Origin of the sequence: Duganella sp. OV510, from assembly GCF_900100205.1 — a bacterium.
Lineage (GTDB): Bacteria > Pseudomonadota > Gammaproteobacteria > Burkholderiales > Burkholderiaceae_D > Rugamonas.
Map to the genome: position 1 here is coordinate 227,591 of NZ_FNEQ01000007.1, position 113,951 is coordinate 341,541.

Consider the following 113,951-nt stretch of genomic DNA (forward strand, 5'->3'; position numbering starts at 1 on the left):
GGTGCTGAAGTTCCGTGGCGGCGAGCCGCCGCCATACGGCGCCATCTGGCTGACGCTGTATCCGAACATCATGGTCGAGTGGTATCCGCACGTGCTGATCGTGTCGACGCTGTGGCCGGAAGGTCCGCAGCGCACCAAGAACGTGGTGGAGTTCTACTATCCGGAAGAAATCGTGCTGTTCGAGCGCGAGTTCATCGAGGCCGAACGCGCCGCTTACATGGAAACCTGTATCGAGGATGACGAAATCGGCCAGCGCATGGACGCCGGCCGCAAGGCGCTGCTCGACCGTGGCGAGAACGACGGCGGGCCGTATCAATCACCGATGGAAGATGGCATGCAGCACTTCCACGAGTGGTACCGAAGCAAAAATTTATAAGGTGTAAGGTCGATGCAGTCACTCTGGATGTTGTTTGCGAGTTTCATGTTTGCGGTGATGGGCGTGTGCGTCAAGCTGGCTTCCGCAGAGTTCTCAACATCCGAATTGGTCATGTACCGGGGCGTGGTCGGCATCATCGTCCTGGCCAGCATGATCAAGCTGCAAGGCGGCTCCTTCCGCACCACGATGCCGGGCGCCCACCTGTGGCGCGGCGTCATCGGCGTGATCTCGCTGTGGCTGTGGTATTACTCGATCGGCGAGTTGCCGCTGGCCACGGCGATGACCCTCAACTACCTTTCCCCGATCTGGATCGCCGTCTGGCTGTTTGCCATGGGCTGGTGGCATGCCAAGGGCGATGTCAAATGGCCGCTGATGGTGGCGGTGGCAGCCAGCTTTGTCGGCGTCACGCTGCTGCTGCGCCCTGCTTTCCATGCCAACCAGCTGACGCCGGCGCTGATCGCACTGGGTTCGTCGATGCTGACCGCCATGGCCTATATGCAGGTGCGCAAGCTCGGCCTGGCCGGTGAACCGGAAAACCGCGTGGTGTTCTATTTCACCGTCATGAACCTGGTGGCCGGCGTGGCCGGCGTGTTCCTGACGGGTGGCGCCAACGGGCCGGAATGGCATCCGGTCACCTCGTGGCGCAGCGGTTTGCTGTTGCTGGCCATCGGCGTATGCGCCACCAGCGCGCAGGTCGCCATGACGCGCGCCTATCGCCTCGGCAATACGCTGGTGGTGGCCAACCTGCAGTACACCGGTATCGTGTTTTCCAGTATCTGGGGCGTGCTGGTGTTCGGCGACGTGTTCGACTGGCATAGCTGGGCCGGTATCGGCATCATTCTGCTGTCCGGCATCGCCGCGACGTTCTACAATACCCGCAGCACCGATAAAGGCAAGGCCATTTCGAAAACCGATCCCATCGCCAGCGAAGTCTAAGGAAACCGTCCATGCACACTACCCTGATCGACGCAGCAACCCTGTCCCGCCATCTGGAAGACCCGCAGTGGGTCATCCTGGATTGCCGCCATGATTTGATGAATCCGAATGCGGGCTTCGACAGCTTTGCCATCGGCCATATCGCCGGCGCGCAGTTTGCCAATGTGGATACGGATTTGTCCGGCGCGAAGATCGGGGCGGACGGCAAGTTTCTTGGCCGTCACCCGCTGCCGGGACGCACGGCCTTGATCGAAACGCTGCGCGGTTTCGGCATCAATGACGACACGCAGGTAGTGGCTTACGATGCGCAGGGCGGCATGTTCGCGGCGCGCGTGTGGTGGCTGTTGCGCTGGGTCGGGCATCCGGCGGTGGCGGTGCTGGATGGCGGGCTGGTGGCCTGGCAGGCGGGCGGTTTGCCGATGGTGACGCATGCCGAACGCCGCACGCCGGGGGCGATCAGCGAGCGTTCATCGCTGGTGTCGACGGTAAGTGCCGATGAGGTGCTGGCCAACGTGGCGACGCAAGCACGCACCGTGGTCGATGCCCGCGCGGCAGATCGCTATCGCGGCGAGAACGAAACCATTGATCCGGTTGGCGGCCATATTCCCGGTGCAAAGAACCGCTTCTTCAAGGACAACTTGGCCGCCGACGGCCGCTTCAAGGACGCCGAGCAATTGAAGGCCGCATTCGCGCCGCTGTTCAGTGATCCAGCGAGCGCCATCATGCAATGCGGTTCCGGCGTCACCGCCTGCCACAACCTGCTGGCCCTGGAAATCGCCGGCCTGCCCGGCGCCGCGCTCTACCCTGGCTCCTGGAGCGAATGGGTAAGCGACCCAAGCCGCCCAGTGGCAACCGGCGCCTAAAATTTCTGCCGCTGGCGAACCCAGCGGATCACCAGGATTTCATTGGATTGCACGAGATAGTCTATCGTGTGTCCAGTCTTTGGAATCGCGAATCGACGAGCATGACGTTTGTTGATACGCGTGCCAATGTCAGGTTGAATCGAAATCAAGTCCAGCGCTGTGTGCAGGCGTTTCAAGATCAGTCGACCAGTAATAACATCTTGCGCGTCAATATGTGCCATCGTCTCATCAAGCGAACTTTGTGCTCGCGGGGACCAATGCACATCCAGCTTAGCCAGCCTTGCGCCTATTTTCGACATGGGCTTCCAGGATTTGCAGCGCCTGCTCCATGACTTGTTCGTGCGGAATAGTTCGGCCGGCTTTGATATCCTCGATTCCATCCAGCTCCGCCTGGATGCTATCCTCCACATCGTCAAAGCCGTATTGCCAGACCTCCGGCCAGAGGTCTTCTGGCGCCATATCGACAAGCGCTGCCAAACGTTCCAGGCGGGAACGATCTTCGATAGAAAGCGCTGCCAGAGCAGTGGCTTGTTTTTGCAGGCGGGAGTTCATTGCACCATCATACTCCTGATGATACAGGTGGTTGATGCGTCGCAAACGCCGCTCAGCGCTAGGGGCGGAGGTGGGCCTTCGCGGCCTGCGCCTCACCTGCCAGCCAGAGCCGGTCCTGCTGAGCTAGTGGCGGGCGCCGACCAGGAATACGACGATGGCCACGCCGGCGGCAATCAGCAGCACTTGGGGAATCGATTCGCGCAGGGTGGCGCGACGCTGCATCTGCGGCATCAGGTCGCTGACGGCGATGTAGATGAAGCCGGACGAGGCAAACACCAGCACGTACGGAATCAGGCTGCTGGCGCGGTCCAGCGTGTAATAGCCCAGCAAGCCGCCAGCAATCGCCAGCAGGCTGCACAGCAGATTGTAGACATATGCCCGCGTGCGCGAGAAACCGGCATTCAGCAGCACGATGAAGTCGCCGATCTCCTGCGGAATCTCGTGCGCGATGATGGCCAGGCCGGTAATCAGGCCCAGCTGCGGATCGGCCAGGAAGGCGGCGGCGATCAGGATGCCGTCGGTAAAATTGTGCATGCCATCGCCAACCAGGATCATCCAGCCGGCCTTGCCCGCTTCGCTCTTGTCATGCCCGTGATGGTGATGGTGGCCGTCATGCTCGTGATGATGCGAATGGCGCAGGATCGCCAGCTTTTCCAGCAGGAAGAACGCCAGCAGGCCAACCAGCAAGGTGGCGAACAGGCTGCGCGGACTGGCCTGCGACTCGAACGCTTCCGGCAGCGCGTGCAGCAGCGAGGTCGACAGCATCAGGCCGACCGACAGGCTGACCATGCGCTCCACCACCTTGGATAGCAAGGTAAACGAGAACACGGCCGCCGCAGTGATGCTCACTACGCCAGCCAGTGTGGTCGCCAGGATGATGGATACGAGTACGGGATCGATGTTATAGCCTCTGATACATGGGCCGGCACGCAGGCCGGGGCGCTATTTTACTCCCCGGCATGCATTTTTGCTGAAAACTGCTTAAATCACCCCATTTTGCTTGAACCAGGCCAGTGCGCGGCCCCAGCCATCCTTGGCGTCGGCCTCGTTGTAGCTCGGTCGGTAGTCGGCATGGAAAGCGTGGCCGGAGTTCGGATAAATGACGAAAGTGGACTTGTTCGGCCCCTTGGCCAGCTCAGCTTTCATGACGTCGACGGTTTCCAGCGGAATGCCGGTGTCCTTGGCACCGTACAGGCCCAGCACCGGCACGCTCAGAGTGCGAGCAACATCGATCGGGTGCCTGGGAAAGTTGGCATTCAAGTCCCCCTTGAGGCGGCCATACCAGGCCACGCCGGCCTTGATCGATGGATTATGCGCGGCATACAGCCAGGTGATGCGGCCGCCCCAGCAGAAGCCGGTGATGGCGATCTTGTCGCCATTGCCGCCGTTGGCCTTGGCCCAGGCGACCACCGCGTCCAGGTCGGTGAAGACTTGTGCGTCCGGCGTGTTGGCGATGATGCCTTTTTGCAGTTCGGCGATCGACGTGACCTTGGTCGGGTCGCCCTGGCGGACGAACAGGTCCGGCGCCAGCGCCAGGTAGCCTTGCTTGGCGAAGCGGCGGGCGACGTCGGCGATGTGCTCGTGGACGCCGAAGATTTCGGAGATCACCAGGATGACTGGCAGATTGGTCTTGCCCTCCGGCTGAGCGCGGTAGACGGGGACGTTCTGGCCGTTGACGGTGATGCTGATGGTGCCGGCAGTGAGGCCGTCGGTATCGGTCCTGATGACGTTTTGCGCCATCACCGGCAGCGTGGCGGCGGCGAAGCCGGTGCCCAGCGCGGTCTTGAGGAAGCCGCGGCGATCGACGCCGTCCGACAAAGGTGTTTTAGCCAGCAAACTTTCCGCATCACGCGTCAAATCGTCCATCGACATTCTCCTTGGTTAACCCCGGAAGGGCCAGGGTTTAGTGTGCTTGATCCCAGTTCGCGCCAACGCCCACTTCGGCAATCAGCGGCACTTTCAGTTTCGCCACGCCGGCCATCAGCTCCGGCAGTTTCTGCTTGATCAGTTCCAGCTCGGCATCCGGCACCTCCAGCACCAGTTCATCGTGCACCTGCATGATCATGCGCGTGCCCAGCTTCTCGGCTTCCAGCCAGTTCTGCACCGCGATCATGGCCAGCTTGATCAGGTCGGCCGCCGTGCCCTGCATCGGCGCGTTGATTGCCGCGCGCTCGGCGCCCTGGCGGCGCGGGCCGTTCGGCGAATTGATCTCCGGCAGCCACAGGCGACGGCCAAACACCGTCTCGACATAGCCGCGCGCCTTGGCTTGCAGGCGCGTGTCCTCCATATACTGCCTGACGCCCGAGAAGCGTGCGAAATAGCGCTCGATATAGCTTTGCGCCGCGCCGCGCTCGATACCCAGGTTGCTTGCCAGGCCGAACGCGCTCATGCCGTAGATCAGGCCGAAGTTGATCACCTTGGCATAGCGGCGCTGCTCGCTCTCCACCGCTTCCGGATCGACGCCGAAGATTTCGGCGGCGGTGGCGCGGTGAATATCCACGCCCTCGGCAAACGCGCGCAGCATGTTGGCGTCTTCCGAAATATGCGCCATGATGCGCAGCTCGATCTGCGAATAGTCGGCCGACACGATGTGCGAGCCGGCCGGCGCCACGAAGGCTTCGCGGATGCGGCGGCCTTCCTTGGTGCGGATCGGAATATTCTGCAGGTTGGGATCATTCGACGCCAGGCGGCCAGTCACCGCCACCGCCTGCGCATAATTGGTATGCACGCGGCCGGTTTGCGGATTGATGCCCTTCGGCAGCTTGTCAGTGTAGGTCGACTTCAGCTTGGACAGGCTGCGGTATTCCAGCAGCACCTTCGGCAGCGGATAATCCTCGGCCAGCTTCTGCAGCACTTCCTCGTCGGTCGACGGCGCGCCGCTAGGGGTTTTCTTCACCACCGGCAGTTTCAGCTTCTCGAAGAAGATTTCGCCGATCTGCTTGGGCGAGCCGAGGTTGAACGGCTGTTCGGCCAGCTCATGCGCCCTGGCTTCCAGTTCGATGATGCGCGCGCCCAGCTCGGACGATTGCTGCGCCAGCAGCGCGGCATCGATCTGCACGCCGTTGCGTTCGATCTTCTGCAGCACCACGGCGGTCGGCAGCTCGATATTGCGGTAGATGAAGTTCAACTGTTCATCCTTCTCCACCTCACCGATCATGTTTTCATGCAGGCGCAGCGTGATATCGGCGTCTTCCGCCGCGTACTCGGTGGCGCGGCTGATGTCCACCTTGTCGAAGGTAATCATGCTGGCGCCCTTGCCGCACACATCGACGAACGGAATCGTCGTGTGGTTCAGGTGGCGCAGCGCCAGGCTGTCCATGTCGTGCGAGCGGTGCGATTCAAATACATACGATTCCAGCAGCGTATCGTGATGGATGCCTTGCAGCGACACGCCATGATTGGCGAAGATGTGGCTGTCGTATTTCAGGTTCTGGCCGACCTTCAGCTTGCTGGCGTCTTCCAGCCATGGTTTCAGCCTGGCCAGCACGTGATCGCGCTCCAGCTGCTGCGGCACGCCCTGGTAGCTGTGCGCCACCGGGATGTAGCACGCCTCGCCCACCTTGACCGACAACGAAATGCCGACCAGCTGCGCCAGCATCGGCTCCAGTGAGGTGGTTTCGGTATCGACAGCGGTCAACCCGGCGGCGTTGATGCGCGCGATCCACTTGTCCAGCTGCTCTTCGGTGGTGACCGTTTCATAGGTGGCGATGACCGGCTCGGCGAACAGGTCGCCATTGGCGGAGGCGGCGCCGCCCACCGGCGCATCGAGCGCGACCTTGACGATGGACGCCGGCCCGTTGCCGGCCGCCGCCGCACCCAGCTCGCGCAGCAAGGTCTTGAAGCCGTATTTGCCAAAGAAATCCAGCAGGGCCGGCTTGTCTTCCTCGCGCGCGATCAGCGATTCGCTGATCGACACCATGTGGCCGCTCAGGTCGCAGTCCAGCTTGACGGTAATCAGCTCGCGCCCCTTCGGCAGCCACGCCAGCGCGTCGCGCAGGTTCTGGCCGACGGCGCCGCTGATCTTGTCGGCGTTGGCGATGACGCCGTCCAGCGAGTCATACGCGCTGAGCCATTTCAGCGCGGTTTTCGGGCCGCACTTGCTGACGCCTGGCACGTTGTCGACGGTGTCGCCGATCAGGGTCAGGTAATCGATGATGCGGTTCGGCGGCACGCCGAACTTGGCCAGCACGCCGGCCTCGTCCATTTTCTCGTTGGTCATGGTGTTGATCAACATGACTTTGTCGTTGACCAGCTGCGCCAGATCCTTGTCGCCGGTGGACACCACCACGTTCATGCCCGCCTTGGCGGCCGCAGCCGACAGCGTGCCGATCACATCGTCCGCCTCCACGCCTTCCACCATCAGGATAGGCCAGCCCATGGCTTTCACCGCTTGGTGGATGGGCTCGATCTGCAGGCGCAGGTCGTCCGGCATCGATGCGCGGGTAGCCTTGTACTCCGGATACATTTCATCACGGAAAGTTTTTCCCTTGGCGTCGAATACGCAGGCGATGTAGGCGGCCGGGAAATCCGCGCGCAGGCGGCGCAGCATGTTGACCATGCCGTGCATGGCGCCGGTCGGATGGCCGTCGGCGCTGCGCAGGTCGGGCAACGCGTGGAAAGCGCGGTAAAGATAGCTGGAACCGTCGACTAACAGCAGGGTATTTTGCATAGGTACGTATGAGGATGCTTAGGCGTGAATGCAACATTATCGCAGGTGTTACAATGGATCATACACAAAAAATTCTGCGGCTTTTTCTCTGCTAAAGGCAATTAATCATGAAGCGCATCTCTCCTCTCTGGCCTGCCCTGCTCCTGACCCTGAGCGCCCACACGGCGTTTGCCCAGTCGACGCCGGGCCAGGCCCCGCCCAAACTGGAAAAAATCGAGGAAGTTGCAGACGATGGGGTCACGATCACGTCCAAACAGCAGCAAAAGAGCGAAACCCAGATCTCCGAACGCCGTGACAACAGCGGCAATCCGGTCGAAACCACCGTCAAAAGCGGCCCTAGCACCTACACCTTGAGCCACAAACAGCCGACCGGCACCGCCCTGCCCGGCGACCGCACCGCCGGCCCGCTGCGGGGCGCCCAGTGGACGGTGATGGAATTCGACCTCGGCCAGAAGAAAAAGAAAGCTGCGGAAGAGGAAGCGTCGGACAACGTTCCGCCACCACCGCCGCCACCTGCCCGTTAAATACCACCTACAAACCCACTACATTCGCACATGGCAGTCTTTACCCCGGTATCGCTGGAAGATGTCTCCCAGTGGATTACCCAATTTCCGCTCGGCAAAGCGCTTGAGCTCAAAGGCATCAGTTCCGGCATCGAGAACAGCAACTTCTTCCTGACGACCGAGCGCGGCGAGTACGTGCTCACCATCTTCGAGAACCTGTCGTTTGAGCAACTGCCGTTCTACCTCAACCTGATGCGCCATCTGGCCGACCGTGGCGTGCTGGTGCCGGCGCCGATCGCCAACGACAAGGGCGAACTGGTCACCGCACTGCATGGCAAACCGGCCGCCATCGTGACCAAGCTGGAAGGCAGTTCGCAGATGGCGCCGCAGCCGGTGCATTGCGCTGCTGTCGGCACGATGCTGGCAACAATGCACCAGGCCGGCCTCGACTACACGCTGCAGCAACCGAATCTGCGCGGCCTGGAGTGGTGGCATGAAACCACGCCGCTGGTGCTGCCTTACATACCAGAAGACAAGGCGCACCTGCTGAAGGCCGAAGTGCACTACCAGGAAACCTTCGCCGCCTGCCAGACCTACAAGCAGCTGCAAGTTGGCCCGATACACGCCGACCTGTTCCGCAACAACGTGATGTTTGACGGCGAGCGCCTGACCGGCTTCTTCGACTTCTACTTTGCCGGCTGTGATACCTGGCTGTTCGACGTCGCCGTCACCGTCAACGACTGGTGCATCGACCTCGACACCGGCGTGCTGGACGAAGCCCGCGTGCGCGCCCTGCTGGACGCCTACCACGCCGTGCGCCCGTTCACCGAAGCCGAACAGCACGCCTGGCAGGCGATGTTGCGCGCTGGCGCGCTGCGCTTCTGGCTGTCACGCCTGTACGACTACTACCGTCCGCGCGAGGCGGAAATGCTGACGCCGCACGATCCGGGACACTTCGAGCGCATCCTGCGTGAACGCATCGCCAAACCGGCGCCAGGACTGTTCTGATGGAAAAACTTCCCGCACGCGCAGGCTGGCACTGGGTCAAGCAGGGCCTGGACGTATTCCGCAAGCAACCGGGCGCGCTGATGGCACTGTTCTTCAGCTGCATGTTCCTGGCCATGTTGTCGCTATTCATTCCGCTGATCGGCGGCATGGCGCCCATCGTCCTGGCGCCGCTGTTCAGCGTGGCACTGCTGCAAGGCTGCGTCGATGTCGATCAGGGCAAGCGGGCATTTCCGCACCTGGTGTTCATCGGCTTCCGCAAGCCGGCGCGCAAGCCGCTGCTGTTGCTGGGCGGCTTGTACCTGCTGGTGATGATGCTGTCGATCGCCATCCTGTCGATGCTGGATGACGGCATGCTGATCAAGATGGCCACGCGGCAGATCCCGATGGACCAGGAGCTGATCGAGAATTCGCGCAGCGCGCTGTTCATCTCGTCGGCGGTGTACATGATAGGCTGGATGCTGAGCTGCCTGGCGGCGCCGCTGATCTACTGGCAGAAAATGGCCATCGGCAAGGCGCTGTTCTACAGCGTGGTGACGGTGACGCGCGACATCAAGGCCTTCCTGCTGACGGCCGTGGTGCTGTTCCTGATGTTCCAGGTACTGACGGCGATCCCGGTCATCCTGTTCAGCTCGGCACAAATCGAGGTGACGGCAATCTTCACCATCTTCCTGATGATGATCGTGCTGATGCACTGCACGCTGTACGCCAGCTACCGCCAGATCTTCGGTGCGCCGCCGGCCACGCCGGCGGCGGTGGATCTGAACAAGCCTTAAATTTTCTCCAGCTTGGCGATACTCAGGTCCAGCACCTTCATGCCGGCAGCGCCGAAGTTGATCTGGGCGCGGGCGTTGTTACCGCTGCCCTCGATATTCACAATCACGCCCTCGCCAAACTTGGCGTGGGCCACCGATTGACCGAGGCGCCAGCCGGAACCGGCGGCAGCGGCCTTGCTGGCGTTCATCTTCAGCGCCAGCGCGTTATCCGAGCCCACCATCGGCGCCTCGTCCCAGGCCGACTTCTTGGCGCCGAACCAGCTCGGCTGCACTTTCGGCGTCAGCCACTTCAGCGCATCTTCCGGCAGTTCTTCAAAGAAGCGCGACTTCATGTTGTAGCGGGTCTGGCCGTGCAGCATGCGCGTCTGCGCGAAGCTCAGGTACAGGCGCTGGCGCGCGCGGGTGATCGCCACATACATCAGGCGGCGTTCTTCTTCCACACCATCGTGCTCGCGCGAGCTGCTTTCGTGCGGGAACAAGCCCTCTTCCAGGCCGGTGATGAAGACATTGTTGAACTCCAGGCCCTTGGCCGAGTGCACCGTCATCATCTGCACCGCTTGCTGGCCGACCGTCGCCTGGTTGTCTCCAGCTTCCAGCGAGGCGTGCGACAGGAAGGCCGACAGCGGTGACATCACGGTCGCCAGCGGCGCATCGGCGTCGAGGATCTCGAAGCCGTCTTCGTTGACCACGGCGGCGCCGGCCGAGGCTTGCGCCTGCGGGCCGAGGTGCGCCGGCGCGCCATGGCCGTAGCCCTCTTCCGACACGAACTGGGTGGCGGCGCTGACCATCTGCTCCAAGTTTTCGATGCGGTCGGCGCCTTCTTTTTCGGTGGCATAGTGCGTCAGCAACGTCGACTGCTCCAGCACCACGCGCACCAGTTCCGGCAGGGCCATCTGTTGCGTCTCGAAACGCACGCCTTCGATCAGCTTGACGAAGCCGGACAGCGAGGTGCCGCCCTTGCCGGTCATATACGGCACCGCTGCATACAGCGACACGCGATACTGTTCGGCGGCGGCTTGCAAGGTCTCCAGCGTACGGGCGCCAATCCCGCGCGTCGGGAAATTCACCACGCGCAGGAAGGCCGAATCGTTGTGCGGATTGTCCATCAGTTGCAGATAGGCGATCGCGTGCTTGACCTCGGCGCGCTGGAAGTAGCGCAAGCCGCCGTACACGTGGTACGGAATGCCGGCCGAGAACAGCGCATGCTCGATCACGCGCGATTGCGCGTTCGAACGGTACAGCACGGCGATTTCGCTGCGCGAGGCGCCGTCGTGGATCAGGTTCTTGGTTTCCTCGATAATCCACGCGGCTTCGGACAGGTCCGAGTTGGCCTCGTAGACGCGCACCTGCTCGCCATGGCCGGCATCGGTGCGCAGGTTCTTGCCCAGGCGCTTGCTGTTGTTGGCGATCAGCACGTTGGCGGCGTCCAGGATGTGGCCGTGCGAGCGGTAGTTCTGCTCCAGCTTGATCAGGTTCTTGACGTGAAATTCGCGCTCGAACGCGCTCATATTGCCGACGTTGGCGCCACGGAAGGCGTAGATCGACTGGTCATCGTCGCCCACCGCGAACAGCGCGCTGTGATTCTGCGTGCCGTGGCCGGAGAGCAGCTTCAGCCATTTGTATTGCAGGTCATTGGTATCCTGGAACTCGTCGACCAGGATGTGCTGGAAGCGTTGCTGGTAATGCTCGCGCAGCGGCTGGTTGCGGCTCAGCAGCTCGTAGGTGCGCAGCAGCAGCTCAGCGAAATCCACCACGCCTTCGCGCTGGCACTGGTCGTCGTACAGCTGGTACAGCTCGACCTTCTTGCGTTCATCCGCATTGTACGGATCGATCTTGTCGGCGCGCAGGCCGGAATCTTTCGCGTTGTTGATGAAGTACATGATGTCTTTGGGCGGAAACTTCTCGTCATCGACGTTTTGCGCCTTCAGCAGGCGCTTGATGGCCGACAGCTGGTCCTGCGTATCGAGAATCTGGAAGGTCTGCGGCAGTGCGGCGTCGCGGTGATGGGTGCGCAGCAGGCGGTTGCACAGGCCGTGGAAAGTGCCGATCCACATGCCACGCGTATTAATCGGCAACATGGCGGACAGCCGTGTCAGCATTTCCTTGGCGGCCTTGTTGGTGAAGGTCACCGCCAGGATGCCCGAAGGCGACACCTGGCCGGTCTGGATCAGCCAGGCGATGCGGGTGGTCAGGACACGGGTTTTGCCGGAGCCCGCGCCCGCCAGGATCAGGGCGCTCTGCGCGGGCAGCGTCACGGCAGCGAGCTGCTCGTCGTTGAGATTGTGGAGAAGATTTTGCATCCCGTGATTATACCGGGATGCCCGGCTTGCCTCAGGTTGACGGCGTAACAGGAATGGCCTTGCCGTTCTGCTGTGCTTCGCGGATCACCTCGCGCAGCGTGCGCTCGGCCACGCGGGTGGCCTCCGCCTGCTGGCGGCCCAGTTCGCCCATGCGCTGGCCCAGTTCCGCCATCGGCTTGTGCAGCGCGTCCATCTTGCGGCCCAGTTCGCGCGTGGGTTGCTCTGTGGCAGCCATCTTGCTGGCCAGCGCCGACAGGTCGCGCTGGTAGAGCGCCATCTGCTTGTTCAGCGGCGCCATTTCGGCACGCAGCTGCTCCTGGCGCTCGCGGAAGCTGCGCAGGTTTTCCTTGCTGGGATTGGCTTCGACCTCGCGTCCGGCCTGCTCCATGCGGCGGCCGACCGCCTCCTGCTGACGGGCGACGCGCTCGATCAGGCGCTGCTGCGCTTCCAGTTCCCGCTGCGGGCCGCGTTCGGTGGCGCCGACCAGGCTGTCCATTTCGCGTGCGGCGGCGTCGATTTCCTTGCTGTGCACGTCCATCTTGCGGCCCTGCTCGTCCATTAGCGCGCCGATGCGGTTGGGTTCCGCCCATGCCTGGTTGGCCTTGGCCACCAGCGTGGGTTCGTGGATGATGTAGGCCTTGCTGCCGTCGCGGAACCAGATGAAGTCGGTGCTGTAGTTGCGGCGCATCTTGTCGACAGCCACCAAGTCGCCACGGCTGGCCGAGACGATCATGCGGTCCTGCTTGTGCGGCACCAGCGCATACGACAGGCCGGTGGCGCGGTCGTTGTAATTGAGGCGCTCAAACTTCATGGAGATCGGGGCAGCCGCGACTGGTGCGACTTGTGGCGCTGGCAGGACGGGAACCACCGGCGCGACGACCGCGACGTTAGCTGGCTGCAGCATGGTGACCGGGCGCGGTGCGGGCAACTGCTGTGGCAGCGCAGCCATTGCCGGTGCGGCCAAGGGAGCCGCAGGGGCAGCAGGTGCTGCAAGTGCTACAGGTGCTGCGGGTGCTACCGGTGCTGCGGGTGCTGCGGGTGCTGCGTGTTCTGCGTGTTCTGCGTGTTCTGCGGGGGCGGCCGGGGCTGGCTTGGCGACGAGTTCTGCGACAGAGGCGGCGTCCGCTGGATTGGCCGGGGCGGCTGGATCAGCTGGCGTGACGGGAGCGGCGGCCTCAACCATCATTGGCGAGGCTGGTGGTGCGGGCGGGGCTGGTGGTTGCGGCGTGGCGTGCGCGTAGAACACTGCGCCGGCGGCGAACAGGCCGGCCAGTGGCACAGCCAATCTCCAGCTGACTGGTTCTACATCCGGGCGCAGCAGGCGTTTAATACGAGACATGAGATTTCCTCCGTGAGCCGCATGGGCTAGTTGTGTTGTATCGAACTGGAACTGATCCAGTTGCGACAGGGCTTGCGCCAGCTTTTGCGGCTGGCCGAGCATACCCACGGCCAGGTCGTCGGCGATTTGTTCCCGCTCGATCCGTATCCTGCGCGATATAGCCCAAACACTAGGGTGATAGAACAGCACGATCTCGATCGCGCTTTGTAGGAGGTTGACCAGATAGTCATGTCGTTTGATATGTGCCAGCTCGTGCGCCAGCAGCGCTTCCAGCAGGTCGGCCGGCATGCCGGTGACCAGCGCCGCCGGCACCAGCACGATCGGCTTCCAGCAGCCGGCGGTAATCGGGCTGTCGAGCTTGTCGACCACGCCCAGCCGCACATGCTGTTCCAGGCCGAAGCGGCGCGCCAGCTCGGACAAGCGGCGCTGCCAGTAAGGATTGGTGGTGTATTCGTCCGGCCGCGTGCGGTCCGCAACCCATTTCAGGCCGATCGCCAGGCGCAAGGACATCAGCGCCGCGCCCGCCAGCCACAGGCCGACGATCCACGGCAGTTGGCGGCGCATGGTCGCTTGCACGGCATCCAGTGTGCTGTCGCTGACCAGCGTTGGCAGCGATAGCACGGCAGCGGGGACGCCGCCATCACTGCCAGCAACCACCACAGCCATCGCTGCCTCCTCGCCCGCATCAGCATCGGCCAGTTGAACGACAATGCTCGACAACGGCAGTGCGATGCACAGCAGCATGCCGGCGCATGCGACAGCGTAGCGTGTCTGCGGACGCGCCTTGCGCAGCAGTTGCATGGCCAGCGCCACGCCCCAGCCGATCAGCAGGCCTTGCCAGACGAAATGCAACAGCGCCCAGCCAGTCGCGGGCACAAGTGCTTGCAGCAAGGGAGTCAGATGTGGGCTCATGGATGTAGAATAAGTTATCTAGATTGCGAAGTCTAGAACTTTTTTTCTACATCCGTGAGGTGTGCGTTTAGTACAGCACGACAGAGCGGATCGACTCGCCGCTCTTCATCAGGTCGAAGCCCTGGTTGATATCTTCCAGCTTCAGGCGGTGGGTAATCAGGTCGTCGATATTGAGTTTGCCTTCCATGTACCAGTCAACAATCTTCGGCACATCGGTACGGCCACGGGCGCCGCCAAAGGCCGAGCCTTTCCACTCGCGGCCAGTCACCAGCTGGAACGGGCGGGTGGAGATTTCCTGGCCAGCCGCCGCCACGCCGATGATGATCGACTTGCCCCAGCCTTTGTGGCAGCACTCCAGCGCCTGGCGCATCAGCGTGGTGTTGCCGACGCACTCGAAGCTGTAATCGGCGCCGCCGTCGGTCAGCTGGATAATGTGGTCCACCACGTTTTCCACTTCATTCGGATTGATGAAATGCGTCATGCCGAACTTGCGCGCCATTTCCTGACGGGCCGGATTGATATCCACACCGATGATCTTGTCGGCGCCCACCATCTTGGCCGCCTGAATCACGTTCAGACCGATGCCGCCCAGGCCGAACACCACCACATTCGCGCCCGCTTCGACCTTGGCGGTGAACAGCACCGCGCCCACGCCGGTGGTGACGCCACAACCGATGTAGCAAACTTTATCGAACGGCGCATCTTCGCGGATCTTGGCCAGTGCGATTTCCGGCACCACGATGTAATTGGAGAAGGTCGACGTGCCCATGTAGTGATAGATAGGCTTGCCGTCAATGGAGAAGCGGCTGGTCGCATCCGGCATCAGGCCCTTGCCCTGCGTGGAACGGATCGACTGGCACAGATTGGTTTTCTGCGACAGGCAGAATTTGCACTGGCGGCACTCCGGCGTGTACAGCGGAATGACGTGGTCGTCCTTCTTCAGCGATTTGACGCCGGGGCCGACATCCACCACGATGCCTGCGCCTTCATGGCCCAGGATCGCCGGGAAGATCCCTTCCGGATCGGCGCCGGACAAGGTGTAGTAATCGGTATGGCAGATGCCGGTGGCCTTGATTTCCACCAGCACTTCGCCTTCGCGCGGGCCGCCCAGCTCGACTTCTTCAATGGTCAGGGGCTTGCCCGCTTGCCAGGCAACGGCTGCTTTGGTTTTCATGATATTCCTTTCGCGTTGGAACATCATGATAACAAATCAGTCGTGGAAAGCGTCCACCACTTTACGCTGGCCCAGCATGAAGGCGTCGGCCACGTGACGCAGCGGCGCCACATCGACATCCGACTTGCCGGCGCGGATGATCTCGGCGAAGCGCTGGTACAGCGATGGGTACTCGGCTTCCTTCTCCAGCTGCTGTTCGGCGCCGTTGATCCACAGGCGCGCGCCGCCGTCGGCCAGCTTGACTTCGCCCTTGGCGGTGGTGACGACGATATCCCAGCTTTGCTTGCCGGTCTGGCGCCAGTCGAATTCGGCATGCACCTTGATACCATCAGCATCCTGGAAGTGCAGGTCGGCGCCGATCGGTGCGTCGCGGTTTTCCGGGAATTCCAGCGCGGCCCTGGTCAGGAATACCGCCGCTGGCAGGATTTCGGTGACGATCGACAGCGCGTTGATGCCCGGATCGAACACGCCCAGGCCGCCCGCCTGCCAGATCCAGTCCTGGTTCGGGTGCCACTGGCGCACGTCTTCTTTCCAGATCACGTGCATTGCGGTGGGCTTTTCGACCGCCAGATACGCCTTGGCCGGCTGCACGCCAGGTGCATAGCGCGAATGCCAGCTGGCGAACAGGCTGACGCCCTGCTCTGCTGCAAAGGCTTCCAGGTCAGCCACTTCCGACAGCGTGGCGCCCGGCGGTTTTTCCAGGAATACGTGCTTGCCGGCGGCTAGCGCCTTGCGCGCGGCGGCATAGCGGTATTGCGGCGGCATGCACAGCGAGACGGCTTCAATGTCCGGACGCGCTTCCAGCATCGCTTCGATGGTCGGGAAGCTCGGCACCTTGTCGATGGTGTTGTTGCGGCTGGCGGTCGCGACCAGCGCGTAATCGCCATTGGCGGTAATGGCTGGCAAGTGCTGGTCGTAAACGATCTTGCCCACGCCGACGATGGCGAGTTTGATAGGTGACGTCATCTGTGTGTGTCCTGTTTGAGTTGATCCGGCAGACTATCACTTCCGCCAGTCACGCAACAAGATCAGAGCAGCGTCACCTTGTATTTATTATCAATAACGCGATTATTGGGGTTCAACCGGCATCGCAGGGCCGACGCCCAGCAGGTCGGACACCGTGCGCCACAGCTGGCGCGGCGAGGTCCATGGTTTCGGCAGGAAGGCGCTGCCGGCGTTGTGCTGTTCCGGATGGCGTGCCGAATACATCAGCACACGGGCTTCCGCCTGCAACACGCGCACTTCCGGCAGCAGGTCGGTACCGTCGCCATCCGGCAGGTCCGGATCCAGCACCACCAGCGCGAATTTTTCAGTGCGCAGCAATTCCTGCGCGGCAGCCAGCGTCGGCACGTGGGTCACTTGCGTTTCCGGCACCAGCAAGGCGGCCAGCACCAGTGCCGAGTCGTGGTCGCTGTCGATGTGCAGCACACGCGGCGCGGTGGCAAAGATGGAAAAACCGATGGCGCCACCGGTTGCTACGGTGAACGGGCGATAGGTGCTGCTGGGCAGATCGTTGGTCATGGCTGTCTCCGCTTGGAAAGCTCACTGCAAGCTCGGCGGAGTTGGGCCGAAGGAATCGGGGGGTGGCGCAGGGTACAGGCGCTCATTGAGACGACAGGCGCAGATTGGGGCCCTGTCGCTGCTGAGGCAGGCAGATAAGATTTATCCGCCGCTCAGACAGTAGTGTATAACAAAAATGCCTTAAGACAAGAAAAATTGCCTTGGACGTTTACTTTTTCAGACGATGGTTGAATGCAGCATGCAAGCTGTTGAGCGTCTCTTCAGCCGCCAGCAACTGGTCCGCCACCTCGTTGACCTTGCGGCGGTTGGAGCGGGCGTGATCGCGCAGCACCTCGAACGCGGTGTTGCGGTCGGTCTGGAATTTGCACATCAACAGGCCCACGGCCAGGCTGGTTTCGCGGCCGGCGGCCAGTGCGGCATTCAGGTTCAGCTCGGTGCGGCGCAGTTGACGGATTTCGTCGGCGCGCGCCAGGCCGGCGGCAAACGCCGGCATCAGCTGTTTCTCATCGACCGGCTTGACCAGGAAGCCCACCGCGCCGTACGAGGCGGCCTGCTTGCCGGCGTCGGCATCGCCACGGCCGGACAGGAACATGAACGGCACCGAGCTGGTGGCGTGCAGTTGCTTGGCCAGTTCCAGGCCATTCATGCCGGGCATGTGGATGTCGAGCAGGGCCAGGTCGGGTTCGCGCTGGGCAATCAGTTGCAGGGCTTGCTCTGCCGAGGATGCCTTGGCGACGTCGTAGCCGGCATGGCCGAGCACTTCGCCGAGGAAGTCGAGCAGCAGGGGATCGTCATCGACGATGAGAATCAGGCGCTTCGGGCTGATAGAGGATAAAGGCATAGGGTCGGCAACCTTGGGCTAATACTAACGGCCCCATTATAAAGCCGAAAACCGTCCACACTTCAAGCGTTTTATTGCTGCTTGAAAAGCGTATTGAACTCGACGACCGCCCGCGCCACACTTTCAGCTTGATAGATGCTGCTGATCGCGGCCACCATATTGGCGCCGCGCGCGACCAGCGGCGCGGCGTTTTGCGGCGTCATGCCGCCGATGACGACCGTGGGCACACGGATGACTGCGCTAGCCTGGCCGAGGATGGCGGGAGGCGTGGTGACAGCGTATTTTTTTACGCGCGAAGGATAGAAGCCGCCGAAGGCGACGTAGCTGGCGCCGGCCTGCTGCGCTTGTATCGCGCGCGGCAGGTCGCCGTAGCAGGAAGCGCCGATGAGTTTGCCGGCACCGAGTTGCGCGCGGACGGCGGCGACTTCAGCGTCGGTGCCGCCGAGATGCACGCCATCGGCGTCCAGCTGTGCGCACAGGTCGACATGGTCGTTGATGATGAACGGCACCTTGTAGCGGCGGCACAAGGCCTGCAAAGCGGCGGCCTGCTCCGCGCGCATTGCCGGGCTGGCGTCCTTGTGGCGGTATTGCAGCAATGCGATGTGGCCGGCTTGCATGGCTTGCTCGCTGAGGTGCAGCAGGCGGTCGGTGTCGTCCCAGTTGGGCGTGACGAGGTAGAGTCCTTGCATGGTGTGTTCCTTGGTTTAACGTAAGGGGATGCGCTGGCCTGATGCGATGGCGTAGGCGTCGCGCAGCGCGTGGTAGACGTAGTGTTGGGCGTGCTCCAGCGCCACTGCGGTCGGCATGCCAAGTGCGAGCTGGCCGGCGATGGCTGCTGCCAGCGTGCAGCCGCTGCCGTGAAAGGCGCCATCCAGACGGGGCCAGCGCCATGCACGTGGCGCGTCCGGGCCATGCCAGCGGTTGACTACCTCGTCGCCCTCGCCATGGCCACCGGTGATGAGAACGTGGCGGCAGCCGCGTGCGCGCAGGATGGCTGCTTGCTCGTCGGCTCGGGTGGCGCCGGTGAGTGCCTGTGCTTCGGGGCCGTTAGGCGTGAGCACGGTGGTCAGCGGCAGCAACGGCGCCAACGCCAGCATGGCATCGTCGCGCGACAGCAAGTCGCCATGGCCGCTGGCCAGCACAGGATCAAGCACCACCGGCAGGTCGTGCAGCACCGTCTGCCGGCGTTCGCGGAGCCAGGTGATGAACCCGGCGATTGCTTGTGCGTTGGCGGCGCTGCCGGTGATGCCGATCTTGATCGCGGCGATCGCGATCTTATCGGCCAGGGCGCGGGCCTGGCGCAGCACCAGTTCCGCGTCCACCGGCTGCACGCCATACACGCGGTCATTGTCCTGCACTGTCAGCGCCGTGCAGACAGTCAGCGCATGCGCGCCCTGCCCGGCAATCGCCTGCAGATCCGCCGTCAAGCCGGCGCCGCCGGACGGATCGAGCCCGGCAAACACCAGCACGCACGGCCGCTCCTCGGCGGCGACGGCAACGCCGGCCGCCGCCATCCCGCGCGATGACGATGCGCCGGGCGACATCACGCCAGCCGGCCGGCCATCGGCGACGATGGCGAGGCAGCGAACTTGCGCGGAATACGCCCCGCCAGATAAGCCTCGCGGCCTGCCTGCACGCCCAGCTTCATGGCTCGCGCCATGCGCACCGGGTCCTGCGCGCCAGCGATGGCAGTGTTCATCAACACGCCATCGCAGCCCAGCTCCATCGCAATCGCCGCATCCGACGCCGTGCCCACACCCGCATCCACCAGCACCGGCACCTGCGATTGCTCGATAATCAGCGACAGGTTCCACGGATTCAGGATGCCCATGCCGGAGCCGATCAGCGACGCCAGCGGCATCACCGCCACGCAGCCGATATCTTCCAGCATGCGCGCCTGGATCGGATCATCGCTGCAATACACCATCACATCGAAACCATCCTTCACCAGCTCGCGTGCGGCGACCAGGGTCTCAGGCATGTTGGGGAACAAGGTCTTCTCATCGCCCAGCACCTCCAGCTTCACCAGCTTATGCCCGTTCAGCAGTTCGCGCGCCATCTGCAAGGTGTAGACCGCATCCTTCGCCGTGTAGCAGCCAGCGGTATTCGGCAGGATGGTGTACTGGGACGGCGGCAGCACATCCAGCAACGATGGCGCCTTCGGATCCTGGCCGATATTCACGCGGCGGATCGCCACCGTAATAATCTCCGCCTCGGCGGCATCGGTCGCCTCGCGGGTCTGCTGCAAATCCTTGTACTTGCCGCTACCAACCAGCAAACGCGATTGATACGTTTTGCCTGCAATTTTCAATACATCATTCATCTCACATCTCCAATCAGCCGCCACCGATGGCGCGCACAATATCCACTTTATCCTGCGCCTGCAGGACGCGTTCCGGCCACTGCTGGCGCGGTACCACGGCGCGGTTGACCGCCAGCGCCAGCGCCTGGCCGCCCAGTTCCAGCGCATCCACCAGCTGGTGCAAGGTCTGCTGCGCCGGCACGCGGTGCGGCGCGCCATTCAATTCGATCTCAATCATGATTCACGCCTTGCTATACAGTTCTGCGCCGTTCTTCATGAACTCCACCGCCTTGACCTGCATGCCATTTTCCGCATACGCGCGTACTTCCTGCGTGATCTTCATCGAGCAGAAGTGCGGCCCGCACATCGAGCAGAAATGCGCCACCTTGGCCGAATCCTTGGGCAAGGTCTCGTCGTGGAACTCACGCGCCTTGTCCGGATCGAGGCCGAGATTGAACTGGTCTTCCCAGCGGAATTCAAAGCGCGCCTTCGACAAGGCGTTATCGCGGATCTGCGCGCCCGGATGGCCCTTGGCCAGATCGGCCGCATGCGCGGCGATCTTGTAGGTGATGATGCCGTCCTTGACGTCGTTTTTATCCGGCAGGCCAAGGTGCTCCTTCGGCGTCACATAGCACAGCATCGCCGTGCCATACCAGCCGATTTGCGCCGCGCCGATGCCCGAGGTGATGTGGTCATAGCCTGGTGCGATATCGGTGGTCAAAGGCCCCAGCGTGTAGAACGGCGCCTCGTGGCACTGCTCCAGTTGCAGGTCCATGTTTTCCTTGATGAGCTGCATCGGCACATGGCCAGGCCCCTCGATCATCACCTGCACGTCGTGCTTCCAGGCGATCTGCGTCAGCTCGCCCAGCGTTTTCAGCTCGCCCAGTTGCGCCTCATCGTTGGCATCGTAGATCGAGCCCGGACGCAGGCCATCGCCCAGCGAGAACGCCACATCGTAGGCCTTCATGATTTCGCAGATTTCTTCAAAGTGCGTGTACAGGAAGGACTCCTGGTGATGCGCCAGGCACCACTTGGCCATGATCGAACCGCCACGCGAGACGATGCCCGTCATGCGCTTGGCGGTCAGCGGCACGTAGCGCAGCAGCACGCCGGCGTGGATGGTGAAGTAGTCGACGCCCTGCTCTGCCTGCTCGACCAGCGTATCGCGGAAGATTTCCCAGGTCAGGTCCTCGGCCTTGCCGTTGACCTTCTCCAGCGCCTGGTAAATCGGCACGGTGCCGATAGGTACAGGCGAATTACGAATGATCCACTCGCGCGTTTCGTGAATATGCTTGCCGGTCGACAGATCCATCACCGTATCGCCTCCCCAGCGGATCGACCATGTCATCTTCTCCACCTCTTCGCCGATCGACGATGTCACCGCCGAGTTGCCGATATTGGCGTTGATCTTGACCAGGAAATTACGGCCGATAATCATCGGCTCCACCTCCGGGTGGTTGATGTTGGACGGGATGATGGCGCGGCCGCGCGCGATCTCTTCGCGCACGAATTCTGCCGTGATCTCGGCCGGAATGCTTGCGCCATAAGCCTGCCCCGGATGCTGGCGCCCCATCAGTTCCGCCAGCCGCTGTCCATTCGGGCCGGAGACTTTCAGGCTCTCGATATACTCCTTGCGACGCAGATTCTCGCGGATGGCGACAAACTCCATCTCCGGCGTGATGATGCCCTGGCGCGCGTAATGCATCTGCGTGACGTTGCAGCCTGCGCGTGCGCGGCGCGGCTTGCGGTGCAGGTTGAAGCGCAACTCCTCCAGCGCCGGATCGGCCAGCCGCGCCTGGCCATATGCGGAAGTCGGGCCATCCAGTTCCTCGGTATCGTCGCGCTCCAGTATCCACGGCAGGCGCGGCGTGGCGTCCAGGCCGGAACGGATATCGATCTGCGCATCCGGATCGGTGTACGGGCCGGACGTATCGTAGACGTAGACCGGCGGATTGGCCTCGAAGCCGAACGAGGCCGGCGTATCGGCCTGCGAGATGGCGCGCATCGGCACACGCAGGTCGGCGCGGCTGCCTTGCACATAGATCTTGCGGGAATTGGGAAGTGGCTGTATCGCTGCCTCGTCCACCGTGGCGGTGGCGGACACGAATTTCGGGTTGGCGTTCATTTGGCTCCTTTGTTGGGCTACAGGAGCCAGCAAAGGAGGTTGGACGACCACCTGCACCATCGGTGCGCGGCAGACATCCTAAGCTTCCCTTCGCTGGCATTATCCAGATCAGGTTCGGAGGGTATTTCTCACCCGCGTCGCTCACACGACGCAGGACCCCTAGCGTTTGCCACCTTGCGGCAGCGCGACGATTATAACCGTGTCGTCATCAAAGTGGCAAAAATCCCACATTCAGCGAGCAAGTGCTCAGGTATAGTGTCCTCATGCTACACAGCAACGCTCAACACCCGTCCACTCCGCCGCCACGCCGTCTGCGCCTTCTTGCCGCCTTGTGCATGGCACTGTGCCTGGCGCCGGGGCTGGGTGCGCGCGCCGACAGCGGCGAGCGCTGGGACAGCATGTCCTTCACCGCGTTCAAGCGCTACGTGCACAACGACATCAGCAGCGGCCTGTGTTTTGCGCAGGACCGCCAGGGCTTTGTATGGATCGGCACCCAGGCCGGCCTGGTGCGCTGGGATGGCAACCGCCACGTCAAGTATCTGGCCGACGCGCGCGACGATGCCCTGCCCGACAGCTATGTCATGAGTGTGCACGTCGATACCCAGGGACGCCTGTGGGCCGGCATGAATTCCGGTGGCCTGGTGCGCTACGATCCGGAGCACGACAATTTCATCCGCTACCGCGCCAGTCCCACCGGCCTACGCGACCCGCGCGTGGCGGCGATGGCCGATGACGGCGCCGGCGGTCTGTGGATCGCCACCGGCAGCGGCCTGGAACACCTGGCGGCGGACGGAAAATTCAACCGCCTGGGCGACGACTACGGCGCCGCCGCGCTGCCCGAGGGCGGCATCGACGCGCTGCTGCACGACGCCGACGGCGGCCTGTGGGTCGGCACGCGGCGCGGACTATTCCATCTGAAACAGGGACAGGCAGCGCGGCAGATTCTGCTGGGCGGCAAACCCAATATGCCGATCAGCGCGCTGCTCAAGGACAGCGATGGCCGGCTGTGGATCGGCAGCCGCAACGGCGGCGCTTTCGTCATCGCGCCAGGGGACACCGCTGCGACGCCGGTGCATGAAAGCGCTCCGCAGGCGACGCTGCACGGTGAGCGAATATCGGCAATCGTCGAAGCGGCGCCAGGCGAAATCTGGTTCGGCACCAATGGCGCCAACGGCGGCATCGTCGTGTACGACGTGCAGCACCACAGCTCGCGTCGCATCCGCCACCGCGCCGACGCGGCCGACAGCCTGGCCGACAACGATGTGATGGCCATGTTCCGCGAACGCAGCGGCATCATCTACGCCTCCAACATGGCCGGCATCAGCCAGCATGCGCCGCAGCCGGACGCAGTGGCTACCATCCGCTACCTGGACGCCGGCCGCAGCGGGATTATCAGCGTGCCCAGCACCCTGGTCACGCCCGACGGCCGGCTGTGGCTGGGCATGATTAACGGCGGTGTCGCCATCGTCGATCCGAAGCACGGCCTCAGCCGGTGGCTGCTGGCCAGTAACGGCATGCCGCAAGGCCGCGTGCTGACGATGGCCGCCGGGCCCGGTGGCGAGGTGTATATCGGCACGCAGAACGGCCTGTACCGCGCCGCCGCCGATGGCAGCCACGTGCAGCGGGTCAAGCTGCCGCAGCGGCGTGACGAAGAGGAAGTGTGGGCGCTGGCGGTCAGCGGCAACACGCTGTGGATGGGTGGACTGGATGGCGTGTGGGCGCTGGAACTGGGGCAGCATGGCGTGCAGCACCTGCTGCGGCATGAAGACAAAAGCCTGGGCGATCCGCGTGTGACGTCCATTCTGCCGGTCGGCAACGACGTCTGGGTAGGCACCCGCACCGGCCTGGCAAGGGTCGGCGTCAACGAGGTCGAGGCAATCCCCGCCGACCTGTCGACGCCGGACCGGCTACCGCCCGGCTATGTGTCGTCGCTGCTGCTGGATGGCCAGGGACGGCTGTGGCTGTCCAACTTTGGCACCGGCGTTGTCATCCTCGAACGCACCGATCCCGACGGCCGGCGCCGTTTCCGCCGGCTGGGCATGCAGCAGGGCTTGCCCGACAGCGGCGGCAACAAGCTGCTGCAAGACCGCCAGGGCATGATCTGGGCCAGCACCGACGCCGGCCTGGCGCGCATCGATCCGCGCACGCTGGAGATCAAGCCGCTCGGCCCCGGCGAAGGCGTGCACGTGCCGACCTACTGGACCAATTCCGGCACCGTCACCGCCTCCGGCGACCTGGTGTTTGGCGGCCTGACCGGCATCACTGTGGTCAAGCCGCAGGCGCTGGAAAGCTGGCGCTATGTGCCGCCCGTGGTGGTCACGCGCATCGTGCTGAACGACAAGGACATTCCGTTCGCTGCCTACAACCAGGGCCGGGGCGCCAAGGCGGCGCCGATCGTCGTGCCGACCACCGCGCGCGAACGTGGCTTTTCGCTGGAGTTCGCTGCGCTCGACTACACGGCGCCGGAACGCAACCGCTACGCCTACCAGCTCAAGGGTTTCGACTCCAACTGGGTCAGCAGCGAAGCCAGTTCGCGCCGCGCCAGCTATAACAACCTGCCGCCGGGCGACTATGTGCTGCAACTGCGCGGCTCCAACCGCAATGGCGACTGGGCCACGCCGGTCGAGGTGCCGGTACATGTGATGCCGGCCTGGCATCAGCGTCCGCTGGCGCGGGTGGCGATGGGTGCGCTGGGACTACTGCTGGGCGCCGGCCTGATGCAGGCGCGCACCACCTACCTGCGTCGCCGCCAGCGCGAACTGGAAGCGATGGTCGAAGCGCGCACCGCCGAATTGCGCGCCACCCAGGCGCAACTGGAAACGCTGGCCTACGGCGATCCGCTGACTGGCCTGGCCAATCGCCGCCTGTTCAATGACGAATTGCGTCACCTGGTGGCGCACGCCGAGCGTGGCGGCCCCGCCTTCACGCTGCTGCTGATCGACCTGGACCGCTTCAAGCCGGTCAACGACACGCTGGGCCACGACGCCGGCGACGCTCTGCTGGCCGCGACGGCCGACCGCCTGCGCGCGGCGGTGCGCGAAGCCGACCGGCCATTCCGCCTCGGCGGCGACGAATTCGCCGTGCTGCTGAGCCAGACCACCGACTGTGCCACGCTGGAACCGGTGTGCGCACGCATCCTGGCCAACCTGGCAGCGCCGCTGCCGCATGGCGACGCGGTCATCGAAATCAGCGCCAGCATCGGCGCCGCCGTCTACGCCAGCGGCAACAGCCACGAACAGCTATACAAGCGCGCCGACGTTGCGCTGTACGAAGCCAAGGCCGCCGGCCGCAATACCTGGCGCCTGGCCGCCGCCGGCCAGGCAGCGCACGCGCTCAATCCTTGAAAATAGGCGTGGACTTGCTCATGCCTGCTGTCATCGCGGCTTGCAGGTCGGCGGACATCAGCATGGCGGCGTTCCAGGTGGCGACGTAGTTGAGGCCATCGGCAACGCTGTGGTCGCGCGCGTAGCTGATCATCTCCTTGACGCCGCGCACCGACAGCGGCGACTTGGCGGCCATCTGCGCGGCGATCTCGCGCACGCCGGCGCGCAACGCCTCCGGCGTGTCGAACACCCGGTTGACCAGACGCATCTCCTTCGCCTCGTCAGCATCGAATTTGCGTGCGGTGTAAGCCAGCTCACGCGCCATGCCTTCGCCGACCAGGCGCGGCAGGCGTTGCAACGTTCCTACATCGGCCACCATGCCGATATCGATTTCCTTGATGGTGAACCAGGCGTCCGACGAGCAATAGCGCATGTCGGCGCAGCAGATCAGATCGATGCCGCCGCCGACGCAAGCGCCATGCACGGCCGCCAGCACCGGCTTGCGGCAGCGCTCCAGGCTGGTCAGCGACTCCTGCAGGTCGAGGATCACGCGGCGCAGGTTCTCGCGCGTGCGGCCATCGCAGTCATCGCGCACCTGGGCGCCGACGCCCAGCATCATCTGCAGGTCGATGCCCGACGTGAAAGCCTTGCCCTCGCCTTCCAGGATGGCGACGCGGATCGCCGGCGTCTCATCGACATAACGAAAAGCGGCGCGAAGATCGCTCCACATCGCCGCATTCATCGCATTCAGCTTCTCCGGCCGGTTCAGCCGCAGCGTGGCGATGTGGTCCTCGACAGCAATAGTTAAAGTTTCAAAATCGGGCATTGCATCTCCTCATTGTATTTTTAATATTTTGCCATTGCCGCAATAATACGCAGCTGGGGCTGCGTCATCTATAATGGCTGTTTTCGCCAACGAATTCACTACTTACTTCAGCCATATCATGGAATTAGCCAAGTCTTTCGAGCCTGCCGACATTGAACAGTTCTGGCGCAGCGAGTGGGAGTCGCGCGGTTACTACACCGCCACCCTCGACGCCGGCAAACCTTCTTTCAGCATCCAGCTGCCGCCGCCGAACGTCACCGGCACCCTGCACATGGGCCATGCCTTCAACCAGACCATCATGGATGGCCTGACCCGCTATCACCGCATGCTGGGCCATAACACCGCCTGGATACCTGGCACCGACCACGCCGGCATCGCCACCCAGATCGTGGTGGAACGCCAGCTGGATGCGCAGAAAATCTCGCGCCACGACCTTGGCCGCGAAGAATTCATCAAGAAGGTCTGGGAGTGGAAGGAGAAATCCGGCTCCACCATCACTGGCCAGATGCGCCGCCTGGGCGCCTCGCCGGACTGGAAACGCGAATACTTCACCATGGACGCCGAGCGCTCCAAGGTGGTCACCGACGTCTTCGTGCGCCTGCACGAGCAAGGCCTGATCTATCGCGGCAAGCGCTTGGTCAACTGGGACCCGGTGCTGGGCACGGCTGTGTCCGACCTGGAAGTGGTATCGGAAGAAGAAAACGGCTCGATGTGGTACATCAAGTACCCGCTGGCCGATGGCAGCGGCTCGCTGACCGTGGCCACCACCCGTCCTGAAACCATGCTGGGCGACGTCGCCGTGGCAGTCGATCCGACCGACGAACGCTACCTGCCGCTGGTTGGCAAGATGCTGACGCTGCCGCTGGTCGGCCGCGAAATCCCGATCATCGCCGACGAATACGTCGACAAGGCGTTCGGCACCGGCTGCGTGAAAATCACGCCAGCGCACGACTTCAACGACTACGCCGTCGGTCAGCGCCACAACCTGGCGATGCCATCGATCCTGACGCTGGAAGCCAAGATCGTCGACGACGCGCCGGAAGCCTACCGCGGCCTGGACCGCTTCGTCGCGCGTAAGAAAATCGTCGCCGACCTGGAAGAACAGGGCCTGCTGGAAGAAGTCAAACCTCACAAGCTGATGGTGCCGCGCGGCGACCGTACGGGCGTGGTCATCGAACCGATGCTGACCGACCAATGGTTCGTCGCCATGAGCAAGCCGGCGCCGGAAGGCAGCTTCAATCCGGGCAAATCGATTGCCGAAGTGGCGCTGGAAAAAGTCGCCACCGGCGAAATCAAATTCGTGCCGGAAAACTGGAGCACCACCTACAACCAGTGGCTGAACAACATCCAGGACTGGTGCATCTCGCGCCAGCTGTGGTGGGGCCACCAGATCCCGGCGTGGTACGACGACGCCGGCAACATCTTCGTCGCCAAGACCGAGGAAGAAGCCAAGGCGCAAGCCGCAGCCAAGGGCATCACCGCGCCGCTGCGCCGTGACAACGACGTGCTGGACACCTGGTTCTCGTCCGCGCTGGTGCCGTTCTCGACCCTGGGCTGGCCGGAAGAAACGCCGGACATCAAAGCCTTCCTGCCATCATCGGTGCTGGTGACCGGCTTCGACATCATCTTCTTCTGGGTGGCGCGCATGGTCATGATGACTGCGCACTTTACCGGCAAAGTGCCGTTCGAAACCGTCTACGTACACGGCCTGGTGCGTGACTCGCAGGGCCAGAAGATGTCCAAGTCCAAGGGCAACACGCTGGACCCGATCGACCTGATCGACGGCATCGATGTCGAAGCGCTGGTAGCCAAGCGCACCACCGGCCTGATGAATCCCAAGGACGCCGAGAAAATCGCCAAGGCCACGCGCAAGGAATTCCCGAACGGCATCGCTGCCTACGGTACGGATGCGGTGCGCTTCACGATGGCCTCGTACGCCTCGCTGGGCCGCAACATCAACTTCGACCTGGGCCGTGCCGAAGGCTACCGCAACTTCTGCAACAAGCTGTGGAACGCCACCCGCTTCGTGATGATGAACACGGAGGAAAAGGATTGCAGCGCCAGCGAAGCCGACCTGTCGAACGCCGACAAGTGGATCATCTCGCTGCTGCAAAAGGCCGAACTGGAAGTGGCCAAGGGCTTCGAAGACTACCGTTTCGACAACATCGCCTCGGCCATCTACAAATTCGTCTGGGACGAGTATTGCGACTGGTATCTGGAAGTGGCCAAGGTGCAGGTACAGAGCGGCACCGAAGGCCAGCAACGCGCCACCCGCCACACGCTGCTGCGCGTGCTGGAAGTGGTGCTGCGCCTGGCGCATCCGGTAATCCCGTTCGTCACCGAAGCACTGTGGCAGGCGGTCGCCCCGCTGGCCGGCAAGACTGGCGACTCGATCATGATGCAGCCGTATCCGATCGCCAACACCGCCAACATCGACGAGTCGGCCGAAGCCTGGATGCAGCAGCTGAAAGCGCTGACCGACGCCACCCGCAACCTGCGCGGCGAAATGCAGCTGGCGCCATCCTTGCGCGTGCCGCTGATCGTCGAACCGGGCAACGCAGCCGAGAAGGCCGCGATGGAAGGCTTTGCGCCGTACGTGCAATCGCTGGCCAAGCTGTCGGAAGTGCAGATTGTGGACGTGCTGCCGGAATCGCCGGCAGCGGTGTGCATCGTCGGCACCACCAAGATGATGCTGAAGGTAGAAATCGACGTCAAAGCCGAGCGTGAGCGCCTGAGCAAAGAGATCGCCCGCCTGGAAGGCGAGATCAACAAGGCCAACGGCAAGCTGTCGAACGAAAGCTTCGTGGCCCGCGCGCCGGCCGAAGTGGTCGCGCAAGAAAAAGAACGCGTCGCCAACTTCTCCGCTACGCTGGACAAGATGCGCGAACAAATCGCCAAGCTCCCAGCAGCCTAAGCCATCCGGGGTCAGTTCTGCCAAACGCACACGGGCTCAACAGCATAGCTGTTGAGCCCGTGTGCGTTTGGCAGAACTGACCCCGGATTTTTATGCTAGCAGTTCGGCGTAACGAGCGATGTCGACGTTGCCGCCGCTGATGATGATGCCGACGCGCTTGCCTTGCAGTTGCGCTTTCATCGCGCGCGCGGCGGCAAAGCCAAGGCCGCCAGTCGGTTCGACTACCATCTTCATGCGCTCGGCAAAGAAACGCATGGCGGCGCGCAATTCTTCATCGCTGGAAGTCAGGATGTCATCCACGTCACGCTTGATAATCGGGAACGTCAGGTTGCCCAGGTGCTGCGTCTGCGCGCCGTCGGCGATCGTCTTCGGCGTGTCGATGTGGACAATGCTGCCGCTGCGGAACGATTGCTGGCCGTCGTTGCCCGCCTCCGGCTCGACGCCAAACAGCTTGGCCGATGGCGACAGCGCACGCGTCGCCAAGGCGGTGCCGCTCAACAGGCCACCGCCACCCAGCGGCACGAACACGTAATCCAGGCGACCGACTTCCTCAAACAACTCCTTGGCCGCCGTGCCCTGCCCGGCTATCACGTCCGCGTGGTCGTAGGGCGGGATCAGGGTCAGGCCATGCCTGGCGGCCAGGTCGCGGCCGATCTGCTCGCGGTCTTCCTTGTAGCGATCGTAGATGACCACCTGCGCGCCATAGCCACGCGTGGCGGCCACCTTGGCGGCCGGCGCATCATGCGGCATGACGATCGTGGCCGGGATGCCCATCAGCCTGGCCGACAAGGCCACCGCCTGTGCGTGGTTGCCCGATGAGAAAGCCACGACGCCCGCCTTGCGCTGTTCCGGCGTGAACTTGGCCAGCGCGTTGTAGCCGCCACGGAATTTGAACGCGCCCATGCGCTGGAAATTCTCGCACTTGAAGAATACTTCCGCGCCCAGCTCGGCGTTGGCGGTTGACGAGGTCAGCACTGGCGTCGCGTGCGCCACACCGACAATGCGCTCGGACGCGGCAACCACGTCTTCAAATGTAGGCAGTTTCAGTTCGCTCATGGATTTTCCTGGGATGATTAGCGCGCGTCGTTGTAGACGGTGGCGCGGGAGACATTCAGATAGGCGGCGACGGTGTCCATCGCGCGGCGGACGTCACTGAGGCCGCACTCTTTCAGTTCGCGCATCAGCGCCTTGCGCTCGTCGGCTTTCAGCGCGCGTGGCGTGCTGCCGATGCGGGCGGCAAACTGGTCGATGCGCTGGCGGATGGCGTCGGCGCCCGGCGGGGCCATGGTTTCTTTGACAGCGGCGGCGGCGTCGACGCTACCGAATTGCGTCAGCATGGTGTTCAGGCTGCGGAACACGGTCAGGTCGACATTCAGGCACAGCGCGGCGACGTATTTGCCTTCGCTGTCCTTGATGCCGATCGAGGTGCTCTTGGCCAGCCGGCCATCGGGAAAAGTATTGGGATAATTGGCGATGACTTGCTCGAACGCCGGATCGGACGCACGCGCCAGGCCAAGCTCGGTCGCCGGCGCGCCAACTTCGCGGCCGGACAGATTGTTGTGGATCGCCAGGATGGCGTGCTCCGGCTGCGTCAGGTCGTGCAGCACCACTTCGCAGAATGGCGCCAGCGTCTTGCCCAGCCCGTCCGCCAGGTGCTGCATCTGCGCCAGCAGGTTCTGATGTTCAGAGGTTTTTTTCATCTGAACATACTATCTCATTTTAGATTATTTGTACAATTCCAGACGTTCTTTCTTTTCTGCCATGATGTCGTCGCTATCGTGAAAGCGCGCGGCGATGCTGCGGAATTCCTCTTGCAGCTCGATGAAAGCGTCCACCATGTCCGGGTCGAAGTGCGCACCCTTGCCTTCGATGATGATGCTGACTGCCTTGTCGTGCGGCATGCCCTCCTTGTAGACGCGGCGGCTGATCAACGCGTCATACACATCTGCCACCGCCATCAGCCGCGCCGACAACGGGATGGCTTCGCCCGCCACACCTTCCGGATAACCGGAACCGTCCCATTTTTCCTGGTGACCGTAGGCGATTTCCTTGGCTAGCGCCAGGAACGGCACGCTGGTGCCCAGCGATTGCTCGGCATGGGTAATCGCGTCGCGCCCCAGCGTGGTATGGGTCTTCATGATTTCAAACTCATGCGGTTCAAATTTTCCCGGCTTGAGCAGAATGCGGTCCGGAATGCCAACCTTGCCGATATCGTGCAGCGGCGCCGACTTGAATAGCTGATTGATGTAGCCGTCAGTCAGCGTAGCGGCAAAGCGCGGATGGTGGCGCAGCTTTTCCGCCAGCGCCTTGACGTAGTATTGCGTGCGGCGGATGTGGTTGCCGGTTTCGTTGTCGCGCGTTTCCGCCAGCGACGCCATCGACAGAATCGTGACGTCCTGGATGGCCATCACTTCCTGCGTGCGCGACGACACTTCCTTTTCCAGGTACAGGTTTTTATCACGCAGGAAGTCGGCGCTGTCCTTCAACAGCAAATGGTTGCGCACCCGCGCCAGCGCGATCGGTGGGCTGATCGGCTTGGTCAGATAGTCGACGGCGCCCAGATCCAGGCCCATTTTTTCCGCCTCCACATCGGTCTTCGCGGTCAGGAAGATGACCGGGATGTCGCGCGTCAGCGGATCGGCCTTCAGGCGGCGGCAGACTTCGTAGCCATCCATCTCCGGCATCATCACGTCGAGCAGGATCAGGTCCGGCAAGCTGCCCGACTGCGCGATGCGCAGCGCTTTCTCGCCGCTGCTGGCGATCTTGACTTTGTACTGGTCCTTCAGCAGGTCGTTCATCAGCACCAGGTTGTCCGGTGCATCGTCCACCAGCAGGATGGTTTTCTTCTGGATCAGTTCCGTCGTCATGTTGTTTCCCCTTCGGTCATGGCTTCGTCCAGCGCGGCCAACGCCGCATCCAGATCAAGATCGGACAGGCCGGCAGCGATGCGCCGCCAGTGACGCGGCAATCCGGCCTTGAATAGTTGCAGGTGTTCCTCCCACAGCTCGGCAGCAGCTGAATCGCTTTCGGCCAACAGCGTGCGCAGGCGTTCCGCGTGGCCACGCACTGTGGAAGCATCGGGCGCCACCACCGCCGGCGTATCGGCTACAGTCAGCGGGCTGTCGAGCGCGCGCAGCGACGCAATCACAGTCGCCAGTTGCTCCAGCACCGCCACCAGCAAGGCCTGCTGCTGAGCCGCCGATGCGCCCTCTCCGCACGCCGTTTCCAATGCCTGCGCCGCCTGCTGCACGCCCAGTGCGCCGATGTTGCCAGCCATGCCTTTGAGCGTGTGCGCGGCGCGCGTGGCGGCGGCCGGATCGGCATCCTGCTGCGCGGCGCTGAAGGCATCCGCGAAGCTGGCCTGACTGTCACCGAACTTCAGCAGCAGGCGACGATACAGCGCGGGATTGTCCATCGTGGTGGCGAGGCCGGCGCGCGTGTCGATGCCAGCCAGCGGCGGCAGCGGCACACCTTCGGCGGCGGCCTGCGAAGGCGGCGAAGGCGGCGAAGGCAACGTGCCATGCATCGGCCGCACCCAGCGTGCCAGTGTGGCAAACATCTCGCCGACGTTGATCGGCTTGGCGATGTGATCCTGCATGCCGGCCGCCATCACCTTGTCGCGGTCGCCGGCCATGGCGTTGGCGGTCATCGCCACAATCGGCAGGGCATTCCAGCCAGGCATGGCGCGCAGCGCGCGCGAAGCTTCGTAGCCATCCATCACCGGCATCTGGCAATCCATCAGCACGCCGTCGAAACGGGCGTCGCGCGCCAGGATGTCGAGCGCTTCCTGGCCATGGTTGGCCAGCACCACTTCGATGCCGGCCTTGGCCAGCAAGTCGCTGGCCAATTCCTGGTTCATATCGTTGTCTTCCACCAGCAGGATGCGGGCGCCGCGCAGCTTGTCCATCGCCTCGCTGTACTGCTGCTGCTTGCCGACCGCGCGCGTTTCGACAATCACGCCCCTGCCCAGCGCCAGCCCGACCGCTTCCAGCAGCGTCGATGGCGTGACCGGCTTGGTCAGCACCGAGTTCATGTCGACGCCCGAACCGGCCGCCGAGGCCATCGCTTCCTCCCGGCCATAGGCGGTGACCATGATGACCGCCGGCAGCCGCTCAAGCCGCGACTGGCGCAAGCGGCGCACCGTTTCGATGCCATCCAGGCCGGGCATTTTCCAGTCCATCAGGATCACGTCATAAGGCAGCGCCTGCTTCTCGTATTTGGCCACCATGTCCAGCGCCTGCTGGCCATCCCACGCCACATCGACCTCCAGCCCGAAGGAGCGCGCCATGGTGGACAGGATCTCGCGCGCGGCGGCATTGTCGTCGACCACCAGCACGCGCACGCCGGTCAGCTCGTCGGCACGGAACATGCGACGCGGCCGCGACTCCTGTTGCAGGCCGAAGCGGATGCGGAAGTGGAAGGTCGTGCCGGCGCCGGGCGTGCTTTCGACCCAGATGTCGCCGCCCATCAGCGCCAGCAGGTTCTTGCAGATCACCAGTCCCAGGCCAGTGCCTCCGTATTTGCGCGTGGTGGAGGCGTCCGCCTGACTGAACGACTGGAACAGCTTGTCGCGCTGCGCATCGGTCATGCCGATGCCGGTGTCGCGTATCCAGAAGTGCAGCGTGCTGCTGTTGTCATCGGCCGCCACCTGTTCGACGCCGACCACAATTTCCCCGCGCTCGGTGAACTTGACGGCGTTGTTGCCGAGATTGACCAGCACTTGCCCCAGTCGTAGCGGATCGCCGATCAGCCCCGCCGGCACGCTCGGATCGAACTGGAACAGCAACTCCAGTCCCTTGTCTTCGGCCTTGAAGGCGATCAGGTTGGCCAGGTTGTCAAGCACGTCGCCGAGGTCGAAGTCCACCGTTTCCACCGTCATCTTGCCTGCTTCAATCTTGGAGAAGTCGAGGATGTCGTTGATGATGCCCAGCAGGTTCTCGCCGGCGCGGTGGACTTTCTCCACGTAGTTGCGCTGGCGCTTGTCCAGATCGGTTTGCAGGGCCAGGTGCGACATGCCGATGATGGCGTTCATCGGCGTGCGGATTTCGTGGCTCATATTGGCCAGGAAGTCGCTCTTGGCGCGTGTGGCGGCCAACGCCTGCTCGCGCGTCACGCGCAGCTCGTCCTCGGCCGCCTTCTGCGCACTGATGTCCTGGTAGACGCCGTACATGTAGCGCACCTCGCCGCTGTCCGGATCGCGCTCGACCTTGCCCAGCGCGTGCAGCCAGATCAGCCGACCATCCACCGGACGGCGGTAGGCATAGACCGCGTCATACATGGCGTAGCGGCCATCCAGCGCGCCCTGGTAGCGTTCGCCCGTGTGCTGCGCACCGTCCGGGTCGGCCTCCACCAGCCGCGCGAACCATTCGTCCTGCAGATGATAGCGGCCGTCCGCGCGCGGCGCCTCGCCCAGCAGGCGTGCCGCGCGCTCCGACTGGAAGTAGTAATCCGGATCGTTGTAATCGACCACCCAGTAGCCGCTGTCGGTCAGATCCAGCGCCACGTCGGTCAGATAGTTGGCGCGCCGGACCTCTTCCAGCAACGCACGGGTGTGCAGGTTGCGTTCAACGATTTCCAGATTCATCGCAATGATCGGCAGCGCGCCGTCCATCAGCGCCTGCGCCCGCTCGTCGTAGGCGTCCAGCGTGGCCAATTCAATCACCGCCAACATGCGTTCGTTGCGTTGCACTGGCAGGATGACAATACAGGCTGGCGCACGTTCGCCCAGCGCCGAGCCGATGCGCAGGTAATCGGCCGGTGGCTGGCGGAAGATGATCGGCTGGCCATCGCGGGCGCACTGCCCGACCAGTCCCTCGCCCGGTGCAAAATGCGTCTGCGCGCCAGGCTGGCCGCGCCAGGCGTAGCCGGCGAGGAAATCCAGTCCCTGCTCGTCGCTCAGATAGAACGCACCGTGACCTACACTCAGCAACGGCGCCAGCACCGCCAGCGTGCGTTCCGCCAGCTCGGTAGTGGTGGCAGCCGATTGCAGCTCGTTCGACAGCGTTGCCAGGTTGGCCTTGATCCAGCGCTGCGTTTCGACCTTGGCTGCCGCCGTTTGCAGCACTTCGATGGCGCGCGCCAGTTGCCCCAATTCGTTCGGATAATCGGTCAACGGCAGCTTCTGTCCCAGGTCGCCACCGGCCAGGTTCTCCACCGCCTTGCGCAGCCGCTTGGCTGGATGACGCACCGAGCGCGCCAGCAAGGTGCTGAACACCAGGCCGAGGCTCAGCGTCAGGCCCAATACCAGATAGGTCAGCCGGGTTTCGTCGCGAGCCAGTTCCTGCATTTCCTCGACCTGGCGGCGCGCGCTGTCCTCCTTCACCTGGGCAATACGGTTGAGCGCGTCATTGGCCTGGATGCCATAGTCCTGAAACGCCGGGTCGGAGACGATGGCGCGCGCCTCGTCGATCTTGCCTTGTTTCAGGTACGCAAGCGTCGCATCCAGGCGTTCCCGGTACAGTGCGTACGCGGTTTCGAAGTCAGACAGGTTGCGATGGTTGACTTCGCGCACGATGCGCGGCCGCAGCTCCTCCAGCGAGCGGTTCAACTTGCCCTGCGCATCCGCTACCAGGCCCAGCGCCTGCTGGCGGCCTGCCGCGTCCTTGGCCAGGATCGCCTGGCGCAAGGCACGGCCGCGTTGCGAAAACTGGATCAGCGTGTCCTTGGCGTCGGAGATGCCAAGCAGGTCATTGCGATAGATGGCCAACATGTCGGTGCTGAGCCGTGCATGCATCTGGGTAAAGTGCAGGCCAAAGCACAGCGTCATCAACAGGCTGCCGCCGAACCCCAGCGCCAGCTTGTGCCCGAGACTGAGCCGTTCCAGGCTGTTCAGCAAACGTCGCACACTTCCTCCTTGTTCGGGACATCCGAAGCCGCTGCACGGCGACTGACTCCCAGGTTAATCGCCAGCAGTTCCGCCATCGCGGTCGCCTGCTCCAGCATCGATGGGTCGGGCCGCTGCGGCAGCGCCAGTTCCATCACGCCCAGCAGGCGTGATTGCAGCAGCACCGGCACCAGCAGCAAGGCTGCGGGCGCCGCCTGGCCGAGGCCAGAATGGATATGCCATGGGTTGCCTTGCTCCGCCTCCAGCAGGCGTGGCTGGCGTTCACGCGCGCACTGTCCCAGCAGGCCGTGGCCGATGGCGATGCACGACGGAGGCTGCGTACCGGCATAGGCACCGGCCAGGCAAAGTTGCGTGCCATCGGTATCGACGCAATACACCACACCCTGCAAGGCGCCAAACAGGCGGTGGCATTCATCAAGGAAAACGCTGACGGCGACCGCCGCGCTGTCGGTCTGCTGCATGCGCAACGCCAATTCGGCCAGCTGCATCCGGCGCTCAGCCCGCAGCGCCTGATCCTTCGCCATCTGTTCCAGTTGGCAGCTGGCCTGACGCTGCGTCAGGCGCACACGCAGCATGCGCAATAACAGCAAGCCGATGCACAAGATGACGGCAGCGGCTGCTGCCGCGTCGCGGATAGTCCGTGCGGGGGAGATGGCGTGGGTCAGGTCTTCCAGCAACACCAGTTGCCATTCGCCGGCGGGATCATTCCAGTCGACCGGGGCGCTGGCCATCGCGTAGCGGCGCCCGTGAACACTGGTGATGCCGGTGCCTGTCACAAACGGCAGCACGTCCGGCATATGGCGCTCGAACAGGTTGCCGAACTGGCGCGTGGCGCGAATCTTCTCCATCTGTTGCTGCGTCGGCGCCACCGCCAGTTGTCCTTGCCATTCACTGCGGTTGCTGGCAAACACCACGCCTTGCGGTGACAGTAGCAAGGCCGTGCCCGGCATCGCGGCCAGCAGACGGTCGATGCGGTCGATGCCGGTGCGTGCGACCACCGCCCCGATCGGGGCGCCGCCACGCGTGGCGCCGGGATACACCGGCGCCGCAAAGTACAGCGTGCGTTCGTCACGCGACAGGCTGATGGCGGCGTACACATTGTCACTGCCGCGCACGGCAGTCTGAAAATACGGACGGAAGGATATTTGCAATCCGGTCGAAGGCTTGCCGCTATCGTCCCACGAAGACGACACCACGCCCTGGCGGTTGACTACGAACACCGCTTGAGCGTCGAAAGCCTGGGCCGCGCTGGCCAAGAGCGCCAGCACGTCCGCAGAGTTGGCGCTAGTGCGACCATCGCTCTCCTGCTTGATCGGCGGCGAAACCAGGCCCAGCATGGAGATTGCCCCCATCAGCTTACCGTCAAGCGTCAATGACATGGCTTTGAGCGCATGACGCTGCAAGGAAATCTCCAGCCGCGCCTGATATTCGCGTTCCCGCGTGCCGATACTCCAGTAGGCGGCCATAGCGGCGGCTAGTGCAGCACACAGCAGCACCAAAGCGCCTCCCCACCGGGGATGGCGGGCGATTACTTCCACGGCTCGCATCATCACCACTCCTGCCAAGCACTGACTTAATCAGTCTCAACAATAGCAGCAAACGTAGCCAAAAGGCAACAAATTACTAACTTGCAAATAAATAGCGGGACTTACGGCAGTGGCCGGCGTTCCTCGTGGTTTTCGCGGGGTTCGGTCTGCATGACGCCGGGTTCGGTGGACTGGCGGCTGTCAGCGCTATTACCACCCAAGGCGGGGGCTGGCTTGCGGTCCGGGCTGCTGCCTTGCTGGTCGCGCACGGCGCCTTTATCCACGCCGGCGCCGCTGGTAGCGCCTTCAGTGCCGGAGCGGCTGCCACGGATGCCATCGACATCGCCAGGGCCAGCTATCGATTGATCGTGCTGTGTCATCATGTATTCCTCCTTAACATCATCTTAGCTGGTGCCAGCGCGCCCCGGCATCGGCCCAGGCCGCGTATCCGTGTAGGAATTTTGGACGATACCCTCTAATTAGCACGACCGGTCAGTTCGTATAATGAACGACACAAAAACAACCTTGGAGACGTAAATGAAATTTCTCGCATTCATCGCCGCAGCCACCCTGGCCATCTCGCCGGCCTTCGCCGACACCACTTCGCCAACCGGCTTGTGGAAAAACATCGATGACGAAACCGGCAAGCCGAAAGCGCTGATACGCATCACCGACAACAACGGCGTGCTGACCGGCCAGATCGAAAAACTGTTCCGCGACGCCAATGAAGACCAGAATCCCAAGTGCGACAAGTGCGAAGGCGCGCGCAAGGATCAGCCCATCATCGGCATGACCATCCTGTCCAATCTGAAGAAGGATGGCGACGAGTACAACGGCGGCGAGATCCTTGATCCGAACAACGGCAAGGTCTACAAGAGCAAGCTGCACCTGACCGACGGCGGCAAGAAGCTCAGCGTGCGCGGCTACATCGGCGTGCCGATGCTGGGCCGCTCGCAGACATGGGTGCGCCAGGACTAATTACGCTGGATCTTGTGGCCGACGCCGCTGATGCGTTGCTGTGGCTCGCCTGTCGAGCGCCAGTTGACCGTCTGCTGGATGCCGGCCACCACCATGACAGCTTTCGGCGCCAGCGCCAGCGTCACCTTGTTTTCGGCGCCGTTCATTTCCAGGCTGGCGCAGGTGCCGGTCAGCGTAATATTGTGCTGGGTGCCGTTGATGGACACGCGCCGACCGTCGCAAGGGAAAGTGCGCACATAACCATTGCCGGCGATGGCGATCTGATCCTTGTCGACAATCACTTCACCCACGGCGTCATCTGCCATGGCGCCATGGGCAGCCAAGCCCAGGATACCGGCCAGCGCGATCGTACGTAATGCAAGCATGCTGTCTCCTCTTCTGTTTAAGTTCCGGCATTGTAAAAATTTAAAGAAGAGTTCGGCGCACGCATGCGCAGGCGTCAGCGCTTGATGCCCTTGCCGGTGGCGGTCCAGTAGATGCCGCCCATCAGGTGCGACAGGTATTGCGGGTCGCGGTACATATTGCCGTCATGCCCAAGCGCGGTGACGAACACGCGGCCTTGCTCAACCTGGTGATACCAGCTCAACGGGTGGTCCTTGCCCATGCCGTGCGATACCTGCCCCGGCCAGATCTTGGTCGGGTCATAGCTGCTCTCGTCCGCATTCAGCACCGGGTTGATCTTGATCTGGTAAGGATTATCAAAGACGTAGAACTCGTCGCTCCAGATCCAGTGATCCGGCAGGCCGAAGGTGGCGGGGAATTTTTTGTCGACCACATCGGCCACGCCGGTCTGCAGCATCGGATGGTTGCCGGTGCGGCGGCCGATCAGCTTCTCGTACCACGGCCAGGTGTTGGGCGGAATAATCAGGGAGCGGTGCACCAGCATGGCGTTGCCGCCGGCCTTCATGTAATCCTCGAATTTCTTGCGGCGCGCCTCGTTCAGCTCTTCGGGCGGCGTGTTCAGGAACATCACGGCGGCGTACTGCTTCAGGTCGCCGTCGAAGGCTTCCGGCTTGTTGGTGTAAGTCATCTCGAACGCGTGCAGCTTGCCCAGCCGCTCCAGGCTTTCGCGCGCGATGGGGATGTATTCGTAGTGGTACTTACTCGGCATGGCCAGCACCAGGATCTTGTACTGGCTGTCGGCATGCGCGCCGGACGCCATCACCAAACCGGCCGCAATGGCCAGCAAGCTCTTCTTCATCGTCTCCTCCAACAGAAAGTTAGCGCTATCATTTTTGTCATAGTCTAACCCAAGGTGATACGATTTGGCCAAATGAAAATAATTCTCAACGCGATAGGTATTCTGGCGGTGATTCTGGGCGTGCTCGGCATCTTCCTGCCGCTGTTACCGACCACACCTTTCCTGCTGCTGGCGTCCGCATGTTTCGCGCGCGCCTCGCCGCGCATGCACAACTGGCTGCAAACCAACAAGGTGTTCGGCAAATACCTGCGCGACTACGAAAACGGCAAAGGCATCCCGCTGCGCGGCAAGATCTGGATACTGATCTTCATGTGGGGCTCGATGAGCTATTCGATCTGGCGCACCGATCATCTGTGGGTGCGCCTGCTGATTGTGACGGTGGGATGCTGCGTCACCCTCTACCTCACCCGCTTCGTGCCGACGATGCGTATTCAGAAATCCCCTGCTGCTGACGAATGATGTTCATCAGCGTGCGCAGCGCCGGATGCTTGTGGCGCCGGCTGCTGTAGTACATGTGGAAAGGCTCGCCCTCGGCCGCGTGTTCAGACAGCACGATGCGCAGGCTGCCCTCCGCCAGTTCGGCGGCGATGCGTTGCTCCAGCACGTAGGCCAGCCCCATGCCGGCCTTGGCCGCAGTGATAGTGGTAGCGGTATCTGCGATGGTAATCACACCCGGCACGCGCAGGCGGCGTCCACGGTTGAATTCCCATTTATAGGCGGAGTTATCGCCCAGTAGCAGTTGCAGACAGGTGTGACCGGCCAGGTCATCCAGATGCCGGATGGTATCGTGCGCATCAAGGTAGGATGGCGCGGCGGCGATCACCCAGCGCTGCGCCTTGCTCAATGGGACGGCGATCATGTCTTCAGGCACGTAGTGGCCATAGCGGATGCCGGCATCGTAACCCTCGGCGACGATATCGATTGGGCGGTCCTCGACTACCACGGTGAGCCGTACATCAGGACACAGGCGTGCAAATTCCGGCAGCGCTGGCGCAATCAGCAGGTGCGCCGCATCGGAAAACACGTTCAGGCGCAGCTCGCCATAGCGGCCGCTGCCCGGCGCATCCAGCCCCGCCAGCGCGTCGCCGATCTTGTCGAAGCCTTCTTCGATGCGCTTGGCCAGTTCGCGGCCGACATCGGTGGCGGAGACGGCGCGGCTGGAACGGTTCAACAGCTTGGTGGCCAGCCGCTCCTCCAGCCTACGCATGGCATGGCTCACCGCCGACGGCGTCAGGCCCAGCTGAATGGCGGCGCCCTTGAAGCTGCCAGTGCGCATGATGGTGAGGAAGACCCTCAGGTCGGTGAGGTCGACACGGTCGAATAAAGACATGAATGGCGCTCAATCTAACGATGAATATGGTTCATCCTCAAATCGTAGCATGCAATGCTATAACTACCGTCTTTGAATAAACGGGCAAAACCATGAAACAGAGAACTTTCGGCCGCACCGGCAGCACCGTATCGGAAATCGGCTTCGGCGCCTGGGCCATCGGCGGCGCCTGGGGCGACGTCAGCAAGGAAGACGCCAAGGCTGCGCTGCACGCATCGCTGGATGCCGGCACTACGTTCATCGATACCGCCGATGTGTATGGCGACGGCCGTTCGGAACAACTGATCGCCGAAGTGCTGAAAGAACGCGGTGGCGATAAGCCTTACGTCGCCACCAAGCTGGGCCGTCGCCTGTCGCCCCACGTGGCGGAAGGCTACACCAGGCAGAATATGACGGCTTTCGTCGAACGCTCGCTGGCCAATCTGCAAACCGATTGCCTCGACCTGGTGCAACTGCACTGCCCACCGCCAGCGGTCTATTACCAGCAAGAAGTGTTCGGCTATCTGGATGATCTGGTCGCGGCCGGCAAGATCCGCCATTACGGCGTATCCGTCGAAAAGGTGGAGGAGGCGCTGAAAGCCATCGAGTATCCAAACGTGCAGTCGGTCCAGATCATCTACAACGTCTTCCGCCAGCGCCCTGCCTCGCTGTTTTTCGCGGAGGCGAAAAAGCGCCAGGTTGGCGTGATTGCCCGCGTACCGCTGGCATCCGGCCTGTTGACCGGCAAGATGAACGCCACGACCGCTTTCGCCGCCGACGACCACCGCGCCTTCAACCGCAACGGCGAAGCCTTCGACAAGGGCGAAACCTTTGCCGGCGTGCCGTATGAGGTGGCGCTGGAGGTGGTGGAAGAAATCCGCAAGCTGGTGCCCGCCAACGCCACCATGGCGGAATTCGCGCTGCGCTGGATCCTGATGGAAGACGCGGTCAGCACCGTGATTCCCGGCGCGCGCAATGCGGCGCAGGCGCAAGCCAACAGCCGCGCCAGCGCGCTGCCGGCCCTGCCTGCCGAAACCATGGACGCGCTGCGCGAGATCTACCGCAACCGCATCGCGCAGTACGTCCACCATAGTTGGTAATGAGCTGGTAATCAGCTGGCCTGCCTGGTCGGCATCACCACCACCTGTTGCAGGTTCACGTGCTTGGGCTGGTCGGCAAGGAAGCCGACCACTTCCGCCACGTCCTGCGGCTGCAGGAAGTCCATGCTTTGCGCCGCACCGGCAAACCAGTCCTTGGCGCCCTGGAAGGTCCAGTGGCCTTGCAGTTCGGTTTCGGTGATGCCCGGCTCGATCAGCGACACGCGGATATCCTTCGGTCCCAGTTCCGCGCGCAGGTGACGGCTCAGGTGGCTGACGTAGGCCTTGGTGCCGCTGTAGACGGCAAAGTACGGGTAGATGTTCTGTGCAGCGATGGACGAGGTGTTCACCAGGTCCACCACGGCGCCCTGCTCCGCGCTCTTGACCAGCTGCGGCACGAAGGCCGAGATCACACGCATCACGCCGGTGACGTTGAGGTCGATCTGGTGTTCCCAGGCCTGCATCTCGCGCGCTTCCACCGCGCCCGGCAGCATGACGCCGGCGTTGTTGAAGACCAGGTTGGCCGGACCGTAAGCCTGTTCCACAGCGGCCGCTGCCGCATCGACGGACGCCTGGTCGGTCACATCGACCGCCAACGCCAGCGCCTCTCCACCGGCAGCGCGAATCTCTTCGACTGCCTGTTCCAGCACATCCTTGCGGCGCGCCAGCAGCGCGACTTTGGCGCCACGGGCGGCCAGCAGTTTGGCGGTGGACAGGCCGATGCCGCTCGAAGCACCAGTAATAACAGCTACGCGATTTTTCATGATGAGTTCTCCTGTTGGGTTGAAAGACAGGTGAACTATAGGCTTGTCACCACAACCGAAGTAGTGGCCATAAACCGTTACAGCAGCAACTAAAAGTTGATATAGAACTGTTCGTTGTTCAGCAGACGCTCCACAGCGAAGTCGATGAAGCGGCGGACGCGGGCCGGCATATCGGTGCGCTGCGGGAAGTACAGATAGAAGCCCATGCGCTCGCTGATGTACCCGGTCAGTACCGGCTTCAGCTTGCCGGCGCGGATGGCGGCGGTGGCGTTGATGCTGTCGATCTGACCGATGCCCATACCAGCCAGCACGGCATGCATTTCCGTGTCCGGATCGTTGCTGAGCAGGATGGGCTGCACATGATGGAACACGGTATCACCGTCGATCTCGAATTCCCACGCCATCGCCTTGCCGTTGCCCGGCTGACGGTAGGCGGTGCAGCGATGTGCCGCCAGATCCAGCAAGGTGCGCGGCGTGCCATGGCGCTTCAGGTAGGCCGGCGTGGCGCAGACGATTTGCTGCACCGGGAACAGGCGGCGGCTAATAATTTGCGCGTCAGGCGGATTGCCTCCACGGAAGCCGACATCGATACGGTCGTGCACCAGGTCGGCAAAGCCATCCTCTTGGATCAGATCGATCTGGATGCCCGGATACTGCTGCTGGAACTGGGCCAGCAAGGGCATCAGCACGCGGCGGCCGATCGAGCCGGAGGCCGCTACGCGTATCAGGCCCTCATCCTCGCGCGCGGCATTGCGGGCGCGGGCCAGTGCACCGACCACGCCGTCCAGGCTGGGCTTGATGGATTCCAGCAGGCGCTGGCCCTCCTCGGTCAGCGAACTGTTGCGCGTGGTGCGATGGAACAGGCGCACACCAAGGTGCTGTTCAAACTGGCGGATGGTCTTGCTGACGGCTTGCGGCGTGGTGCCCTGCGCTTCCGCGACCTTGTTGAAGCTGCCCAGTTCGGCAGCCCGGATGAAGGTCGAGATGGCGCGCAGTTCATCCATGTTTGCGCTTGGCTAGGTGGCGGTCGAGGCTGTTGGCGAAGTTTTGCCGGTCGGACTGGCTGAAGGCGGCCGGACCGCCGGTGTCGACGCCGCTGCCGCGCAGTTCGTCCATGAAGGCGCGCATGGTCAGCATTTGCGCGATGTTGTCGTTGGTGTAGAACTCGCCGCGTGGATTGAGCGCGTGGCCGCCCTTCTTCAGCACATCGGCGGCCAGCGGGATGTCGCCGGTCACCACCAGGTCGCCCGGCTCCAGCAGGCGGACGATTTCCTGATCGGCCACATCGGCGCCGGACGGCACTTGTATCGAACGGATGAAACGCGATGGCGGCACGCGCAGCAACTGGTTGGCCACCAGCGTGACCTGCATCTGCACGCGATCCGCCACGCGGTAGAGAATTTCCTTGATGACGGCAGGACAAGCGTCCGCATCGACCCAGATCTGCATTACAGATCGCTCCACAGTTCGCCGTTGGGGCTGATGCGCGGCGCCGCGACGCCGAAGTGTTTATAGGCAGCCGGCGTTGCCACCCGGCCGCGCGGCGTGCGTTGCAAAAAGCCTTGCTGGATCAGGTACGGTTCCAGCACGTCTTCGATGGTGTCGGCCGCTTCGCCGATGGCGGCCGCCAGGTTGCCGATGCCGACCGGGCCGCCGCCAAATTTAAATAGTACGGCTTCCAGCAGCTTGCGGTCCATGACGTCGAAGCCGACGGTATCGACGTCCAGCATGACCAGCGCGGCGTCGGCAACGGCCTTGGTGATTTCGCCGTTGCTCTTCACTTCGGCGTAGTCGCGCACGCGGCGCAGCAGGCGGTTGGCGATACGCGGCGTGCCGCGCGCGCGGCGGGCGATTTCGCGGGCGCCGTCTTCGTCGATGTGCGCTTTCAGCAACGCGGCGCTGCGGCTGACGATCTTGGTCAGTTCGTCGGTGGTGTAGAACTCCAGCCGGGCGACGATGCCGAAGCGGTCGCGCAGCGGGTTGGTCAGCATGCCGGCGCGGGTGGTGGCGCCGACCAGCGTGAACGGTTGCAGGTCCAGCTTGACCGAGCGGGCGGCCGGGCCTTCGCCGATCATGATGTCGATCTGGTAGTCTTCCAGCGCCGGGTACAGAATTTCTTCCACCACCGGCGACAGGCGATGGATTTCGTCGATGAACAGGACGTCGTTGGCTTCCAGGTTGGTCAGGATGGCGGCCAGATCGCCGGGACGCTCCAGCACCGGGCCGGAAGTCTGGCGCAGGTTGACACCCATTTCACGGGCGATGATGTTGGCCAGCGTGGTTTTACCGAGGCCCGGCGGGCCGAACAGCAGCGTATGATCGAGCGCCTCCTGGCGCTTGCGCGCGGCGGAGATGAAGATCTCCAGCTGGTCGCGGATCTTGGTCTGCCCGACATATTCATCGAGATGCTTGGGACGCAATGCCCGTTCGATCGCCTCCTCGTTCGGGGACGACGGCGCTGCGTCAATAATGCGTTGCTCGGTAAAATTGTCGGTCTGTATGCTCATACAGCTATTTTACCCTGCCTCGCCGCTTAATTCCGCAACATGGCCGGATGCTACGCCATGCCACCACTCCAACCACGAAAATCGCCACGCTGGGCGCGGAATTGGTGCAATTTATCGGGGCCCAAATCAACGTACGCGCTTAATATTTTGCGTCCGCTAGCCCGATTTTGCAGTTCCTCATCCGTAAGCGGCTGGTACGGTATATAAAGAAGGTCTAAAGGCGTCGCAAATCCCATCGCTGACATCGCAGCCATCTCCTCATCGGGCAATTGCCTCCAGACTTGCAATAATATTTTCAGACGAGCGAGCTCGGCTAAGATATCGGGCTTCTGACGCGGTGAGGGATTCGAACCCGAAGCCGAATCGTTGTCGCCACCAATATTCGATGTGTCCATGTCTGCTCCTCAACTCACCTAAGGCCTTGTTACTCACCGCCAGATCCGCATAGCCGTTATCTCCCGCCAGAACGGTGGCTCCAATCACATACCCCTTCTGATTGAGAATATGACCTCGAAAATTGGCGAGAGTTCCACCGTGATCGATAAATTCATCAATCAATAGATAGTTCAAGCCAATCACCACTGGCCCATCAAAAATTGTTTGTTGTTGAAGCAGCTCATATCCTGTGGTGCCTGAACTACGTCTACAAGTTACCCTTACCTCACAAGGCCAAGCTAGAAAATTAGAAATTAAAGAGGCCGTCATTTGAGGAATCACACTCAGGCCCACCATTTCTAATGATTGTGGACTCACCAGCACAGGCGCGAGCGGATCAAAACGTTGCCAAAGCTGCGCCAGCAAGCGTGGAGAAATAGCCTCGGCGACTAACTCGACTGCAGCTAAGATATCGCCGTTGCTGGCGGCGAGAAAAGCGGGATTATTTCGGACGAAACGCTCCGGGGCGTGGATGTAGACTGGAGGGAAGCGGTTCCAGGGAAAGCGTGGGGGATGGTTCATGATGGCGGCTCCGCTTGGCTCGTGGGTCGAGCTTAGGCGGAGCCGCCGGTGATACGTTTGAGGTGGATCAGCCTTTGGAGAGGGCTTTGAGGGCTTGCTTGATGCCGTCGGAGACTGAGGCGCCGGCGGGGACGGTTTTCAGGGCCAGCAGCGCTTCCTTGTCGGAGTAGCCCAACGCGGCCAGCGCGTTGAGGATGTCGGATTGCGCGTCCGGCACAGCATGCGCGCCACCGGCGCCGATGTCCGCACCCAGCTTGCCTTTCAGCTCCAGCAGCAGGCGCTCGGCGGTTTTCTTGCCGATGCCCGGCACCTTCACCAGACGGCCAGCTTCCTGCAACGTCACCGCCTGCGCCAGGTCGGCGATCGACATGCCGGACAAAATCGACAGCGCGGTGCGCGCGCCGACGCCGGTAATCTTGATCAGCTGGCGGAACACAGCACGCTCTTCGGCGTTACCGAAGCCGAACAGCAGATGCGCATCCTCGCGGATCGCCTGGTGCGTGAACAGCACCACTTTCTCGCCCACGCCAGGCAGGTTGTAGAACGTGCTCATCGACACATCGACTTCATAGCCGACGCCACCTACATCCACCAGCAGTTGCGGCGGATTTTTTTCAAGCAGAATCCCGGAAAGACGTCCGATCATGTTGTACCTTTAAGAAGTTAGCCGACCAGGCGGCCGCGACGCATGCGCAGGCCAGCCAGCGGGCCGTTGGCCGTGGCATTGGTGCCGCCGGCAATCAGCGTCAGCGTTTCGCGGCTGTGGGCGTGGCAGATGGCGATGCCCAGCGCATCGGCGGCATCGGTGCCCGGCAGGCCAGGCAATTGCAGCAGGCGCGCGACCATGTCCTGCATCTGCGCCTTGACCGCGCGGCCGGTGCCAACCACCGCCTGTTTGATTTGTGTTGGGGAATACTCGGCCACGCTCAACTCCGCCGACACCAGCGCGCAGATCGCCGCGCCACGGGCCTGGCCCAACAGCAAAGTCGATTGCGGATTGACGTTGACGAACACCTGTTCGATGGCGGCGCAATCCGGGCCATAGGTGCGCGCGACTTCGCCCACACCATCCAGTATCACCTTGAGCCGCGTCGGCAGGTCGCCCTCGCCGCTCTTGATGGTGCCGGAGGCGATGTAACGCAGCTTGCTGCCCTGCTTTTGAATGACGCCAAAGCCAGTGGTGCGCAAGCCGGGGTCGATGCCGAGAATAATCATTTACAGATTGTATGCAGTAAAGAAAAAGCCCGCAAGCAATGCGGGCTTTTCGTGCTGAATGAGGTTGCTGAAACGCGGTCGCAGCGAGGCGTCGCCGTCGAAGACAGTGCGATTGCACGGCGAGACGGCGCAACGAAGATGCGGCCGCGTTTCAGCGACCGATTAGTGGCGGAAGTGGCGGGTGCCGGTGTAGACCATGACTACGCCGCGCTCGTCGGCGGCGTCGATCACTTCCTGGTCGCGCATCGAGCCACCTGGGTGGATCACGCAGGTCGCGCCCGCGTCAACCACCACGTCCAGGCCGTCGCGGAACGGGAAGAAGGCGTCCGACGCCACCACCGAATTGGCCAGCGACAGGCCGGCGTTCTGCGCCTTGATCGAAGCGATACGGGCCGAGTCGATCCGGCTCATCTGGCCAGCACCGACGCCCAGCGTCATATTATTGCCGCAGAAGACGATGGCGTTCGACTTGACGTACTTGGCCACGCGCCAGGCAAACATCATGTCCTGCAGTTCCTGCTGCGTAGGCTGTTTCTTGCTGACGACTTTCACATCGGCCAGCAGCACGTTTTTCGAATCCGCCGACTGCACCAGCAGGCCGCCGCCCACGCGTTTGAAGTCCATCGCGTTGACGCCATTGCCCAGCGGGATCTCCAGCAGACGCACATTCTGCTTGGCCGACAGGATCTGTTTGGCTTCCGCAGTGAACGACGGCGCGATCAGCACTTCCACGAACAGCTTGGCCAGCTCGGTCGCCGCCACGCCATCCACTTCCACGTTGAAGGCGATGATGCCGCCGAAGGCCGAGGTCGGATCGGTTTGCAGCGCGCGCTTGTAAGCATCGGCCGCATTCGCGCCGAGAGCCACGCCGCACGGATTGGCGTGCTTGACGATGACGCAGGCAGCCGACTGGTCGAAGCCGCCCATGCTCTTCACGCATTCCCACGCCGCGTCAGCATCAGCGATGTTGTTGAACGACAGTTCCTTGCCTTGCAGTTGCTTGTAATTGGCCAGCGCGCCTTCGGTGGCGGTGACGTCGCGGTAGAACGCCGCCGACTGGTGCGGATTCTCGCCGTAGCGCATGTCCTGCACTTTTTCGAAGGCCACGTTCAGCTTGGCCGGGTAGGCGCTGCGGCTGCCGTGGGCGCGGGTCGCGTCCAGGCTGGTCAGGTAGTTGGCGATGGCGCCGTCGTACTGCGCAGTGTGCGAGTAAACCTTGGTGGCCAGCGTGAAACGGGTGTCGTAGCTGACGTAGCCTGGAGCGTTGTCCGTGGTTTTCATTTCCGCCAGCACCACGCCGTAGTCGGCCGGATCGCAGATCACCACCACATCCTTGTGGTTCTTGGCAGCGGAGCGCAGCATGGCCGGGCCACCGATGTCGATGTTCTCGATGGCGTCGTCCAGCGTGCAGGTGTCCTTGGCGACAGTCGCCTGGAACGGGTACAGATTGACCACCACCATATCGATGGCCGGGATGTTGTGCTCTTCCAGCTTGGCCACGTGCTCAGGGAAATCGCGGCGGGCCAGGATGCCGCCGTGCACTTTCGGGTGCAGCGTCTTGACGCGGCCGTCCAGCATCTCCGGGAAACCGGTGTAGTCGGCAACTTCGGTGACCGGCACGCCGTTGTCAGCCAGCAATTTGGCGGTGCCGCCGGTCGACAGGATGTTGACGCCCATGGCGGACAGCGCGCGCGCGAAGTCCAGCACACCGGTTTTGTCGGATACGGAGATGAGAGCTTGTTTAATCATGGCGATGAATGAGCAGGTGGAGTTAGTAATCTGTGACGGTCCGGGATTGCGGCCGTCCCCAGCCACTCAATGCCGGATGGAACGGCTGCTGTTACAGCAGGCCGTGCTCTTGCAGCTTTTTGCGCAAGGTATTGCGGTTGATGCCCAGCATCTGCGCCGCATGCGACTGGTTGCCATCGGCACGGGTCATGACCACTTCCAGTACCGGTTTTTCAACGGTCATCACAACCATGTCGTAAATGTTCGATGCCTGTTGCTCGCCCAGGTCGGCGAAGTATTCTTCGAGACTCTTCTGGACTACTTCCTGGATACTTTCTTTGCTCATTTTTTGTCGTTCGGCTAATTAATCTATAACGCTGGTAAATCGCTCCGGCTTGTGACTGGAAACGTTTACCCTTCTGATGATGTGACTTTTTTGGTTCTCTCGGCCCGCTTAAGCGGCCTGCAAATCTTCAGCGAGGCGGTATTGTAACCGGTCGCCGTACCGCCACTGCGATTCGAAGAATTGGTCTACGGCAAGCAACTGTTCTTCGACGGACTCCAGCAAGTTCATTTTCTGTCGGAATTCTTCACCGCCCTGGAGGTCGCGCACATACCAGCCGATATGTTTGCGCGCGGTGCGCACGCCAAGATAGTCGCCGTAGAAGCCATAGTGCGCGCGCAGGTGCTCATCCATCAGCGCGCGGACTTCGTCCACATACGGCGCCGGCAAATGCTTGCCGGTGCGCAAGTAATGGTCGATCTCGCGGAAGATCCACGGACGGCCTTGCGCGGCGCGGCCCACCATGACGGCGTCGGCGCCGGTGACATCCAGCACGTATTGCGCTTTTTCCGGCGACGTGATGTCGCCATTCGCCACGACTGGAATTGAAACCGATTTCTTTACAGCGGCAATAGTGTCGTACTCGGCGTCGCCCTTGTAGCCGTCGGCGCGGGTGCGGCCATGCAAGGTCAGCATGGCAATACCGGCATCCTCGGCGATGCGCGCGATCTTCAGCGCGTTCTTGTTCTCGCGGTCCCAGCCGGTGCGGAACTTCAGCGTGACCGGCACCTCCACCGCCCCCACCACCGCATCAACGATGCGCTTGACGAGTTCTTCGTCCTGCAACAGCGCCGAGCCGCACCAGGCATTGCACACCTTTTTAACCGGGCAACCCATGTTGATATCGATGATCTGCGCGCCGCGCTCGACATTGAAACGCGCGCAATCGGCCAGATCCTTGGGATCGGCGCCGGCAATCTGCACCGCCTTGGGCTCCATCTCGCCGGTGTGATCGGTGCGACGCGAACTCTTCTCCGTGGCCCACAGGCGCGGGTTGGACGCCGCCATTTCAGACACCGCGTAACCCGCGCCCAGCTCCTTGCACAACTGCCGGAATGGGCGATCCGTCACACCCGCCATCGGGGCGACGAAAACGTTGTTACGCAGTAAATGAGGGCCGATTTGCACTGGCAATACCTGAAAGGGGTGAGAAGGAACCTTCTATTTTAACCGAAGCCCTGCTCAATTAATAAGCACTATTTTTTATGAATTCGGCAAATGTGCAGCTTTGTCGTTATGAGCCTGGCACTAAATGACGTCGTCCATGGAGGACAGGGCAAGGTGGTCCACCTCGCCCCAGCTAGTGAGCACCAACTTGCCATCGGCCACATCGAAGCGGTTGATGCTTGCGTTCTTGACCTGGAAGTCGCGCGGGCTATCGAGCTGAATCCCGCGCGCCTCGCGGTAGGCGCATTCCAGCACGCCGCCGTGGGCCACCACCGCCACCGTCTGGCCCGGATGGCGCTTGGCCACATCGCCCAAGGCAGCGATCACGCGGTCGTAGAACTGGCGGAAGCTCTCCGCCATGCGCTCGCCGTGCGGCATGATGGCGTCGATATCGCGCGTCTGCCAGAGCTGGAAGTCAGCCGGGTATTCGTCCTGGATGTCCTGGTAAAGCATGCCTTCAAACACGCCGTAGGCGCGCTCGCGCAGCTGCGCATCGGTTTGCAGGCTGACGCCGGCGTGGTGCGAGGCAACTGCCTGCGCCGTCTGCATGGCGCGTTGCAGGTCGCTGGAGACAAGCGCGTCGATCTGCTCGGCGGCCAGCGCGCGGCCCAGCGCCACGGCCTGGCGTTCGCCCTCTTCGTTCAGCGGAATATCGATATGGCCTTGCAGGCGGCGCACAGCGTTCCAGGCCGTCTCGCCGTGACGGATCAACAAAATGGTGGTGTGGGTCATGTTGGTTTAATAAGCGCCGATCAGCTGCGCTTCATCGATGATATGGCCGTAAATGGCGTTCAACACGTCGGCGCCGGTAAATTGCGGCGGCAGCTCCAGCCGCGCCACATCCAACGCGTAGATGCGAAAAATATAATGGCGCGTTGCATTCTGCGCCGGCAAGGGTGCATGATACCCGTAACCGCGATGATCGTTCATGCCCTGGCGCAGCGGCACGCCGTCCAGCAGGGTTTCGGCCTCGGCCGGCAGGGCGCCGCCGGCCAGCGCGGCCAGTGTGGGCGGGATGTCCACCACGCTCCAGTGAAAGCAGTCGCCATCCGGCACATCGCCCTCCAGGCACAGCACGGCCAGCGAGGCGGTGCCGGCCGGTACTTCGCTCCAGCTTAGCTGCGGATGCGCCTGCGCCGCCGGCATGGCGGCGCGGTTGCGGAAACTGTCGCTGCGCAGCTTCATCGCCTACTTCGGATTGACTTGCAGCCAGAATGTCACCGGACCATCGTTGGTCAGCGACACTTTCATGTCGGCGCCGAACTGGCCGGTTTCGACCTGGGCATGCTTCAGGCGCGCCTGTTCGACAAAGTAATTGAACAGGCGCAGGCCGTCGGCGGGCGCGGCGGCCGGCGTGAACGATGGCCGCGTGCCGGACTTGGTATCGGCCGCCAGCGTGAATTGCGGCACCAGCAGCAGGCCGCCGTTGGTGTCGATGACGCTGCGATTCATCTTGCCGGCATCGTCGGCGAACACGCGGTAACCAAGCAGCTTTGTCAGCAGCGCGTCCGCTTCCTTTTCAGTATCGTTGCGCTCGGCGCAGACCAGCACCATCAGGCCGGCATCAATGGCGCCTATCGTCACGCCATCCACCGCCACGCTGGCGCTGCTGGCGCGTTGCAGCAGCGCGATCATGCCGACAGCGTCACGCGGGCAAACTTGCGCTTGCCCACTTGCAGCACGAAGGTGCCGGCTTGCAGTTGCAGGGCCTTGTCGCTGATGACGGTGCCGTCAACGCGCACACCGCCCTGCTCCACCATACGCATCGCTTCCGAAGTGGAAGCGCACAGGTTGGCCTGCTTCAGCAGTTGCGCCACGCCCAGCGGCGCGCCACCCAGCGACACTTTCGGAATGTCATCCGGGATGCCGCCTTTCGAGCGGTTGACGAAGTCGGCCAGCGCCTCTTCCGCCGCCTGCTGCGAGTGGAAGCGCGCGACGATTTCCTGGGCAATCGCCACCTTGGCGTCGCGCGGATTGCGGCCGCCGGCCACTTCAGCCTTCAGCGCGGCCACATCGGCGATCGAACGGAACGACAGCAGATTGAAGTATTTCCACATCATGTCATCGGAAATGCTCATGATCTTGGCGAACATGGTGTTGCCCGGTTCGGTAATGCCGATGTAGTTGTTCTTCGACTTGGACATTTTTTCCACGCCGTCCAGACCTTCCAGCAGCGGCATGGTCAAAATGCACTGCGGCTCCTGGCCATAGTCCTTTTGCAGCTCGCGGCCAACCAGCAGGTTGAATTTCTGGTCGGTGCCACCCAGTTCCAGGTCGGACTTCAAGGCCACCGAATCGTAGCCCTGCATCAGCGGGTAGAGGAATTCATGCACGGCGATCGGCGTGCCGTTCTTGAAACGCTTGGTGAAGTCATCGCGCTCCATCATGCGCGCCACGGTGTAGCGCGAGGCCAGCTGGATCATGCCGCGCGCGCCCAGCGGGTCGCACCATTCGGAGTTGTAGCGGATTTCGGTCTTGGCCGGGTCCAGCACCAGCGACGCCTGCTTGAAGTAGGTCATGGCGTTTTGCTCAACCTGCTCCTTGGTCAGCGGCGGACGGGTGGCGTTGCGGCCGGACGGGTCGCCGATCATCGAGGTGAAATCGCCGATCAGGAAGATGACTTGATGGCCAAGGTCCTGCAATTGACGCATCTTGTTCAGCACCACGGTGTGGCCCAGGTGCAGGTCGGGTGCGGTTGGGTCCAGGCCCAGCTTGATGCGCAGCGGGACGCCGCTTTGTTCCGAACGCGCCAGCTTTTGCGCGAACTCGCTTTCAATCAGCAACTCATCGACACCGCGTTTGGTGATGGCAAGTGCCTCTTGTACGTTGTCGGATAAGGGCAACGCTGCTTTAGAGGGGGCCGAGGGTATCGAAGAAGAGGTAGTCATGATTTTTAAAGGTATTTTTCAGAAAAAGGTAGTCAGGCGCAGGAGTTTGTTATAATCCTCGATCCATCAATCTTGCCGCATGAAAACGAACAAAATAGATAATTAGAAGAAATAAAACGTTCCTGAATAGTTCAAGCGGCAAATTTTAACTGATTGCATGAACCAAATACATAAATTCACAAGCTCACGCTTGTTCAGTCTGCTAGGTTCTACGCGCAAGGCGCGCATCGTCAGCGCGTCTGCATTGTTTCTCGCAGTATGTGCTTTTGGTGCGGCCGGCGTAGCGCCACTCGCGCCTGACGCATCGGACCTGCCAGTGAAAACGGTACAGGAAGCAGTTGTCACGCCGGATCTGGGCGCGCAAATCACTGCGCTCGACCAGCAGTCTTCCAAGGCTCAGTTCGTTCACGAAGAGAAAATCCGCAACGGCGATACGCTGGCCACCCTGCTGCAACGCCTGGGTGTGGACGACGACGCGGCAGAGACTTTCATCAAGAAAGACAAGATCGCCAAGGGCGTCATGCAATTGAAATCGGGCAAGCGCGTCCAGGCGCAGACCGACGACGAAGGCAACCTGCAGTGGCTGCGCGCCACCGTGGTCGACGGCAAGGACGATCCGGTCACCAACATCAAGATCACCCGCCAGGGCGACAGCTTTGTTGCCACTGCCGAGCCAGCCAAGCTGGAACGCCGCGTTGAAATGCACGCGCGTACGATTAAATCGACGCTGTATGCGGCCACCGATTCCAGCGAAGACGGCGCCAAGCTGCCGGACACCATCGTCAAGCAGATCATTGAAATGTTCTCGACCAACGTTGACTTCCGCGGCGACCTGAAGCGCGGCGACAGCTTTAACGTGGTGTATGAAACCTTCTGGCAGGATGGCGAGTTTGTGCGCGCCGGCCGCGTGCTGGCAGGCGAACTGACCAACCGGGGCACGACCTATCAATCAGTGTGGTTTGAAGATCCGCAAAGCCGTCAAGGCGGCGGCTACTACAGCTTCGACGGCAAATCGCTGAAGAAAGCCTTCCTCAAATCGCCAGTCGAGTTTTCGCGTATTTCGTCCGGTTTCTCGATGCGTGTGCATCCGATTTCCGGCCAATGGAAAGCCCACAAGGGTATCGACTTCCCGGCGCCGACCGGCACGCCGATCCGCGCCGCCGGCGATGGCACGATTGACTTTGCCGGCACCATGAATGGCTACGGCAATTTCATCATCATCAAGCACTGGAACAACTACACCACTGCTTATGCGCACATGAGCCGCTTTGGCACCGGCATGAAAAAAGGCGCCAAAGTGTCGCAGGGCGACGTCATTGGTTATGTCGGCACCACCGGCTGGTCGACCGGCGCGCACTTGCACTACGAGTTCCGCGTTGGTGGCGAAGCACGCGATCCGGCCAAGATGAACGTCCAGGCACAAGCACCACTGACCGCTGCCGAAATGGGCCGCTTCAAAATTTACGCGAACGACATGACTCACCGCTTCGCACTGCTGCGTCCGGCCGGTGGCGGCAACAGCAATACGCGCGTCGCGCAAAAATAAGCGACAACCAATCAGCATCACCAAACAGGCCGCCTTGTCGGCCTGTTTTTTATTATGATGCGCTCTTGCGGTCGCCTCTTCCGTGCGACATCACACACATCCAGGGGGCAGGTATGCGTTTGTACATCGGTTTAATGTCAGGCACCAGCCTGGACGGCGTGGACGGCGCGCTGGCGCAGTTTGATGGCGACGCCATCACCACCATCGCGGCAGCCTACGTCGCCTTCCCGCCATCGCTGCGCGCCGAACTGATGGCCTTGCAGGCCAGGGGCGACAACGAGATCGAGCGCGAGGCGCTGGCGGCCAATCAGCTGGCGCAGCACTACGCGCAATGCGTGGCCGAACTGCTGCGCGAATCGGGCCACACGGCAGCCGAGGTGCATGCTGTCGCCGTGCATGGCCAGACCATCCGCCATCGTCCCGAGCTGGGCTTTACGCGCCAGACCAATAATTCTGCCCTGCTGGCCGAACTCTGCGGCATCGACGTGATTGCGGATTTCCGCAGCCGCGACATTGCCGCAGGCGGCCAGGGCGCGCCGCTGGTACCGGCCTTCCATCAGGCGCTGTTCGGCAAGGCCGGGCAGGCGCGCGTGGTGGCGAATATCGGCGGCATCTCCAACATCAGCGTATTGGGTGGCGATGGCCGCGTGACCGGCTTTGATACCGGCCCAGGCAATGTGCTGATGGATGGCTGGATACATCGCCATCGCCAGCAGGAATACGATGCGGACGGCGCCTGGGCGGCCAGCGGCAAGGTCATTCCCGACCTGCTTGCGGAGCTGCTGAAGGAACCGTATCTGGCGCTGCCGGCGCCCAAAAGCACCGGGCGCGACCTGTTCCACCTGGCATGGCTGGACAAGCGTCTTGCCGTCTACGCACCGGCCGCGCCGGAAGACGTGCAGCGCACGCTGACCGAATACACCGCCGTCACGCTGGCGGAGGCGATCAAGGCCTATGGCGGCGGCGCTGACGCGGTCTACATCTGTGGTGGCGGCGCCTACAACGGCGTGCTGATGGATGCGCTGGGCGCGGCCCTGGGCAATCAGGTGATGGTCGCTTCGACGCAAGCGCTGGGCGTGGCGCCCAACCGCGTCGAAGCGCTGGCGTTCGCGTGGCTGGGCTATCGCTTCAGCGAGCGGCTGGCCGGCAACCTGCCAGCCGTCACCGGCGCGCAGGGCGAGCGCGTGCTGGGCGCGCTGTACCCACACTAAGCTGCTACGAACGGCGCGCGGCGATGCGGAACTGGCTTGGCGTCTGTCCCACTTCCTTGCGGAAGAAACGCGTGAAATAGGCCGCATCGGTAAAGCCCAGCCAGTAGGCAATCTGCTCCATCGTCATGTCACCGAAGATCAGGTTGCGCTTGGCTTCGGTGATGATGCGTGCATGGATCATCTTGGTCGGGCTCTGCCCCGTCGCTGCCGCACAGGCCGCGCGCAGCTGCACCAGCGACACGCCCATCATCGACGCATAATTCTGCAACTGCAGATTCTCGCGATAGTGCTGGTCGATCAGCTCGCGGAAACGGTCGGCCAGCCGCACCTCGCTGCCGCTGGCCACCTTGCTCTCCAGTTCATCCATATGCGCGCCGCGCACCAGCATTAGCAGCAGCGATGTCAGCAAGGCCTCGGTGCCGACCACGTGGCCGATGGTCTTGGCCGCCACCTCGTGCGACAGCTTGCTGATCAGGCCAAAGAACTCGCCCGCCGATTCCGCCGCATACGACAGCGGTATCACGCGCGGCGACGCCCACAGCTTGATGAAGTCCTGCAGCTTGCTGTTGATCTGCTGGAGATAGGACACCTCGATGGTCACCACCCAGCGGTCCACATCCACTTCATAGTCCAGTCCATGCACCGCCTCGTTCGGCAGCAGCAGCGCGCATGGCGCCTCAAACGGCACGCTATGCCCTTCCAGATTCATCACGCCGCGTCCATTGCGCACGAAGATCACCTGCCCGTAGTGCGGGTGTGCGTGCGGCTCGGTACGCCACCGTCCACGTTCGGTGACGTGGCCGATGTTGACGAACCAGTTGTCCTTTTCCTCCGGATTGTCCACGTATAGCCGCACCTTGGGCACGGTCGTCAACTTGGGCTTGCCGTTGGCATCGCGTTGATACTTTGTCATCGCAGTATGAGTCATTGTCGCCTCCTGCCAAGCACTATATCCCTGACTTTTGGGCGAGACAATACGTCCGAACAAAAGTGCCAGCGAATGTAATTTTTGTGTAGAGACGCGCGCCGGCCCAACTTTTATCCTTGCTCCATCAAATCAAAGGAGAATGAAGTTGGCCACCAACGTTAAGCTGAAGATCGCGATCGCCGATCACCCGCACACCATCGCGATCAAGAATGGCACCATCCCGATCGAAGGCGTGGATGCGGAATTCGTCACCGTCAAGCCACAGATCGGCGCCTTCCGCCGCATGGTGCGCGAGGTTGAATTCGATGCGTGCGAACTGGCGCCAACCACCTACATCATCGCCCGTGCTTACGGTGCGCCGTTTGTCGCATTGCCGATCTTCGTGGTGCGCCGCTTCCATCACGGCGGCCTGCTGGTGCGCCCGGACGCCAACATCAAACATCCCAAAGACCTGGAGGGCAAAAAGGTCGGCGTCCGTGCCTACTCGGTCACCACCGGCGTGTGGAACCGCCAGGTGCTGATCGACGAATTCGGACTCGATGCCTCCAAGGTCACCTGGGTGGTCGACGATGAAGAACACGTCACGCAACTGAAACTGCCATCGAACGTGATCCACGCCGCAGCCGACACCTCGCTGGCCGACATGATGGCCAAGGGCGAACTGGTCGCCGGCCTGGAAGGCGCGGCAGGCATCGGCCGCACCGGGGCGCCAACCGGCGGCTGGCAGGAGGTGGAAGCCGACTATCCGGACCTGCTGCCGAATGCCGCCGACATCGAAACCGAATACTACGCCCGCACCGGCGTGTATCCGATGCACGGCACCATCGTCGTCAAGGATGCGGTGCTGGCCGAGCATCCATGGATCGCCAGGTCGCTCTACAACGCCTTCGACCAGGCCAAGCGCGAATGGCTGGCACGCCTGGACGCCGGCGAAGGCACGCCGGCTGACAAGAAATACATCGAACTGCGCAAGATCGTCGGCCACGACCCTCTGCCTTACGGCATCCAGGAAAACCTGAAGACCATCGAGACGCTGGAAGCCACCGCCTTCAAGCAAGGCCTGACGCCACGCCGCATGGCGCTGCACGAACTGTTCGTCGACCCGAACGCACAATAACACGGAGACACCATGATTATCGATTGCCACGGTCACTTCACGACCGTCCCCAAATCCTTCCGCGACTTCCGCGCCAGGCAGGTGGAATTCGCCAACAATCCAGCCAATGGCCCATCGCGCGCCGAGGCCTTCGTTTCCGACGATCAGATCCGCGAAGCGGTCGGCGGCGGCCAGCTAAAGCTGCAACAGGAACGCGGCGGCGACCTGACGCTGTTCTCGCCGATCGCCGGTCTGATGAGCCACCACCTCGGCAACGAGCGCACCAGCATCGAGTGGGCGGAAATCTCGAACGACCTGGTACACCGCGTCACCGAAATGTACCCGGATAATTTCGCGCCGGTGTGCCAGCTGCCGCAGTCGCCACTGGCACCGCCGAAGAACAGCGTCCCCGAGCTGCGCCGCTGCATCGAGGAACTGGGCTTCGTCGGCTGCAACCTGAATCCTGATCCGACCGGCGGCTACTGGACCGGCACACCGGTCACCGACAAGGAATGGTATCCGCTGTTCGAAGCGCTGTGCGACCTTGATGTGCCGGCCATGATCCACGTCGCCGCTTCGTGCAACCCATGCTTCCACGGCACCGGCGCCCATTATCTGAACGCCGATACCTCGGTGTTCATGCAGATCCTGCAATCGAACCTGTTCAAGGACTTCCCTACCCTGCGCCTGATCATTCCACATGGCGGCGGCGCCGTGCCGTATCACTGGGGCCGTTACCGCGGCATGTCGCTGGAGATGATGGAGCGCCCGCTGGAAGGCCTGCTGAATAACGTCTTCTTCGATACTTGCGTCTACCACCAGCCAGGCGTCGAACTGCTGACCAAGGTGATCCCGGCCGACAATGTGCTGTTTGGTTCCGAGATGATCGGTGCGGTGCGCGGCAAAGACCCGTGCACCGGCCACTACTTCGACGACACCAAGCGCTATGTCGACGGCATCGCTTCGCTGACCGACGAAGACCGCTACAAAATCTTTGAAGGCAACGCACGCCGCGTGTTCCCGCGCCTGGATCAACGCCTGAAAGCACAAGGTAAATAATCATGACCTCCATCGTAGACATCCACCCGCACATCATCTCGGATGATGAGAATGCCTATCCACCGGCGCCGCTGTTCGGCAAGCGCTCCGACTGGTCGCAGGAACGCCCCAGCAGCGTGGAAGCGCTGATCGCCGCCATGGACGCCGCTGGCGTGGCCAAGGCCGCCGTGGTCCACTCGTCCACCACCTACGGCTTCGACAACAGCTATGTGGTCGACGGCTGCAACAAGTACAAGGACCGCCTGGTCGCGGTCGGCTCGGTCGACGTGCTGGCGGAAGACGCCACACAGCGCATCATCGAATGGAAGGACCGTGGCCTGGCCGGCCTGCGCCTGTTCACCGGCGGCAGCACCAAGGAGTTCGATCCGAGCGAACTGGATGATCCGCGCTCTTTCCCTGCGTGGGAACTGTGCGCGGAACTGAATATTCCGATGTGCATCCAGACCGGGCCGATCGGCCTGCCGCAAGTGACTGCGCTGGCCAAGCGCTTCCCGAAAGTCAAAATCATCCTCGACCACCTGGGCCGTCCGGACGTGCTGGATGGTCCTCCGTACGCCAATGCCAAATCGATGTTCGACCTGGCGCCGCTGGAAAATATCTACTTCAAGCTGACACCGCGCATCTTTGGCGATGTGAGGAAGGAAAAGGCCGGCGCCGAGACTTTCTTCCCGGCCGTGGTGAAAGCGTTCGGCGCACAGCGCCTGGCGTGGGGTTCGAACTTTCCGACCTCGCCCGGCACGCTGGCGGAAATCCTCGCCACGGCGCAAAATGGCCTGGCCTCGCTAAGCGATGAAGACCGTGCCTGGATCTTCGAGAAAACCGCCAAGCAGCTGTACCCATCGCTGGCCTGAGCAGAAAGAAGAACATGGAGACACCTCATAACAAACGGCACGGCGCCAGCAGTCCATGGCCCATCCTCGCGCTGCTGGCGATCGGCCTGCTGATCTCGTTCGTCGACCGTACCAGCCTGTCGTCCGCGCTGGCCGACAAGGGCTTCGTGCAGGAGTTCGCGCTGACCAGCGTGGAGCGCGGCTGGCTCAACTCGGCCTTCTTCTGGACCTATGGCCTGATGCAAATGCCAATGGGCTGGGTGGTCGACCGCTACGGCGTCAAGTGGCCGTACACCATCTGCTTTGTGGCCTGGTGCGCCGCCGCTACGCTGACCGGCATGGTCACTGCGTTGTCGGCGCTAATCCTGATGCGCCTGATCATCGGCGCGGCCGAAGCGGTCGTCATCCCGGCCAGCTACCGCTGGATCGGCAGTAATTTCGACGAGAGCCAGAAGGGACTGGCGGTCGGCCTGTTCACCATGGGCGGCAAGTTCGGTCCGGCGATCGGCGCGCCGATCGCCGCCTGGATCATCGTCAACTACTCGTGGCAGTTCATGTTTGTGGCCACCGGCCTGGTTGGCCTGCTGTGGCTAGCACCATGGCTGCTGCTGGTGCGGAATGACTTTCCGACCAAAGCGGAACTGGCGGTCAACAAGCGCAAGGCGTCGTCGGTCACGGTTGGCAACCTGCTGGCCAGCCCGGTCGTCTGGGGCGGCATGATCAACAACTTCTGTTACGGTTACTTCACTTTCTATTGCATGACGTGGATGCCGGCTTACCTGGTCGAGCAACGTGGCTTGTCGCTGTCGTCTTCGGGCCTGTACACCTTCGTCAGCTTCGCCGGCATCGCCATTGTCGCCACGCTGGCCGGCTGGGGCGCGGACCGGGTCATCGCTCGCGGCCACGACGCGGTCAAGGTGCGCAAGGCTTTCATCATCGCCGGCTTTATCGGCGGCAGCAGCGTGCTGTTTGGCGTGTATGCGACATCGCTGGAAGCGGCGCTGTTCTGGAACGTGCTGTCGTTGTCGCTGCTGGGGCTCGTCACCGCCAACAACCTGGCGCTGTGCAAGCTGACGCTGATCCCCAAGCAAGCCATCGGCTTGAACACCGGCGTGCAGCAGGTGGCTACCAGTCTTGCTGGCGGCATCTCTGCAACAGTCTCCGGCTGGCTGCTGCACACCAGCGGCAATTACAACCTGCCGATGATGGTGATCTTCGTGATCCTGCTGATCGGCGCGGCAAGCACGCTGATCCTGCTGCAGCGCAAATGGGCGCCCAAAGTCGCCGATGAAGAAGCTGCCGCTAAAACGACCGGGGCAATCGCCTGAAGCGTCGTACGAAAAATCTACTAAGGAATACTCATGGCAAAAATCGTATTCGGCATGGCAGTGCCGCATAGTGGCATGCTCGGCCAGGCTCCGGAAGACTGGCTGAAAAACGGCGAACGTGATCGCAATAATCCGGAACTATGGTTCCGCAACCGCACCTGGACTTATCCGGAACTGGAAGCGCACCGCGCAGCAGCGTTCGAACAATACCTGACCATCGAAGAACGCACCGAGCGCGCCGCCCGCTGCCGCACTGCGCTGGACAAGATGGCGCAAGCCTACCGGGACGCAAAGATCGATGTGGCGATCATCCTCGGCAAAGACCAGAAGGAGATATTCCTCGACTTCTCGCCGTCGATCGCGATCTACAGCGGTGAGGAAGTGCATAACGGCCCGCCGCAACGCTCGGTGTATGCGCCGGACCATCATGTAACGCACCAGTGCCATCCTGGCCTGGCCAAGCACCTGATCGACAGCTTCCAGAAAGAGGGCTTCGACCTGACCGACCTGTTCCAGTGGCCGGACAACGTCTGGATGAAACCCCTGCCGGATTATCCGGTGGCGCCGCACGCCTACAGCTTTGTCTACCACCAGATCATGGATGACAATCCGCCGCCGCATGTGCCGATCATCATGAACTGCTTCTATCCGCCGACGCAGCCATCCATGGCGCGCTGCATCGAGTTCGGCCGCGTGCTGCGGGATGCGGTCAAGGCCTGGCCGGAGGATGTCCGGGTTGGCATCTTCGCCTCCGGCGGCCTATCGCACTTCGTCAACGACGAGGAATTCGACCACAAGGTCATGAAGATGCTGGGCGAGTACGACTACCAAGGCCTGGCCGCCATTCCCGACGGTTACTACCAGTCCGGCACCTCGGAAATCAAGCTGTATGTCAGCGTGATGAAAGCCGTGGAAGAAACCGGCGCCGAAATGACCGTGGTGGATTACGTCCCTTGCTGGCGCACTGCCGCCGGTACTGGCGAAGGCATGGGCTTCATGTACTGGAACGCCGAACAATAACTGACAGATTACGAGGAACATCATGAGCAATATCCGCCTGAATGGCATCATCCGCGCCTGGGAACAAGGCAAGGTCGCTTTCACCGCCTTCTCCAAGATCGACAAGCAGTCCGCCATCGACATGAGCGACGCGCCGTATGACGGCATCGTGTTCGAGATGGAGCACAATCCCTACGACGTTTCGGCGCTGGGCGATTCGCTGCAGTACCTGTTGAACCGCAAGCAGATCGCCACCGCTGGCTCGCTAGCGCCGCAAGTGACGCCGCTGGCGCGTATTCCGGCCAATGGCGTCGAGATGAATCAGTCGTTCGCCAAGCAGGTGCTGGATCGTGGTGTGTATGGTGTCATCACGCCGCACGTGGCGACCGTGGAGCAGGCGTATAACGCGGTGGCGTCGTGCCGTTACGCGCGGCCGAAGAACGCGCCGCTGTACGAGCCGAAAGGCGTGCGTGGCGATGGCCCGATGAACGCCTCGCGCTACTGGGGCCTGACGCAGCAGGAGTATTACGCCAGGGCCGACGTGTGGCCGCTGGCGCCGCAAGGCGAAATCCTGTGCGGCCTGATGATCGAATCGACGCAGGCGATCCAGAACCTGGACGACATGCTGGCCAATGTACCGGGTATCGGTTTCGTGCTGATCGGCGAAGGGGATCTGTCGCAGGAACTGGGCCTGGCGCGCCAGTATGATCACCCGGAGGTGCTGGCCGCCATGGGGCAAATTGTCGCGACTTGCCACAAGCACGGTGTCAAGGTCGGCAACCCGCACGTCACCGCCAACAATTACGAGCGTCTGCTGAAGGAAGGATATAGCTTCCTGATGTCGGCGCCGCAGCGCAGCTACGGCGTGATCGGCAAGGCGCGCGAAATGGCGGGGTACTAAGATGAACGGCGCCGAAAGCCTGGTCAAGACGCTGACTGATCAGGGTGTCGATATCTGCTTCGCCAATCCTGGCACCTCGGAAATGCACTTCCTGAAGGCGCTGGAGAATCCGCGCATGCGCAGCGTGTTGTGCCTGTTCGAAGGCGTCTGTACCGGTGCGGCGGATGGCTACTACCGCATGAAGGGCACGCCGGCTTCCACGCTGCTGCACCTGGGCCCCGGCCTGGCGAATGGGCTGGCGAATATCCACAACGCCAAACGCGCGTCGTCCGGCATGGTGAACATCGTCGGCGAGCATTCGGCATCGCACCTGAAATATGATCCGCCGCTGACGTCGGACATTGAAGGCCTCGCCCGGCCACTCAGCCATTGGGTGCGCCGTGTCGAGTCGCCGCATTCCGTGGCTTGGGACGTCAGTACGGCTATCGGGAAAGCCAGCGAGCATCCCGGCAAGATTGCCACGCTACTGCTGCCCGGCGATGCATCGTGGCAGGAAGCCAGCCCACTTCCCGCCGATGCTAGCGCCTGGCGTGGCACGCCGGCCGGCGTGCCTGACGCGCCACAGATAAAACGTCCCGAGCCAGCACGGGTGGAGGCTATCGCCAAGGTGCTGCGCTCCGGCGAGCCGACGCTGGTCATACTGGCCAACCGCGCCACGCGCGGCGAAGCAGTGGAACTGGCCGGCAAGCTGAAAGCCGCCACCGGTTGCCGCCTGGCGACGCAGTTCTTCACCTCCCGCATCGAGCGCGGCGCCGGCCGCGTCACGCTGGAACGCATTCCCTACGCTGTGCCACAGGCGCTGGAATTCCTCAAAGGCTTCAAGCACATCATCACGCTGGAAACCACCGAACCGATCGCCTTCTTCAGCTACCCGGACAAACCGTCGCTGCTGAAAGCTCCCGGCACCACGGTTCACGCGCTGAGCGAAGCCGACGAAGACAGCGCCGCCGCCCTGCAAATGCTGCTGTACGCACTGGACGCCAGCACGACAAAAGCGGTGCTGCAACCACGCGCCGAAGCCATCGCGCCACAAGGCGCGCTGAACCCGGCCAGCATCGCCGCCGCCCTGGCCGCCGCGCTGCCCGAGCACTGCATCCTGGTCGATGAATCGCTGACCACCGGCCGCGAAACCATGGGCCTGACTGTCGGCGCCGCGCCGCATGACCTGATCAACAACATGGGCGGTTCTATCGGCTATGGCACGCCGGTCGCCACCGGCGCCGCACTTGCCTGCCCGGACCGGCGCGTGTTCTGCATGGTCGGCGACGGCAGCGCCATGTACACCATCCAGTCGCTGTGGACGCAAGCGCGTGAAGGACTGAACGTCACCACCATCATCTTTGCCAACAACAGCTACGCCATCCTGAAAGCAGAATACGCCAACATGGGCGCCGGTGCCCCCGGCCCGCAAGCGCTGGCGATGATCGACATCGACAAGCCTCGCATCGACTGGCTGGCCATGGCTACGAGCATGGGCGTACCCGCCGTCTCCGTCGACACCGCCGAAGGCTTCCACAAGGCGATGGTGAACTCCGCGCGCGAACAAGGCCCGACCCTGATCGAAGTCCGCCTGTACTAACCAAGGAACCCCTATGACCACCGTATTACGCACCAATCTCTCCGAATACAAAGTAAGCAAGGCTCTGCTGGACGGCCGCGTTTCGTCAGACATCGTCAAGCTGGATTTCTGCGGCCCGACGCCGGCGCACAACGGCTTCAAGGCCATGGTGCGCGAAAACAAATTCGATGCCGGCGAACTGGCCATTGTCACCTTCCTGCAAGCGAAAGCCTACGGCAAGCCTTACGTGCTGCTGCCGGCGCCGATCTCCGGTCGCTTCCAGCACCACTGCGCAGGCTTCAATATCGATTTCGGCCACCTCGATCCGAAAGACATTGAAGGCCGCGAGGTCGGCGTGCGTACCTATACGCAAACCACCGCGCTGTGGATACGCGGCATCCTGCGCCACGAGTACGGCGTCGACCTGGACAAGGTGATCTGGCGCACGCTGGGGGATGGCCACCTGGCCGAATACAGCGATCCCTCCAACTGCGTACGTCTGCCCGCCGGCGCGTCGATCCCCGACATGATGATGAAAGGCGAACTGGCGGCCGCCCTGCTCGGCGAAGACATGCCGAAGGACGAGCGCGTGCGCACGCTGGTGCCGGACGCGCACAACGCCGCCATCAAATGGTTCGAACGCGAAGGCGTCGTGCCGGTCAATCACTTCTTCGTCGTCCATGCAGACGTGTCGAAGAAGAATCCGGACGTGGTGCGCGAAATCTACCGAATGCTTATCCAGGGCCGCCAACAGGCAGAGGGCGGCGTGCCGGCCATCTTCCCGCCGATCGGGCTGGAAGCCAACCGCAAGGGCATCCAGATGGCGATTGACTGGGCCCTCGATCAAAAAATTATCCCGCGACGCCTGTCGGTCGACGAACTGTTCGACGACATCACCGGCAGCCTCGGATAAAAAGCAGTGCCCGTTCAAAAACTAAAACAACGGAGACAAAATGAAAAAAGCAGCAATCGCATCCGCCATCGCCACGATGATGACGGGCGCCACAGTCCATGCAGCAGACCTGAATCCCGGCGGCGAATGGCAAATTCGCTGGGATAATACCCTCAAGTACAGTGCCGGCGCGCGCGTCGAAGCGCGTGACCCAGCACTGATTACCGGCGCCACGAAAGTCAATAACGACGATGGTGACCGCAACTTCAGTACCGGCCTGATTTCGAGTCGCTACGACCTGCTGACCGAGTTCGACATCCAGAAGGACGGCTTTGGCCTGCGCCTGAGCGGCGCGGCATGGTATGACTCGGTGTACAACCGCGCCACGGCCAACTACGCCAGCAGCAGCAACAACGTCAGCCGCCCGGCCAACCAGTTCTCGCCGGAGACACAGCGCATCGCCGGCCGCAACGCCGAGATGCTGGACTGGTTTGTCTTTGGCCGCAACCAGATCGGCGACGCGACGCTGTCCTACCGCCTCGGTCAGCACTCGCTGATCTGGGGCACCACGCTGTTCTTCGGCATGAACGGCATGGCCAAGGGCATGGCGCCGATCGACCTGTACAAGCTGTCGATTCCAGGCACGCAGGCCAAGGAAACCACGATTCCTGTGCCGCAGCTGTCCAGCACCCTGCAGCTAACCAATGACACCAGCGTCGAAGCTTATGTACAGTTCAAGTACCGCCCTACCCGCCTGCATCCGGCCGGCAGCTACCTGAGCGCGACCGACATGCTGGGCGACGGCGCCGAATCGATGTACGCCGGTCCGCTGAAACTGAAGAAAATGGGACTGGTCAAAGGCGACCTGCCGAACAACTTCGGCTTCGCGCTGAACACCCGCAGCGAGACGCTGGACGCCGACCTGGGCTTCTACGCCACGCGCTACAACGACGCTTCCACGCAGGTGGTAACGCAAGCGGCGACGCAGCGTTATTACCTGGCCGTGCCGAATGGCGTGCGCGCTTTCGGCGCCAGCATCTCGCGCCTGGTAGGCATCGCCAACGTTGGCCTGGAGGTGTCGGTGCGTGACGGCCAGCCGCTGGTGGCCAAGCAAGGCACGGTAGTGCTGCCGGTCGGCCAGACTGCCGCCTGGCTGAACGACAATACGCCTTATCCTACCGGCCGTACTTCGCACCTCAACCTGTCCACCACCATCGTCAGCGGCGCAACGGGCGCGTGGGATGGTTTGGCGGTGGTTGGCGAGCTGTCGGCCAATCATCTGAACAGCGTGAAGGAAAACGCCGCCAAGGTCGACACCGCACTCAATACCACCAGCTACGGCGGCCGCATTGTTGTGACGCCGACCTGGTATCAGGTGGCATCCGGACTGGATTTGAGCGTGCCGGTCAATGTGGGCTGGTCGTTCAAGGGGCGCTCGGTGATTGACACCGCGTTTCCGTTCTCCGGCAGCCCGGACAAGGGCGGCGAGATCGCGGTCGGTGTGACCGGCACTTACCTGACCAGGTACATCGCCAACCTGACCTTCATCAATTATCGCGGCAAGGCCACCAGCCAACCGCTGCTGGATCGCGACTATGTGCGTTTCAGCCTGCAAACCAGCTTCTGATCAAGAGGAGACATCAAGATGAAAAAGAATATCAGCACCTGGCTGGCACTCGGCCTGGCCTCCATCGTCGCCACCGCTGCGGCACAGGCCCCCAACCTGAAATCCGGTGCGCTGACGCCGATGGGCGCGGAACGCGCCGGCAACAAGGATGGCAGCATTCCGGCATGGGACGGCAAGGCCGTCGACACCAAACCGGGCGCGGACAACAAGCGTCCTGACCCTTACGCCAGCGAGAAGCCGGTGCTGGCGATTAATGCGGCCAATGTCGCGCAGTATGCGGACAAGCTGAGTGACGGCACCAGGGCGCTGCTGGCGAAATGGCCGGGCATGCGTATCGATGTCTATCCATCGCACCGCAGCGCGGTGTTCTCGCAGGCGATCTACGATGCGGTGGCCGCCAACGCCACGCGCGCCAAGCTGACCAACGGCGGCCTCACTGTGGAAGGTGCTTATGGCGGCATTCCGTTCCCGGTACCGAAGAATGGTCATGAGGCCTTGTGGAATCACATGCTGAGCTATCGCGGCCAGCTGACCACCTTCACCGCCGACAAATACGTGATGACCTCCGGCGGCGATCGCGTGCTGACCAATCGCCAGCGCACCAACCTGGCGTATCCGTACTATGACCCGAAAGGCAAGCCGGATGGTTTCAGCGGTGAGTGGGCACGCGCTCGCCTGGATGTCACCGAACCGCCAGCCAACGCCGGCCAGGCGTTGATGACCATCGACTATGTCGACAACTACACCAGGCCGAAGGACGGCTGGCAATACGTGCCGGGCCAGCGACGCGTGCGCAAGTCGCCGTCGCTGGTGTACGACACGCCGGATGCCTCCGCCGCCGGCCTGGCCAACTTCGACGATGTGAACCTGTTCATTGGCGCGCAGGATCGTTATGAGGTCAAACTGATGGGCAAGAAGGAGATCTACATCCCATATAACAACAATGGTTTGTTCCGCAAGCCGGTAAATGCGGTGATCGGCAAGGGCACGCTGAATCCGGATGCGGTGCGCTGGGAACTGCATCGCGTGTGGGTGCTGGAGGCGTCACTGGCCAACGGCAAACGCAACGTTGCAGCCAAGCGCCGCCTGTATCTGGACGAAGATACCTGGCAAGCCGTGCTGGCCGATACCTGGGATGCACAGGGCAAGCTGTGGAAGACCGGCCAGGCCTATACGCTGCTTGCCGGCGATGAGCCATCGGCCAGCACCTTGAGCTACACCTGGTACGACTTGCTGTCCGGCGGCTGGGTGTATGCGGCGGCGATCAACGAGACCGGCGGCGTGTCGTATCAGGACTACGACGCCAGGCAGCTGAGCAAGTTCACCTCCAGCGCGCTGGCCAGCGGCGGCGTGCGCTGATATGAAGCCGTTCAGCATCAAACATCGACTGCCAGCGGCCGCAATGCTGGCGGCTTGCGCTGCTGGCTGGTGCGGCGCCAGCAGCGCGACGGCTGCGGCCAAGGCGCTGCCGGCTGCGTTGCAGCGGCCGGCACTGAAGGTGGCACGGCCGGAGCAGGCCAACCTGATGGCGGTGGTCCGCGCCGGCAACCGCCTGGTGGCGGCCGGTGAACGTGGGCTCATCATCTATTCGGACGACTCCGGCCATCACTGGACACAAGCGCAAGTACCGGTCAGCGTCACGCTGACCGCGCTGCGCTTCGTCAATGAGCGTGACGGCTGGGCAGTCGGCAATATGGGAGCGATCCTGCGCAGCACCGATGGTGGCACAAGCTGGAAGCGCGTCTTCGATGGCCAGCAGGCCGCTGCCCTGGCAGAGCAGGCCGCGCAAGCCGCATGGGACGCCGCCAAGCCAGATCCCAACGACGCCGAGCATCCTCTGAACCTGCTGCTGGAAGACGCTCACCGCCTGGTGGACGAAGGCGCCGACAAGCCCTTCCTCGACCTGCGCCTGCAAGTCGATGGCTCGGTGCTGGCTGTTGGCGCCTACGGACTGGCCTACTCCAGCGCGGACGACGGCAAGACCTGGCAGGCCCTGATGAAGAACCTGCCGAATCCAAACGGCGCCACCTACTACGGCATCGCCGAACGCCAGCAGGAACAATATCTGTTTGGCGAACAAGGCGTGTTACTGCGCACCGCCACGCCTGGTGCAGCGTTCGCCGCACAAACATCACCAGCCAGCGGCAGCCTGTTTGGCGGCCTTACTACCCGCCAGGGCACGCTGATGCTGTATGGATTGCGCGGCAAAGTCTATCGCAGTGGCGAAGCGGGCGCCGATTGGACCGAGGTGCAGACACCAGTCGACGCCTCGCTGATCACCGGCCTGCAACTGCCGGATAACACCGTGCTGCTGCTCGGCTCCGCCGGCCAGATTGTCGCCAGCAAGGACCAGGGACAAAGCTTTACCGCGCTGCCGCTGAAGACCCGTTTCCCGTTCACCGGTGCCACCGTCGCGCCGAACGGCACGCTCATCATCACCGGCACACGCGGCCTGCTGCGCCTCCCCGCCACCAGTGCGACCGCAACGACGGACGGCGCCCCTTCCAGCCGCGCCACGCCAGCCCTTACTTCTAAAGCCGCAAAGCCATGAACACCTCGCATCAGAATCACGCTCCCTTCGATCCCAACTCCGGCAATCGCCTGGAGCGCTTCGTGTTCGGCTATCGCCGCGTGCTGCTGGCGTTCTGCCTGCTGGTGACGGTGCTGCTTGGCTGGCAAGCCAGCCGCATCGTTCCCAACGCCAGCTTCGACGGCATGCTGCCGATGAATCACCCTTATCTGCAAAACTATCTGTCCGAACGCAAGAAGCTGGTCTCGCAAGCCAACAGCCTGCGCATCGTGGTCGAGCACAAAGGCAACGGCAGCATTCTCGACCAGCACTACCTCGACACCCTGCGCCATATCAACGACGACTTGTTCCTGCTGCCCGGCGTCGTGCGCGGCCAGCTCAAATCCCTATGGACGCCGTCCACGCGCTGGACTGCCGTCACCGAACGCGGTTTCGAAGGCGGCACCGTTATCCCCGACGACTACGATGGCTCGGCAGGCGCGCTGGCCCGCGTGCGCCTCAATATCGAACGCTCCGGCGAAGTCGGTCAACTGGTTGCGCGCGACTTCCAGTCCAGCGCCCTGATCGTTCCTCTCGCGGAGCGTGACGAAAACGGCAAGGAACTCGATTACGCCGCCCTGTCGCAAGTGCTGGAACAACTGCGCGCAAAATACCATGCCGACAGCATCGAGATCCACATCACCGGCTTCGCCAAAGTCGCAGGAGACCTGCTTGAAGGACTGCTACAAGTGCTGGCCTTCTTCGCCCTGGCCGCAGCCATCGTCACCGCCATCGTCTACTGGTACACGCGCTGCATCCGCAGCACGCTGCTGGTGGTGACCTGCTCACTGGTCGCAGTGATCTGGCAACTCGGCCTGTTGCCGATGCTCGGCTACGCACTCGATCCTTACGCCGTGTTGGTCCCCTTCCTGGTATTCGCTATCGGCATGAGCCACGGCGCGCAAAAAATGAACGGCATCATGCAGGACATCGGCCGTGGCATGCACCGCCTGGTCGCCGCGCGCTACACCTTCCGCCGCCTGTTCATGGCCGGCTTCACCGCGCTGGCCTGCGACGCCGTCGGCTTTGCCGTACTGATGATGCTGGACATCCAGTCGATCCGCCGCCTCGCCATCACCGCCAGCCTTGGCGTCGCCATCCTGGTCATCACCAACCTGATCCTGCTGCCGGTGCTGCTCAGCTACACCGGCGTCAGCGCCAGGGCCGCAAAGCGCGCCGCGCTGGCGGACAGCCATGCCGATGAGCGCCGCACGCTGTGGACCTGGCTGTGCAAATTCACCCAGCCGCGCTGGGCGCTGGCCACGATCACCATCGCTGCCCTGCTGGGCGCCTACGGCCTGCATGCCAGCCGCCAGTTGCAAGTCGGCGACCTTGATGCCGGCGCGCCGGAGCTGCGTGCCGATTCCCGCTACAATCAGGACAACCACTACCTCACGCAGCACTACAGCACCAGTAGCGATGTTCTGGTAATCATGGTGCGCACGCCGGTGCAAGGTGCGATGAAACTATCGGTGCTGGAACGGGTGGATGACCTGGAATGGCAACTGCGACAGGTGGAAGGCGTGGAAACCACGCAGTCGGTCGCCTCGCTGGCGCGGCAAAGCGCGGTGGGCATGAACGAAGGGAATCCGCGCTGGTACGAACTGCAACCGAATCAGGCCGCGTTGAACACCGCCAGCTCGCGCGCGCCGCGCAGCCTGGTCAACCCGGACTTCTCGCTGCTGCAATTGCAGGTCTACCTGAGCGACCACAAGGCTGCCACACTACGCCGTGTCAGCGCCGCCGTCGAAGCCTTCGCCAAAGAGAATGACAGCCCGGAAGCGCAATTCCTGCTTGCCGCCGGCAACGCTGGTTTCGAAGCCGCCACCAACGCCGTGGTCGAAAAAGCCAACCACGAGATGCTGTTGCTGGTCTACGCCGCCGTGCTGGTGCTAGCCTACGTCACTTTCCGCGACTGGCGCGCGGTGGCCTGCGCCATCCTCCCGCTGATGCTGACCTCGGTACTGGCGGAAGCGCTGATGGTGTGGCTGAACATCGGCCTCAAGGTGGCAACGCTGCCGGTGGTGGCACTGGGCGTAGGCATTGGCATCGACTACGCGCTGTACGTGTTGAGCATCATGCTGCAACAGATGCGGCTTGGTCTGCCGCTGGCGCAAGCCTATCATCGCGCATTGCTGTTCACCGGCCGCGTGGTGATGCTGACCGGCGTGACACTGGCGCTCGGTGTCGCTACCTGGGCACTGTCGCCGATCAAGTTCCAGGCCGACATGGGCGTGCTGCTGGCGTTTATGTTCATCGTCAACATGATCGGCGCACTGGTGCTGCTGCCGGCGCTGGCGCGCTTCCTGTTGAAGCCACCAGCGCAGATTGCAGCCGAACAGCAGCTGCATGAGCCCAAACTCAAACGCAGCGCCTCTTCGGTATAGAATGGTCATCATTGCTCACGAGACGGCGATGATGACCAAGATAGAAGGCGCGCTGACGCCGATTCCAAGGCTACGGCTGTACGTGGAACGCCACCAGGCCGAAAGCTGGTTTGTCCATGTCGGCCACGTCGCCAACCGCGGCCGCTGGAAAATCGAACCGCACACCCATCCCGAATACGGTCAGCTGATCTTCGTGCGCGAAGGCCGTGGTGTGGTCGAACTGGAAGGCACCACCGCGCCTTTCTCCGGGCCCTGCGCCCTGTTGCTGCCAACCGAATGCGTGCACGGCCTTGACTACGAGGTAGACCAGGACCGCTGGGTGGTGACCATCGAAGTCAGCTACCTGGCGCAGATCAACGCCAAGCTGCCGGAGTTCACGCAGCTGTGGTCCGGGCCACGCATCATTCCGCTGTCCTACACACCGGAAGTCGAGCGCGAGTCTTATCAATTGATACGCCGGCTGGAACAGGAAATGCTGGCCAGCGCCGTCGGCCGCGCCGCCGCGCTGGAAGCGCTGCTGACCATGCTGCTGCTAACGCTGATCCGCGCCATGCCCACCGGCCAGTTCGAGCACGAAGGCGCCAATCCGGCCAATGTGCGCCAGGCGGAACGCTTCCGTGATCTGGTCAACCAATACTATGGAAAGAATTTGCGATTGCAGGAATATGCGTCGATGATGGCAGTGTCGGTGGCCCAGTTGCGTGCCGCCTGCTCCACCGCACTGGGACAGAGCCCTACCAAGCTGATTCACTCGCGCATCGTCACCGAGGCCAAGCGCAGCCTGATCTTCAGCGACCTGCCGGTGGAGCAGATCGCCTTCCGGCTGGGCTTCGACGACGCGGCGTATTTCACACGCTTCTTCCGCCGCGAAGTCGGGCAAACGCCCAGCCAGTTCCGTACCACGTCGAAGAATTAATTCGACGGCAGGTACAGAGGCATCGAATCTTCCCAGCGGCTGTCGGTCAGCATGCGCTTGTTGCTGCCGTCGGCATTCATCACGTAGATCTGGCCGTACTGCTGGAAGGTCTGCTCGTACAGCGCCGCCTCGTCGCGGAAGCCGTGCTGCGAACCGCTCCACATGATGCGGCCATCGGCTGCCCACACGGCGTGGCCATCGCTGGATTCGTGGTCAGTGGCGCGGAACAAATCGCTGCCGTCCGGACGGATGGTGTAGACATCGTAGTTGCCATCATCGCGGCGGCGTGTGAAGACGATGCGCTGGCCGTCCGGCGACCAGCCCGGCAGATTGTCGATACCGTTGGTCAGCACGCGGGTCTTGCGCGTCTCCAGATTGAGGATGCGCAGGCCCTTCTCTTGTGCGCTCCAGACGCGGAACACGATTTCCTTGCCGTCCGCCGAGTAGCTCGGGAAGCCGGAGTGCAGCTTGCCATCGGTCAGTTGCTCCAGGTCGCTGCCATCGCGGCGCACGCGCCAGATGCCGGCGGTCATGGTGTTACGCTCGGCGAACCAGTAACCGAGGCCGAAGGTGATCCATTCGCCATCCGGCGACCAGCATGGCTGGAAGGCGCCAGCGAGCCCCATGCGCACCTTGGCTTCATCGAGACCACGACCGCTGGATTCGAATACCTTGCGCTTGTCCGAACCGTCCGGGCGCATGATCCAGATCGAGCTGTTGCCAAGCTGCTTGTCGGTGTAGACGATCCAGCCGTCGCGCGACATCAGCGGGTAGACGTCAACGTGGCGGTAGTCATATGCCGGATCCCAGCTGAACAGAGGCTTCATCAGCGGGCGCACCGGCTTGAACGCCACCTTCTCGTAGATGACCGACTTGCCCTCGGCCGACCAGCTTGGCGAGCGTATGAAGGGCTGCTTTACTGGCGGGCGGTTCGACGTATACGCCAGGCCTTCGTTCGGGCCGTACTTGATCAGGTAGCCGATTTCGCTATTGCTGAGGTATTGCGGTTGCAGCTTGAGGTCAGTGCCGCTGGTGTGTTCGACGCGGTCCTTGCCGGTGGCGGCATCGACCGACACGATCTGCGAATACGCCTTGCCGATGTAGTTCGGACGACGTGCACCCCAGGTGGCTTCCACCGTCATCTCGTAAAACACGATGCGCTTGCCATCCGGCGACCATTGCGGTGAGCCGAGGCAGTAGCCCTTCTTCGCCACCACCTGGCGGAAACCGCTGCCATCCGGGCGGATGATGTAGATCGCCAGTTCCTGCGTGTGTTCCCAGCCCTGGCCCTTATCGTGCCCGGTCCATTCGGTATCGCGGTCACTGGACAGCGCGATCCATTTGCCATCCGGCGACCACGATGGGCGGAAGTAGCAATCCGGCTTGCCATCCTTGCCTTTGACGTTGCCGATGCCGGTGATCTGCTTCACTTTGCCGCTGGCCATGTCGCGCACCCAAATATTGGCCCGGTAGCCATTGGCGGTGGAGACGAAGGCCAGTGTTTTGCCATCCGGTGACAGCACGCCGGCGTCTTCCATGGAATCGGTGTTGACCAGCACTTCGGCGCCGCTGCCGTCGGCGCGGGCGCGATAGATGTCGGACTGGCCGTCAGCGCGGCGTTCGGAAGTGAACAGCAGCCACTTGCCATCCGGGGAGCGGCTGGCGTTGTAGTCGAAGGTGGAATCGGCCAGCAGCTTGCGCTCGTTGCTGCCATCCAGGTTGGCGATGTAAAGCTCGGACACCGAAGGTGCGATGCGGTTCATCAGCATCACGCCTTTTTTCTTCACTTCCGCCGCCTTGGCGACCACGGCCAGCGGCAACTGCGCTGCGACGGCGGCCGTGCCAAACAGGCGAAGGACTTTTCTGCGATCCATGTGTGCTCCTAGTAGTTGTTGTGTGACCGGACACAACGCCGGCCATGACACACAGTATGGCCACCGAGGCGGGCCCTGTCCTTAAACAAAAGTGAAAATCGCTGGTACTTTTTTACGGTCGCAGGCGTTAAAAAGTACCGGTGAATGTCATTTTTGTACAGAGACGCAAATATAGCCTTCCACTATTCTCGCTTCATGAGACAACTTTCCTATAAAGGCGTCGGCATTGCACGGCGCCTGCATCTGGTATGCGGTGCGCTGTCGCTGGCGTTTGCTGGCGTGGCTGTCTTCGCCTATTTCAATTTAAACCACGTTATCGAGCTGGCACGTCAGACCGACAGCCTGCGCGTGCCGCAGTTGCAGCGCGTGTCCACCACGGAACTGGAGGTGACGCGCGTGCTGCTGCTGCTGCGCCAGTCCATCCTCGCGCGCAACGAGAAGGAATTGAGGCGGCAACTGGTTGGCATCGGCGACAAGCGCCAGCAAATCACCGCCGCCATGCAAGCGTATCAGCAAAACCTGCTGACCGACGAGGAACGGGCGCGCTTCGCCAAGGTGCCGCAGTTGCTGGAGACTTTTTGGGCCGTGGCCGCCGAGGATACGCGGCTGATCCAGGGCGGCCAGAAAGAGGAAGCACTGGCCTTCCTGATGGATAAGACCGTGCCTGCCCGCACCGAGCTGCTGGCAGCGCTGCGCGATGCCGTCAAACTTCAGGGCAGCAGCTTGCACGATGAATTGGGCGAGGTGGTGGTCGAAGCGCAGCGTACGCTCAATGTTTTATTGACACTGACCGGCGTGTCGATCATCGGCCTGGCATTGTTGTCCTGGTATGTGGCGGCGGTGCTGGGCCGGCGCGTGGCCGCCTCAAGAGCCGTCGCCGAGCGTGTCCGCGATGGCGACCTGACCATCGCGGTACGCGATGATGCGCGCGACGAGTTCTCGCCGCTGCTGGCTGCGCTGAACGACATGCAAGGATCGCTGACGCGAGTAGTGTCGGATGTGCGCAGCAACTCGGAAAACGTGGCCAGCGCCAGCGCCGATATCGCACAAGGCAGCCAGGCGCTCAGCGAACGCACCGAGCAGCAGGCCAGCGCATTGCAGCAAACCGCCGCCACCATGGAGCAATTGGGCACGACAGTGCGCACCAATGCGGACAGCGCGGCCCAGGCCAGGCAGCTCGCGCTGGGCGCATCCTCGGTGGCGGCGCGCGGCGGCGCGGTGGTCGACCAGGTCATCGCGACCATGAAGGGCATCCAGCAGAGCTCCGCACGCATTGCCGACATTATCGGCGTCATCGATGGCATCGCCTTCCAGACCAATATCCTGGCGCTGAATGCGGCGGTAGAAGCAGCGCGCGCAGGTGAACAGGGACGTGGCTTTGCGGTGGTCGCCAACGAGGTGCGCAACCTGGCGCAGCGCAGCGCCACTGCCGCACACGAAATCAAGGAACTTATCAACGCCAGCGTGGCGCAGACCAGCGAGGGCAGCGCGCTGGTGGGTGAAGCCGGTGCGACGATGGAGGAAATTGTTGCTGCCATCGGCCGCGTGGCGGATATCATCACCGAAATCAGCGCGGCCAGCGATGAGCAGAGCAGCAGCGTCGGCCAGATCGGCCAGGCAGTGGCGCAGATGGACCGCGTGACGCAGCAGAACGCAGCGCTGGTGGATGAAAGCGCCGAAGCAGCCGCGCAGTTGAAAGGTCAGGCGGCACAGCTGGTGCTGGCGGTGGCGGTGTTCAAGCAAGGTGCGGAGATTCTGTGAGCACACAGCTGGCCGCCGCCATGCGGCACTATCTCGTCGCGCGCTTTCTTGGCGTGATGGGCAATAACATCATCGCGGTGGCGCTGGGCTGGCAGATGTATGAGTTGACCTCCAGCGGCTGGTATCTCGGCCTGGTCGGGCTGGTGCAGTTCGTGCCGGCGCTGCTGCTGACGGTGCCGGCCGGGCTGCTGGTCGATTCTGCCGACCGGCGCGTGGTGTTTGCCATCAGCCTGGCCTTGCAGGGCGTGGCGTCGGCGATGCTGGCGTGGGGCAGTCATGCCGGCTGGGCCGGGCCGGGGGCGATCCTGCTGGTGTGCGTGTTGATTGGTGTGGCGCGCTCCTTGCAACTGCCAGCGCAGCAGGCGCTGATACCGGCGCTGGTGCCTGCTTCGGGATTGCCGCAGGCCTTGGCGCTCAATGCGTCGGTCAACAAGCTGGCGATGATCAGCGGGCCGGCGCTGGGTGGTTTTCTGTACGCAGGTGGCGCGGCGCTGGTGTACGGAGTTTGCGCCGTGGCGTTTCTCCTCTCCGCCGTGATGGCGATGCTGATCGCGACACCCGCCGTTGTGCGTATGCGCGAGCGCGTCACGTTGGGCGCGATGTTTGCCGGCATCGGCTTTATTCGCAAAAATCCAGTGATACTGGGCGCGATGTCGCTCGATATGTTCGCCACACTGCTTGGCGGCGGCATGCCGTTGTTGCCGATGTTTGCCAAGGATATCCTGCACACTGGTGCCTGGGGACTGGGACTGCTGCGCGCCGCACCGGCGATCGGCGGCCTGCTGATGACGGCGCTGATGACACGCTGGCCGCTGGAACACAAGATCGGCCAGCGCATGTATGGCGCGGTGTTTGCGTATGGGTTGATCTCGATAGCCTTCGCGTTCTGCACCAATCTGCTTGCGTCCTTGCTGGTGCTGGCCTTGCTGGGCGCCGCCGATGTGGTCAGCACGGTGCTGCGGCATTCGGTGGTGCAGATCGAAACCGATGATGGCTTGCGTGGACGCGTCGGCGCGGTGCATGCCACCAGCATCGCGGCCAGCAATCAGCTTGGCCAGTTTCGCGCCGGTGTGGCGGCGGAGTGGCTAGGCCCTGTTGGCGCACTATTGGCCGGCGGGGTGGCGACGCTGCTGATTGCCGCTTGGTGGACCCGCTTATTTCCCGATCTGCTGCACCGTGACCGGCTGTTCCGGCCTACAATTCCCGTTCACATTGGAGCGAAACAATGAAGCATGGTCTGGCTGCTGTTTGGATGATCTTCTCCGCCGGGCTGGCGCAGGCGGATCTTGTCTATGTGGGCTCACAGGGCACCCAACTGCGCGCGCTGCGCTTTGATGCGGACAGTGGCAAGCTTGGTGCTGTCGGCGTAGTGGCGGAGGGCTTGCGGCCAACATGGACGGTCGCACATCCGCAGTTGCCGGTGCTGTATGCGGTGGATGACAACAGCGCGCGACCGGGCAGCGTGACGGCTTTTGCGATTGACCGCAGCAGCGGCGCGCTACGCAAGCTAAATGAGGCGCCCACCGGCGGCAATGGCGCGACCTATCTGTGGCTGGATGCGCCATCGCGCACGCTGCTGGCGGCAAACTTTGGCGCTGGCTCGGCTGCGAGCATTGCCGTGCATGCGGATGGCAGCCTGGGCGAACTGGTGTCTACCATCAAGGCCAGCGGCTCGGGCCCGCATCGTCGCCAGGCCAGTCCACATGCGCACAGCGCTGCCGTCGATCCATCCGGCCGCTACGCCCTCGTACCCGACCTCGGCGCCGACCGCGTATTCATCTACGCCTTCGACCGCACAACACATGCGCTATCGCCGCTGCCACAGGCCGCCCATGTGTTCCCGACCGCACCATCGGTGGCCGGCGGCGACACCAGCCGCGCTTATGTCGCGCCACCGGGCAGCGGGCCGCGTCATCTGGTATTCAGTGCTGATGGCCGCTTTGTCTGGCTGCTTAACGAACTGACGGCCGAAGTGACGGCGCTGCGCTGGGATGCGCAGCAAGGCCTGCTGACACCAGTGCAAACGCTGCCCACCAGCAGCGGCAACTTCACCGGCGTCCGCAGCGGCGCCGAAATCCTGCTGAGTCCTGATGGCCGCTTTGTGTACGTGGAAGATCGCGGCGAACGCTCACTGGTGGTTTATCGCGTCAACGCCGCAAGCGGAGAGCTTAGCCCCGTGCAGCGCATCGCCTCTGGTGGCGAGACGCCATGGGGAATGGCGATCCATCCATCCGGCCGCTGGCTGCTGGTCGCCCATCAACGCAGCGGCACGGTGAACGTCTTCCGTATCGATCCGGCGACAGGCCTGCTGACCGATACTGGCGAGGCAGCCGAAACGCCAACACCTGTCAGCCTGACGTTTGTGGCTGATAATTGACTTCAATCAAGTCCGTGATCCTGGTCCCGTCGTTGACGGCGGTAATCCACATCACCAGCCGGGTGCCGCGCTCGGCGGCCTGCTTGCCATGGTCAAACACGTGATCGTGAGCGAGATGCATGGCCGACCTCATTTCAGACAGGTGCGCACGACGGCCACCAGTTCTTCGACCGCATCCTCATGTTCTTGCGCGCTGACGTCCGGATGGGCAACGTGTTCCTTGATGTGGTCCTCGATCAGCTCCGCCATCAGCCCGTTGGTGGCGCCACGGGCAGGCGACCAATTGCAGGATCTCGGCGCAGCCGCTCCCCCCAGGTAAAAAAAAACGGCGACCCGCAGGCCGCCGTTTCCGGGGAAATCTGAAGCTTAAACCGAGAACGACGAACCGCAGCCGCAGGTCGAGGTGGCAGTCGGATTCTTGATGACGAACTGCGCGCCTTCCAGGTCGTCCTTGTAGTCGATCTCTGCGCCCACCAGGTACTGGTAGCTCATCGAGTCGATCAACAGCTGGACGCCGTTCTTGACCATGGTGGTGTCGTCTTCGTTGACGATTTCATCGAAGGTAAAGCCGTACTGGAAGCCGGAGCAGCCGCCACCCTGCACGAATACGCGCAGTTTCAGGTCGGGATTGCCTTCTTCTTCGATCAGTTGGGCCACTTTTTCAGCAGCGCTATCGGTGAAGATGATAGGCGCTGGCATTTCAGCAACAGCATTCATTTCTTACTCCTACGAGAAAAACTAATTAGGGCCATTATAGACCTTGGGCGATTTTCCTGCTCCGCCCAGCTTCAAATTTGATGATAAAGCGCACAAAATCAAGGCGCTAGATCAAGGCAGCAGCGCAATTTGCGTCAAACCGGTGGTTTCTTCCAGGCCAAACATCAGGTTCATGCACTGTACCGCCTGGCCGGACGCGCCCTTGACCAGGTTGTCCTGCACCACCAGCACGATGACGGTGTTGCCGTTGTCCGGACGGTGCAACGCCAGGCGCAGCATGTTGGAACCACGGGTCGAACGGGTTTCAGGATGCGAGCCAAACGGCATCACGTCAACGAAAGCGCTGTCCTTGTATTGCTCTTCGAACAATTGCTGCAGCTCTTCGTTGCTGACGTCCTTGGTCAGGCGCGCGTACAGCGTCGAATGCATGCCACGGATCATCGGCACCAGGTGCGGCGTGAAGACCAGGCTGACTTTGTCCGAGGTGAAGCGTTGCAACTGGGCCGAGGTTTCCGGCGTATGACGGTGGCCGGCGACGCCGTAGGCCTTGAAGTTGTCCGACGATTCCGAGAACAGCGTGCCGATTTCCGCCTTGCGGCCGGCGCCCGATACGCCCGACTTGCAGTCGGCGATCAGCGAGCCGGCATCGACCACGCCGGCTTTCAGCAGCGGGTAGTAGCCCAGCTGCATGGTGGTTGGGTAGCAGCCTGGATTGGCGACCAGCTTGGCTTGCTTGATGTCTTCGCGGTTCAGTTCGGCCAGGCCGTAGGCTGCCTGTTCCAGCAGGTCCGGGCAGGTGTGCTCGATCTTGTACCATTTTTCGAAGACAGCCTTCTCTTTGATGCGGAAATCGGCCGCCAGGTCGATGACCTTGACGCCGGCTTTCAGCAGCTCGGGCGCCTGCGCCATGGCAACGCCGTGCGGGGTGGCGAAGAACACCACGTCGCACTTGCTCAGGTCGGCGTTTTCCGGCGACGAGAATTTGAGGTTCACGCGGCCACGCAGCGAAGGGAACATATCAGCGACTGGCAAGCCGTCCTCTTTGCGCGAGGTGATTGCCGTCAGTTCCACATCCGGGTGGACTGCCAACAAACGCAGCAGTTCTACCCCGGTATATCCGGTGCCGCCGACGATGCCAACTTTGATCATTGTTTTTCCTTAAAAGTGCGTGGAGAAGAGTGAGTCATTTTATCAGCCATGCGCTACCGCTGCATGACAGTACCAAATAGCAAAAAAGCCGCCCGGCATGGAGCCGGCGGCTTTTTCGGAGATGCGCCGCAAGCAGCGCACCACAGCGTAAAAATTAACGCTTCGAGAATTGTTTTGCGCGACGTGCTTTGCGCAGACCAACTTTTTTACGTTCAACTTCACGTGCATCGCGGGTTACGAAGCCAGCGCGTGCCAGGTCACCTTTCAGGCCCGAATCGTAGTCGATCAGAGCGCGGGTGATGCCGTGACGAACTGCACCTGCCTGGCCGGACTCGCCGCCGCCGTGGACGTTGACTTTGATGTCGAAACGTTCAACGTTGCCGGTCAGTTCCAGTGGTTGACGAATAACCATCAGGCCGGTTTCGCGCGAGAAGTATTCCGACGCTGGCTTGCCGTTGACGATGATTTGGCCAGTGCCAACTTTGATGAACACACGAGCTACTGCACTCTTGCGACGGCCGGTGCCGTAATTGTAGTTACCGATCATGTCAGTTCCTTAGATTTCGAGTGCTTTAGGTTGCTGGGCAGCGTGCGGGTGCGAACCTTCGGCGTACACTTTCAGCTTCTTGATCATTGCGTAGCCCAGTGGGCCTTTTGGCAGCATGCCCTTGACGGCTTTTTCCAGAGCGCGACCTGGGAAACGCTGTTGCATTTTCAGGAAGTTGGTCTCATAGATGCCACCTGGGTAGCCCGAGTGACGGTAGTAGGTCTTCTCGGTTGCTTTGGTGCCGGTCACGCGCAGTTTGCCTGCGTTGATGATGACGATGAAATCGCCGGTATCGACGTGAGGAGTGAACTCAGGCTTGTGTTTGCCGCGCAGTCGGAGTGCCACTTCGCTGGCAACACGTCCGAGGACTTTGTCCGTCGCGTCAATCACGAACCAGTCGCGCTGGACTTCATGTCCTTTAGCGGAAAAAGTTTTCATGTGATGACTTTCTTAATAAGAAATTACCGCTCAAATGGTGGTTCCGCTAAAGCTACAGCGGACTCGGCCTTTTTATTTACTTTCCTGAGCGAATGGAAAGCCGACAATCATAACCGCTTGAAGGTACTGCCGTCAAGCCCGATATGGCTTGCAAGCCGCGCAAACACAGGGTTTGCGCCGTCCATTACAATATGGACAAAGTTTTTAACTCGGAGAGTGTGATGGAATGCAAAGTTAGCTGGAATGGCCCGTCGGGCATGAGTTTCCTGGCCCAGACCGGCTCCGGCCACCTGGTGACGATGGATGGCGCACCGGAAGGCGGCGGCCAAAACCTGGCGCCGCGTCCGATGGAAATGGTATTGCTGGGCACCGGCGGCTGTACCGCCTACGATGTCGTGCTGATCCTGAAAAAAGGCCGCGCCGACATCCGTGGTTGCGAATGCGTGCTGAAAGCCGAACGCGCCGACACCGAGCCGAAAGTCTTCACCAAGATCAACTTCCACTTCGTCGTCACCGGCAAAGGCCTGAAGCCTGAACAAGTCGAACGCGCCATCACCCTGTCGCACGACAAATACTGCTCCGCCTCGATCATGCTGGGCAAAACCGCCGAAATCACCCACTCTTTCGACATCATCGAAGCCAACTAAAACTTCGGTTTTTAGATGTAGTAGGCGGTGCTGGTCATGACCTTGCCCATGGCCGACATCGCCGTCTGCACCGGTGCAGGCATTGCGGCGGCGCCGAGGCGTTGGGCGGCGGCGCCATGTTCGATTTCGTCGATGCGCATCTGGTCGACGATGGCGCGCGATTTGGCGTCCTGCGGCGGCAACTTGTCGAGGTGGCTTTCCAGGTGGGCTTCCACCTGGCGCTCGGTTTCCACCACAAAGCCCAGGCTGCGGGCGTCGCCCAGTACGGCAGCCACCGTGCCCAGCGCAAACGAACCAGCGTAGAACAGCGGATTCAGCACGCTGATGTGCGAACCCAGCTCTTCCAAGCGCTGCGCGGTCCACGCCAGGTGGTCTTCTTCCTCGCGGCTGGAATGCTCGAACTGATCGCGGATCGCCTGCGTGCGGGCAAAACGCGCCTGCGCGTTGTACAGCGCCTGCGCGCACACTTCGCCAACATGGTTGACGCGCATCAGGCCAGCCGCATGGCGGCGCTCGGCTTCACTCATTTCGGCATCAGCAGCATGCGTCCCCGGATTCGGTCGCGATGCCGAAGCCACGCCGGAAATAACCCGCAGCGCCTTGTCGGCGCCGGCAATGAATCGGTCCAGCGGAGTGTGATGATATGCAGCCATGAGCAAACTCGTGTGTTCAGATGGAAAATCCGATTATAAGGGAGCACGCCATTATTTCGCGTCTGCCTCCTCACGCAGTTGCCGCTGGCGCTCGATGTAGTCGGCCACCGGGCCGCGCACGTCGATCCTGGAAATGTCCTTGGCCACACCCAGATTCAGCCCCAGCAGGAAGGGGATGTTCTCCAGCGGCACCTCGTTACAGCAGTCGCCGAAAGCTTTCAGAAAACGCTTCGACTCGACCACATCCACCACCTTGCCACCGCTCATGTATTGCAGGATGCTGGTGATGCTGTGGCCCTTGCCGATGGTCTGGTAGATAAAGCGGTTGAACTCGCGGTCCAGCTGCTTGAAGTCCAGCGTGTCCTTGGTCATCAGGCTGGACAGGTAATACAGTCCCAGCGCCACGCGGAAGAAGCCGGTAGACTCATCGCGGTCGACGCCATGCTGCATCACCGACAGTATTTTTTCCTTGAGTTGAGGATTCATTTTTTCGCTACGCTCCCGAATACCACTATAGCAAGAGTTTCCCAGACCAGCCGCTTGCATGCCAGAATTTTTACATGCTACTCTTGAAACTTTCCAATTTGGGCAACAACAATGATCGAGGTAAGCAACCTGGCCAAGCGATTCCGCCTGCCCTCGCGCGGCAACAAGTCCGCCACGACGCGCGACCCGCGCGACCATGACGGCTGGTTTCACGCCGTGCGCGATGTCAGTTTCAGCTGTGCACCGGGCGAAGTGCTGGGCCTGCTCGGCCCCAACGGTGCCGGCAAGACCACCACCTTGCGCCTGCTCTCGACCGCCCTCAGGCCGGACGCCGGCAGCATCCGCGCCAACGGCGTCGACCTGCTGGCCAATCCGCTGGCGGCACGCCAGCACATCGGCTTTTTATCTGGCAGCACCGGCTTGTACGGCCGCCTGACCGCGCGCGAAAACATCGAATACTTCGGCCGCCTGCATGGCATGAGCACGGCCCATCTGAAGCGCCGCTGCGACGATCTGTTCGACCTGTTGCAAATGCACGAATTCGGCAACAAGCGCGCCGACCAGCTATCCACCGGCATGAAGCAGAAATGTGCCATCGCCCGCACCGTCGTGCACGAACCGCAAATCGTCATCCTCGACGAGCCGACCACCGGACTCGACGTGATGTCAGCCAAGATCCTGCTGGATTTTATCGCCAGCTACAAAGCCCTGCGCGTTCCGCTGATTTTCTCCACCCACCACCTGCACGAGGTGGAAAAGCTGTGCGACCGCGTCTGCATCATCAACCATGGCAAGACCGCCTTCCACGGCAGCATGGACCAGCTGCGCCACCTGGGCGGCAGCGCCGATTTGTATGACGCCTTTGTCGGCGTCGTCAGCCAAGGAGCATAAGCCATGTGGACCATCTACCTGAAAGAACTGCTGGAACTGGTGCGCGACCGCCGCACCTTCTTCTTCACCGTGTTCGTGCCGGTATTCGCCATGCCGCTGATCTTCACCGGCTTCGGCTTCCTGACCTCCAGTATGTTCAAGCAGGCCAGCACGGCCGACATGGCGTATGCGGTGTTCGGCAAGGAGCACGCGCCGCAGCTGGCCGAACGCCTGGCGCAGGAAAAAGGCTTCCATGAAATCGTGCTGGCCAGCCCGGACGAGATCAAGAGCGCCATCGCCGCCGAGCGCATCAAGTTCGCGCTGGTCATCCCGCCCGGCATGACGGAACAGCTGGCGCAACAGCAGCAAGGCGTGATCCAGCTGCACTACAACAGCGCCGCCACCATCGACCTGACGCGCAGGCGCGTGGCTACCATCCTCGCCGACCACAACAGCGAGCTGCGCGAACAGGCGCTGTCCGCACTGCGCCTCAACAAGCAGCAGCTGGCGTTTGCACTGGACCCGGTCAAGCTGGAAGAACACTCCACCGCCAACAAGCGCGAGCAGATGGGCGCCATCATCGGCGGCATGCTGCCCTACATCCTGCTGATGGTGTGCCTGATGGCAGCAATGTATCCGGCAATCGACACCGGCGCCGGCGAAAAGGAACGCGGCACGCTGGAAACCCTGCTGCTGGCGCCGGTATCGCGCACTGCCATCGTGCTGGCCAAGTTCCTGATGCTGTTCACCATCGGCCTGACCTCGGCGCTGCTGATGATCGTCAGCGTCGGCCTGCTGCTGCACTTCTTCGGCCAGGCCATCGGCGGCGACCTGGTGCTGATGGTGCGCGCCATCGGCCCCCTCGATCTGGCCATGGTGGCGCTGATGCTGGTGCCAACCGCCGCCATCTTTGCCGCCATCCTGCTGTCGATCTCGGTCTACGCCAAGAGCTACAAGGAAGCCACCGGCATGATCTCGCCGCTGATTATCGTCACCATCCTGCCGACGCTGGTGGCGCTGCTGCCCGGCGTCGAGCTGAACTGGCGCTGGGCGATGGTGCCGCTGACCAATGTGTCGCTGGCGATGAAGGAACTGGTCAAAGGCACGATGGACTACAGCATGTTTTCCGTGATACTACTGTCAACAACCGTCACTGCCGGCCTGCTGCTGGCCGTGTGCCGCTGGTGGTTCAACCGCGAACAGGTTTTGTTTAGAAATTGAATAAGTTGTCTATTCAACTATGCAAAGACGGTTACCGGCTGGTCCGCCAATTCTGCACTCTGGCGCAGCATTGTGCCGCCCATCGCAATGGCGCCCCCTCTGTGGATCAAATTCAATACAATGCCATCATGTGAAAAGTGGTTTGTCGTGCAGAATCAGGAGTTAGCATGGAATTAAGCATCAGCAATTTGTCCAAGACCTACGCCAATGGCGTGGTGGCACTGGACAATATCTCGCTCACCATCCCGACCGGGATGTTCGGCTTGCTCGGCCCTAACGGCGCCGGCAAGTCGACGCTGATGCGCACCCTGGCCACCTTGCAGGAATGCGATTCCGGCTCGGTGTTCTTCGGCGACCTCGACGTGCTGGACGAAAAGGATGACATCCGCCGCCTGCTGGGCTACCTGCCGCAGGATTTCGGCGTCTATCCGAAAGTCACCGCTTACGAGATGCTGGACCACTTTGCCGTATTGAAGGGCCTGAGCAACCGCCACCGCCGCCGCGAGGTAGTTGACGGCCTGTTGCAGCAAACCAATCTGTTCGAAGTGCGCCACCAGCGCCTCGGCGGTTTCTCCGGCGGCATGCGCCAGCGCTTCGGCATCGCCCAGGCGCTGCTGGGCGATCCGAAACTGATCATCGTCGACGAGCCGACCGCCGGCCTCGATCCGCAGGAACGCGTACGCTTCCACAACCTGCTGTCCGACATCGGCGAGGACAAGACCGTCATCCTGTCGACCCACATCGTCTCCGACGTGGCTGACCTGTGCGCCAACATGGCCATCATCAACAAGGGACATCTGCTGCTGTGCGGGCCGACGCAGGAACTGATCCACGAAGTCAGCGACAAGATCTGGGCGCGCTTCATCGACAAGCGCGACCTGCAATCGTTCCAGCTGCGCCATCCGGTGATTTCGTCGCGCCTGCTGTCCGGCCGCACGCTGATCCATGTGTATAGCGACACCGATCCGGGCGACGGCTTCGAGGAAGCCATCGGCGACCTGGAGGACGTCTACTTCGCCACCATCGCCGGCCGCCACCGCGCCGCGAACACCTGCGATTAAGGCCGCATCATGTTTGCCATCGCCCTCTTTGAAGCGCGCCAGCGCCTCAAGCTGCTGTCGACCTGGGTGTACTTCCTCGGTTTCCTGGCCCTGTCGATGCTGTGGATGGCTGCCGCCGGCGGCTTTTTCAAAGGCGCCTCGATCACCTTCGGCAGCCAGCTGATCGACTCGCCGCGCTCGCTGATGTTCACCACCAGCTTCCTCGGCTCGCTGGGCGTGATCGTCATCGCCGCCATGATGGGGCGCTCGGTGCAGCAGGATTTCGAGTACGACATGCAGCACTTCTTCTTTAGTGCGCCGATTCGCAAGCACCAGTACATCTTCGGCCGCTTCCTTGGCGCCTATCTTACGCTGGCGGTGATCTTCACCAGCATCCTGCTCGGTGCCTGGCTGGGCAGCTTCATTCCGGGCATCGATCCGGAGCGGCTGGCGCATGCCGGTGCGCTGGCCTACATCCTCCCCTACCTGATCGTCATCCTGCCGAACATCTTCATTTTCGGCGCCGTGTTCTTCATCCTGGCGGCGCTGACGCGGCGCATGCTGCCGGTGTACATCTCCAGCGTGGTCATGCTGATCGGCTACATGGTGGCGCCCGGCCTGGCGCGCGACCTCGACTACAAAACCTTTGCTGCGCTGATCGACCCGTTCGGCACCACCGCCGTCATCCGCGTTACCGAATACTGGCCCATCATCGAGCGCAACACGCGCATGTTCTACCCGGAAGGCGTGTACCTGCTGAACCGCGTGATCTGGGCCTCGGCCGCGTTGTCCGGCTTGCTGGTCGGCTACTGGCGCTTCCATTTCATCGCGAACCACGATAGCGGTCACAGCCGCAGCAGCAGTACCGGCGAGGGCGAATTGCCGCAACACCTGTCGCACACCTCGGCCAACACGCAGGAAAAACCCGACTTCCAGGCACGCAGCCTGGGCTGGCTGCTGCTCAAGATGAGCTGGCTCAACCTGCGCGAAACCACCAAGAACATCTACTTCCTGGTGATCGTGCTGGCCGGCGTGCTGATGATGTTTGCCTCGTCGCTGGACCTGGGCTCGATGTATGGCACCAATACCTATCCGGTTACCTATCAGGTGCTGGACGTGGTCAGCGAAACCTTCGCGCTGTTCATGATGGTGATCACCACCTTCTACGCGGGCGAGCTGATCTGGCGCGAACGCGAGGCGCGCATGGGCTTGATGCTGGATGCGCTGCCGATCCCAAGCTGGCTGCCGCTGCTGTCCAAGCTGTTCGCCCTGATCGGCCTGCAAGCACTGCTGATGCTGGTAGTGATGCTGACCGGCATGGCGGTGCAAGTGTTCCAGGGCTATTTCCTGCTGGAGCCGGGACTGTATCTGTACCACCTGTTCCTGTTGCAGATGCCCGGCTACGCTCTGACGGCAGTGCTGGCGATTGCGCTGCAAGTCATTATCAACCAGCGCTACATCGCCTACTTCGCGATGATCGTCTACTACATCATCAGCGTGACGGCTGGCACGGTGGGGCTGGAAAACCCGATGCTCATCTACGGCAATATGCCAAGCATCGTCTACTCGGCGATGAACGGTTATGGCCATTTCCTGGCGCGCGAGCGCTGGTATGAAGCGTACTGGGGCGGCGCGGCGCTGTTGCTGGTGGTGCTGTCGCTGCTGTTCTGGGCGCGCGGCAGCAACGACGGCTGGCGCCAGCGCTTGCAACTGGCGCGCCATGCGCTGACGCTGCCGGTGCTGAGCGCCATTGCGGCCGGGCTGCTGATCTTCGTCGGCGCCGGCAGCGTGCTGTTCTACAACCAGCATGTGGCCAACTGCTACAAATCGAATTATCACAAGGAAGCGGAAAAGGCCGACTACGAGCGCAAGTACAAGCAATACGCCGTGATTCCGCAGCCGCGCATCACCGATGTGAAGATGAATGTGGAAATCTGGCCGGAGCAGCGCACGCTGCTGGTCAAGGGCCGCTACCTGCTGCAAAACAAAGGCAAGGTGCCGATCAGCGACATCATCGTCACGCAGGACAATACGGTGGCGCAATACGGCGTGCGCTTCGGCCAGCAAGTGCGCGACGGCCTCAAGGATGGCGAGCTGGGCTTCTACACCTACAAGCTGAGCAAGCCGCTGGCGCCGGGCGAGCAGCTGAACATGGACTTCGAGCTGCGCTATGCGCCACAGGGTATCCTCGGCCTCGGCCGCGACACGCCGGTGATCGCCAACGGCACTTTCTTCAACAACGGCATCATGCCGCACATCGGCTACCAGCAGGACTGGGAACTGAGCGACGCGCGCGACCGCAAGAAGCACAGGCTGGCAGCGCGCGAACGCATGCTGCCGCGCGACGATCCGGCCGGCCTGGCCAACAACTTCGCCAGCAATGACGCCGACTGGATCACCTTTGACGCCACGGTCGGCACCAGCGGCGACCAGACCGCGATCGCGCCGGGCATGCTGGTCAAGGACTGGAGCAGCAAAGGCCGCCGCTACTTCCACTACAAGATGGAACAGCCGATGCTGAATATGTACGCCTTCCAGTCGGCGCGTTACCTGGTCAAGCGCGACTGGTGGCAGGATGTCGGCATCGAGCTGTACTACCATCCTGGCCATGAATACAATCTGGAGCGCATGGACAAGGGCATCAAGGAATCGCTGGACTACTACACCAACAACTTCGGGCCGTATCAGCACAAGCTGGTGCGGATTGTCGAATTCCCGCGCTACCAGCAGTTTGCGCAATCGTATCCGAACACGATACCGTATTCGGAATCGGTCGGCTTCATCGCCAAGGTCAACGACAAGAATCCAAAAGACATCGACTACCCGTTCTACATCACCGCGCACGAAGTGGCGCACCAATGGTGGGGACACCAGCTGGTCGGCGGCAACACGCGCGGCAGCACGGTGCTGAGCGAAACGCTGGCGGAATACTCGGCGCTGATGGTGATGAAGAAAAGCTTCGGCGCCAACAAAATGCGCCGTTTCCTGCACTACGATCTGGACCAGTACCTGTTCGGCCGCGCGCTGGAACGCAAAAAGGAGCTGCCGCTGGCGGAAAATGAAAACCAGAACTACATCCAGTACCGCAAGGGCAGCCTGGCGATGTACCAGTTGCAGGACATTCTGGGCGAAGCCAAGGTCAACGGCGCACTGAAGGAAATCCTGGTGGCATACGGCCGCAAGTCCGGTCCCTACCCGAGCGTGAATGTGCTGGTGGACGCGCTGCGCAAGGTCACGCCGGCTGACCAGGCCTATCTGATCGACGACCTGTTCAACCACATCGTGCTGTACGAAAACCACGCCACCTCGGCGACGGCGCGCAAGCTCAGCGACGGCAAATACGAAGTCAGCTTCACGGTCAGCGCCGCGAAAGTGCGCGCCGGCGAGCAAGGCGAAGAACAAGACACGCCGCTGCGCGACTGGATCGACATCGGCGTCGACGACAAGGAAGGCAACAGCCTGCTACGCGAGCGCAAGCTGATCGACCAGAAAGAGAACCGCTACACGGTGATCGTCAACGGCCGCCCAGCCAAAGCCGGCATCGATCCCGACAACAAACTAATCGACCGCAAGCCCGACGACAACATGATCAACGTCGAACTACAAACCCAATAAACTCCGGGGTCAGTTCTGCCAAACGTACACGGGCTCAACTGCTGCGCAGTTGAGCCCGTGTACGTTTGGCAGAACTGACCCCGGTTTTTTTAGGTGAGTTGCAGGCGCTGGGGCGCGCGGGGGGTGTGGCTGTCGTGCAGTTTGAAGACGGCGACGATGGCGGTCAGGGCGTCGGCCTGGTCGTGCAGCGAGGCGGCGGCAGCAGCGGCTTCTTCTACCAATGCGGCGTTTTGCTGCGTGACCTGGTCCATCTGGCCGATCGCCTGGTTGACCTGCTCGATGCCGCTGCTCTGCTCGTTCGTGGCGGAGGTGATCTCGCCCATGATGTCGGTCACGCGCTGGATGCTGTCCACCACTTCGGTCATCGTCGTGCCGGCCTGCGTGACCAGCATGCTGCCGGCGTCTACCTTGTCCAGCGAGTCGTCGATCAATACTTTGATTTCTTTCGCTGCGGCAGCCGAACGCTGCGCCAGGTTGCGCACTTCCGATGCCACCACGGCGAAGCCGCGGCCCTGCTCGCCCGCGCGCGCGGCTTCTACAGCGGCGTTCAGCGCCAGGATGTTGGTCTGGAAGGCGATGCCGTCGATGACGCTGATGATGTCGGCAATCTTGCGCGAGGAGCCATTGATCGCTTCCATCGTGCTGACCACTTCCGATACCACGCCACCGCCCCGCTGCGCCACTTCCGAGGCTTTCACCGCCAACTGGTTGGCCTGGCGCGCGTTGTCGGCGTTCTGCTTGACGGTCGCAGTCAGTTCTTCCATCGATGAGGCGGTTTCTTCCAGGCTTGATGCCTGCTCTTCGGTACGGCCGGACAGGTCCAGGTTGCCAGCGGCGATCTGGTTCGATGCGGTCGAGATGCTTTCCGTGCCATCGCGCACCTGGCTGACGATGTCGATCAGGCCGTCATTCATTTTTTGCAGCGATTGCAGCAGGCGGCCGGTTTCGTCCGTGCTGTCGACTTCGATATGCGAGGTCAGATCACGGTGCGCCACCGCTTCGGCGATCTGCACCGCCTGGCCCAGCGGCACGGTGATGCCGCGCGTCAGACGCCAGGCGCAGAAGACACCCAGCGCCAGCACCACCACGCCGAGGCCAGCCATGAAGCTGCGGTTGCTTTCGTATAGCGCGTCAATGCGCTGGGCCTGGTTGTCCATGTTCTTGCGCTGGTGTTCCAGCAAGGCGCTCAGGTTGCCGAGGTAGGCTTTGCCGGCCGGGGTGAAGCGCTGCTCCAGCTCCTCGGCCGCTTCATCCAGCTTGCCCTCTTTCTTCAATGCGACGATTTTGTCGCGCGATTCGCCATACAGCTTGCGGTAATCCTTGAGCTTTGCGTACAGCGTTTTTTCTTCGTCGCCATCGATCAGTTCCTCAACGCTTTTCTGCAGCTTGTTGATTTCAGCCACCGACTGCTTGGTGTCGTCGGCAAAATACGCGCCCAGCGACGGATCGGTACTCTTGGAAATCGCCGAGGTACGGCGCACGCTGGTGTGGATCAGGCGATACCAGTCGCTGATCATGCGTTCTTTTGCCAAGGGCTGTTGCATCATCTCGTTGGTCGCCACCGCGACCGAGTGCATGTGGCGGATGCCGATCACGGTCATCAGAATCATCAACGCCAATACCAAGCCAAAGCCCGCCGCCAGGCGCGTGCCAATTTTCAGATTTTTCATGAGTCCTAGTGCCTAAGAGGCAATGTTGGAAAATAAAGAGGTGTTGCAGCTATTGAAACCACAATGCGGGCTGCGGAAGTTCAATTGCCCAAAAGAATCAATAGTTTAGCACAGCAACTAGTTTAATGTCAGCGGATGACCTGGCTGTGACTGGGCGCTGCGGCACCAGAATAAAAAAACGGGACACCTGAGTGTCCCGTTCGTTTTAAGCAGCTTGTTTTAAGCAGCTTGTTTTAAGCAGCTTTCTTGGCTGCGACTTTTTTCGCCGCCGGTTTCTTGGCCGCCGGCTTTTTGACGGCTGCGGCTTTTTTCACTGGCGTTTTCTTCTCCTCCGCCGCGCCATCGTCAGCTGCGGCGGCTGCCTTGCCCTTGGCAGGCGCTTTGGCTTTGCGCTCTTCAAACTCGAAGCTGATCTTGCCGTCCTTGCCCTTCACCAGGAAGGCCTTGAACGGACGGCGCGTGCGCTGCGAGATGAAGCCTGGCAGCAGGTCGGTCTTGCCGTCGTTGAGCAGCTTGGCCATCTGTTCCGGCAGGATTTCCTGTTGCAGGATGATGCGGCCGCTGCGGAAATCGCAAGTCTTCGGCTTGGCCACGCTGTGTTCGCAAACATAGGCCAGGCCCATTTCGTACACGCCACCATTGCACTTCGGGCAAGGGCCCAGCGCGGTCTGGCCGGTGAAGTCGACTGGCTCCGAATCCTCGGAATCATCATTCTGGCCGAAATCGAACTCCAGCTTGTAGTTCTTGATTTCCTCATCCTTGGAAATACGCAGGATGGCGGCGAACGGACGGCCCATCTTCGAGCGGAAACCTTGCAGCGGACCAATGGTGCGGTCGCGCAGCAGCTGTTCCACTTCGTCGATTTCAAACTGGCGGCCACCCGGCGTTTTGCTCATCGAGAAATCGCATTTGGTGCAGGCGAAGCGGCGATAGTTTTCCTTCACCACGCTGCCGCAGTTCGGGCATGGGGCGGTCAGCGTCGCGTAGTCGCCCGGGATCGTGTCGTTGTTGTATTCCTTGGCGCGCTTGACGATCACTTGCGTCATCTGCGCGATTTCGCGCATGAATTCGTCACGCGAGATCTTGCCCTTCTCCATCTGCGACAGCTTGTATTCCCACTCGCCGGTCAGCTCGGGCGCGGTCAGTTCGTTGACGCCCAGGCCCCGCAGCAGCGTCATCAGCTGGAACGCCTTGGCGGTCGGCATCAGCTCGCGGCCTTCGCGCAGCAGATACTTTTCAGAGATCAGGCCCTCGATGGTGGCGGCGCGCGTCGCTGGCGTGCCCAGGCCCTTGCCGGCCATGGCGTCGCGCAGTTCGTCGTCCTCGACCAGCTTGCCGGCGCCTTCCATGGCGGACAGCAGCGTCGCCTCGGTGTAGCGCGCAGGCGGCTTGGTCACCAGGCCGTTGGCGTCGACCTTGTCGGTCAGCACCTTCTCGCCCTTGGCGACCGGCACCAGGCTCTTGTTGTTGCCTTCTTTTTCCTTGTCGTCGCCGTCGGCTTCCTTGCCGTAGATCGCCAGCCAGCCCGGATTGGTCATGACCTTGCCTTCAGTCTTGAAGGTATGGCCCGATACTTCGGTAAAGCGGGTGGTGACCTGGAACTCGGCGGCCGGGAAGAACACCGCCATGAAGCGGCGTGTCACCAGGTCGTACAGTTTCTGCTCCGGCTCGGACAAATTCTTCGGTGCGATCGGCGTCGGGATGATCGCAAAGTGATCCGAGATCTTGCTGTTGTCGAAGATGCGCTTGTTCGGCTTGACCCAGCCCTTGTCCAGGATCTGCTTGGCGAACTGGTGATAGTTATTGTTCTCTTTCACCGAGTCCAGCGTCTGCTTGACGGTGTCCAGATAGTCTTCCGGCAAGTGGCGCGAATCGGTACGCGGGTAAGTCAGCACCTTGTGCTTTTCGTACAGTGCCTGCGCCAGGCCCAGCGTATTCTTGGCCGAGAAGCCGAAGCGCGAGTTGGCCTCACGCTGCAGGCTGGTCAGGTCGAACAGTCCCGGCGCCATCGAGGTGGTCGGCTTGGATTCTTCGCTGACGTTGCCTTGCTTGCCGCGCACGGCCACAGCGATGGAGTCGGCCGCAGCCTTGCTCCACAGGCGTTCGGCACGCTTCTCGGGATCGTTCTCGTCCTTCTTGAACTTGGTGTCCAGCCAGCGGCCTTCGTAGACGCCGGCGGCGCAGACGAATTCTGCGCGTACTTCCCAGAAGTCGCGCGAAACGAATTTCTTGATCTTTTCTTCGCGTTCGACCACGATCGACAAGGTCGGCGTCTGCACGCGGCCGACGGTGGTCAGGTAGAAGCCGCCCTCTTTCGAGTTGAAGGCGGTCATGGCGCGGGTGCCGTTGATGCCGATCAGCCAGTCGGCTTCCGAGCGGCAACGGGCGGCGTCGGCCAGCGGCATCATGTCGTCGTCGCTGCGCAGGTGCGAGAAGCCGTCGCGGATCGCGGCCGGCGTCATCGATTGCAGCCACAAACGCTTGACCGGCTGCTTGGCCTTGGCGTTCTGCGCGATCAGGCGGAAGATCAGTTCTCCTTCGCGGCCCGCGTCACATGCGTTAATCAGGGTGGTGACATCTTTACGCTTGATCAGCTTGTTCAGCACCTTGAGGCGCGCTTCGGTCTTGGCGATCGGATTCAGCGCGAAGTACGGCGGTATCATTGGCAGGTGGGCGAAGCTCCATTTGCCGCGCTTGACGTCGTGTTCTTCCGGGACGGCGATTTCCAGCAGGTGACCGACGGCGGAGGACAACACGTACTCGTCGGATTCAAAGTACTCATCGTGCTTGGTAAAGCCGCCCAGCGTCTTCGCGATATCGTTCGCGACAGATGGCTTCTCGGCGATGATGAGGGTTTTGCTCATATTTTAGTATCTCGTTTGTAACACTTTGAGGAGGGCAGATGCGCATCATACATGGATAGCGCAGCAGTCTGCACGTTTCTGTCACAGTCTTGTCAAAGCGCAAATAATAAGCGGATTGCCTGGCGTACCGCAAGCACACGCCGATTATGGCGTGATTTGTTGCCAAAGAGGAATATCTTTAGAGGCTTAATGCAACAGGCGGGGAGCCTGGTCTTCGTCCGAACCAAACAGGTCATCGAACATCAGCGCGTCCGGTTCCTTGCCTTGGCTCCACAGCAACATCAGCACGATGACCTTCAGCTTGCCCAGCGACACTGGCATTTCTTCCAGCGCCAACGCGCGCTCGATGACGATCTCGCGTTGCAGCGGCGACAACACCTTGGCCGATTCGAGGAACTGGATGAAACCAATGGCGGCGGCGCCCAGCGCGTCCTGCTCTTCTTCCACGTAGAAGCGGGTGCCGGTAGAGGATGCGGTCAGCGCCTGTTCCTCGCCAGCGATGGCGGTCAGGTCGGTCAGCCAGACCAGCGCTTCGGAGATCTCGACGTCGTCAAAACCGACAGCCGACAGCTTCTTGGCCAATGCGGCCGGTTCCGGGCAGGCATCGGGACGGTAATAAGTCTCGTAGAGATAAACAAGGACGTCGAACATGGCTCTACTCTATCAGTTAAAACGAATTCGATACAAGTACGGTGCTGCGGTTCAACCACGCAGCCGCTGGAACATGCCACCTGGCAAACGTTCCAGCAGTCCGGCAAGTTCCAGCGCCAATAATTGCCCCTGCAACTCGCCGGGGGCTTGTCCAAGATGCAAGGCCAGCACATCGGCCTGGACCGGGTCCTCGCCCATGGCCTCCAGCACGCGGTCGACAAAACTGTCGTCCGGTGCAGTGCGGGCGCCGGCTTCACCATCGGCCAGCATTTGCATGGCTTGCAATACATCGGCGGCGCTTTCCACCAGCTTGGCGCCTTCGCGTATCAGCTGGTGGCAGCCTTTCGACAGTGTCGCATGAATGGAGCCGGGGACGGCGTACACATCGCGTCCCTGCTCCAGCGCCAGCCTGGCGGTAATCAGCGAGCCGGATTTGGCTGCCGCCTCCACCACGAGCACGCCGCGCGCCAGCCCGCTGATGATGCGGTTGCGGCGCGGAAAGTTGTCGCGCGACGGCGGCGCGCCGAGCGCATACTCGCTGACCAGGCAACCTTCGTCGGCGATGCGGCGCGCCAGTGCACCGTTGCGGGCGGGATAAATGCGGTCGATGCCGGTGCCAAGCACGGCGATGGTGCCGCCGGGGCCGTCCAGGCCGCCGGCATGCGCGGCCGCGTCGATGCCCAGCGCCAGGCCGGAAACAATGGTCAGGCCGGCGTCCGACAGCGCCTGCGCCAGGTGCCCGGCGTTCAGCACGCCCTGGCGGCTGGCGTTGCGCGAACCGACCACGGCCACCGAACGCTGGTGCAGCAGCGCCGCGCGCCCTTTGACGTACAACAGCAAGGGCGCGCCGGTGGTATTGCGCAGGTATTCAGGATATGCGGCGTCGCCCCATGCCAGCAGGCGGTTGCCGGGCTGTTGCTGCCACGCCTGCACGGCGTCCAGTTCCGCTTCCAGCCGGGTGGTCGGCGCGGCCAGCAGCGCATCGGCCTGGCGCGGCCGGGCCACGGCCAGCAGCTGTTCGCGGCTGGCGGCAAAGATCGCCGCTGGCGTGCCAAATTCCAGCAGCAGCGCGTGCGCCGTCAGCAGGCCGACGCCGTCGGTCTGCTGCAGACGCAGCCAGCCTGCCAGCACTGGCCGGGTCACTTCGATGGGGATATCCGTGGCTTGCACGGCGCGGCTTACTCCGGGGACTTGGCGACGTCGCCCACTTCCACCGGCGCTGTCACCTGCATGATCAAGCCATAGGAAATATGCTTGAACGTGCGGAAGATAAACAAGCTGCCGACTTCCTCGTCCGGCAGCTTGACCTGCTGCGCGCGCCCGAACCAGCTTTTTTGTGCCGTGGAATCGCTCACAGTTCTTCCTGCATGGTACAGCTGCAAAACGGCGCCGATATCGAGTCCGTCAAGCTTTCCGCGATTAATGCTGACGATCTGATTCTGGCCGGCGTGCGTAACGCCACCATAAATCGCCACCACCCGCGCCTCGACCGGCTGCGCCGGCGGATGCGGCGCGTAATTCTGCATCGGCGCCGGCGGCACGGCGCGCAACTGGTCGCCCTTGCCCATTTCCTGCGCGGCGCTAGCGACGGTAAAGGTATGCACGTCGCTGCCGCCCTTGGCTTCCGCCTGCAACTTGAGCGTGCCCAGATAAAACGCCTCGTGGCCGATGACTTGCCTGGTGACAGGGTCCTTTAGCGGCGCGCCCGGACGGAACACCTGGAACGAGGTGTTGCCACCCAGCTCGCCGCGCACATAGGCCTTGTCGCCCTTGCCGAGGAACACGCGGCCTTCCTGCGTGGCGAAGATGCGCGGCGCGCCTTTCAGTTCGTCATCCTCGATAATCAGCGGCTGGGTCAGGAAAGGCTCGATGACGCCCGGCGGTATCGACGGCACGGCGTCCTTGCCCAGCGCTTCGGTGCGCACGCGCGGCGTCAGTTTCTGCGTCGAGGGATTATTCAGGCCTGGCGACAATTGCTGTCCCAGCCGCAGGCGTCCGGCAGCGCGGTCGAACCAGATCACCTGGCCCGGATAGATCCAGTGCGGATTGGCGATTTCGTCGCGGTTCATGCCCCACACGGTCGGCCAGCACCAGGGTTTGCGCAGGAAGGTGCGGGCGATATCCCACAGCGTATCGCCCTTGACGACCACGTGCTGGTCCGGCGCATCGGGCCGGAATTCGCACACCGGAGCGGCCGATGCGGCCAGCGGGACGGCCACAAACAAGACTGCCCATGCTAAGCGGGTACTGACTGTGCTAAAATTTTTCATAATAGATCCAGTAAGTGCGCCGCAAGCCCACGGCAGCCGAGCAGTAAAGCTTGCCAAATTGAATCAAATTCTGCCCACAAACCCCTGAACTAGCAAGCGAAACCGCGCTACCGAACCGGCGCGGTTGTTGCATTGGCGGGGCAAACATACAGTTTTCACAAAGTTATCATGGCTATCTTAAATATTCTGCGTTACCCGGACCCGCGTTTGCACAAAGTTGCCGCGCCAGTCACCGTATTCGACGAGCGTCTGGCACAACTGGTCGCCGACATGGCTGAAACCATGTACGACGCGCCGGGCGTCGGTCTGGCCGCGTCCCAGGTGGATGTGCACGAACAAGTGGTGGTCATCGACATTACCGAGGACAAGAGCGCGCTGGTTGCCTACATCAATCCGGAAATCCTCTGGGCCAGCGACGACAGGCAAGTCTACGATGAAGGTTGCCTGTCGGTGCCTGGCATCTACGACGGCGTCGAGCGTCCGTCCAAAGTCAAGGTGCGCGCCTACGACGTCAAGGGCCAGCCGTTTGAAGTGGACGCCGACGGCCTGCTAGCCGTGTGCATCCAGCACGAGATGGATCACCTGAAAGGCAAGGTGTTTGTTGAATACCTGTCGCCGCTGAAGCGCAACCGCATCAAGGCCAAGCTGCAGAAGGAAGAACGCGGCATGCAGCGCGAAGCCCAACTGCGCGCCCAGGGTCGCCGCTACTGATCGCCGGCGCCGCCATGAAAGTCATCTTCGCCGGAACGCCGGAATTTGCCGCCGTGGCCCTGCAATCGCTGCACGAGGCCGGCTTTGAAATCCCGCTGGTGCTGACCCAGCCGGACCGCCCTGCCGGCCGTGGCATGCAATTGCAGCCATCGGCGGTGAAACAATACGCGGTAGCGCAAGGCATCGAGGTGCTGCAACCGCTGTCGCTGCGCATGGACAGCAAAGACCCGCAACGCGCCGAGGAAGCCAAGGCCGCGCACCAGCGCCTGCTGTCGACGCCTTACGATGTGATGGTGGTGGCAGCCTACGGCCTGATCCTGCCGCGCAGCACGCTGGACATCAAACCCTGCCTGAACATCCACGGTTCGCTGCTGCCGCGCTGGCGCGGCGCCGCGCCGATCCACCGCGCGATTGAAGCCGGCGACAGCGAAACCGGCATCACCATCATGGAGATGGAAGAAGGCCTGGATACCGGCCCGATGCTGCTGATCGAGAAGGTGGCGATCGAGGACAGCGACACCACCGGCAGCCTGCACGACAAGCTGGCCGCGCTCGGCGGCAAGATGATTGTCGAAGCGCTGCAGAAGTACCAGCACAATCAGCTGGAAGCAGTGGTGCAGCCGGAAGAAGGCGTCAACTACGCCAGCAAGATCAGCAAGGAAGAAGCCGCGCTCGACTTCACGCAATCAGCACTCGACATCGCCCGCAAGATCCGCGCCTTCAATCCCTTCCCGGGCGCGCATGGTACGGTCAACGAGGTGGTAGTCAAGCTGTGGGGCGCGGAAGTGGTGGATGGCAGCGGCCCGGCGGGCAAGGTGCTGTCGGCCGATGCGCAGCATGGCATCGTGGTGGCCTGCGGCAGCGGTGCGCTGCGTCTGACCTCGCTGCAAAAACCGGGCGGCAAGCGCCTGCCTGCGGCCGAGTTCATCAAGGGCTTCCCGCTCGAAGGCCAGTCCTTCGCGTAATCAGTTCACCGCCAGCTTGTCGCGGCACGGATCGCCGGTCCGGTAGCCGCCCAGGTTGGCGCGCAATATCAGCAGCGACTGGCGGCGTTGTTCGAGCGCCGCCTGCTGTTCCTCTATCTCGCGCAAGAGGATGGCCGACTGGCGCATGGTCTTCTCCACCGAGCACTTGCCGTTTTCATCCAGCATGTCGCGTATCACCTCCAGCGTAAAGCCGAGTTTCTTCGCGCCCTGAATCAGCTTCAGGCGGTCCGGCGCATTGCTGGCGTACTGGCGATAGCCCGACGCCGTGCGCGAGACTGGCGCCAGCAGTCCCTGCTCCTCATAAAAACGGATTGCCGAGGCAGCAATGCCTGACTTTCGGGAGAGTTCACCGATTTTCATTTTTTGCTTGACCCTCAAGTTGACTTGAAACTTATTATAAGATGGTCCGCCCGAGCCTGCTCGCAGAGGCGTTATTACCAATAGGAGTATCGATATGACCGACGTAATTCAACACCTGAACTGGCGCTATGCGACCAAAAGCTTTGACGCTTCGAAAAAGCTGGACGACGAAAAACTGAACCGCATCCTGGAAGCGATCCGCCTCGCGCCTACCTCCAGCGGCCTGCAACCGTTTGAGGTATTCGTCGTGAAAAACCCTGAGCTGCGCGCCAAGATTCGCGAAGTGGCGTGGAACCAGTCGCAGGTAACCGATGCCTCGCACCTGCTGGTGTTCGCAGCATGGGACAACATCACGCCGGAACGCATCGACTCGATGTTCGATTACACCAATGAAGTGCGCGGCTTCAAGAACGAAGGCTGGGAAGCCTACCGCAAGCAGCTGCAAGGCATCGTGGCCGCGCGCGGCGACGTCGCCAACTTTGACGCCGCCGCCCGTCAGGCCTACATCGGCCTGGGCGTGGCGCTGGTGGCTGCCGCTGCCGAAGGCGTCGACAGCACGCCGATGGAAGGCTTCGACCCGGCCGCCGTCGACCAGATCCTGTCGCTGCAAGAGCGCAAGCTGCGCAGCGTGGTGATCCTGCCGCTGGGCTACCGCAAACCGGACAGCGACTGGCTGGTCAACCTGAAGAAGGTGCGCCGTCCACGCGAGCAGTTCATCACTGAGCTGAACTAATCGCGCAGCGGAATGACGCGGTCGCCGTCGGCTGGCTTGCAGCCTTCGGCGATCGGCGTCCAGCCGCGATGGATGACGATCTGTTGTTCATCGTGGCATAGCTCGACGCGCGCGCTTTGCGGAAAGCGGGCGCGCACAAAATCCTCTATCGTGGTCGGCAGGCTGACATGCAGCTTGAGCGCGGCCCGGTCCGCATCCGGATGATCGTTCAGGTGCACCAGCGGCACGAAGTACGACGCCAGCATCCACCAGCGCGAGCCGACATCGACCGGCTGCGGCGCATAGTGTTCCTCGCGCAGCCAGCGTTGCGCGCGCTCCCGTAAATCCTCGCCATCCGGCAGGTCGCCCCAGCCGGCCGCCAGCATCTCCACCAGCCATTGATTGCAGTTCTGGTAGCGCAGGCTGTAGGGATAGGCATTGGCGCTGTATTGCGCCGCCAACAGGTGCAGCGCGCGCTGCGTATCGAGCAAGGCCGGGCGCAACGCCAGCACCGCTTGCGGCGGCAGGCGCACGATGCTCAGGTAGCCGATCTTCGGCGAGTCGGTGCCCATGGCAAAACCGGCCAGGCCCTGGTCGTAGATGCGCGGATAGCCCTCGTCACAGGCATAGTAAAGCTGGCGCGCCGCCCACAGGCCTTCATCCGAGCGCCAGGCCAGCGCTGCGTGCGAATAGCGGATGTTGAAGCGCGACAGATCGAGGCCGGAGCGGCTGACCAGCGCTACGCTCTCTTCGCTGGCCGCCAGCTCCTCGCGCAGCACGGCGGCAAAGCGCAGCAGGCGATCCTGCTCCACCGCCGTCAGCTCCTGCGAACGGTCGCAAAAGCGCGAGGAAGAAGCTTGCGCCGCGCCTGCCGCAAGCAGCAGGCCCAATGCCAGCGCGCGGAATAACTTCAAAGGCTTAAAGGACGCGTAGCCAGTTCGCCATACCATTCATCGGCCAGCACCAGGTAGAACGGCTGGCGATTGTCGGCGCGGCCGAACTCGACGCCGTAGACGCGGTTGTGCGCATACATCGCATCGCCCAGCGCCAGCTGCTGCTGGTCGAACGTGGCTTGCGGCAGGTCCAGCACCACGCGCTGTTGCGCATCGTCGGTTTGCATGGTGATGCGCGCGCGGCCTTCGCGGCCCGGTGTGGCGGCAATGTCGATGATGCGGTAATCCGCGTCGGCCACCTTGTTGCCCTTGTTGGAGCTATTGCTGGAACCGGCCAGCGAATCGGACACGCTGCCGCTCGACGCCGAGCCGGCGCTGGAGGCCGACGACACAAAGCTATCCGCATGGCTGTTCAGCGACACCGCCAGCACGCCAATGGCGCACATCCAGCGCATGGTCAAAGTGATATTCATCTACACTTCCTCAACTGGGCAAATAAAACAGTATAAAGGAGAGCGTGATGTCTGCATCTGAAATCATCTGCTGGTTTGATTTTGCCAGCAACTATAGCTACCTGAGCGTGCTTCGGCTGGCGCGGCAGAAGGAAGTCATGGTCCATTGGCGGCCGTTTCTGCTGGGGCCGATATTCAAGGAACAGGGCTGGGACAATTCGCCGTTCGTGCTGCAAAAGGACAAAGGCGCTTACGTCTGGCAAGACATGCCGCGCGAATGTGCCAAGTATCAGTTGCCATGGCGGCAGCCTTCCGAGTTCCCGCGCCGCTCGCTATTGGCGGCGCGTGTGGCCTTGCTGGGCGAGCATCAGCCGTGGATGGCGGAATTCTGCGCCCGCGTCATGCTGGCCAACTTCGAGCACGACAAGGATATCGGCAGCGAAGACGTGATCGCCGCCATCCTCACCGGCATCGGCCTCGACGCCAGCGCGCTGCTGGCGGCCGCACAATCCGATGACAACAAAGCCCGCCTGCGGGCACGCAACGACGAAGCCCGCCAGCACCGCATCTTCGGCGCCCCCACCTTCTTCGTCGGCACGGAGATGTACTGGGGTAACGACCGCCTAGCCGATGCCCTGTCCCTCGCTGCCAGCTGCTGACTTGGCTTGCTGCTCTTGCATATAAGCACGCAGTATTTTGCTGATCAGATCAGAAGAAGCTGGAATATTGGCCTCAAACCATTCATAAACATCACGATCAATAACTACCGAGCCTTTCTGCACCCTTGGCCCTCGTTTCGTGGCGCGGGAAAAAAATTCATCCCCCAGCTCGGGGATGTCGCTAAAATCAATAGCCTCGTTCATATCGCTGCTCCTCTAATAACGATGCCTTCCGGGCGGAGATAATCCGAACCGTATGATCGTCCAACTGGACAAAAACAACTGCTATCAGCCGCTCTCCGACAAAACCTATTTCTATATAACGGTCTTCATTGAGCGAATGATCTGAATCAAAATAGCCGTAGGTTTGGGAGTCAAAAATTTTGGTCGCTTCTTTAAAACTAATACCGTGTTTAGCAATATTGCGTTGATTCTTGCTCTCGTCCCATTCGAAAAACATGGCCGCTCCATATCAGTATAGAGCGCGGGGTAGCGCGCACCATGAGATATTGCGCGCGGCATGGCAGCGGACCTTGCGGTGGGTCAGATAGACGAAACAGCAGATTGTTGCGGCGATGCCGCGCTTGGCTGAAGCTTGTTCAGCTATGCCGTATAATCTTAGACCGCCCTTTTGGTACGAGATAGCAAATGAATAACTCCGTTTCCCGCCCCGTCATGTCCAAGACCGATGCCCAGCTGCGCGAGATTCTCGCCCGCCGCATCATGATTCTCGACGGCGCGATGGGCACCATCATCCAGCAGTACAAGCTGGATGAAACCGCGTATCGCGGTGGCCCCAACGGTGCATTCATCGACTTCGCCGCGCCAGCGAATTCCGGTGCGCGCGAGCTGTTCGTCAAGGGGAATAACGAGCTGCTGACGCTGACCCAGCCGCACATCATCCAGGAAATCCACGAGCGCTACCTGGCGGGTGGCGCCGACCTGATCGAAACCAACACCTTCGGCGCTACCTGGATCGCGCAGGACGATTACTACATGGGCCACCTGGCCTATGAGATGAACGTGCAGGCGGCCAAGCTGGCGCGCGCCGCCACCGCCAAGTACAGCACGCCGGACAAGCCGCGCTTCGTCGCCGGCGCCCTCGGCCCGACGCCAAAGACCGCGTCGATCTCGCCCGACGTCAACGACCCGGCTGCGCGCAACATCACCTTCGACCAGCTGGTGGACGCCTACTATGAACAGACCAAGGGCCTGATCGAAGGCGGCGTCGACCTGCTGCTGGTGGAAACCATCTTCGACACGCTGAACTGCAAGGCCGCGCTGTTCGCGATCGACAAATTCTACGCCGACCATCCGGCGCAGGAACACCTGCCGCTGATGATCTCCGGCACCGTCACCGATGCTTCCGGCCGCATCCTGTCCGGCCAGACCGTGCCGGCTTTCTGGAACTCTGTGCGCCACGCCAAGCCGCTGACCATCGGCCTGAATTGCGCGCTGGGCGCGGCGCTGATGCGTCCTTACGCTGAAGAGCTGTCGCAGATCGCCGATACCTATGTCTGCATCTACCCGAACGCCGGCCTGCCCAACCCGATGAGCGACACCGGCTTCGACGAACTGCCGGCCGACACCTCGGCGCTGCTGAAAGAATTTGCCGAAGCAGGCTTCATCAACGTCGCCGGCGGCTGCTGCGGCACCACGCCCGACCACATCCAGGCCATTGGCGACATCCTGTCGACTGTGCAACCGCGCAGCGTGCCGCAAGTGCCGGTGGCGCAGCGGCTGTCCGGCCTGGAGCCGTTCACCATCGACGATAGCTCGCTGTTCGTCAACGTTGGCGAGCGCACCAACGTCACTGGCTCGAAAGCCTTCGCGCGCATGATCCTCAACGAGCAGTATGACGAGGCGCTGAGCGTCGCCCGTCAGCAGGTGGAGAACGGCGCGCAGGTCATCGACATCAATATGGACGAGGCAATGCTGGACTCGCAAGCCGCGATGACCCGCTTCCTCAACCTGATTGCCTCCGAACCGGACATCTCACGTGTGCCGATCATGATCGACTCGTCGAAATGGTCGGTCATCGAAGCAGGCCTGAAATGCGTGCAGGGCAAATCCATCGTCAACTCCATCTCGATGAAGGAAGGCGAGGAAGAATTCATCCGCCAGGCCAGGCTGTGCCTGAGCTACGGCGCCGCTGTCATCGTCATGGCCTTCGACGAAACCGGCCAGGCCGACACCTACGAACGCAAGATCGAAATCTGCGGCCGTGCCTACAAGGTACTGACCGAAAAAGTCGGCTTCCCGCCGGAAGACATCATCTTCGATCCGAACATCTTCGCGGTCGCCACCGGCATCGAGGAACACAACAACTACGCGGTGGACTTCATCAACGCCACCCGCTGGATCAAGGACAACCTGCCGCACGCGAAAATCTCCGGTGGTGTGTCCAACGTCTCGTTCTCCTTCCGCGGCAACGACCCGGCGCGTGAAGCGATTCACACCGTGTTCCTGTACCACGCCATCAAGGCCGGCATGACCATGGGCATCGTCAACGCCGGCATGGTCGGCGTCTACGACGACCTGCCGGCCGAGCTGCGCGAGCGCGTCGAAGATGTGGTGCTGAATCGCCGTGAAGACGCCACCGAACGCATGATTGAAATCGCCGGTACGCTGAAGGCCGGCGCCGGCAAGCAGGATGCCGCCAATCTGGAATGGCGCAACGCGCCGGTCGAGAAGCGCCTGGCGCACGCGCTGGTGCATGGCATCACGCAATGGATCACCGAAGACACCGAAGAGATGCGCGCTGCCGTTTTCGCGCGCGGCGGCCGCCCGATCCACGTCATCGAAGGCCCGCTGATGGATGGCATGAACATCGTCGGCGACCTGTTCGGCCAGGGCAAGATGTTCCTGCCACAGGTGGTGAAATCGGCGCGCGTGATGAAGCAGGCGGTGGCCCACCTGATTCCGTACATCGAGGAAGAAAAGCTGGCGGAAGAAAAACGCACCGGCATCGTTGCAAAACCGAAGGGCAAGATCGTCATCGCCACCGTCAAGGGCGATGTGCACGACATCGGCAAGAACATCGTTTCGGTGGTCCTGCAATGTAATAACTTCGAAGTGGTCAACATGGGCGTGATGGTGCCCGCCTCCGAGATCCTGGCGCGCGCCAAGGTGGAGAACGCCGACATCATCGGCCTGTCCGGCCTGATCACGCCGTCGCTGGAAGAGATGGCCCACGTAGCCAAGGAAATGCAGCGCGACGAACACTTCCGCATGCTGAAGATTCCGCTGCTGATCGGCGGCGCCACCACCAGCCGCGCCCACACGGCGGTGAAGATCGCCCACAACTACGAAGGCCCGGTGGTGTATGTACCGGACGCTTCGCGCTCGGTATCGGTGGCGCAGTCGCTGCTGACGCCGGAATCACGCGAGCAGTACATCGACGAGCTGCAACAGGATTACGCGCGCATCCGCGAACAGCACGCCAACAAGAAAGCGCTGCCGATGCTGTCGCTGGCCGACGCCCGCGCCAACAAAATGAAACTGTCGTTCGCGCCGGTAAAGCCGAAGTTCATAGGCCGCCGCGAATTCAAGAATGTCGACCTGGGCACCATTGCCAGGTACATCGACTGGGGCCCGTTCTTCCAGACCTGGGACCTGGCCGGTCCCTTCCCTGCCATCCTGACCGACGAGGTGGTGGGCGAAGCGGCATCCAAGGTGTTTGAGGAAGGCCAGGCCATGCTGAAGAAGCTGATCGACGGCCGCTGGCTGACCGCCAACGGCGTTATCTCGCTGCTGCCGGCGAATACCGTCAACGACGACGATATCGAGGTCTATACCGACGATACGCGTTCGACCGTGGACTTCACCTACTACGGCCTGCGCCAGCAAGGCGTGAAGCCGGTGGTGGATGGCGTGCAGCGTCCGAACCAGTGCCTGGCTGACTTCATCGCGCCGAAGGACAGCGGCATCAAGGATTACATCGGCATGTTTGCGGTCACTTCCGGCCTGGGCATCGAGAAGCACGAGAAGCGCTTTGAAGATGCGCACGACGACTACTCGTCGATCATGCTGAAATCGCTGGCCGACCGCCTGGCCGAAGCGTTTGCCGAGTATCTGCACGAGCGCGTGCGTACCGACCTGTGGGGTTACCAGCCGACCGAGACGCTGAGCAATGCAGACCTGATCGCCGAGAAATACATCGGCATCCGTCCGGCGCCAGGCTATCCGGCCTGCCCGGAACATACCGTCAAGCGCGAAATGTTCAACACCATGCAGGCCGAAGAGATCGGCATGGAGCTGACCGATTCCTTTGCGATGTATCCAGGCGCAGCGGTATCGGGCTTCTACTTCGCCCATCCGGAATCGAAATACTTCGTGGTCGGCAAGATCGGCAACGACCAGCTGGACGACATGGTGGCGCGCCGGGGTGTGGCCAAAGAAGAACTGGAGCGCTGGCTGGCGCCTAACCTGTCCTGAGCCGGCGCCATGGTGGGCTACAAGGCGTAGCGCACCACGTTGTCGCTCCACTCGAAGGCGGCCATTTCCAGTTCCACCAGTTCGTCGGTGGACATGGCGAGGTCGCGCAGCGTCGGCACGATGTGGCTGTCCATGTCTTCGATGCGTTCGATGCACTCGACCAGCTTCAGCAGGTCGCCGTAGAAGCCGCCACGCTGCAGCAGCGCCTCGCGCACCTCGTCGCCGACCGGTATCTGTTCCAGGATCTCCGTCATCTGGATACCAAACAGTGTATCCATCAGCGACATGATGCCAACCGTGAAAGCGATATCGGCCACCTCGCGCTGGCTCTGGCGCAACTTGCCGGCCAGCAGTTCCAGCAGACGGCCACGGGTGGTGGCCAGCATCAACAGCGGCGTCATGCTGTGGCCGCGCTTGCTCGGTTCAGCGTACAGCATGATCTGCAGCCAGCGCTGCAACTGGCGGCGGCCGAGGATGGTTACCGCCTGGCTCAGCGAATCGATGCGCTGGCGTGCGCCGACTGCCGGCGTGTTCACCAGCCGCAGCAGGTTCAGCGCCAGCGACACGTCGCGCTTGATCGCGCGTTCGATGTCGGCGTTGTCGGCGTCGGAAGTAACCAGCGTCATCAGCTCCATCACCGCCAGCTGCGACGGCGACAGCTTCTTGCCGCTCATGATGACCGGCTTGGAGAAATAATAGCCCTGGAAGTAGTCAAACCCCAGGTCCAGGCAATTCTTGAATTCCTCGCGCGTTTCCACCTTTTCCGCCACCAGCTTTTTCTTTTCCTGGCGGAAGCGTGGCGCCAGCCTGGTCAGCGTGCTCAGCGGGATGTTGCGTACGTCCATCTTGACGTAATCGACCAGCGGCAGCAGCGCCTGCACCGCCTCGGTTTCGCCGGTCACGTCATCCAGCGCGAAGCTGAAGCCATGGCCGACCAGCTCGCGGATGCGCGCCACCACTTCCGGCGTCGCCGGCATGCTGTTGATGATCTCCAGCACCACCTTCTCGCGCGGCAGGAAGGAGAAGATGTCGCTCATGATGGCGCTGGCGTCAACGTTGACGAAGCCCAGCGCGTCGCCGATGGTTTTCTCCATGCCCAGCTGCGACGCATGGGCGATCACCGCCGCCGTCGCCGTCAGGTCGTTGGTGACGTGGGCCGGCCCGACCGGCGCATTACGGAACAGCAACTCATAGCCAAACAGCGCCTGGTTGCGGTCCAGAATGGGCTGGCGTCCCAGATAGAATTCGCGCACGCGCAGATTCTGCGGGCCGCGGTCGTGTAGGGTGAGATCGATCATCCTACTATTTTGACATCAATGCCTGGCTGTGTCGCTGAATTTTTAAGCGGTGGGGCAGCCGTCGATAAACAGCTTCAGTTCGCCCGGCAGAAAGGCAGTCCACTGCTCGTTGGTGGTCAGCGGCTGGGTGACAATGATGGCCACGCGGTCATTTGGCGTCGTTACCTGGGAGAAATCCACGCTGACGTCTTCATCGGATAGCTTGGCGGTGTCGAACGGATGCTGGCGCACCAGGTAGTAAAGATTGGTCGAGCAATGCGCGAACAACTCGCCGCCGGACGACAGCAACATATTGAAGGTGCCGTGCGTGGCGATCTCGTGCGCCAGCCCGCTCAGCACCGAGCGCAGCTCTTCCAGCGGCGGGCGCTGCTCGCCAAAGCGGGCGCGCAGCTGCTGCAGGATGTAGCAGAAGGCGCGTTCACTGTCGGTGGTGCCCACCGGGCGGAAAGCACCATTCAGCAGCGGCTGGAATTCCTTCAGGTCGCCGTTATGGGCGAACACCCAGTATTGCCCCCACAGCTCGCGCACGAACGGGTGGCAATTCTCCAGCATCACCTGGCCCTGTGTGGCTTTGCGGATGTGGGCGATGACATTGGTCGACTTGATCGGGTAGCGCTTGATCAGTTCGGCAATCGGCGAGGCGATGGCCGCCTGGTGATCGACGAAATGGCGCACGCCGGCGCCTTCGAAAAAGGCGATGCCCCAGCCGTCGTGGTGGGTATCGGTATGGCCGCCACGCATGGCGAAGCCGGTAAAGCTGAACACAATGTCGGTCGGGACATTGCAGTTCATTCCTAGAAGTTGGCACATGGCGTGATTATAACCACGCCATGTGCGGCCGGGCCGTATTTAATGCAGCAGCACCGGCTGGCTCATGATGGCGTCGTAGCTGCCCAAAAATTCATCGATCTCCGCCATGGTCGGTTCGCCGGCGATCAGTTCATTGACGTCGCGGCGGAAATGCTGCGCCAGCACGCCGGCGATGAAGATTTCGCGCTTGCCACCCTTGTCGACGATTTCATAGCCCCCGAAGCGCAGGGCCTCCAGGTTCCGGTCGACGCCGAATTCGACAACACTGTATTGCTCGCTGTTGTAGATGAGGTTCATTTTGCATCCTTTCTCAAGGGGCGAAACACCTTCGTTTCCGCCTTCAACCTCGATTTGGGGTCGAAAACGGGGCTTTTCAAGGCCAATCAGCGGGCTGGGGCTAGGCCGCGATGTTGTCTTGCAGTTCCAGCAAGTCCCCGTAGGGCGCCTCGGACAACCAGGAACGCAGCTGTTCCAAGTGCTCGGCGGAGGCCAGGCTGAGGTAGAGCCGCGCGGGGGGACGGCGCAGCACACGGTTTAATGTTACTCGCAAAATCAGATTACCGCTGCAATGCAGGCAGCCTGGAGCGATACGCAACACTTGCGGCAAGGTATCGTAGGGAAACGGACCATCCTCAGGGGCAAAGGATAAGGCGGAACCGCCATCCGACAAGCCCTCCAGAATGATGACGCTGCCCCCCTCCTTAGGCAGGTGGGCAGCAATGGCCGCCTCGCGCGCGCCGGCGCGGGGGCCGGTGACCAGCCAGACCGGCACCGGCGGCCGGTGATGGGCGGCGCCAGTGTCGGGGAAGCCAGCCACAATCAGGCGTTTTTCTTGGCCAGCTTGCCTGGCTCGACGCCCAGCTGTTTCAGCTTGCGGTACAAGTGGGTGCGCTCCAGGCCGGTTTTCTCGGCCACACGCGTCATGCTGCCGCCCTCACGGCCCAGATGGTGCTCGAAGTACATGCGCTCGAAGGCGTCGCGCGCTTCGCGCAGCGGCAGGTCGAACGACAGGCTGAAGCTGTGGTTGTCGCCAGCCACGGTGGCGCCGCCGCGCACGGTAATGCCGGCCACCGGATTTGGCGCAGCAAAGCTGATACCGCCCGGCACGCTTGGCGCTTCTTCCGGCTGGGCAATCGCCGGACGCGGCGCCAGCGCCGGCGCGCGCACGGTTTCCTGCGCGCGGGTCAAGCCGGCCTGCACCGCCTTCAGCAACTTTTGCAGCGCGATCGGTTTTTCCAGGAAATTCAGCGCACCGATGCGGGTCGCCTCGACTGCCGTATCGATCGTCGCATGGCCCGACATCATGATGACCGGCATGGTCAGCAGGCCATCGCGCTGCCATTCCTTGAGCAGCGTGACGCCATCGGTATCCGGCATCCAGATATCGAGCAGCACCAGGTCCGGCGCACCCTGGGCACGCGCCTCGCGTGCCTGCTGGGCGTTTTCCGCCAGTTGTATTGCATGTCCCTCGTCGCTCAAGATTTCCGAGAGCAACTCGCGGATACCCATTTCATCGTCAACTACCAGAATGTTTGCCATCTTCCCTTGTCCTCATTTCGCCGTCTTGAGACGGCAATGATGTTTGTGTTTCATAGCACTTTAGCTATTTTGCGACGCCGGTGCTAACTTTAACAGCAAAATCAACACTGACGCGCCACTTCTATCGACATGGTTCTGAATATCAATCCGTCCACCATGTTCTTCGATAATTTTTTTCACCATCGCGAGGCCGAGACCGGTGCCGCGCGCCTTCGATGTCACGTAAGGTTCAAACGCGCGCGCCAGGATTTTCGGCGCGAAGCCAGGACCATTATCGCTAATCGCCAGCCGCACGGCTGTGCGCGAACTACCATCCGCGCCCTGATAATGAATGGCTTCGGTGATCACGTCAATGCGCGCCTGCGGTGCGCCGTCCGGCAGCTCGGCCATCGCGTCCTGGGCGTTCTGCAGCAGGTTATGGATCACCTGGCGCAGCTGGGTCGGATCGCCCATCACCAGCGGCAGGCCGGGCGCCAGCTGCGGGTGGATGATGTCGTTGCCCTCGCCGCTGATGTACAAATGCAGGATCTCGTCGACCAGCGCGTTCAGGTCCAGCGATTCCAGCACCGCCGGCGGCGTCTTGGCGTAGTCGCGGAAGTCGTCGACCATGCGCTTCATCGCCGCCACCTGGTTGACGATGGTGGCCGTGCCCTTGTTCAGCAGCTCGACGTCGGCCGGCATCAGCTTGTCTTCCAGCTTCATCTGCATGCGTTCGGCCGACAGCTGGATCGGCGTCAGCGGGTTCTTGATCTCGTGCGCCAGGCGGCGCGCCACCTCGCCCCAGGCGATCGAGCGCTGGGCGGAAATCACGTCGGAGATATCGTCGAACACCACCAGATAGCCGCTGCCGCCCTCGACCGGCAGGCGCGAGCCGCGCGTCAGCAGGGTCAAATCGTTGTCCTCGACACTGGAGGCATTGCGTCGCGGCACTTCGATCTGGCGCTGCCAGTGCAGCCGCGCGAGGTTGCGGCCGGCCGCCGATTGCGCGTTCTGCGCGGCAAACGCGGCCACGATGGCGGCGCCAAATTCCTGCAAGCCTTCGATTTCGTCCAGCTTCTGGCCGATCATGGTGACACCGGCCTGCTGCAGGATGCGCTCGACCGAGTCGTTGCAGCTGATCAGATGGAATTCATGGTCCAGCACCATCACGCCGGCCGACATATTCGCCAGCACCGATTCCAGGTGGGCCTTGGCGTTTTGCAGCGCTGAGCGGTTGCGTTCGACCGCACTGCGGGCGTCCGACAGCTGGCGCGTCATGGTGTTGAACGACTGCGTCAGCGTGCCCAGCTCGTCCGAGGTGGCGACGATCGGCCGTGGCGACAAGTCGCCCTCGGCCACCGCGCGGGTGCCCTCGGCCAGCAGCAACAGCGGCTGCGCCAGGTCGCTGGCGATCAGGAAGGCGGCGGCAATGGCGCCGAACACCGCCAGCAGCAAGGTCAGCGTCAGTGTCACCACATACATCTTGCGCAGGCCGCCACGGGCGTCGAAGCGTTCCTTGTAGTCAGCGTAGGCGCGGCGGATGGTTTCGCCGTCGGCCGCCAGCTGCGACGGCGCCAACTGGATCAGTTGCAGATAGCGCGGCGCCAGGTGGGTGCCATTCGGCTGCACATGGTCGGGAACCGGTATCACCACCCGCAGGCGCAGCTGGTTGACCGGCTCCGGCGTCACCGGCGCGCTGACCAGGTCGCTGTGCAGCTCGTTGCCGCCTTCCGGCGCGCCGTACAGCGCGTCTTTCTTGACCTTGGCCATCATGTCGCGGGTCGGCAGGTCGGCGCTGAGGTTGCCGCTGCGGCTGGCGCGTGCACTGACCACCAGGCCGCCCTCGGCGTCAATAATGATGGCGTTCTGCATGCCGGCCTCGTTCTTGACCAGCGTGGCCAGGATGGCGCGCTCGCTGCCGAACGGCTGGTCGGCCAGTTCCTGCGCGGTGCGGCCGGCGGTGACGCTCAGCTCGCTGACAGCGCGGTCCAGGCCGGCGCGGCTGAGGTTGATGCCGGATTCCAGTGCCTCTTCCACAGGCACGTTGAACCAGGATTCGATCGAATGGGAAACAAACTGCACCGAGACCAGGAAGATCACCAGGCCCGGCAGCACGCCGATGGCGGCAAACAGCAGCACCAGCCGGGTCATCAGCTTGGAGCCGAACTTGCCGGCCTTGTAGCGGGAATACAGGCGGAACAGCGATACCACCACCAGCAGCAGCAGTGCGGCAGCCACCGCCGCGTTCAGGCCCAGCAGCCAGCCATAGTAGCGGTCGAAGAAGCCGGAATTGTCGGAGGCCGATGCCAGCAGGAACAACAGGATGCTGACGATGGCGCCGCCAACCACGGCAAAGTACCGCAAGGCCGTCTTCACTTACTCAGCCCTGTACTGGAAGGTTTTCTTGTCCGACGCCAGGCGCCATTCACTGTTATTCAGGGCGTTGACCTTGAGCGGCTTGGGCACATAGTTCGGGTCCAGGCCCATGCTCAGCTTGACGGTATAGACTTCGCCGACCTTGAGCGCGCCGCGCGCAGCCACCGCCCAGCGGTTCGGCCGGCGTATCAGGAACAGCGCGTCTTCCAGCGACGAGAAACTCTGGTGCACGCTGCCGCTGACCGCCACATTGTATTGCCG

Annotated in this window: 106 protein-coding genes and 1 riboswitch (2 of these 107 running past the window's edge); of the genes, 39 read left to right on the plus strand and 67 right to left on the minus strand. The window is 62.1% G+C overall.

Annotated elements, in window-relative coordinates; translation table 11 throughout:
- The 3 genes in view from BLS51_RS19385 to BLS51_RS19395 are tightly spaced (at most 12 nt apart) and all read left to right on the plus strand, a layout consistent with a single transcriptional unit that may run on beyond the window.
- A protein-coding gene (locus BLS51_RS19385) for an aromatic ring-hydroxylating oxygenase subunit alpha (RefSeq protein ID WP_090186744.1) crosses the window boundary here: on the plus strand, positions 1-376 show its end. Its footprint begins 722 nt before the window's first position; the window shows 376 of its 1,098 coding nt (coding positions 723-1,098); its start codon lies off the left edge, out of view; the stop codon is at positions 374-376.
- A 12-nt stretch (positions 377-388) separates the two neighbouring features.
- The gene (locus BLS51_RS19390) at positions 389-1,312 is read left to right on the plus strand and encodes a DMT family transporter (protein WP_090186747.1); all 924 of its coding nucleotides are present in this window, start codon (positions 389-391) and stop codon (positions 1,310-1,312) included.
- An 11-nt stretch (positions 1,313-1,323) separates the two neighbouring features.
- The gene (locus tag BLS51_RS19395; protein WP_090186750.1) at positions 1,324-2,175 is read left to right on the plus strand and encodes a sulfurtransferase; all 852 of its coding nucleotides are present in this window, start codon (positions 1,324-1,326) and stop codon (positions 2,173-2,175) included.
- Here BLS51_RS19395 and BLS51_RS19400 read toward each other — a convergent pair.
- The 5 genes from BLS51_RS19400 to polA all read right to left on the minus strand — a co-directional run bounded on the left by BLS51_RS19400 (position 2,172) and on the right by polA (position 7,396).
- Complete coding sequence (locus BLS51_RS19400) at positions 2,172-2,474, minus strand: type II toxin-antitoxin system RelE/ParE family toxin (RefSeq protein ID WP_175472629.1); 303 nt, start codon at positions 2,472-2,474, stop codon at positions 2,172-2,174. The genes BLS51_RS19395 and BLS51_RS19400 overlap by 4 nt on opposite strands.
- Complete coding sequence (locus BLS51_RS19405) at positions 2,446-2,727, minus strand: hypothetical protein (protein ID WP_090187293.1); 282 nt, start codon at positions 2,725-2,727, stop codon at positions 2,446-2,448. Before BLS51_RS19405 ends, BLS51_RS19400 begins: the two co-directional genes overlap by 29 nt.
- A gap of 123 nt (positions 2,728-2,850) precedes the next feature.
- Positions 2,851-3,555, minus strand: a complete 705-nt coding sequence (locus tag BLS51_RS19410; RefSeq protein WP_373994343.1) for a ZIP family metal transporter — start codon at positions 3,553-3,555, stop codon at positions 2,851-2,853.
- A 153-nt stretch (positions 3,556-3,708) separates the two neighbouring features.
- The gene (locus BLS51_RS19415) at positions 3,709-4,593 is read right to left on the minus strand and encodes a dienelactone hydrolase family protein (RefSeq protein ID WP_090186763.1); all 885 of its coding nucleotides are present in this window, start codon (positions 4,591-4,593) and stop codon (positions 3,709-3,711) included.
- A 37-nt stretch (positions 4,594-4,630) separates the two neighbouring features.
- The gene (polA, locus tag BLS51_RS19420; RefSeq protein WP_090186767.1) at positions 4,631-7,396 is read right to left on the minus strand and encodes a DNA polymerase I; all 2,766 of its coding nucleotides are present in this window, start codon (positions 7,394-7,396) and stop codon (positions 4,631-4,633) included.
- Positions 7,397-7,503: 107 nt separating this feature from the next.
- Between polA and BLS51_RS19425 the strand changes: the two genes are divergently transcribed.
- Genes BLS51_RS19425 through BLS51_RS19435 form a run of 3 tightly spaced genes read left to right on the plus strand, consistent with a single transcriptional unit; the run spans position 7,504 to position 9,680 of the window.
- A complete protein-coding gene (locus tag BLS51_RS19425) occupies positions 7,504-7,920 on the plus strand; it encodes a hypothetical protein (RefSeq protein ID WP_090186769.1) in 417 nt (138 codons plus the stop codon).
- Positions 7,921-7,950: 30 nt separating this feature from the next.
- On the plus strand, positions 7,951-8,907 hold the full coding sequence (locus BLS51_RS19430) for a homoserine kinase (RefSeq protein WP_090186772.1): 957 nt from the start codon (positions 7,951-7,953) through the stop codon (positions 8,905-8,907).
- Positions 8,907-9,680, plus strand: coding sequence for a BPSS1780 family membrane protein (locus tag BLS51_RS19435; protein ID WP_090186775.1), 774 nt, complete (start codon positions 8,907-8,909; stop codon positions 9,678-9,680). Before BLS51_RS19430 ends, BLS51_RS19435 begins: the two co-directional genes overlap by 1 nt.
- Here BLS51_RS19435 and BLS51_RS19440 read toward each other — a convergent pair.
- The 11 genes from BLS51_RS19440 to thiC form a co-directional block, all read right to left on the minus strand.
- Positions 9,677-11,980 carry a UvrD-helicase domain-containing protein gene (locus BLS51_RS19440; RefSeq protein WP_090186780.1) on the minus strand — a complete coding sequence of 768 codons (2,304 nt, stop codon included), beginning with the start codon at positions 11,978-11,980 and terminating at the stop codon, positions 9,677-9,679. The genes BLS51_RS19435 and BLS51_RS19440 overlap by 4 nt on opposite strands.
- Before the next feature lie 31 nt (positions 11,981-12,011).
- Positions 12,012-14,231: a M56 family metallopeptidase gene (locus BLS51_RS30530; RefSeq protein ID WP_139168737.1), complete on the minus strand. Its 2,220-nt coding sequence runs from the start codon at positions 14,229-14,231 to the stop codon at positions 12,012-12,014.
- A gap of 67 nt (positions 14,232-14,298) precedes the next feature.
- Positions 14,299-15,405 (minus strand): S-(hydroxymethyl)glutathione dehydrogenase/class III alcohol dehydrogenase, encoded by a 1,107-nt coding sequence (locus tag BLS51_RS19450; RefSeq protein WP_090186786.1) that lies wholly within the window; start codon positions 15,403-15,405, stop codon positions 14,299-14,301.
- Between the two features lie 36 nt (positions 15,406-15,441).
- A complete protein-coding gene (locus BLS51_RS19455) occupies positions 15,442-16,371 on the minus strand; it encodes a Gfo/Idh/MocA family protein (protein WP_090186791.1) in 930 nt (309 codons plus the stop codon).
- Positions 16,372-16,473: 102 nt separating this feature from the next.
- Positions 16,474-16,926 (minus strand): response regulator, encoded by a 453-nt coding sequence (locus BLS51_RS19460; protein WP_090186794.1) that lies wholly within the window; start codon positions 16,924-16,926, stop codon positions 16,474-16,476.
- Positions 16,927-17,134: 208 nt separating this feature from the next.
- Positions 17,135-17,767 (minus strand): ANTAR domain-containing response regulator, encoded by a 633-nt coding sequence (locus BLS51_RS19465; protein ID WP_090186797.1) that lies wholly within the window; start codon positions 17,765-17,767, stop codon positions 17,135-17,137.
- 71 nt (positions 17,768-17,838) lie between these two features.
- Entirely contained in the window at positions 17,839-18,456 is a 618-nt protein-coding gene (thiE, locus tag BLS51_RS19470) for a thiamine phosphate synthase (protein ID WP_090186801.1), read from the minus strand.
- A gap of 15 nt (positions 18,457-18,471) precedes the next feature.
- The gene (locus BLS51_RS19475) at positions 18,472-19,281 is read right to left on the minus strand and encodes a bifunctional hydroxymethylpyrimidine kinase/phosphomethylpyrimidine kinase (RefSeq protein ID WP_090186804.1); all 810 of its coding nucleotides are present in this window, start codon (positions 19,279-19,281) and stop codon (positions 18,472-18,474) included.
- 29 nt (positions 19,282-19,310) lie between these two features.
- Positions 19,311-20,090: a thiazole synthase gene (locus BLS51_RS19480; protein ID WP_090186807.1), complete on the minus strand. Its 780-nt coding sequence runs from the start codon at positions 20,088-20,090 to the stop codon at positions 19,311-19,313.
- Between the two features lie 13 nt (positions 20,091-20,103).
- Entirely contained in the window at positions 20,104-20,307 is a 204-nt protein-coding gene (gene thiS / locus BLS51_RS19485; protein WP_090186811.1) for a sulfur carrier protein ThiS, read from the minus strand.
- Positions 20,308-20,310: 3 nt separating this feature from the next.
- Positions 20,311-22,194, minus strand: a complete 1,884-nt coding sequence (gene thiC, locus BLS51_RS19490) for a phosphomethylpyrimidine synthase ThiC (protein WP_090186815.1) — start codon at positions 22,192-22,194, stop codon at positions 20,311-20,313.
- A 68-nt stretch (positions 22,195-22,262) separates the two neighbouring features.
- Positions 22,263-22,365: riboswitch (TPP riboswitch) on the minus strand.
- 164 nt (positions 22,366-22,529) lie between these two features.
- On the opposite strand from thiC, the gene BLS51_RS19495 reads away from it, so the two are divergent.
- Complete coding sequence (locus tag BLS51_RS19495; RefSeq protein ID WP_175472630.1) at positions 22,530-25,538, plus strand: ligand-binding sensor domain-containing diguanylate cyclase; 3,009 nt, start codon at positions 22,530-22,532, stop codon at positions 25,536-25,538.
- Here the strand turns inward: BLS51_RS19495 and BLS51_RS19500 are convergent.
- Entirely contained in the window at positions 25,528-26,343 is an 816-nt protein-coding gene (locus BLS51_RS19500; RefSeq protein WP_090186821.1) for a crotonase/enoyl-CoA hydratase family protein, read from the minus strand. The genes BLS51_RS19495 and BLS51_RS19500 overlap by 11 nt on opposite strands.
- A gap of 118 nt (positions 26,344-26,461) precedes the next feature.
- Here BLS51_RS19500 and BLS51_RS19505 point away from each other — a divergent pair, with 118 nt between their 5' ends.
- Positions 26,462-29,257 (plus strand): valine--tRNA ligase, encoded by a 2,796-nt coding sequence (locus tag BLS51_RS19505; protein ID WP_090187303.1) that lies wholly within the window; start codon positions 26,462-26,464, stop codon positions 29,255-29,257.
- Positions 29,258-29,347: 90 nt separating this feature from the next.
- On the opposite strand, the gene BLS51_RS19510 is transcribed toward BLS51_RS19505, so the two are convergent.
- The 6 genes from BLS51_RS19510 to BLS51_RS19535 form a co-directional block, all read right to left on the minus strand.
- Complete coding sequence (locus BLS51_RS19510) at positions 29,348-30,313, minus strand: threo-3-hydroxy-L-aspartate ammonia-lyase (protein ID WP_090186824.1); 966 nt, start codon at positions 30,311-30,313, stop codon at positions 29,348-29,350.
- Positions 30,314-30,330: 17 nt separating this feature from the next.
- Positions 30,331-30,957 carry a helix-turn-helix transcriptional regulator gene (locus tag BLS51_RS19515; protein ID WP_090186828.1) on the minus strand — a complete coding sequence of 209 codons (627 nt, stop codon included), beginning with the start codon at positions 30,955-30,957 and terminating at the stop codon, positions 30,331-30,333.
- 24 nt (positions 30,958-30,981) lie between these two features.
- The gene (locus BLS51_RS19520) at positions 30,982-32,124 is read right to left on the minus strand and encodes a response regulator (RefSeq protein ID WP_090186832.1); all 1,143 of its coding nucleotides are present in this window, start codon (positions 32,122-32,124) and stop codon (positions 30,982-30,984) included.
- Positions 32,121-36,101 carry a response regulator gene (locus tag BLS51_RS19525; protein ID WP_090186837.1) on the minus strand — a complete coding sequence of 1,327 codons (3,981 nt, stop codon included), beginning with the start codon at positions 36,099-36,101 and terminating at the stop codon, positions 32,121-32,123. Before BLS51_RS19525 ends, BLS51_RS19520 begins: the two co-directional genes overlap by 4 nt.
- The gene (locus BLS51_RS19530) at positions 36,086-37,651 is read right to left on the minus strand and encodes a GAF domain-containing protein (RefSeq protein WP_090186840.1); all 1,566 of its coding nucleotides are present in this window, start codon (positions 37,649-37,651) and stop codon (positions 36,086-36,088) included. The genes BLS51_RS19525 and BLS51_RS19530 overlap by 16 nt, the downstream gene beginning before the upstream one ends.
- A 98-nt stretch (positions 37,652-37,749) precedes the next feature.
- On the minus strand, positions 37,750-38,010 hold the full coding sequence (locus BLS51_RS19535) for a hypothetical protein (RefSeq protein ID WP_090186844.1): 261 nt from the start codon (positions 38,008-38,010) through the stop codon (positions 37,750-37,752).
- Positions 38,011-38,164: 154 nt separating this feature from the next.
- Here BLS51_RS19535 and BLS51_RS19540 point away from each other — a divergent pair, with 154 nt between their 5' ends.
- Positions 38,165-38,605 (plus strand): DUF2147 domain-containing protein, encoded by a 441-nt coding sequence (locus BLS51_RS19540; protein ID WP_090186849.1) that lies wholly within the window; start codon positions 38,165-38,167, stop codon positions 38,603-38,605.
- On the opposite strand, the gene BLS51_RS19545 is transcribed toward BLS51_RS19540, so the two are convergent.
- On the minus strand, positions 38,602-38,970 hold the full coding sequence (locus BLS51_RS19545; protein ID WP_090186853.1) for a DUF3060 domain-containing protein: 369 nt from the start codon (positions 38,968-38,970) through the stop codon (positions 38,602-38,604). The genes BLS51_RS19540 and BLS51_RS19545 overlap by 4 nt on opposite strands.
- Positions 38,971-39,044: 74 nt before the next feature.
- Positions 39,045-39,806 carry a ThuA domain-containing protein gene (locus BLS51_RS19550; protein WP_090186856.1) on the minus strand — a complete coding sequence of 254 codons (762 nt, stop codon included), beginning with the start codon at positions 39,804-39,806 and terminating at the stop codon, positions 39,045-39,047.
- A gap of 72 nt (positions 39,807-39,878) precedes the next feature.
- Here BLS51_RS19550 and BLS51_RS19555 point away from each other — a divergent pair, with 72 nt between their 5' ends.
- Entirely contained in the window at positions 39,879-40,265 is a 387-nt protein-coding gene (locus BLS51_RS19555) for a YbaN family protein (RefSeq protein WP_090186859.1), read from the plus strand.
- Here BLS51_RS19555 and BLS51_RS19560 read toward each other — a convergent pair.
- Positions 40,210-41,136: a LysR family transcriptional regulator gene (locus tag BLS51_RS19560; RefSeq protein ID WP_090186862.1), complete on the minus strand. Its 927-nt coding sequence runs from the start codon at positions 41,134-41,136 to the stop codon at positions 40,210-40,212. The two genes, BLS51_RS19555 and BLS51_RS19560, sit on opposite strands and share 56 nt — an antisense overlap.
- A gap of 92 nt (positions 41,137-41,228) precedes the next feature.
- Between BLS51_RS19560 and BLS51_RS19565 the strand changes: the two genes are divergently transcribed.
- Positions 41,229-42,215: an aldo/keto reductase gene (locus tag BLS51_RS19565; RefSeq protein WP_090186866.1), complete on the plus strand. Its 987-nt coding sequence runs from the start codon at positions 41,229-41,231 to the stop codon at positions 42,213-42,215.
- Between the two features lie 11 nt (positions 42,216-42,226).
- Here BLS51_RS19565 and BLS51_RS19570 read toward each other — a convergent pair whose 3' ends face one another.
- The 14 genes from BLS51_RS19570 to tyrS form a co-directional block, all read right to left on the minus strand.
- The gene (locus BLS51_RS19570) at positions 42,227-42,976 is read right to left on the minus strand and encodes an SDR family oxidoreductase (RefSeq protein ID WP_090186870.1); all 750 of its coding nucleotides are present in this window, start codon (positions 42,974-42,976) and stop codon (positions 42,227-42,229) included.
- Between the two features lie 89 nt (positions 42,977-43,065).
- Entirely contained in the window at positions 43,066-43,980 is a 915-nt protein-coding gene (locus BLS51_RS19575) for a LysR family transcriptional regulator (RefSeq protein WP_090186876.1), read from the minus strand.
- Positions 43,973-44,425 (minus strand): YaiI/YqxD family protein, encoded by a 453-nt coding sequence (locus tag BLS51_RS19580; protein ID WP_090186879.1) that lies wholly within the window; start codon positions 44,423-44,425, stop codon positions 43,973-43,975. Before BLS51_RS19580 ends, BLS51_RS19575 begins: the two co-directional genes overlap by 8 nt.
- Positions 44,425-45,483: a Holliday junction branch migration DNA helicase RuvB gene (gene ruvB, locus BLS51_RS19585; protein WP_090186880.1), complete on the minus strand. Its 1,059-nt coding sequence runs from the start codon at positions 45,481-45,483 to the stop codon at positions 44,425-44,427. Before ruvB ends, BLS51_RS19580 begins: the two co-directional genes overlap by 1 nt.
- Before the next feature lie 258 nt (positions 45,484-45,741).
- Positions 45,742-46,440 (minus strand): phosphoribosyltransferase, encoded by a 699-nt coding sequence (locus BLS51_RS19595; protein ID WP_090186886.1) that lies wholly within the window; start codon positions 46,438-46,440, stop codon positions 45,742-45,744.
- A 67-nt stretch (positions 46,441-46,507) separates the two neighbouring features.
- A complete protein-coding gene (gene ruvA, locus BLS51_RS19600) occupies positions 46,508-47,086 on the minus strand; it encodes a Holliday junction branch migration protein RuvA (protein ID WP_090186889.1) in 579 nt (192 codons plus the stop codon).
- Between the two features lie 17 nt (positions 47,087-47,103).
- Positions 47,104-47,655 (minus strand): crossover junction endodeoxyribonuclease RuvC, encoded by a 552-nt coding sequence (gene ruvC / locus BLS51_RS19605; protein ID WP_090186892.1) that lies wholly within the window; start codon positions 47,653-47,655, stop codon positions 47,104-47,106.
- Positions 47,656-47,817: 162 nt separating this feature from the next.
- Positions 47,818-49,404: a bifunctional phosphoribosylaminoimidazolecarboxamide formyltransferase/IMP cyclohydrolase gene (purH, locus tag BLS51_RS19610; RefSeq protein WP_090186897.1), complete on the minus strand. Its 1,587-nt coding sequence runs from the start codon at positions 49,402-49,404 to the stop codon at positions 47,818-47,820.
- Positions 49,405-49,495: 91 nt separating this feature from the next.
- A complete protein-coding gene (locus BLS51_RS19615) occupies positions 49,496-49,729 on the minus strand; it encodes a helix-turn-helix domain-containing protein (protein ID WP_090186901.1) in 234 nt (77 codons plus the stop codon).
- 108 nt (positions 49,730-49,837) lie between these two features.
- On the minus strand, positions 49,838-50,854 hold the full coding sequence (gene dusB / locus BLS51_RS19620; protein WP_090187306.1) for a tRNA dihydrouridine synthase DusB: 1,017 nt from the start codon (positions 50,852-50,854) through the stop codon (positions 49,838-49,840).
- 120 nt (positions 50,855-50,974) lie between these two features.
- Entirely contained in the window at positions 50,975-51,625 is a 651-nt protein-coding gene (locus BLS51_RS19625; protein WP_090186905.1) for a histidine phosphatase family protein, read from the minus strand.
- 6 nt (positions 51,626-51,631) lie between these two features.
- Positions 51,632-52,078, minus strand: a complete 447-nt coding sequence (locus BLS51_RS19630) for a YbhB/YbcL family Raf kinase inhibitor-like protein (RefSeq protein ID WP_090186909.1) — start codon at positions 52,076-52,078, stop codon at positions 51,632-51,634.
- Positions 52,079-52,081: 3 nt separating this feature from the next.
- The gene (gene dtd / locus BLS51_RS19635) at positions 52,082-52,528 is read right to left on the minus strand and encodes a D-aminoacyl-tRNA deacylase (protein ID WP_090186912.1); all 447 of its coding nucleotides are present in this window, start codon (positions 52,526-52,528) and stop codon (positions 52,082-52,084) included.
- Positions 52,525-53,781 (minus strand): tyrosine--tRNA ligase, encoded by a 1,257-nt coding sequence (gene tyrS / locus BLS51_RS19640; protein WP_090186917.1) that lies wholly within the window; start codon positions 53,779-53,781, stop codon positions 52,525-52,527. Before tyrS ends, dtd begins: the two co-directional genes overlap by 4 nt.
- 157 nt (positions 53,782-53,938) lie before the next feature.
- On the opposite strand from tyrS, the gene BLS51_RS19645 reads away from it, so the two are divergent.
- Both BLS51_RS19645 and BLS51_RS19650 read left to right on the plus strand, forming a co-directional pair.
- Positions 53,939-55,327 carry a M23 family metallopeptidase gene (locus BLS51_RS19645; protein WP_090186921.1) on the plus strand — a complete coding sequence of 463 codons (1,389 nt, stop codon included), beginning with the start codon at positions 53,939-53,941 and terminating at the stop codon, positions 55,325-55,327.
- Positions 55,328-55,440: 113 nt separating this feature from the next.
- Positions 55,441-56,538 (plus strand): anhydro-N-acetylmuramic acid kinase, encoded by a 1,098-nt coding sequence (locus BLS51_RS19650; RefSeq protein ID WP_090186924.1) that lies wholly within the window; start codon positions 55,441-55,443, stop codon positions 56,536-56,538.
- A gap of 4 nt (positions 56,539-56,542) precedes the next feature.
- Here the strand turns inward: BLS51_RS19650 and BLS51_RS19655 are convergent, their stop codons facing one another.
- Entirely contained in the window at positions 56,543-57,466 is a 924-nt protein-coding gene (locus BLS51_RS19655) for a helix-turn-helix domain-containing protein (protein WP_090186927.1), read from the minus strand.
- Between the two features lie 145 nt (positions 57,467-57,611).
- Between BLS51_RS19655 and BLS51_RS19660 the strand changes: the two genes are divergently transcribed.
- Genes BLS51_RS19660 through BLS51_RS19720 form a run of 13 tightly spaced genes read left to right on the plus strand, consistent with a single transcriptional unit; the run spans position 57,612 to position 73,628 of the window.
- Positions 57,612-58,583: an ABC transporter substrate-binding protein gene (locus BLS51_RS19660; protein WP_090187310.1), complete on the plus strand. Its 972-nt coding sequence runs from the start codon at positions 57,612-57,614 to the stop codon at positions 58,581-58,583.
- Between the two features lie 12 nt (positions 58,584-58,595).
- Positions 58,596-59,621: an amidohydrolase family protein gene (locus BLS51_RS19665; RefSeq protein WP_090186929.1), complete on the plus strand. Its 1,026-nt coding sequence runs from the start codon at positions 58,596-58,598 to the stop codon at positions 59,619-59,621.
- Between the two features lie 2 nt (positions 59,622-59,623).
- Positions 59,624-60,472: an amidohydrolase family protein gene (locus BLS51_RS19670; RefSeq protein ID WP_090186932.1), complete on the plus strand. Its 849-nt coding sequence runs from the start codon at positions 59,624-59,626 to the stop codon at positions 60,470-60,472.
- 14 nt (positions 60,473-60,486) lie between these two features.
- Complete coding sequence (locus BLS51_RS19675; protein ID WP_090186936.1) at positions 60,487-61,779, plus strand: MFS transporter; 1,293 nt, start codon at positions 60,487-60,489, stop codon at positions 61,777-61,779.
- Between the two features lie 33 nt (positions 61,780-61,812).
- Positions 61,813-62,799 carry a DODA-type extradiol aromatic ring-opening family dioxygenase gene (locus BLS51_RS19680; protein WP_090186941.1) on the plus strand — a complete coding sequence of 329 codons (987 nt, stop codon included), beginning with the start codon at positions 61,813-61,815 and terminating at the stop codon, positions 62,797-62,799.
- 22 nt (positions 62,800-62,821) lie between these two features.
- Entirely contained in the window at positions 62,822-63,679 is an 858-nt protein-coding gene (locus BLS51_RS19685) for an HpcH/HpaI aldolase family protein (protein WP_090186945.1), read from the plus strand.
- Position 63,680: 1 nt separating this feature from the next.
- Positions 63,681-65,258: an acetolactate synthase large subunit gene (locus BLS51_RS19690; RefSeq protein ID WP_090186948.1), complete on the plus strand. Its 1,578-nt coding sequence runs from the start codon at positions 63,681-63,683 to the stop codon at positions 65,256-65,258.
- Between the two features lie 13 nt (positions 65,259-65,271).
- The gene (locus BLS51_RS19695; protein WP_090186952.1) at positions 65,272-66,150 is read left to right on the plus strand and encodes a substrate-binding domain-containing protein; all 879 of its coding nucleotides are present in this window, start codon (positions 65,272-65,274) and stop codon (positions 66,148-66,150) included.
- Positions 66,151-66,190: 40 nt separating this feature from the next.
- Positions 66,191-67,756, plus strand: a complete 1,566-nt coding sequence (locus BLS51_RS19700; protein ID WP_229207647.1) for a DUF1302 domain-containing protein — start codon at positions 66,191-66,193, stop codon at positions 67,754-67,756.
- Positions 67,757-67,774: 18 nt separating this feature from the next.
- Positions 67,775-69,115 (plus strand): DUF1329 domain-containing protein, encoded by a 1,341-nt coding sequence (locus BLS51_RS19705; protein WP_090186955.1) that lies wholly within the window; start codon positions 67,775-67,777, stop codon positions 69,113-69,115.
- Between the two features lies 1 nt (position 69,116).
- Positions 69,117-70,307 (plus strand): WD40/YVTN/BNR-like repeat-containing protein, encoded by a 1,191-nt coding sequence (locus tag BLS51_RS19710; protein WP_090186958.1) that lies wholly within the window; start codon positions 69,117-69,119, stop codon positions 70,305-70,307.
- Positions 70,304-72,712, plus strand: a complete 2,409-nt coding sequence (locus BLS51_RS19715) for an efflux RND transporter permease subunit (RefSeq protein ID WP_090186961.1) — start codon at positions 70,304-70,306, stop codon at positions 72,710-72,712. Before BLS51_RS19710 ends, BLS51_RS19715 begins: the two co-directional genes overlap by 4 nt.
- A 28-nt stretch (positions 72,713-72,740) precedes the next feature.
- Entirely contained in the window at positions 72,741-73,628 is an 888-nt protein-coding gene (locus BLS51_RS19720) for a helix-turn-helix domain-containing protein (protein ID WP_229207648.1), read from the plus strand.
- Here BLS51_RS19720 and BLS51_RS19725 read toward each other — a convergent pair.
- Positions 73,625-75,502, minus strand: coding sequence for a PD40 domain-containing protein (locus BLS51_RS19725; RefSeq protein ID WP_090186967.1), 1,878 nt, complete (start codon positions 75,500-75,502; stop codon positions 73,625-73,627). The genes BLS51_RS19720 and BLS51_RS19725 overlap by 4 nt on opposite strands.
- A gap of 195 nt (positions 75,503-75,697) precedes the next feature.
- Here BLS51_RS19725 and BLS51_RS30535 point away from each other — a divergent pair, with 195 nt between their 5' ends.
- Genes BLS51_RS30535 through BLS51_RS19740 form a run of 3 tightly spaced genes read left to right on the plus strand, consistent with a single transcriptional unit; the run spans position 75,698 to position 79,640 of the window.
- Positions 75,698-77,263: a methyl-accepting chemotaxis protein gene (locus tag BLS51_RS30535; protein WP_090186970.1), complete on the plus strand. Its 1,566-nt coding sequence runs from the start codon at positions 75,698-75,700 to the stop codon at positions 77,261-77,263.
- Positions 77,260-78,492, plus strand: coding sequence for an MFS transporter (locus BLS51_RS19735; RefSeq protein ID WP_229207649.1), 1,233 nt, complete (start codon positions 77,260-77,262; stop codon positions 78,490-78,492). The genes BLS51_RS30535 and BLS51_RS19735 overlap by 4 nt, the downstream gene beginning before the upstream one ends.
- Positions 78,489-79,640: a lactonase family protein gene (locus BLS51_RS19740; protein ID WP_090186973.1), complete on the plus strand. Its 1,152-nt coding sequence runs from the start codon at positions 78,489-78,491 to the stop codon at positions 79,638-79,640. Before BLS51_RS19735 ends, BLS51_RS19740 begins: the two co-directional genes overlap by 4 nt.
- Here BLS51_RS19740 and BLS51_RS29760 read toward each other — a convergent pair.
- The 6 genes from BLS51_RS29760 to rplM form a co-directional block, all read right to left on the minus strand.
- Positions 79,612-79,761: a hypothetical protein gene (locus BLS51_RS29760; protein ID WP_175472632.1), complete on the minus strand. Its 150-nt coding sequence runs from the start codon at positions 79,759-79,761 to the stop codon at positions 79,612-79,614. The two genes, BLS51_RS19740 and BLS51_RS29760, sit on opposite strands and share 29 nt — an antisense overlap.
- Before the next feature lie 8 nt (positions 79,762-79,769).
- Complete coding sequence (locus BLS51_RS30460; protein ID WP_307188159.1) at positions 79,770-79,979, minus strand: metal-sensing transcriptional repressor; 210 nt, start codon at positions 79,977-79,979, stop codon at positions 79,770-79,772.
- A gap of 27 nt (positions 79,980-80,006) precedes the next feature.
- The gene (gene erpA, locus BLS51_RS19745; RefSeq protein ID WP_090186976.1) at positions 80,007-80,357 is read right to left on the minus strand and encodes an iron-sulfur cluster insertion protein ErpA; all 351 of its coding nucleotides are present in this window, start codon (positions 80,355-80,357) and stop codon (positions 80,007-80,009) included.
- 111 nt (positions 80,358-80,468) lie between these two features.
- Entirely contained in the window at positions 80,469-81,506 is a 1,038-nt protein-coding gene (gene argC / locus BLS51_RS19750; protein WP_090186980.1) for an N-acetyl-gamma-glutamyl-phosphate reductase, read from the minus strand.
- Positions 81,507-81,660: 154 nt separating this feature from the next.
- Positions 81,661-82,053, minus strand: a complete 393-nt coding sequence (gene rpsI / locus BLS51_RS19755) for a 30S ribosomal protein S9 (RefSeq protein ID WP_072789011.1) — start codon at positions 82,051-82,053, stop codon at positions 81,661-81,663.
- 9 nt (positions 82,054-82,062) lie between these two features.
- Positions 82,063-82,491, minus strand: a complete 429-nt coding sequence (gene rplM, locus BLS51_RS19760; RefSeq protein ID WP_056157909.1) for a 50S ribosomal protein L13 — start codon at positions 82,489-82,491, stop codon at positions 82,063-82,065.
- 221 nt (positions 82,492-82,712) lie between these two features.
- Here rplM and BLS51_RS19765 point away from each other — a divergent pair, with 221 nt between their 5' ends.
- The gene (locus tag BLS51_RS19765; RefSeq protein ID WP_090186983.1) at positions 82,713-83,138 is read left to right on the plus strand and encodes an OsmC family protein; all 426 of its coding nucleotides are present in this window, start codon (positions 82,713-82,715) and stop codon (positions 83,136-83,138) included.
- Between the two features lie 11 nt (positions 83,139-83,149).
- Here the strand turns inward: BLS51_RS19765 and coq7 are convergent, their stop codons facing one another.
- Both coq7 and BLS51_RS19775 read right to left on the minus strand, forming a co-directional pair.
- Positions 83,150-83,791, minus strand: a complete 642-nt coding sequence (gene coq7 / locus BLS51_RS19770; protein WP_090186986.1) for a 2-polyprenyl-3-methyl-6-methoxy-1,4-benzoquinone monooxygenase — start codon at positions 83,789-83,791, stop codon at positions 83,150-83,152.
- Between the two features lie 51 nt (positions 83,792-83,842).
- Positions 83,843-84,277, minus strand: coding sequence for a hypothetical protein (locus BLS51_RS19775; RefSeq protein WP_090186990.1), 435 nt, complete (start codon positions 84,275-84,277; stop codon positions 83,843-83,845).
- Positions 84,278-84,388: 111 nt separating this feature from the next.
- Here BLS51_RS19775 and BLS51_RS19780 point away from each other — a divergent pair, with 111 nt between their 5' ends.
- The 4 genes from BLS51_RS19780 (at position 84,389) to BLS51_RS19795 (ending at position 91,023) form a co-directional block, all read left to right on the plus strand.
- The gene (locus BLS51_RS19780) at positions 84,389-85,168 is read left to right on the plus strand and encodes an ABC transporter ATP-binding protein (protein WP_090186993.1); all 780 of its coding nucleotides are present in this window, start codon (positions 84,389-84,391) and stop codon (positions 85,166-85,168) included.
- Between the two features lie 3 nt (positions 85,169-85,171).
- Complete coding sequence (locus BLS51_RS19785) at positions 85,172-86,368, plus strand: ABC transporter permease (protein WP_090186997.1); 1,197 nt, start codon at positions 85,172-85,174, stop codon at positions 86,366-86,368.
- Positions 86,369-86,535: 167 nt separating this feature from the next.
- On the plus strand, positions 86,536-87,429 hold the full coding sequence (locus BLS51_RS19790) for an ABC transporter ATP-binding protein (protein WP_090187001.1): 894 nt from the start codon (positions 86,536-86,538) through the stop codon (positions 87,427-87,429).
- Between the two features lie 9 nt (positions 87,430-87,438).
- The gene (locus BLS51_RS19795; protein ID WP_090187004.1) at positions 87,439-91,023 is read left to right on the plus strand and encodes an ABC transporter permease/M1 family aminopeptidase; all 3,585 of its coding nucleotides are present in this window, start codon (positions 87,439-87,441) and stop codon (positions 91,021-91,023) included.
- An 89-nt stretch (positions 91,024-91,112) separates the two neighbouring features.
- Here the strand turns inward: BLS51_RS19795 and BLS51_RS19800 are convergent, their stop codons facing one another.
- From BLS51_RS19800 to BLS51_RS19820, 5 genes are all read right to left on the minus strand, one after another.
- Positions 91,113-92,693, minus strand: coding sequence for a methyl-accepting chemotaxis protein (locus BLS51_RS19800; protein ID WP_090187007.1), 1,581 nt, complete (start codon positions 92,691-92,693; stop codon positions 91,113-91,115).
- A 233-nt stretch (positions 92,694-92,926) separates the two neighbouring features.
- Complete coding sequence (locus BLS51_RS19805) at positions 92,927-95,557, minus strand: DNA topoisomerase III (protein ID WP_090187010.1); 2,631 nt, start codon at positions 95,555-95,557, stop codon at positions 92,927-92,929.
- A 186-nt stretch (positions 95,558-95,743) separates the two neighbouring features.
- Positions 95,744-96,208 (minus strand): Smg family protein, encoded by a 465-nt coding sequence (locus BLS51_RS19810; protein WP_090187013.1) that lies wholly within the window; start codon positions 96,206-96,208, stop codon positions 95,744-95,746.
- Positions 96,209-96,259: 51 nt separating this feature from the next.
- Entirely contained in the window at positions 96,260-97,378 is a 1,119-nt protein-coding gene (gene dprA, locus BLS51_RS19815) for a DNA-processing protein DprA (protein ID WP_090187016.1), read from the minus strand.
- 8 nt (positions 97,379-97,386) lie between these two features.
- The gene (locus BLS51_RS19820) at positions 97,387-98,478 is read right to left on the minus strand and encodes a LysM peptidoglycan-binding domain-containing protein (protein WP_090187020.1); all 1,092 of its coding nucleotides are present in this window, start codon (positions 98,476-98,478) and stop codon (positions 97,387-97,389) included.
- 168 nt (positions 98,479-98,646) lie between these two features.
- Here BLS51_RS19820 and def point away from each other — a divergent pair, with 168 nt between their 5' ends.
- Both def and fmt read left to right on the plus strand, forming a co-directional pair.
- The gene (gene def / locus BLS51_RS19825) at positions 98,647-99,189 is read left to right on the plus strand and encodes a peptide deformylase (protein ID WP_090187024.1); all 543 of its coding nucleotides are present in this window, start codon (positions 98,647-98,649) and stop codon (positions 99,187-99,189) included.
- 14 nt (positions 99,190-99,203) lie between these two features.
- On the plus strand, positions 99,204-100,154 hold the full coding sequence (fmt, locus tag BLS51_RS19830) for a methionyl-tRNA formyltransferase (protein WP_090187027.1): 951 nt from the start codon (positions 99,204-99,206) through the stop codon (positions 100,152-100,154).
- On the opposite strand, the gene BLS51_RS19835 is transcribed toward fmt, so the two are convergent.
- Positions 100,155-100,535, minus strand: coding sequence for a MerR family transcriptional regulator (locus BLS51_RS19835; protein ID WP_090187031.1), 381 nt, complete (start codon positions 100,533-100,535; stop codon positions 100,155-100,157).
- Between the two features lie 94 nt (positions 100,536-100,629).
- Between BLS51_RS19835 and BLS51_RS19840 the strand changes: the two genes are divergently transcribed.
- Positions 100,630-101,268 (plus strand): NAD(P)H-dependent oxidoreductase, encoded by a 639-nt coding sequence (locus BLS51_RS19840; protein ID WP_090187034.1) that lies wholly within the window; start codon positions 100,630-100,632, stop codon positions 101,266-101,268.
- Here the strand turns inward: BLS51_RS19840 and BLS51_RS19845 are convergent.
- Together BLS51_RS19845 and BLS51_RS19850 are read right to left on the minus strand one after the other, a co-directional pair.
- Positions 101,265-102,161, minus strand: coding sequence for a DUF2145 domain-containing protein (locus BLS51_RS19845; RefSeq protein ID WP_229207650.1), 897 nt, complete (start codon positions 102,159-102,161; stop codon positions 101,265-101,267). The genes BLS51_RS19840 and BLS51_RS19845 overlap by 4 nt on opposite strands.
- Positions 102,158-102,613 carry a hypothetical protein gene (locus tag BLS51_RS19850; RefSeq protein WP_090187041.1) on the minus strand — a complete coding sequence of 152 codons (456 nt, stop codon included), beginning with the start codon at positions 102,611-102,613 and terminating at the stop codon, positions 102,158-102,160. The genes BLS51_RS19845 and BLS51_RS19850 overlap by 4 nt, the downstream gene beginning before the upstream one ends.
- A 47-nt stretch (positions 102,614-102,660) precedes the next feature.
- Here BLS51_RS19850 and BLS51_RS19855 point away from each other — a divergent pair, with 47 nt between their 5' ends.
- A complete protein-coding gene (locus BLS51_RS19855) occupies positions 102,661-103,251 on the plus strand; it encodes a 2-hydroxychromene-2-carboxylate isomerase (RefSeq protein ID WP_090187044.1) in 591 nt (196 codons plus the stop codon).
- Here the strand turns inward: BLS51_RS19855 and BLS51_RS19860 are convergent.
- Together BLS51_RS19860 and BLS51_RS19865 are read right to left on the minus strand one after the other, a co-directional pair.
- On the minus strand, positions 103,216-103,455 hold the full coding sequence (locus tag BLS51_RS19860) for a hypothetical protein (protein ID WP_090187048.1): 240 nt from the start codon (positions 103,453-103,455) through the stop codon (positions 103,216-103,218). The two genes, BLS51_RS19855 and BLS51_RS19860, sit on opposite strands and share 36 nt — an antisense overlap.
- A complete protein-coding gene (locus BLS51_RS19865) occupies positions 103,439-103,711 on the minus strand; it encodes a BrnT family toxin (protein WP_090187051.1) in 273 nt (90 codons plus the stop codon). The genes BLS51_RS19860 and BLS51_RS19865 overlap by 17 nt, the downstream gene beginning before the upstream one ends.
- Before the next feature lie 215 nt (positions 103,712-103,926).
- Here BLS51_RS19865 and metH point away from each other — a divergent pair, with 215 nt between their 5' ends.
- On the plus strand, positions 103,927-107,688 hold the full coding sequence (gene metH, locus BLS51_RS19870; RefSeq protein ID WP_090187055.1) for a methionine synthase: 3,762 nt from the start codon (positions 103,927-103,929) through the stop codon (positions 107,686-107,688).
- 17 nt (positions 107,689-107,705) lie between these two features.
- Here the strand turns inward: metH and BLS51_RS19875 are convergent, their stop codons facing one another.
- The 7 genes from BLS51_RS19875 to BLS51_RS19905 all read right to left on the minus strand — a co-directional run.
- Positions 107,706-108,986 (minus strand): EAL and HDOD domain-containing protein, encoded by a 1,281-nt coding sequence (locus BLS51_RS19875; RefSeq protein ID WP_090187059.1) that lies wholly within the window; start codon positions 108,984-108,986, stop codon positions 107,706-107,708.
- A gap of 42 nt (positions 108,987-109,028) precedes the next feature.
- The gene (locus tag BLS51_RS19880; RefSeq protein WP_090187061.1) at positions 109,029-109,796 is read right to left on the minus strand and encodes a class II glutamine amidotransferase; all 768 of its coding nucleotides are present in this window, start codon (positions 109,794-109,796) and stop codon (positions 109,029-109,031) included.
- A 39-nt stretch (positions 109,797-109,835) separates the two neighbouring features.
- A complete protein-coding gene (locus BLS51_RS19885) occupies positions 109,836-110,093 on the minus strand; it encodes a BTH_I0359 family protein (protein WP_090187066.1) in 258 nt (85 codons plus the stop codon).
- Positions 110,094-110,193: 100 nt separating this feature from the next.
- Entirely contained in the window at positions 110,194-110,613 is a 420-nt protein-coding gene (locus tag BLS51_RS19890; protein WP_090187070.1) for a GTPase, read from the minus strand.
- 2 nt (positions 110,614-110,615) lie between these two features.
- Positions 110,616-111,335 carry a response regulator gene (locus tag BLS51_RS19895; protein WP_090187073.1) on the minus strand — a complete coding sequence of 240 codons (720 nt, stop codon included), beginning with the start codon at positions 111,333-111,335 and terminating at the stop codon, positions 110,616-110,618.
- 60 nt (positions 111,336-111,395) lie between these two features.
- Positions 111,396-113,690: a sensor histidine kinase gene (locus tag BLS51_RS19900; RefSeq protein WP_090187077.1), complete on the minus strand. Its 2,295-nt coding sequence runs from the start codon at positions 113,688-113,690 to the stop codon at positions 111,396-111,398.
- Positions 113,691-113,951 carry the final stretch of a DUF4390 domain-containing protein gene (locus BLS51_RS19905; RefSeq protein ID WP_175472633.1) on the minus strand. Its footprint extends 339 nt past the window's final position, so the window shows 261 of its 600 coding nt (coding positions 340-600); its start codon lies beyond the right edge, outside the window — the gene reads right to left on this strand; its stop codon occupies positions 113,691-113,693.

What these genes read in the sequence shown, in the direction of transcription:
- BLS51_RS19390 (WP_090186747.1), top strand. Translation starts at nt 389, where the DNA reads ATGCAGTCACTCTGGATGTTGTTTGCGAGTTTCATGTTTGCGGTGATG.
- BLS51_RS19395 (WP_090186750.1), top strand. Translation starts at nt 1,324, where the DNA reads ATGCACACTACCCTGATCGACGCAGCAACCCTGTCCCGCCATCTGGAA.
- BLS51_RS19400 (WP_175472629.1), bottom strand. Translation starts at nt 2,474, where the DNA reads ATGTCGAAAATAGGCGCAAGGCTGGCTAAGCTGGATGTGCATTGGTCC.
- BLS51_RS19405 (WP_090187293.1), bottom strand. Translation starts at nt 2,727, where the DNA reads ATGAACTCCCGCCTGCAAAAACAAGCCACTGCTCTGGCAGCGCTTTCT.
- BLS51_RS19415 (WP_090186763.1), bottom strand. Translation starts at nt 4,593, where the DNA reads ATGGACGATTTGACGCGTGATGCGGAAAGTTTGCTGGCTAAAACACCT.
- polA (WP_090186767.1), bottom strand. Translation starts at nt 7,396, where the DNA reads ATGCAAAATACCCTGCTGTTAGTCGACGGTTCCAGCTATCTTTACCGC.
- BLS51_RS19425 (WP_090186769.1), top strand. Translation starts at nt 7,504, where the DNA reads ATGAAGCGCATCTCTCCTCTCTGGCCTGCCCTGCTCCTGACCCTGAGC.
- BLS51_RS19430 (WP_090186772.1), top strand. Translation starts at nt 7,951, where the DNA reads ATGGCAGTCTTTACCCCGGTATCGCTGGAAGATGTCTCCCAGTGGATT.
- BLS51_RS19435 (WP_090186775.1), top strand. Translation starts at nt 8,907, where the DNA reads ATGGAAAAACTTCCCGCACGCGCAGGCTGGCACTGGGTCAAGCAGGGC.
- BLS51_RS19440 (WP_090186780.1), bottom strand. Translation starts at nt 11,980, where the DNA reads ATGCAAAATCTTCTCCACAATCTCAACGACGAGCAGCTCGCTGCCGTG.
- BLS51_RS30530 (WP_139168737.1), bottom strand. Translation starts at nt 14,231, where the DNA reads ATGAGCCCACATCTGACTCCCTTGCTGCAAGCACTTGTGCCCGCGACT.
- BLS51_RS19450 (WP_090186786.1), bottom strand. Translation starts at nt 15,405, where the DNA reads ATGAAAACCAAAGCAGCCGTTGCCTGGCAAGCGGGCAAGCCCCTGACC.
- BLS51_RS19455 (WP_090186791.1), bottom strand. Translation starts at nt 16,371, where the DNA reads ATGACGTCACCTATCAAACTCGCCATCGTCGGCGTGGGCAAGATCGTT.
- BLS51_RS19460 (WP_090186794.1), bottom strand. Translation starts at nt 16,926, where the DNA reads ATGACCAACGATCTGCCCAGCAGCACCTATCGCCCGTTCACCGTAGCA.
- BLS51_RS19465 (WP_090186797.1), bottom strand. Translation starts at nt 17,767, where the DNA reads ATGCCTTTATCCTCTATCAGCCCGAAGCGCCTGATTCTCATCGTCGAT.
- thiE (WP_090186801.1), bottom strand. Translation starts at nt 18,456, where the DNA reads ATGCAAGGACTCTACCTCGTCACGCCCAACTGGGACGACACCGACCGC.
- BLS51_RS19475 (WP_090186804.1), bottom strand. Translation starts at nt 19,281, where the DNA reads ATGGCGGCGGCCGGCGTTGCCGTCGCCGCCGAGGAGCGGCCGTGCGTG.
- BLS51_RS19480 (WP_090186807.1), bottom strand. Translation starts at nt 20,090, where the DNA reads ATGAATGATGTATTGAAAATTGCAGGCAAAACGTATCAATCGCGTTTG.
- thiS (WP_090186811.1), bottom strand. Translation starts at nt 20,307, where the DNA reads ATGATTGAGATCGAATTGAATGGCGCGCCGCACCGCGTGCCGGCGCAG.
- thiC (WP_090186815.1), bottom strand. Translation starts at nt 22,194, where the DNA reads ATGAACGCCAACCCGAAATTCGTGTCCGCCACCGCCACGGTGGACGAG.
- BLS51_RS19495 (WP_175472630.1), top strand. Translation starts at nt 22,530, where the DNA reads ATGGCACTGTGCCTGGCGCCGGGGCTGGGTGCGCGCGCCGACAGCGGC.
- BLS51_RS19500 (WP_090186821.1), bottom strand. Translation starts at nt 26,343, where the DNA reads ATGCCCGATTTTGAAACTTTAACTATTGCTGTCGAGGACCACATCGCC.
- BLS51_RS19505 (WP_090187303.1), top strand. Translation starts at nt 26,462, where the DNA reads ATGGAATTAGCCAAGTCTTTCGAGCCTGCCGACATTGAACAGTTCTGG.
- BLS51_RS19510 (WP_090186824.1), bottom strand. Translation starts at nt 30,313, where the DNA reads ATGAGCGAACTGAAACTGCCTACATTTGAAGACGTGGTTGCCGCGTCC.
- BLS51_RS19515 (WP_090186828.1), bottom strand. Translation starts at nt 30,957, where the DNA reads ATGAAAAAAACCTCTGAACATCAGAACCTGCTGGCGCAGATGCAGCAC.
- BLS51_RS19520 (WP_090186832.1), bottom strand. Translation starts at nt 32,124, where the DNA reads ATGACGACGGAACTGATCCAGAAGAAAACCATCCTGCTGGTGGACGAT.
- BLS51_RS19530 (WP_090186840.1), bottom strand. Translation starts at nt 37,651, where the DNA reads ATGATGCGAGCCGTGGAAGTAATCGCCCGCCATCCCCGGTGGGGAGGC.
- BLS51_RS19535 (WP_090186844.1), bottom strand. Translation starts at nt 38,010, where the DNA reads ATGATGACACAGCACGATCAATCGATAGCTGGCCCTGGCGATGTCGAT.
- BLS51_RS19540 (WP_090186849.1), top strand. Translation starts at nt 38,165, where the DNA reads ATGAAATTTCTCGCATTCATCGCCGCAGCCACCCTGGCCATCTCGCCG.
- BLS51_RS19545 (WP_090186853.1), bottom strand. Translation starts at nt 38,970, where the DNA reads ATGCTTGCATTACGTACGATCGCGCTGGCCGGTATCCTGGGCTTGGCT.
- BLS51_RS19550 (WP_090186856.1), bottom strand. Translation starts at nt 39,806, where the DNA reads ATGAAGAAGAGCTTGCTGGCCATTGCGGCCGGTTTGGTGATGGCGTCC.
- BLS51_RS19555 (WP_090186859.1), top strand. Translation starts at nt 39,879, where the DNA reads ATGAAAATAATTCTCAACGCGATAGGTATTCTGGCGGTGATTCTGGGC.
- BLS51_RS19560 (WP_090186862.1), bottom strand. Translation starts at nt 41,136, where the DNA reads ATGTCTTTATTCGACCGTGTCGACCTCACCGACCTGAGGGTCTTCCTC.
- BLS51_RS19565 (WP_090186866.1), top strand. Translation starts at nt 41,229, where the DNA reads ATGAAACAGAGAACTTTCGGCCGCACCGGCAGCACCGTATCGGAAATC.
- BLS51_RS19570 (WP_090186870.1), bottom strand. Translation starts at nt 42,976, where the DNA reads ATGAAAAATCGCGTAGCTGTTATTACTGGTGCTTCGAGCGGCATCGGC.
- BLS51_RS19575 (WP_090186876.1), bottom strand. Translation starts at nt 43,980, where the DNA reads ATGGATGAACTGCGCGCCATCTCGACCTTCATCCGGGCTGCCGAACTG.
- BLS51_RS19580 (WP_090186879.1), bottom strand. Translation starts at nt 44,425, where the DNA reads ATGCAGATCTGGGTCGATGCGGACGCTTGTCCTGCCGTCATCAAGGAA.
- ruvB (WP_090186880.1), bottom strand. Translation starts at nt 45,483, where the DNA reads ATGAGCATACAGACCGACAATTTTACCGAGCAACGCATTATTGACGCA.
- BLS51_RS19595 (WP_090186886.1), bottom strand. Translation starts at nt 46,440, where the DNA reads ATGAACCATCCCCCACGCTTTCCCTGGAACCGCTTCCCTCCAGTCTAC.
- ruvA (WP_090186889.1), bottom strand. Translation starts at nt 47,086, where the DNA reads ATGATCGGACGTCTTTCCGGGATTCTGCTTGAAAAAAATCCGCCGCAA.
- ruvC (WP_090186892.1), bottom strand. Translation starts at nt 47,655, where the DNA reads ATGATTATTCTCGGCATCGACCCCGGCTTGCGCACCACTGGCTTTGGC.
- purH (WP_090186897.1), bottom strand. Translation starts at nt 49,404, where the DNA reads ATGATTAAACAAGCTCTCATCTCCGTATCCGACAAAACCGGTGTGCTG.
- BLS51_RS19615 (WP_090186901.1), bottom strand. Translation starts at nt 49,729, where the DNA reads ATGAGCAAAGAAAGTATCCAGGAAGTAGTCCAGAAGAGTCTCGAAGAA.
- BLS51_RS19625 (WP_090186905.1), bottom strand. Translation starts at nt 51,625, where the DNA reads ATGACCCACACCACCATTTTGTTGATCCGTCACGGCGAGACGGCCTGG.
- BLS51_RS19630 (WP_090186909.1), bottom strand. Translation starts at nt 52,078, where the DNA reads ATGAAGCTGCGCAGCGACAGTTTCCGCAACCGCGCCGCCATGCCGGCG.
- dtd (WP_090186912.1), bottom strand. Translation starts at nt 52,528, where the DNA reads ATGATCGCGCTGCTGCAACGCGCCAGCAGCGCCAGCGTGGCGGTGGAT.
- tyrS (WP_090186917.1), bottom strand. Translation starts at nt 53,781, where the DNA reads ATGACTACCTCTTCTTCGATACCCTCGGCCCCCTCTAAAGCAGCGTTG.
- BLS51_RS19645 (WP_090186921.1), top strand. Translation starts at nt 53,939, where the DNA reads ATGAACCAAATACATAAATTCACAAGCTCACGCTTGTTCAGTCTGCTA.
- BLS51_RS19650 (WP_090186924.1), top strand. Translation starts at nt 55,441, where the DNA reads ATGCGTTTGTACATCGGTTTAATGTCAGGCACCAGCCTGGACGGCGTG.
- BLS51_RS19655 (WP_090186927.1), bottom strand. Translation starts at nt 57,466, where the DNA reads ATGACTCATACTGCGATGACAAAGTATCAACGCGATGCCAACGGCAAG.
- BLS51_RS19665 (WP_090186929.1), top strand. Translation starts at nt 58,596, where the DNA reads ATGATTATCGATTGCCACGGTCACTTCACGACCGTCCCCAAATCCTTC.
- BLS51_RS19670 (WP_090186932.1), top strand. Translation starts at nt 59,624, where the DNA reads ATGACCTCCATCGTAGACATCCACCCGCACATCATCTCGGATGATGAG.
- BLS51_RS19675 (WP_090186936.1), top strand. Translation starts at nt 60,487, where the DNA reads ATGGAGACACCTCATAACAAACGGCACGGCGCCAGCAGTCCATGGCCC.
- BLS51_RS19680 (WP_090186941.1), top strand. Translation starts at nt 61,813, where the DNA reads ATGGCAAAAATCGTATTCGGCATGGCAGTGCCGCATAGTGGCATGCTC.
- BLS51_RS19685 (WP_090186945.1), top strand. Translation starts at nt 62,822, where the DNA reads ATGAGCAATATCCGCCTGAATGGCATCATCCGCGCCTGGGAACAAGGC.
- BLS51_RS19690 (WP_090186948.1), top strand. Translation starts at nt 63,681, where the DNA reads ATGAACGGCGCCGAAAGCCTGGTCAAGACGCTGACTGATCAGGGTGTC.
- BLS51_RS19695 (WP_090186952.1), top strand. Translation starts at nt 65,272, where the DNA reads ATGACCACCGTATTACGCACCAATCTCTCCGAATACAAAGTAAGCAAG.
- BLS51_RS19700 (WP_229207647.1), top strand. Translation starts at nt 66,191, where the DNA reads ATGAAAAAAGCAGCAATCGCATCCGCCATCGCCACGATGATGACGGGC.
- BLS51_RS19705 (WP_090186955.1), top strand. Translation starts at nt 67,775, where the DNA reads ATGAAAAAGAATATCAGCACCTGGCTGGCACTCGGCCTGGCCTCCATC.
- BLS51_RS19710 (WP_090186958.1), top strand. Translation starts at nt 69,117, where the DNA reads ATGAAGCCGTTCAGCATCAAACATCGACTGCCAGCGGCCGCAATGCTG.
- BLS51_RS19715 (WP_090186961.1), top strand. Translation starts at nt 70,304, where the DNA reads ATGAACACCTCGCATCAGAATCACGCTCCCTTCGATCCCAACTCCGGC.
- BLS51_RS19720 (WP_229207648.1), top strand. Translation starts at nt 72,741, where the DNA reads ATGATGACCAAGATAGAAGGCGCGCTGACGCCGATTCCAAGGCTACGG.
- BLS51_RS19725 (WP_090186967.1), bottom strand. Translation starts at nt 75,502, where the DNA reads ATGGATCGCAGAAAAGTCCTTCGCCTGTTTGGCACGGCCGCCGTCGCA.
- BLS51_RS30535 (WP_090186970.1), top strand. Translation starts at nt 75,698, where the DNA reads ATGAGACAACTTTCCTATAAAGGCGTCGGCATTGCACGGCGCCTGCAT.
- BLS51_RS19740 (WP_090186973.1), top strand. Translation starts at nt 78,489, where the DNA reads ATGAAGCATGGTCTGGCTGCTGTTTGGATGATCTTCTCCGCCGGGCTG.
- BLS51_RS29760 (WP_175472632.1), bottom strand. Translation starts at nt 79,761, where the DNA reads ATGCATCTCGCTCACGATCACGTGTTTGACCATGGCAAGCAGGCCGCC.
- erpA (WP_090186976.1), bottom strand. Translation starts at nt 80,357, where the DNA reads ATGAATGCTGTTGCTGAAATGCCAGCGCCTATCATCTTCACCGATAGC.
- argC (WP_090186980.1), bottom strand. Translation starts at nt 81,506, where the DNA reads ATGATCAAAGTTGGCATCGTCGGCGGCACCGGATATACCGGGGTAGAA.
- rpsI (WP_072789011.1), bottom strand. Translation starts at nt 82,053, where the DNA reads ATGATCGGTAACTACAATTACGGCACCGGCCGTCGCAAGAGTGCAGTA.
- rplM (WP_056157909.1), bottom strand. Translation starts at nt 82,491, where the DNA reads ATGAAAACTTTTTCCGCTAAAGGACATGAAGTCCAGCGCGACTGGTTC.
- BLS51_RS19765 (WP_090186983.1), top strand. Translation starts at nt 82,713, where the DNA reads ATGGAATGCAAAGTTAGCTGGAATGGCCCGTCGGGCATGAGTTTCCTG.
- coq7 (WP_090186986.1), bottom strand. Translation starts at nt 83,791, where the DNA reads ATGGCTGCATATCATCACACTCCGCTGGACCGATTCATTGCCGGCGCC.
- BLS51_RS19775 (WP_090186990.1), bottom strand. Translation starts at nt 84,277, where the DNA reads ATGAATCCTCAACTCAAGGAAAAAATACTGTCGGTGATGCAGCATGGC.
- BLS51_RS19780 (WP_090186993.1), top strand. Translation starts at nt 84,389, where the DNA reads ATGATCGAGGTAAGCAACCTGGCCAAGCGATTCCGCCTGCCCTCGCGC.
- BLS51_RS19785 (WP_090186997.1), top strand. Translation starts at nt 85,172, where the DNA reads ATGTGGACCATCTACCTGAAAGAACTGCTGGAACTGGTGCGCGACCGC.
- BLS51_RS19790 (WP_090187001.1), top strand. Translation starts at nt 86,536, where the DNA reads ATGGAATTAAGCATCAGCAATTTGTCCAAGACCTACGCCAATGGCGTG.
- BLS51_RS19795 (WP_090187004.1), top strand. Translation starts at nt 87,439, where the DNA reads ATGTTTGCCATCGCCCTCTTTGAAGCGCGCCAGCGCCTCAAGCTGCTG.
- BLS51_RS19800 (WP_090187007.1), bottom strand. Translation starts at nt 92,693, where the DNA reads ATGAAAAATCTGAAAATTGGCACGCGCCTGGCGGCGGGCTTTGGCTTG.
- BLS51_RS19805 (WP_090187010.1), bottom strand. Translation starts at nt 95,557, where the DNA reads ATGAGCAAAACCCTCATCATCGCCGAGAAGCCATCTGTCGCGAACGAT.
- BLS51_RS19810 (WP_090187013.1), bottom strand. Translation starts at nt 96,208, where the DNA reads ATGTTCGACGTCCTTGTTTATCTCTACGAGACTTATTACCGTCCCGAT.
- BLS51_RS19820 (WP_090187020.1), bottom strand. Translation starts at nt 98,478, where the DNA reads ATGAAAAATTTTAGCACAGTCAGTACCCGCTTAGCATGGGCAGTCTTG.
- def (WP_090187024.1), top strand. Translation starts at nt 98,647, where the DNA reads ATGGCTATCTTAAATATTCTGCGTTACCCGGACCCGCGTTTGCACAAA.
- fmt (WP_090187027.1), top strand. Translation starts at nt 99,204, where the DNA reads ATGAAAGTCATCTTCGCCGGAACGCCGGAATTTGCCGCCGTGGCCCTG.
- BLS51_RS19835 (WP_090187031.1), bottom strand. Translation starts at nt 100,535, where the DNA reads ATGAAAATCGGTGAACTCTCCCGAAAGTCAGGCATTGCTGCCTCGGCA.
- BLS51_RS19840 (WP_090187034.1), top strand. Translation starts at nt 100,630, where the DNA reads ATGACCGACGTAATTCAACACCTGAACTGGCGCTATGCGACCAAAAGC.
- BLS51_RS19850 (WP_090187041.1), bottom strand. Translation starts at nt 102,613, where the DNA reads ATGAATATCACTTTGACCATGCGCTGGATGTGCGCCATTGGCGTGCTG.
- BLS51_RS19855 (WP_090187044.1), top strand. Translation starts at nt 102,661, where the DNA reads ATGTCTGCATCTGAAATCATCTGCTGGTTTGATTTTGCCAGCAACTAT.
- BLS51_RS19860 (WP_090187048.1), bottom strand. Translation starts at nt 103,455, where the DNA reads ATGAACGAGGCTATTGATTTTAGCGACATCCCCGAGCTGGGGGATGAA.
- BLS51_RS19865 (WP_090187051.1), bottom strand. Translation starts at nt 103,711, where the DNA reads ATGTTTTTCGAATGGGACGAGAGCAAGAATCAACGCAATATTGCTAAA.
- metH (WP_090187055.1), top strand. Translation starts at nt 103,927, where the DNA reads ATGTCCAAGACCGATGCCCAGCTGCGCGAGATTCTCGCCCGCCGCATC.
- BLS51_RS19875 (WP_090187059.1), bottom strand. Translation starts at nt 108,986, where the DNA reads ATGATCGATCTCACCCTACACGACCGCGGCCCGCAGAATCTGCGCGTG.
- BLS51_RS19880 (WP_090187061.1), bottom strand. Translation starts at nt 109,796, where the DNA reads ATGTGCCAACTTCTAGGAATGAACTGCAATGTCCCGACCGACATTGTG.
- BLS51_RS19885 (WP_090187066.1), bottom strand. Translation starts at nt 110,093, where the DNA reads ATGAACCTCATCTACAACAGCGAGCAATACAGTGTTGTCGAATTCGGC.
- BLS51_RS19895 (WP_090187073.1), bottom strand. Translation starts at nt 111,335, where the DNA reads ATGGCAAACATTCTGGTAGTTGACGATGAAATGGGTATCCGCGAGTTG.